The 115,343-nt window shown below is 47.3% G+C and carries 88 protein-coding genes and 3 tRNA genes (1 of these 91 running past the window's edge); 33 read left to right on the top strand and 58 right to left on the bottom strand.

What is annotated here, in order from left to right:
• The 5 genes from E5331_RS07430 to E5331_RS07410 form a co-directional block, all read left to right on the top strand.
• On the top strand, positions 1 to 435 hold the final stretch of the coding sequence (locus E5331_RS07430) for an AAA family ATPase (RefSeq protein ID WP_275441129.1). It extends 1,950 nt beyond the left edge of the window; the window shows 435 of its 2,385 coding nt (coding positions 1,951-2,385); its start codon lies beyond the left edge, outside the window; its stop codon occupies positions 433 to 435.
• Positions 432 to 1,478, top strand: coding sequence for a 5-methylcytosine restriction system specificity protein McrC (locus E5331_RS07425; RefSeq protein WP_123483018.1), 1,047 nt, complete (start codon positions 432 to 434; stop codon positions 1,476 to 1,478). The genes E5331_RS07430 and E5331_RS07425 overlap by 4 nt, the downstream gene beginning before the upstream one ends.
• 153 nt (positions 1,479 to 1,631) lie before the next feature.
• The gene (locus E5331_RS07420) at positions 1,632 to 2,843 is read left to right on the top strand and encodes an efflux RND transporter periplasmic adaptor subunit (protein ID WP_135984758.1); all 1,212 of its coding nucleotides are present in this window, start codon (positions 1,632 to 1,634) and stop codon (positions 2,841 to 2,843) included.
• A gap of 18 nt (positions 2,844 to 2,861) precedes the next feature.
• On the top strand, positions 2,862 to 5,954 hold the full coding sequence (locus E5331_RS07415) for an efflux RND transporter permease subunit (RefSeq protein ID WP_135984756.1): 3,093 nt from the start codon (positions 2,862 to 2,864) through the stop codon (positions 5,952 to 5,954).
• Positions 5,951 to 7,135 carry a TolC family protein gene (locus E5331_RS07410; protein ID WP_135984754.1) on the top strand — a complete coding sequence of 395 codons (1,185 nt, stop codon included), beginning with the start codon at positions 5,951 to 5,953 and terminating at the stop codon, positions 7,133 to 7,135. Before E5331_RS07415 ends, E5331_RS07410 begins: the two co-directional genes overlap by 4 nt.
• An 88-nt stretch (positions 7,136 to 7,223) precedes the next feature.
• Here E5331_RS07410 and E5331_RS07405 read toward each other — a convergent pair whose 3' ends face one another.
• Positions 7,224 to 8,159, bottom strand: coding sequence for a YitT family protein (locus tag E5331_RS07405; protein ID WP_123483026.1), 936 nt, complete (start codon positions 8,157 to 8,159; stop codon positions 7,224 to 7,226).
• A gap of 178 nt (positions 8,160 to 8,337) precedes the next feature.
• On the opposite strand from E5331_RS07405, the gene E5331_RS07400 reads away from it, so the two are divergent.
• Positions 8,338 to 9,846, top strand: a complete 1,509-nt coding sequence (locus E5331_RS07400; RefSeq protein WP_135984752.1) for a glycoside hydrolase family 10-like protein — start codon at positions 8,338 to 8,340, stop codon at positions 9,844 to 9,846.
• 1 nt (position 9,847) lies between these two features.
• Entirely contained in the window at positions 9,848 to 10,675 is an 828-nt protein-coding gene (locus E5331_RS07395; RefSeq protein WP_123483030.1) for a TIGR02757 family protein, read from the top strand.
• Here E5331_RS07395 and E5331_RS07390 read toward each other — a convergent pair.
• The 4 genes from E5331_RS07390 to E5331_RS07375 form a co-directional block, all read right to left on the bottom strand.
• The gene (locus tag E5331_RS07390) at positions 10,662 to 11,003 is read right to left on the bottom strand and encodes a hypothetical protein (protein ID WP_123483032.1); all 342 of its coding nucleotides are present in this window, start codon (positions 11,001 to 11,003) and stop codon (positions 10,662 to 10,664) included. The genes E5331_RS07395 and E5331_RS07390 overlap by 14 nt on opposite strands.
• A gap of 175 nt (positions 11,004 to 11,178) precedes the next feature.
• Positions 11,179 to 11,715 (bottom strand): BamJ family beta-barrel-assembly machinery protein, encoded by a 537-nt coding sequence (locus E5331_RS20650; RefSeq protein WP_275441128.1) that lies wholly within the window; start codon positions 11,713 to 11,715, stop codon positions 11,179 to 11,181.
• A 21-nt stretch (positions 11,716 to 11,736) separates the two neighbouring features.
• Entirely contained in the window at positions 11,737 to 12,327 is a 591-nt protein-coding gene (locus E5331_RS07380) for a LemA family protein (RefSeq protein ID WP_123483033.1), read from the bottom strand.
• Between the two features lie 97 nt (positions 12,328 to 12,424).
• Positions 12,425 to 13,969: a glycine--tRNA ligase gene (locus tag E5331_RS07375; RefSeq protein WP_136013234.1), complete on the bottom strand. Its 1,545-nt coding sequence runs from the start codon at positions 13,967 to 13,969 to the stop codon at positions 12,425 to 12,427.
• 263 nt (positions 13,970 to 14,232) lie between these two features.
• On the opposite strand from E5331_RS07375, the gene E5331_RS07370 reads away from it, so the two are divergent.
• Positions 14,233 to 14,784 carry a hypothetical protein gene (locus E5331_RS07370; RefSeq protein WP_136013233.1) on the top strand — a complete coding sequence of 184 codons (552 nt, stop codon included), beginning with the start codon at positions 14,233 to 14,235 and terminating at the stop codon, positions 14,782 to 14,784.
• Between the two features lie 23 nt (positions 14,785 to 14,807).
• Here E5331_RS07370 and E5331_RS07365 read toward each other — a convergent pair whose 3' ends face one another.
• Entirely contained in the window at positions 14,808 to 17,225 is a 2,418-nt protein-coding gene (locus E5331_RS07365) for a TonB-dependent receptor (protein ID WP_168355172.1), read from the bottom strand.
• A gap of 259 nt (positions 17,226 to 17,484) precedes the next feature.
• Positions 17,485 to 18,054, bottom strand: coding sequence for a DUF975 family protein (locus tag E5331_RS07360; protein ID WP_123483039.1), 570 nt, complete (start codon positions 18,052 to 18,054; stop codon positions 17,485 to 17,487).
• Between the two features lie 176 nt (positions 18,055 to 18,230).
• Between E5331_RS07360 and E5331_RS07355 the strand changes: the two genes are divergently transcribed.
• The 3 genes from E5331_RS07355 (at position 18,231) to E5331_RS07345 (ending at position 22,973) form a co-directional block, all read left to right on the top strand.
• A complete protein-coding gene (locus tag E5331_RS07355; RefSeq protein WP_136013231.1) occupies positions 18,231 to 20,195 on the top strand; it encodes an OPT family oligopeptide transporter in 1,965 nt (654 codons plus the stop codon).
• A gap of 220 nt (positions 20,196 to 20,415) precedes the next feature.
• Positions 20,416 to 21,999: an ATP-binding protein gene (locus E5331_RS07350; protein WP_168355171.1), complete on the top strand. Its 1,584-nt coding sequence runs from the start codon at positions 20,416 to 20,418 to the stop codon at positions 21,997 to 21,999.
• A 32-nt stretch (positions 22,000 to 22,031) separates the two neighbouring features.
• Positions 22,032 to 22,973, top strand: a complete 942-nt coding sequence (locus tag E5331_RS07345) for a GDP-L-fucose synthase family protein (RefSeq protein WP_123483046.1) — start codon at positions 22,032 to 22,034, stop codon at positions 22,971 to 22,973.
• Positions 22,974 to 23,082: 109 nt separating this feature from the next.
• On the opposite strand, the gene E5331_RS07340 is transcribed toward E5331_RS07345, so the two are convergent.
• The 3 genes from E5331_RS07340 to E5331_RS07330 form a co-directional block, all read right to left on the bottom strand.
• Positions 23,083 to 24,102, bottom strand: coding sequence for an aspartate-semialdehyde dehydrogenase (locus tag E5331_RS07340; protein WP_123483048.1), 1,020 nt, complete (start codon positions 24,100 to 24,102; stop codon positions 23,083 to 23,085).
• Positions 24,103 to 24,129: 27 nt separating this feature from the next.
• A complete protein-coding gene (fabD, locus tag E5331_RS07335; protein WP_123483050.1) occupies positions 24,130 to 25,008 on the bottom strand; it encodes an ACP S-malonyltransferase in 879 nt (292 codons plus the stop codon).
• Positions 25,009 to 25,189: 181 nt separating this feature from the next.
• Positions 25,190 to 26,581 carry an ATP-dependent DNA helicase gene (locus tag E5331_RS07330; RefSeq protein WP_123483052.1) on the bottom strand — a complete coding sequence of 464 codons (1,392 nt, stop codon included), beginning with the start codon at positions 26,579 to 26,581 and terminating at the stop codon, positions 25,190 to 25,192.
• 283 nt (positions 26,582 to 26,864) lie between these two features.
• Between E5331_RS07330 and eno the strand changes: the two genes are divergently transcribed.
• On the top strand, positions 26,865 to 28,166 hold the full coding sequence (gene eno, locus E5331_RS07325) for a phosphopyruvate hydratase (RefSeq protein ID WP_135984739.1): 1,302 nt from the start codon (positions 26,865 to 26,867) through the stop codon (positions 28,164 to 28,166).
• Between the two features lie 64 nt (positions 28,167 to 28,230).
• On the opposite strand, the gene E5331_RS07320 is transcribed toward eno, so the two are convergent.
• Positions 28,231 to 29,412 (bottom strand): lysylphosphatidylglycerol synthase transmembrane domain-containing protein, encoded by a 1,182-nt coding sequence (locus tag E5331_RS07320; protein WP_123483056.1) that lies wholly within the window; start codon positions 29,410 to 29,412, stop codon positions 28,231 to 28,233.
• 270 nt (positions 29,413 to 29,682) lie between these two features.
• Here E5331_RS07320 and E5331_RS07315 point away from each other — a divergent pair, with 270 nt between their 5' ends.
• Together E5331_RS07315 and E5331_RS07310 are read left to right on the top strand one after the other, a co-directional pair.
• Positions 29,683 to 31,179, top strand: a complete 1,497-nt coding sequence (locus tag E5331_RS07315; RefSeq protein WP_135984736.1) for a butyryl-CoA:acetate CoA transferase — start codon at positions 29,683 to 29,685, stop codon at positions 31,177 to 31,179.
• A gap of 257 nt (positions 31,180 to 31,436) precedes the next feature.
• On the top strand, positions 31,437 to 32,942 hold the full coding sequence (locus tag E5331_RS07310) for a hypothetical protein (protein ID WP_123483058.1): 1,506 nt from the start codon (positions 31,437 to 31,439) through the stop codon (positions 32,940 to 32,942).
• Positions 32,943 to 33,164: 222 nt separating this feature from the next.
• On the opposite strand, the gene E5331_RS07305 is transcribed toward E5331_RS07310, so the two are convergent.
• A complete protein-coding gene (locus E5331_RS07305) occupies positions 33,165 to 34,484 on the bottom strand; it encodes a hypothetical protein (protein ID WP_135984734.1) in 1,320 nt (439 codons plus the stop codon).
• Between the two features lie 542 nt (positions 34,485 to 35,026).
• Here E5331_RS07305 and E5331_RS07300 point away from each other — a divergent pair.
• Complete coding sequence (locus E5331_RS07300; protein ID WP_135984733.1) at positions 35,027 to 36,415, top strand: hypothetical protein; 1,389 nt, start codon at positions 35,027 to 35,029, stop codon at positions 36,413 to 36,415.
• A 217-nt stretch (positions 36,416 to 36,632) separates the two neighbouring features.
• On the opposite strand, the gene E5331_RS07295 is transcribed toward E5331_RS07300, so the two are convergent.
• A complete protein-coding gene (locus tag E5331_RS07295; RefSeq protein ID WP_135984731.1) occupies positions 36,633 to 37,973 on the bottom strand; it encodes a hypothetical protein in 1,341 nt (446 codons plus the stop codon).
• 380 nt (positions 37,974 to 38,353) lie between these two features.
• Between E5331_RS07295 and E5331_RS07290 the strand changes: the two genes are divergently transcribed.
• Positions 38,354 to 40,867, top strand: coding sequence for a glycosyl hydrolase 115 family protein (locus E5331_RS07290; RefSeq protein WP_275441132.1), 2,514 nt, complete (start codon positions 38,354 to 38,356; stop codon positions 40,865 to 40,867).
• A gap of 146 nt (positions 40,868 to 41,013) precedes the next feature.
• Here E5331_RS07290 and bla read toward each other — a convergent pair whose 3' ends face one another.
• From bla to E5331_RS07250, 8 genes are all read right to left on the bottom strand, one after another.
• Positions 41,014 to 41,970, bottom strand: a complete 957-nt coding sequence (gene bla / locus E5331_RS07285; protein WP_123483070.1) for a class A beta-lactamase — start codon at positions 41,968 to 41,970, stop codon at positions 41,014 to 41,016.
• Between the two features lie 132 nt (positions 41,971 to 42,102).
• A complete protein-coding gene (locus E5331_RS07280; protein ID WP_135984729.1) occupies positions 42,103 to 43,557 on the bottom strand; it encodes an amidophosphoribosyltransferase in 1,455 nt (484 codons plus the stop codon).
• Between the two features lie 180 nt (positions 43,558 to 43,737).
• Entirely contained in the window at positions 43,738 to 44,031 is a 294-nt protein-coding gene (locus tag E5331_RS07275) for a PG0541 family transporter-associated protein (protein WP_123483075.1), read from the bottom strand.
• Between the two features lie 14 nt (positions 44,032 to 44,045).
• The gene (locus E5331_RS07270; protein WP_135984727.1) at positions 44,046 to 47,165 is read right to left on the bottom strand and encodes an efflux RND transporter permease subunit; all 3,120 of its coding nucleotides are present in this window, start codon (positions 47,163 to 47,165) and stop codon (positions 44,046 to 44,048) included.
• A gap of 66 nt (positions 47,166 to 47,231) precedes the next feature.
• Positions 47,232 to 48,290 carry an efflux RND transporter periplasmic adaptor subunit gene (locus E5331_RS07265; protein ID WP_420813762.1) on the bottom strand — a complete coding sequence of 353 codons (1,059 nt, stop codon included), beginning with the start codon at positions 48,288 to 48,290 and terminating at the stop codon, positions 47,232 to 47,234.
• Positions 48,291 to 48,358: 68 nt separating this feature from the next.
• Positions 48,359 to 49,684 (bottom strand): TolC family protein, encoded by a 1,326-nt coding sequence (locus tag E5331_RS07260; RefSeq protein ID WP_135984725.1) that lies wholly within the window; start codon positions 49,682 to 49,684, stop codon positions 48,359 to 48,361.
• 177 nt (positions 49,685 to 49,861) lie between these two features.
• Entirely contained in the window at positions 49,862 to 50,545 is a 684-nt protein-coding gene (locus E5331_RS07255) for a TetR/AcrR family transcriptional regulator (RefSeq protein WP_135984723.1), read from the bottom strand.
• A 169-nt stretch (positions 50,546 to 50,714) separates the two neighbouring features.
• The gene (locus E5331_RS07250) at positions 50,715 to 51,674 is read right to left on the bottom strand and encodes an NAD-dependent epimerase/dehydratase family protein (RefSeq protein WP_123483085.1); all 960 of its coding nucleotides are present in this window, start codon (positions 51,672 to 51,674) and stop codon (positions 50,715 to 50,717) included.
• A gap of 207 nt (positions 51,675 to 51,881) precedes the next feature.
• On the opposite strand from E5331_RS07250, the gene kbl reads away from it, so the two are divergent.
• The 4 genes from kbl (at position 51,882) to E5331_RS07230 (ending at position 56,928) form a co-directional block, all read left to right on the top strand.
• Complete coding sequence (gene kbl, locus E5331_RS07245) at positions 51,882 to 53,075, top strand: glycine C-acetyltransferase (protein ID WP_123483087.1); 1,194 nt, start codon at positions 51,882 to 51,884, stop codon at positions 53,073 to 53,075.
• A 119-nt stretch (positions 53,076 to 53,194) separates the two neighbouring features.
• The gene (locus E5331_RS07240) at positions 53,195 to 53,683 is read left to right on the top strand and encodes a sigma-70 family RNA polymerase sigma factor (protein ID WP_135984721.1); all 489 of its coding nucleotides are present in this window, start codon (positions 53,195 to 53,197) and stop codon (positions 53,681 to 53,683) included.
• Positions 53,676 to 54,332 (top strand): FecR domain-containing protein, encoded by a 657-nt coding sequence (locus E5331_RS07235; protein ID WP_135984719.1) that lies wholly within the window; start codon positions 53,676 to 53,678, stop codon positions 54,330 to 54,332. The genes E5331_RS07240 and E5331_RS07235 overlap by 8 nt, the downstream gene beginning before the upstream one ends.
• 16 nt (positions 54,333 to 54,348) lie before the next feature.
• Positions 54,349 to 56,928, top strand: coding sequence for an outer membrane beta-barrel protein (locus E5331_RS07230; protein ID WP_135984717.1), 2,580 nt, complete (start codon positions 54,349 to 54,351; stop codon positions 56,926 to 56,928).
• Positions 56,929 to 57,043: 115 nt separating this feature from the next.
• Here the strand turns inward: E5331_RS07230 and E5331_RS07225 are convergent, their stop codons facing one another.
• From E5331_RS07225 to E5331_RS07200, 6 genes are all read right to left on the bottom strand, one after another.
• Positions 57,044 to 58,225 (bottom strand): dicarboxylate/amino acid:cation symporter, encoded by a 1,182-nt coding sequence (locus tag E5331_RS07225; RefSeq protein ID WP_135984715.1) that lies wholly within the window; start codon positions 58,223 to 58,225, stop codon positions 57,044 to 57,046.
• A gap of 51 nt (positions 58,226 to 58,276) precedes the next feature.
• Positions 58,277 to 59,092 carry a transglycosylase SLT domain-containing protein gene (locus E5331_RS07220; protein WP_135984713.1) on the bottom strand — a complete coding sequence of 272 codons (816 nt, stop codon included), beginning with the start codon at positions 59,090 to 59,092 and terminating at the stop codon, positions 58,277 to 58,279.
• Between the two features lie 19 nt (positions 59,093 to 59,111).
• On the bottom strand, positions 59,112 to 61,157 hold the full coding sequence (locus E5331_RS07215) for a putative porin (RefSeq protein WP_123483099.1): 2,046 nt from the start codon (positions 61,155 to 61,157) through the stop codon (positions 59,112 to 59,114).
• Between the two features lie 673 nt (positions 61,158 to 61,830).
• On the bottom strand, positions 61,831 to 63,351 hold the full coding sequence (locus tag E5331_RS07210) for a DUF4301 family protein (protein ID WP_123483101.1): 1,521 nt from the start codon (positions 63,349 to 63,351) through the stop codon (positions 61,831 to 61,833).
• Between the two features lie 58 nt (positions 63,352 to 63,409).
• Positions 63,410 to 64,135, bottom strand: coding sequence for a hypothetical protein (locus E5331_RS07205; RefSeq protein ID WP_123483102.1), 726 nt, complete (start codon positions 64,133 to 64,135; stop codon positions 63,410 to 63,412).
• A complete protein-coding gene (locus E5331_RS07200) occupies positions 64,132 to 66,339 on the bottom strand; it encodes a RelA/SpoT family protein (RefSeq protein ID WP_135984711.1) in 2,208 nt (735 codons plus the stop codon). The genes E5331_RS07205 and E5331_RS07200 overlap by 4 nt, the downstream gene beginning before the upstream one ends.
• A gap of 489 nt (positions 66,340 to 66,828) precedes the next feature.
• Between E5331_RS07200 and E5331_RS07195 the strand changes: the two genes are divergently transcribed.
• Positions 66,829 to 67,545 carry an immunity 51 family protein gene (locus E5331_RS07195; protein WP_275441127.1) on the top strand — a complete coding sequence of 239 codons (717 nt, stop codon included), beginning with the start codon at positions 66,829 to 66,831 and terminating at the stop codon, positions 67,543 to 67,545.
• A 119-nt stretch (positions 67,546 to 67,664) separates the two neighbouring features.
• Here E5331_RS07195 and E5331_RS07190 read toward each other — a convergent pair whose 3' ends face one another.
• The 5 genes from E5331_RS07190 to E5331_RS07170 form a co-directional block, all read right to left on the bottom strand.
• Positions 67,665 to 69,977, bottom strand: coding sequence for an LlaJI family restriction endonuclease (locus E5331_RS07190; protein ID WP_135984709.1), 2,313 nt, complete (start codon positions 69,975 to 69,977; stop codon positions 67,665 to 67,667).
• A 9-nt stretch (positions 69,978 to 69,986) separates the two neighbouring features.
• Positions 69,987 to 72,215: an McrB family protein gene (locus E5331_RS07185; RefSeq protein ID WP_275441126.1), complete on the bottom strand. Its 2,229-nt coding sequence runs from the start codon at positions 72,213 to 72,215 to the stop codon at positions 69,987 to 69,989.
• A gap of 12 nt (positions 72,216 to 72,227) precedes the next feature.
• Positions 72,228 to 73,277: a DNA cytosine methyltransferase gene (locus tag E5331_RS07180; RefSeq protein ID WP_135984707.1), complete on the bottom strand. Its 1,050-nt coding sequence runs from the start codon at positions 73,275 to 73,277 to the stop codon at positions 72,228 to 72,230.
• The gene (locus E5331_RS07175; protein WP_135984705.1) at positions 73,274 to 74,008 is read right to left on the bottom strand and encodes a DNA-methyltransferase; all 735 of its coding nucleotides are present in this window, start codon (positions 74,006 to 74,008) and stop codon (positions 73,274 to 73,276) included. Before E5331_RS07175 ends, E5331_RS07180 begins: the two co-directional genes overlap by 4 nt.
• Before the next feature lie 471 nt (positions 74,009 to 74,479).
• Entirely contained in the window at positions 74,480 to 74,824 is a 345-nt protein-coding gene (locus E5331_RS07170; RefSeq protein ID WP_135984703.1) for a hypothetical protein, read from the bottom strand.
• A 1,136-nt stretch (positions 74,825 to 75,960) separates the two neighbouring features.
• Here E5331_RS07170 and E5331_RS07165 point away from each other — a divergent pair.
• On the top strand, positions 75,961 to 77,520 hold the full coding sequence (locus tag E5331_RS07165) for an RNA-binding domain-containing protein (RefSeq protein ID WP_123483145.1): 1,560 nt from the start codon (positions 75,961 to 75,963) through the stop codon (positions 77,518 to 77,520).
• Positions 77,521 to 77,710: 190 nt separating this feature from the next.
• On the opposite strand, the gene E5331_RS07160 is transcribed toward E5331_RS07165, so the two are convergent.
• Positions 77,711 to 78,754 carry an alpha/beta hydrolase gene (locus E5331_RS07160; protein ID WP_123483112.1) on the bottom strand — a complete coding sequence of 348 codons (1,044 nt, stop codon included), beginning with the start codon at positions 78,752 to 78,754 and terminating at the stop codon, positions 77,711 to 77,713.
• 259 nt (positions 78,755 to 79,013) lie between these two features.
• Entirely contained in the window at positions 79,014 to 81,878 is a 2,865-nt protein-coding gene (locus E5331_RS07155; RefSeq protein WP_135984701.1) for an outer membrane beta-barrel protein, read from the bottom strand.
• A 440-nt stretch (positions 81,879 to 82,318) separates the two neighbouring features.
• On the opposite strand from E5331_RS07155, the gene E5331_RS07150 reads away from it, so the two are divergent.
• On the top strand, positions 82,319 to 83,449 hold the full coding sequence (locus E5331_RS07150; protein ID WP_135984699.1) for an acyltransferase: 1,131 nt from the start codon (positions 82,319 to 82,321) through the stop codon (positions 83,447 to 83,449).
• A gap of 221 nt (positions 83,450 to 83,670) precedes the next feature.
• Positions 83,671 to 84,255 carry a hypothetical protein gene (locus tag E5331_RS07145; protein ID WP_123483115.1) on the top strand — a complete coding sequence of 195 codons (585 nt, stop codon included), beginning with the start codon at positions 83,671 to 83,673 and terminating at the stop codon, positions 84,253 to 84,255.
• Positions 84,256 to 84,594: 339 nt separating this feature from the next.
• On the opposite strand, the gene E5331_RS07140 is transcribed toward E5331_RS07145, so the two are convergent.
• Complete coding sequence (locus tag E5331_RS07140) at positions 84,595 to 85,140, bottom strand: Lrp/AsnC family transcriptional regulator (RefSeq protein WP_123483116.1); 546 nt, start codon at positions 85,138 to 85,140, stop codon at positions 84,595 to 84,597.
• Between the two features lie 124 nt (positions 85,141 to 85,264).
• Here E5331_RS07140 and E5331_RS07135 point away from each other — a divergent pair, with 124 nt between their 5' ends.
• The gene (locus tag E5331_RS07135; RefSeq protein WP_135986274.1) at positions 85,265 to 86,563 is read left to right on the top strand and encodes an O-acetylhomoserine aminocarboxypropyltransferase/cysteine synthase family protein; all 1,299 of its coding nucleotides are present in this window, start codon (positions 85,265 to 85,267) and stop codon (positions 86,561 to 86,563) included.
• 38 nt (positions 86,564 to 86,601) lie between these two features.
• On the opposite strand, the gene E5331_RS07130 is transcribed toward E5331_RS07135, so the two are convergent.
• The 11 genes from E5331_RS07130 to E5331_RS07080 form a co-directional block, all read right to left on the bottom strand.
• A tRNA-His gene (locus tag E5331_RS07130) sits at positions 86,602 to 86,678 on the bottom strand.
• A 31-nt stretch (positions 86,679 to 86,709) separates the two neighbouring features.
• A tRNA-His gene (locus tag E5331_RS07125) sits at positions 86,710 to 86,786 on the bottom strand.
• A gap of 31 nt (positions 86,787 to 86,817) precedes the next feature.
• A tRNA-His gene (locus E5331_RS07120) sits at positions 86,818 to 86,894 on the bottom strand.
• A 176-nt stretch (positions 86,895 to 87,070) separates the two neighbouring features.
• Positions 87,071 to 87,649 carry an electron transport complex subunit RsxA gene (gene rsxA, locus E5331_RS07115; protein ID WP_123483147.1) on the bottom strand — a complete coding sequence of 193 codons (579 nt, stop codon included), beginning with the start codon at positions 87,647 to 87,649 and terminating at the stop codon, positions 87,071 to 87,073.
• An 8-nt stretch (positions 87,650 to 87,657) separates the two neighbouring features.
• Positions 87,658 to 88,248, bottom strand: a complete 591-nt coding sequence (rsxE, locus tag E5331_RS07110; protein ID WP_123483117.1) for an electron transport complex subunit RsxE — start codon at positions 88,246 to 88,248, stop codon at positions 87,658 to 87,660.
• 31 nt (positions 88,249 to 88,279) lie between these two features.
• Positions 88,280 to 88,876 carry an RnfABCDGE type electron transport complex subunit G gene (locus E5331_RS07105; protein ID WP_123483118.1) on the bottom strand — a complete coding sequence of 199 codons (597 nt, stop codon included), beginning with the start codon at positions 88,874 to 88,876 and terminating at the stop codon, positions 88,280 to 88,282.
• Entirely contained in the window at positions 88,873 to 89,853 is a 981-nt protein-coding gene (locus tag E5331_RS07100; protein ID WP_123483148.1) for an RnfABCDGE type electron transport complex subunit D, read from the bottom strand. Before E5331_RS07100 ends, E5331_RS07105 begins: the two co-directional genes overlap by 4 nt.
• A gap of 2 nt (positions 89,854 to 89,855) precedes the next feature.
• Positions 89,856 to 91,166 (bottom strand): electron transport complex subunit RsxC, encoded by a 1,311-nt coding sequence (gene rsxC / locus E5331_RS07095; RefSeq protein ID WP_123483119.1) that lies wholly within the window; start codon positions 91,164 to 91,166, stop codon positions 89,856 to 89,858.
• 6 nt (positions 91,167 to 91,172) lie between these two features.
• Entirely contained in the window at positions 91,173 to 91,997 is an 825-nt protein-coding gene (locus E5331_RS07090) for an RnfABCDGE type electron transport complex subunit B (RefSeq protein ID WP_135986272.1), read from the bottom strand.
• 24 nt (positions 91,998 to 92,021) lie between these two features.
• Positions 92,022 to 92,477, bottom strand: coding sequence for a SoxR reducing system RseC family protein (locus tag E5331_RS07085; RefSeq protein ID WP_123483122.1), 456 nt, complete (start codon positions 92,475 to 92,477; stop codon positions 92,022 to 92,024).
• Positions 92,478 to 92,578: 101 nt separating this feature from the next.
• On the bottom strand, positions 92,579 to 93,370 hold the full coding sequence (locus E5331_RS07080; protein ID WP_123483123.1) for an SDR family NAD(P)-dependent oxidoreductase: 792 nt from the start codon (positions 93,368 to 93,370) through the stop codon (positions 92,579 to 92,581).
• Between the two features lie 268 nt (positions 93,371 to 93,638).
• Between E5331_RS07080 and E5331_RS07075 the strand changes: the two genes are divergently transcribed.
• Positions 93,639 to 94,259 (top strand): sugar O-acetyltransferase, encoded by a 621-nt coding sequence (locus E5331_RS07075; RefSeq protein ID WP_123483124.1) that lies wholly within the window; start codon positions 93,639 to 93,641, stop codon positions 94,257 to 94,259.
• A 282-nt stretch (positions 94,260 to 94,541) separates the two neighbouring features.
• The gene (locus tag E5331_RS07070; RefSeq protein ID WP_123483125.1) at positions 94,542 to 96,482 is read left to right on the top strand and encodes a glycoside hydrolase family 97 protein; all 1,941 of its coding nucleotides are present in this window, start codon (positions 94,542 to 94,544) and stop codon (positions 96,480 to 96,482) included.
• A 184-nt stretch (positions 96,483 to 96,666) separates the two neighbouring features.
• Here E5331_RS07070 and E5331_RS07065 read toward each other — a convergent pair whose 3' ends face one another.
• The 6 genes from E5331_RS07065 to tilS form a co-directional block, all read right to left on the bottom strand.
• Complete coding sequence (locus E5331_RS07065; protein ID WP_123483126.1) at positions 96,667 to 97,770, bottom strand: TlpA family protein disulfide reductase; 1,104 nt, start codon at positions 97,768 to 97,770, stop codon at positions 96,667 to 96,669.
• 85 nt (positions 97,771 to 97,855) lie between these two features.
• Positions 97,856 to 98,746: a tRNA modification radical SAM protein MnmL/YtqA gene (mnmL, locus tag E5331_RS07060; protein ID WP_123483127.1), complete on the bottom strand. Its 891-nt coding sequence runs from the start codon at positions 98,744 to 98,746 to the stop codon at positions 97,856 to 97,858.
• 3 nt (positions 98,747 to 98,749) lie between these two features.
• Positions 98,750 to 99,811 carry a chorismate synthase gene (gene aroC, locus E5331_RS07055; protein ID WP_123483128.1) on the bottom strand — a complete coding sequence of 354 codons (1,062 nt, stop codon included), beginning with the start codon at positions 99,809 to 99,811 and terminating at the stop codon, positions 98,750 to 98,752.
• Positions 99,812 to 99,900: 89 nt separating this feature from the next.
• Entirely contained in the window at positions 99,901 to 100,383 is a 483-nt protein-coding gene (gene ybaK / locus E5331_RS07050) for a Cys-tRNA(Pro) deacylase (protein WP_169477658.1), read from the bottom strand.
• A 6-nt stretch (positions 100,384 to 100,389) separates the two neighbouring features.
• On the bottom strand, positions 100,390 to 102,627 hold the full coding sequence (gene rho, locus E5331_RS07045; RefSeq protein ID WP_123483130.1) for a transcription termination factor Rho: 2,238 nt from the start codon (positions 102,625 to 102,627) through the stop codon (positions 100,390 to 100,392).
• A gap of 369 nt (positions 102,628 to 102,996) precedes the next feature.
• Positions 102,997 to 103,944 carry a tRNA lysidine(34) synthetase TilS gene (tilS, locus tag E5331_RS07040; RefSeq protein WP_123483131.1) on the bottom strand — a complete coding sequence of 316 codons (948 nt, stop codon included), beginning with the start codon at positions 103,942 to 103,944 and terminating at the stop codon, positions 102,997 to 102,999.
• 82 nt (positions 103,945 to 104,026) lie between these two features.
• Between tilS and E5331_RS07035 the strand changes: the two genes are divergently transcribed.
• Positions 104,027 to 104,578: an NADH peroxidase gene (locus E5331_RS07035; RefSeq protein WP_123483132.1), complete on the top strand. Its 552-nt coding sequence runs from the start codon at positions 104,027 to 104,029 to the stop codon at positions 104,576 to 104,578.
• Between the two features lie 197 nt (positions 104,579 to 104,775).
• Here E5331_RS07035 and E5331_RS07030 read toward each other — a convergent pair whose 3' ends face one another.
• Genes E5331_RS07030 through E5331_RS07005 form a run of 6 tightly spaced genes read right to left on the bottom strand, consistent with a single transcriptional unit; the run spans position 104,776 to position 111,164 of the window.
• Positions 104,776 to 105,486: a LytR/AlgR family response regulator transcription factor gene (locus E5331_RS07030; protein ID WP_123483133.1), complete on the bottom strand. Its 711-nt coding sequence runs from the start codon at positions 105,484 to 105,486 to the stop codon at positions 104,776 to 104,778.
• A gap of 36 nt (positions 105,487 to 105,522) precedes the next feature.
• Positions 105,523 to 106,644: a sensor histidine kinase gene (locus tag E5331_RS07025; protein ID WP_135986270.1), complete on the bottom strand. Its 1,122-nt coding sequence runs from the start codon at positions 106,642 to 106,644 to the stop codon at positions 105,523 to 105,525.
• A complete protein-coding gene (locus E5331_RS07020; RefSeq protein ID WP_123483136.1) occupies positions 106,637 to 107,857 on the bottom strand; it encodes an ABC transporter permease in 1,221 nt (406 codons plus the stop codon). Before E5331_RS07020 ends, E5331_RS07025 begins: the two co-directional genes overlap by 8 nt.
• Positions 107,858 to 107,872: 15 nt before the next feature.
• Entirely contained in the window at positions 107,873 to 108,616 is a 744-nt protein-coding gene (locus E5331_RS07015; RefSeq protein WP_123483137.1) for an ABC transporter ATP-binding protein, read from the bottom strand.
• Positions 108,617 to 108,620: 4 nt separating this feature from the next.
• Positions 108,621 to 109,781 (bottom strand): efflux RND transporter periplasmic adaptor subunit, encoded by a 1,161-nt coding sequence (locus E5331_RS07010; RefSeq protein WP_123483138.1) that lies wholly within the window; start codon positions 109,779 to 109,781, stop codon positions 108,621 to 108,623.
• Positions 109,782 to 109,790: 9 nt separating this feature from the next.
• Positions 109,791 to 111,164 carry a TolC family protein gene (locus E5331_RS07005; protein WP_123483139.1) on the bottom strand — a complete coding sequence of 458 codons (1,374 nt, stop codon included), beginning with the start codon at positions 111,162 to 111,164 and terminating at the stop codon, positions 109,791 to 109,793.
• 358 nt (positions 111,165 to 111,522) lie between these two features.
• Here E5331_RS07005 and E5331_RS07000 point away from each other — a divergent pair, with 358 nt between their 5' ends.
• The 5 genes from E5331_RS07000 to E5331_RS06980 all read left to right on the top strand — a co-directional run.
• The gene (locus E5331_RS07000; protein WP_135986268.1) at positions 111,523 to 111,858 is read left to right on the top strand and encodes a nuclease-related domain-containing protein; all 336 of its coding nucleotides are present in this window, start codon (positions 111,523 to 111,525) and stop codon (positions 111,856 to 111,858) included.
• Positions 111,859 to 111,931: 73 nt separating this feature from the next.
• A complete protein-coding gene (locus tag E5331_RS06995) occupies positions 111,932 to 112,969 on the top strand; it encodes a hypothetical protein (RefSeq protein ID WP_135986266.1) in 1,038 nt (345 codons plus the stop codon).
• Between the two features lie 151 nt (positions 112,970 to 113,120).
• Positions 113,121 to 113,822 (top strand): AAA family ATPase, encoded by a 702-nt coding sequence (locus E5331_RS06990; protein WP_123484119.1) that lies wholly within the window; start codon positions 113,121 to 113,123, stop codon positions 113,820 to 113,822.
• 81 nt (positions 113,823 to 113,903) lie between these two features.
• Positions 113,904 to 114,149, top strand: a complete 246-nt coding sequence (locus tag E5331_RS20960; RefSeq protein ID WP_123484120.1) for an ATP-binding domain-containing protein — start codon at positions 113,904 to 113,906, stop codon at positions 114,147 to 114,149.
• A gap of 2 nt (positions 114,150 to 114,151) precedes the next feature.
• A partial coding sequence (locus E5331_RS06980; RefSeq protein ID WP_135986265.1) for a hypothetical protein occupies positions 114,152 to 115,343 on the top strand: 1,192 nt, incomplete at its 3' end.

The following is a 115,343-nucleotide window of genomic DNA, read 5'->3' as shown; positions in this document are numbered from 1 at the left end:
CTCAAATTGGCATATCGCGATGAGGAGTTTTCTGTGCCAAAGAATCTTTACATCATCGGCATGATGAACACGGCAGACCGTAGTCTTGCGATGATTGACTATGCGCTACGCCGTCGTTTTAGCTTCTTTGAGATAGTCCCCGGTTTTGAAAGCACGGGATTCAGAGAGATGCTTGACAGTTTCGGTAACGAACGGCTGAATAGGGTGATAGCCCGTATTAAGGAGTTGAACGGCATCATTGAGAGTGATGATTCTCTTGGGAAGGGCTTCTGTATAGGTCACAGTTATTTCTGTTTCCCTAAGGATGATTTTGATGAGATGACGCTGCGCAATGTCATTGAGTATGATATTCAGCCGATGCTGGCGGAATATTGGTTTGATGACCCTAAGAAAGCTGCCGGAGAGATAAGGATACTTAAAGATCTGTTGTCGTGACTATTGATAAGGGTATTCTGATAAAAAACGTCTACTATATGCTCACCTACGCTTTCCGACAGCTTAGGGCGAATAACTATGAGCAGGTAGCCGGCGAGGACTTTGAGGAGATCTACGACCTGTTTGCGGAAATTCTTGCGAGGGGCATCTCTTGTCAGTTGAAACAGGGGTTACATAAGAGTTATGTCGGGCATCAGGATTCTCTCACCACGTTGCGCGGAAAACTTGACATCAACGGCACGATGCGTAATTTTGCTGCCTGCCGCCGGAAGCTACAATGTGAGTATGATGTGCTTACTGAAAACAATCTGTTTAATCAGATTCTGAAGACTGCGGTGGGTGTGTTGCTGAAGCAATCCGGAGTGAAGAGTAAGCGTAAGTCGTTGCTACGGAAGATAATGCTCCCGTTTGAGAATGTTGACGAGATAACTGCCGACAGGATTCGCTGGAACGTATTGCGTTATGACCGTAACAGCAAGACTTACCGTATGCTACACAGTATCTGCTATTTCATACTTGACAGACAGTTGCTGACTACGGAGGAGGGGAAATACAGTATGCGTACATTTTCCGACGAGCACATGAATCTGCTCTTTCAGAATTTTGTGCTCAACTATTACCGCAGGCATCATCCCTCTCTGAAGGCGGAGGCGAAACAGATAGGATGGAACATCAACATGGAGCTATCCGACACCACGCATCTGCCGATAATGCAATCTGACATACTGCTGCATATTGGCGAGAGAACCCTTATCATCGACACGAAGTATTACTCCCGGACGCTTGCGACGCACTTCGACAGGTCTACATATCATTCTGCCAATCTCTATCAGATTCACACATACGTGATGAATGAAGATATTTGCCATGAAGGAAACGTGGACGGAATGTTACTCTATGCGCAGACTCAGGAGGAGACTCTTCCCAACGAGAAAATCGTCACTAATGATGGCAATATCCTGATGTTCAAAACCCTTGACCTGAATCAAGACTTCAAAAAAATCTCTGCCCAATTAGACTCTCTCATAGGTTATGGTTTATAGGTCATAGGTTAGTTTTATACCCATAAAATATATGATATTTGCAATTGAGTTGCAAATGATTTACCGTAATGTCGAAATGATTGCTATATAATTTATAATGTGGGCACGGAGTATTATCTTTGTGGAAAATTGTACTCAAAAAACGTAAGAGATATGCTTGACAGGGAGATTCGCCTGAGAAAATTTATTTATGGTGCAGTGTGTTGCGGTGTGATTCTCGCGATGCCCACCGTTCTGTCGTCTTGTGGCTCACATGACTCACATGACGGACATGACCATGAGAATGAAGCTGAGATGCACTCTAAATCCGGACATGAGTCGGAGGATAAGAAGGGAACGCATGCTGATGCCGGCGCAATACACATGGAGCCGGAGGATGCCGAGCATTACGGCGTGACAGTTGTGGATATTGTGTCGGGAGAGTTTCGGGATGCTGTAAGGTCGGCAGCCGAAATATTGCCGTCGGCATCAGACGTGGCGACAGCGAGTGCCCCCACGTCGGGAATGGTGACTCTCGCTCCTGGCATAACACAGGGTTGCACTGTGAAGGCGGGGCAGACGATTGCCCGCATAAAGGCATCGGGCGTGAGCGGAGGTGATGCCAATGCCTCCGGGAAGGCGGCGTTGGATAATGCCAAGCGTGAACTTGATCGTCTCACCCCGTTGCTTAAGGATGGACTCATAACTAAAAAGGAATATAACGATGCGTTGGCGGCATACGAATTGGCGAAGGCATCATATAGCCCGCAGGCTGCCACAGGCGTAGTGACCGCACCACGTGCCGGAGTGCTTACCGGAATAGTGGCGGGAGAGGGTGCGTTTGTAAATACCGGCGATCCGGTGGCACTCATTTCCGGATCCGGACGCCTTACGCTGCGTGCTTTGTTGCCCGTGCGTGATGCATCGCTTCTGCCGATGTTGAGCGGAGTGGTAATCACTCCTCATGGTGGCAACGGCGAGAGTGTCGATCTGTCGGAATATGGCGGTAAACTGCTTTCGTCATCGGCATCCTCATCTACGGAGATGCCCGGATATATACCCGTTTATTTTACTTTTGACAATAGTGCGCCTGTCGTGGCAGGGAGTGCTGCAGAGGTGTATCTGCGTGGGGTGTCGCGTTCCGGAGTGATTTCAGTGCCGGTGGCTGCATTGTCCGAACAGCTTGGCGAGAAGTTTGTATACGTGAAGACAGGCGGTAATGAATATGAGAAACGCCACGTGGAGGTGGGTGCCTTGAATGGCACCGATGCTGAGATTCTGTCCGGTCTTCATGAAGGGGATAAGGTAGTGGTTGGCGGTGTCTCGTTTGTGCGTCTTGCCGAACAGTCTACGGTAGTGCCCGAAGGTCATTCCCATAATCATTAATCGAGGAGTCAGAGAGATATGCTGAATAAGATAATAAAGAGTTCGCTCGACAATCGTCTTGCGGTTGTGGTACTGACCGGGTTGTTGCTCGTGGCAGGTGTCATTGTCATGATGCGCATGGAGGTTGATATATTCCCTGACCTTAACGCGCCTACGGTGGCAGTCATGACCGAGGCTCCGGGTATGGCGCCTGAAGAGATTGAGACCACGGTGACGTATCCTGTGGAGACTGCTGTCAACGGTGCATCCGGTGTGCGTCGTGTCCGTTCTGCCACCACGACAGGTTTCTCCGTGGTGTGGGTGGAATTTGATTGGAACACCGATCCTTATCTGGCACGCCAGATAGTGGCAGAAAAATTATCGGAGATAGAGGGCACGTTGCCCCCGGGCACAGGTAGCCCAACGTTGGGCAGCCAATCCTCAATACTTGGGGAGATGATGATTATCGGCATGACATCGGCAGACTCTACGATCAGTCTCCGGGAATTACGCACGCTTGCCGAGCGTCAGGTGCGTCCGCGTATCCTTTCGCTGGGCGGAGTGTCGCAGGTGTCGGTGATAGGCGGGGATGCCAAGGAGTATCAGATACGCCTCTGTCCAGCTAAGATGCAGCGTTATGGAGTGACTCTGAATCAGGTGAGGGAGTCAGTGTCAGGCATGAACCGCAACGTGGCGGGTGGCGTGGTATATGATTATGGCAATGAGTATATCGTGAAGGGGGATCTCAGCACAACCGACGTCAATGAGTTGGCAACGACAGTGGTCGGTGGCGACAGTGGCAGTCCAATACTGCTTTCCGATGTGGCAGAGATTGCGGAAGGTGGAGAGGAGCCACGTCTCGGTGTGGCATCCGTGCGCAGTGAGCCTGCGGTGTTGCTCACTGTTTCGAAGCAACCCGGTGCCGGTACTATTGAACTAACCAAGAAGATAGATGCTGAACTTGCTGCTCTCTCAAAGACGTTCCCCGCCGGAGTGACGCTGCATACCGACATATTCCGTCAGGCGGATTTCATACAGAATTCAATTTCCAATCTTCAGGAATCCCTGTTTGTGGGTGCGATATTTGTGATTGTGGTGCTATTCTTCTTCCTTCAGAACCTGCGCACCACTTTGATCTCGCTCGTGGCATTGCCGCTCTCTGTGCTCGTCACTCTCATAATACTCTATCTGTTGGGATTCTCCATCAACACCATGAGTCTCGGAGGCATTGCCATTGCGATCGGTTCGCTTGTGGATGATGCCATTGTCGATGTTGAGAATGTGTATAAGCGGCTTAGGGAACGCCGGGAATCGGGTGAGAGTGTACTGAAGATAGTGTTTGAGGCATCGAAGGAGGTGCGTATGCCTATCTTCAATTCCTCATTGATAATAATGGCATCGTTCATTCCGCTGTTCTTCCTCCACGGTATGGAGGGGCGTATGCTAAAGCCGTTGGGCATATCCTTCATCGTGTCGCTGGTGGCTTCCACGATAGTGGCTCTGACCGTTACCCCGGTGCTGTGCAGTTATCTGCTCGGCAGCAAGAAGGCAATGTCGCAGTTGAACCGTCAGCCGTGGCTTGCCCGCAAGCTTTCTTCGGCATACGAACGCGGATTACGCCATGCGCTGAGCAAGCCCCGGATATGGATAGGCGGCACGGCTCTGCTTTTTATCGTGGCGATAGGGATGTTCTTCACGCTTGGCAGAAGTTTCCTCCCCCCATTTAACGAAGGGTCGCTTACAATCAACGTCAGCACATTGCCGGGCATATCGCTCGACCGTAGCGATGAGGTGGGGCGTGAGGCTGAGAAGATCATACTCAGTATTCCGGAGATACGCACCGTGGCTCGCAAGACCGGACGTGCAGAGCTTGATGAACATTCCTTAGGAGTCAACGTCAGCGAGATAGAGGCTCCCTACGTGCTCGACAAGGGTAGGTCGCGGCGAGAGATGGTGGCGGAGCTTCGTGAGAAATTGTCGCATCTGCCGGGTGCCAATATAGAGGTGGGTCAGCCGATCTCTCACCGTATCGATGCCATGCTTTCGGGCACTGAGGCACAGATTGCAATAAAACTCTTCGGTCCAGACCTGTCGGTACTCAACTCTATGGGTAACAAGATCAAGGAGCTGACCAAGGTGGTGGATGGCGTGGTGGATGCCAATATCGAGCAGCTTATGGAACGTCCGCAGCTTGACGTGCGTCCGCGCCGTGAGATGCTCGCATACTATGGCATACCGATGTCGGAGTTTGCCGATTATATCGGCGTGGCGATGGCAGGCGAGGTGGTGTCGCAGGTGTATGAGGATGGTTTCCCTGTCAATCTCACTCTCCGCGTGGAGCCGGATGCACGCAATACGATAGAGAGCATAAATTCGCTCATGATCGATTCGCAGAAAGGTAAGATTCCACTTAGTGCGGTGGCGGATGTGGTGTCAACATCCGGACCGAATGCGGTCAACCGTGAGAACGTCAGCCGCAGGATTGTGGTGTCGGCTAATGTTGATGGCAGGGATTTGCGTGGCGTGGTGGAGGATATTCAGAGGGAGATAGAGGAGAATGTAGATCTCCCTGCCGGCTATCACGTCAGCTATGGCGGACAGTTTGAGAGCGAACAGGCTGCAACGCGCACTCTTGCGTTGGTATCGGTCATTTCAATTATTATCATATTCCTTCTTCTTTACGGACAATACCACAGTTGGGTGAGTGCGGCTATCATAATGCTGAATATGCCGCTTGCCCTTATCGGCGGAGTGTTTATCCTGCGTTTCACCTCGGGAGAGATGAACATCCCTGCCATAATCGGATTCATATCGCTAATGGGTATCGCCACTCGCAACGGCATGCTTCTCATGTCGAGATACGAGACTCTGCGTCACGACGGAGAAGGTCTTCTCGAACTTATCATACATGGCTCGGCTGACCGTCTTACCCCCATACTTATGACAGCGTTGAGTTCGGCTCTTGCATTGATACCTCTCGCCGTCGGCGGACATCTTCCCGGCAACGAGATACAGTCGCCTTTGGCTATCGTGATATTGGGCGGTTTGCTATCTTCAACCTTGTTGAATATCTTTATAGTCCCGATAATATGTTATATTGTCAGTAAAAAAGAAATAAAGAAGGAAAAATGAGAAGCATGTTATTGACGGTTGCCTTAGTGGCGACAGCGTTGACAGGCGTATATGCCAATGATTTTGAGAACGCATTGAATATATTGGTCAGCAATAACCTTGAATCAAAAGCCGCAATTAAGCGCGGAGTGTCAGAAGTGGAAACGATGCGTGCGGAGAATGTGCTTCCCGGTCCGGAGGCTGAGTTCTCGCGTGTATGGGGCACTAATGCTGAGGCGGGTAATAAATTGGGTGTGTCGGTAAGTCAAGGGTTTGATTGGCCCGGACTTTATGCTGCGAGGAAGCGGGCGGCAGACACAGCCGAGTCGGCATTGGAGTTTCTAAGAGCATCCTCCATGCTTGACACACGCAGGGACGCACGGGTATTGCTTATCGATTATATACATAATCAGCAGCTTATCTGCCATCAGAGCCGATATGCAGCGCGGCTCGACAGCATGGAGTCTTACTATAAGCGTGCCGCTGAGGAGGGATTGGAGACCCGTATCGACTATAATAAGACAGTAATAGAGCGAATAGGTGTGCATAGGGAACTACACCAGCTTGAGCGTGACAGGGATGCGCTGTTGGTAAGATTGCAGGCATTCAATGGTGGCGCACCGATTGATGAGGTGGTGAGGCTTGCCGGGGATGAATATCCTGCCATTGACAAGGGTAAACTTGCCGGAACGCTGTCTCTTATAGAGGAGCGTGATCCCGGATATGCCGCTGCGCGTCTTCAGACGGAAGTGGCGCGTCAGAATCTGAAGGTAGCGAAGATGTCGGGGCTTCCCGGCTTCTCGGTAGGCTATGAGCATGAGTCGGAAGGTGGCGAAAGATTCAACGGATTCTCCGTGGGGATAAGTCTTCCATCGTGGAGCAGGAAACATGCCAGTAAGGCGGCTGTGGTGGATGCCGAGTTGGCTCTCCTTGATGCAGAGATAATGTTGCGCCAGCGTAAGGCGGATTTTGAGGAGGATCTCGTGCAGCTTGATTATTATGAGCAGTCGTTAGCGGAATATGCACCGATAGTGTCTGACATGGCTCCGCTTGAGCTCCTCCGGAAGGCTCTTGTGGCGCGCCAGATCACCCTGCTCAACTATATGAATGAATATAACTATTTCGTTCAGGCAAACCGGGAATATCTTGATCTCATGTATGAATATCAGCTTGCCGCCGCCAGATTGAGCTATTATGAATGACGTCACGGTAATTGAATGATGAATAAACAGACAGCGTGGCTGACCCGATTGTCAGCCACGCTGTCTGTTTATCTGTATGGGTGTCATATCAAGCGTTATGCTTCTTTATAGCCTTTACCTTCATAGTGTCAAACCCCTTGCCATAGACGCCGTTGGCATTGCTTTGGGCTATGAATGCGTTGTTGTCGATGTTTTTTATGATCCTGAATATAGTGACCGATTCTATCTTGCGGCACCATACGAGCAGGATCTTCACATTGTTTTTGGTATACCATCCCGTCCCGTCAAGTACTGTCACGCCTCTGTGGGCATCGGTGTTGATTGAATCGGCTATCTCTTTCCATTTGTTGGAGAATATTACGAATTGGGTTGATTGCCGGTTGGTGTTGAGCAGGGTGTCGGTGATATAGGAATAGACGAATATGGTTATCCATCCGTAGATTATCCTTGGCAGGCTCTCCTGCACGCGCTCTTCAAGTGTGCCATTGAATGGGAGGAAGAAGGTGAGAGCCACGATTGTCATATCCACCATCATGAGGATTCTGCCGACGCTGACGTTTGATTTCTTTGTCACCATGGCGGCTATGATGTCGGAGCCTCCCGAAGTGCCGTTGTGTACGTAGATGGTGCCGATGCCCAGACCGCAGAGTATTCCGCCGAGTATGATGCTCATTTCGGTCTGTTGCAGCAGTGCGGGATGGTTCATGAAATAGTTCTCGATAAGTCCGATGAATATCGACATTCCGGTAGCACCGAAAATAGTGCGTATAAGGAATGTCTTTCCGAGCATCCTGAAGCCGGCTATAAGGAGCGCGATGTTGCATCCATACATTGTCACGGCTACGGGAATTAGTCCACCTGTGGCGAAATATACGAGGGTGCCGACGCCGGTCATACCACCGATCACAATCTGATGCGGGAGTATAAACACGCAGAAGCCTATAGCATACAATATTTGCCCGACTACAATCATCGTGTAGTCGCGCACGTCTGACATAAGTGTGTCGTATCTCTGTCGGGTCATTAGTGGGGATGATTTAAGGTTGTTAGAGTATAGATTATAAAGTAGGATGGCAAATGGTTAGGCATTCCATCCTTCCACGCCATTCATTGTGCAAATTTATAATCAATTTTTCTATTCTCAAAAGGAGAGACAAATAAAAATTTTTCCGTAATTTTGTAGTGGTATTAACCGAGTGATAATGAAGAGGAGAATAATCAGTTTCTTGGCAGGGGTGGCGTTGATGGCAGGATTGCCGTCGGCTGCCGATAATCCGAAAAGGGAATTCCGTGGTGCGTGGCTCCACGTCATAGGGCAGACGCAATGGCAGAGTAAGTCTACTGCCGAAGCGCAGAAATATATAGTGTCGCAGTTGCAGAAGCTTCAGGATGCCGGATGCAATGCAGTGATTTTTCAGGTGCGTCCCACGGCGGATGCCGTGTATAGGTCGGAACTTGAGCCATGGAGTGCATGGCTTACCGGAAAACGTGGTAAGGCTCCTTATCCGGAATGGGACCCGATGGCTTTTGCAATAGAGGAGGCACATAAGAGGGGGATGGAGTTTCATGCATGGCTCAATCCGTATCGCGTCACATCGAATGCAAAGGATATCCTGCCTGCTGACCATGTGTCGAAAAGAGAGCCGCATAGGTTTGTGAAGTTTAACGGGCAAGTATTTTTTGATCCTGCATATAAGGAGAACCGTGATTTTATCTGTGAAGTGGTGAAGGATATCATCGACAGGTATGATGTCGATGGCATTCATATTGATGACTATTTCTATCCATATCCTGCCAATGGTAAGAAATTTCAGGCTGACGATGCAAGCTACAGGAAGTTCGGCAACGGAATGAACCGTAATGACTGGCGACGTAATAACGTGGATCTTCTTATTGAGCAACTCCACACCACGATTAAATCGGAGAAGCCGTGGGTAAGATTCGGGGTGAGTCCTTTCGGTATATGGCGCAACAAGAGCACAGATAGCCGGGGGAGTAACAGCAACGGTCTTCAGAATTATGACGACCTTTATGCCGATGTACTTCTTTGGGCGAAGAATGGTTGGATTGATTATCTTGCGCCGCAGCTTTACTGGACTCTCGACATGAAGGCTGCGCCAAGCCGTCATCTCGCCCAATGGTGGAACGATAATGCCAACGGGGTAGATGTGTATATAGGTCAGGATGTGCAGCGGACTATGAATACGCCTGACCCTCGGAATAACGACAGGAATGAACTTGACACAAAAGTGAAACTGTCGCGTAGGCTTCCCAACGTGAAGGGGAATGTCTGGTGGCATGGCTACTGGGTGACGGGTAACTATAAGGGCGTGGCGGATTCGCTTGCGATGAAATATCAGTCTACCATTGCATTGCCTCCGGAATATGGCGACAAGTCGTTGAAGCCGTCGCGTGTGAAGGATCTTCAGGTGGAGAATCGGGGCGATCGGTTGTTTCTGACATGGACTGGTAAGCGGAAATATCATGACCATACTCCCGAAGAGACGGATGCTGTCAGATACGTAGTATATGAATTTTTCGCAGGGGAGGAGATTGATCTTGATGACCCACAGGCTATAATTGCGGTGACGCCATATAATAGTGTGCTCATCTCCGACGATCTTTCGCAGCTTTCCGGCTCCACCTTCGTCGTGACAGCCCTTGACCGCATGAATCGTGAATCCGATCCCGAAAAAATAAAAGTAAAATGATATGGAAAAGATTTTGAAGGAAGAGAATGGTGCCGGTGATTTATCGGATATAAGGGAGCTGCTGGATGCAGAGGCGGCGAGAATTAATAATCCGTCGTTTATAGATGAGGATCCTGTGCAGTTCCCACGTCGTTTCAGCCGGTTGCAGGATATAGAGATTGTGTCGTTCCTGTCTGCTATCATTGCCTGGGGCAATAGGAAGATGATTTGCCGTGATGCAGAAAAGATGCTTGCGCTGATGGATTATGAACCGTATCGCTACGTGATGGATGAGGGCTACGAAGACCTTGATCCTCGTCTTAATATCCATCGCACAATGTTTGGCGAGCATTTCAGCTATTTCCTTAGAGGTATGCACAGGATATATTCGGAATATGGGAGTCTGGATGCTTTCTCCGCAGCGATAGGATGCGGGGATACTGAAAGCCCGGCATGGAATCTTGTAGAGGGGATGCAGAGGTTGATGAGCGACGTCAACGGAGGGGCAACTTGCAGCCAGTGTCTCCCCGTGAATCTTCAGCAGACGGCATTGAAACGCGTGAACATGGCGTTGCGTTGGCTTGTGCGCGATGATGGTATAGTTGATATGGGAGTATGGAAATCCATACCTAAGAGCAAGCTTTATATTCCGCTTGACGTGCATGTAGGCAATATATCGCGAGAATTAGGCCTCATCAGCCGAAAGGCAAACGACAGGAAGAGTGTTGAGCAGTTGACGGCAGTATTGCGCACGTTCCGTCCCGATGACCCGGTGATCTACGATTATGCCCTCTTCGGCATCGGCGTAGAGGGTCGCAAAGGCACCCTGCTGACTTCTACTTCTGTTTGATGTGGGCGACTCTGCCGGCGAGGGAGGGGTTGACTGCGCGTATTGTGGAGATGAATGTTGAGTCGAATGCCGCCACACATTCGCTGTGGGCAGTGTCGATTAGGTTCGGTTTGTGCATTTCGGTGAGTTCGAGCATCTGACGTAGGTCGGCGTTGTCTTTCCATTCTTTTGTGAGGTATTCGCGTGCTGCGGTTCTGCCTGCCATTTGGGCTGCGGTGATTTCTGCTGTTATGGCTTCGGTATGTTCCGTCTCGGAGCAGGCGGAACAGCTCGTAAGGAGGGCTGATACGATTGCGATTGCGGATATGGATAGGATTGTATGCTTCATAGATTTTGTTTGTGTCTTTGGATTTTGATGGGGATTTGGTAGAGAGGGGGACAGATTGAATCTGTCCGGACTTGGATCACTCTTCGAGTGACGAAACTGCCGGGTCTTGGAAAAAGGGAAGAGTAAAAGACCCGCGAGTCTTTTACTCTTTCTTTTTCTTTTATTCTATTAGTGATTATTTTTCCAGACCGGGGATGCTGAGGAGCTTGATCTGGAAGATAAGGGTGGAGAAGGGGGGGACCGAACCGGAGCCGTAGGCACCGTAGCCGGCTGTGTAGGGTATGACGGTGGTTACTGAGTCGCCGATGTGCATGTTGGTCAACGCAATCCAGAAACCGGTGATCATTTCATTCGGCTTGCATTTGAAAATACTGTCGGTCAAGGCATAGGAACTGTCGAGCGTATCCCCTTTGATGTTTGTCAGGAGATATTTGACGTTGCAGGTGGAGTTGTCGAGAGGCGACAGATTGCGCTCCGTCTCCGTGCGGTCGTTGTGCCAGTCCATGAGCACGAAAGATGATTTATCCCACTTAGGGATGATCTTCTCATACTTGGCTTTGCCATTTTCGGTCTCGGCTTCAGCTTTCTCAATGTAGGATATATTCTCCTGACGCCATCCGGAATAGTCTTCCTGTTTGTCGTCGCTGAGACAGGACGACATTCCGAAGATAAGGGTGGGGAGCAAGAGAAATCCGAATTTTTTAATTCGCATAGATTATGTTATGAAGAAGTATCAGAAATTCACTTCCGGTGCCTTCTGGGCTCCGGCTTCAGCCTTGAACTGAGGTTTCTCCTTAAACCCGAACCATCCGGCATAAATCATCGTCGGGAATTTCTTTATGCTGGTGTTGTATTCCTTCACCGCTTCCGTATATCTCATTCGCTCGGTGGCAATACGGTTCTCGGTGCCTTCGAGCTGGGTCTGGAGATTCATAAAATTCTCATTGGCTTTCAGGTCGGGATAAGCTTCCGTGACAGCCAGAAGAGATTTCAACGCCTGCGACAGCTCGCCTTGCGCTTCCTGGAATTTTGCGAGGGTCTCCTCATTGAGGTTGTCCGCGTCTATGGTTATTGAGGTAGCCTTGGCTCTTGCCTCAGTCACTTTCGTCAGGGTCTCGCTCTCATGAGTGGAATACCCCTTTACGGTATTGACCAGATTCGGGATAAGGTCAGCACGACGTTGGTATTGGTTTTCCACTTGAGCCCAAGCCTGATCCACACCTTGCTGTTGCTCCACGAGGGAGTTGTAGTTGCAAGAAGAGAGAGAACTTGCTCCCGCAAATGCAGAAACGGCAAGTAGGAGTTTACACGTGAATTTTCTCATATTCTAATTAAAGATTACGGGTTCTAATTAAACATTATGCACGCCGCCTGTATCTCCGGTATAGCCGGGTATGCCGGCGGCGTGGTATGGGGTTTTATCAAAGGAGTTTGCGGAGAAGGCTGTTGAGGCTCACTTTCTCTGCAAGTATCTTCTCAAGGTCGTCAACGTTGACGCGCTCTTGCTCCGTCGAGTCGCGGTGGCGCAAGGTGACGGTGTTGTCTTCGAGAGTCTGATGATCGACGGTGATGCAATAAGGTGTGCCGATTGCATCCTGACGACGATAGCGTTTGCCGATGGAGTCTTTCTCATCCACCTGACAGGTGAAGTCGAAGCGTAGCTTATGCTGGATCTCGCGTGCTTTCTCCGGAAGACCATCTTTCTTCACGAGAGGGAGAACTGCACATTTCACCGGAGCAAGCGGAGCCGGGAAATGAAGCACCACGCGGTGGTCGCCACCCTCCAGCTGCTGATCTTCGTAGCAGCTGCACAATACGCTAAGGAACATACGGTCAACACCGATAGATGTCTCTATAACGTAGGGCACATAGCTTTCGTTTAGTTCTGGGTCAAAATATTGTATTTTCTTGCCTGAGAATTTCTCGTGCTGGGAGAGGTCGAAGTTCGTGCGGGAATGGATACCCTCCACTTCCTTGAATCCGAACGGCATCTGAAATTCGATATCGGTAGCTGCATTTGCATAGTGGGCAAGCTTCTCGTGGTCGTGGAAACGATATTTCTCATCTCCGAGTCCGAGAGCCTTGTGCCAGCGCAGACGGGTTTGACGCCATTTGTCGAACCATTTCAATTCTTCACCGGGACGAACGAAGAACTGCATCTCCATCTGTTCAAACTCACGCATACGGAAGATGAACTGGCGTGCCACAATCTCGTTGCGGAATGCCTTGCCGATCTGAGCGATACCGAAGGGGATACGCATGCGACCTGTCTTCTGCACGTTGAGGTAGTTTACGAAAATGCCCTGTGCTGTCTCCGGACGCAGGTATACCTCCATTGCACCATCGGCAGTGGAACCCATCTCAGTCTTGAACATGAGGTTAAACTGGCGCACGTCAGTCCAGTTGCGTGTGCCTGAAATCGGATCCACGATCTCATAGTCAAGGATGATTTGCCGGAGGTTGGCAAGGTCATTGGCATTCATTGCCACGGAGAATCGCTCATGAAGCTCGTCGCGCTTCTTCTGGTTCTCCAGCACTCGCGGATTAGTCTGACGGAACATAGCCTCGTCGAAGCTCTCGCCGAAACGTTTGCGAGCCTTTGCCACCTCTTTCTCGATCTTATCGTCGAATTTAGCGATCTCCTCCTCGATGAGGACGTCGGCACGATAGCGTTTCTTGGAGTCCTTATTGTCGATCAGCGGGTCGTTAAACGCATCTACGTGGCCCGATGCCTTCCAGATGGTCGGATGCATGAAGATTGCGGAATCGATACCCACGATATTGTCGTGGAGCATTGTCATCGCTTCCCACCAGTAGCGTTTGATATTATTCTTTAGTTCAACGCCATTCTGTCCGTAGTCATACACTGCGGAGAGTCCGTCGTAAATTTCGCTTGATTGAAACACAAACCCATATTCCTTAGCATGGGCTACAATGGTCTTGAAAACGTCTTCCTGTTTTGCCATTATTTGTTGAAGGTTATCGGGGCCCCGTGGAGCCTATTGTGATTATTAATTTGCAAATTTACAAAAAAAATGGGAATGACGCAGTGAGATTGTCATAAAAAGTGTAAATTTTGGGATTTCGGATGAAAAACTCCCCGACCTTTTACCTGTCTCAATTTGTTGTAAGTGAAAATGATTGAATTTTGCTCTATTCAAACAATGGATATCAGATTGATATTAAATATTAATTGATATTAAATATTATAGGAAAGTGAGGATATGCTATGAAAGAGGATGTATATAAAAAGAGAAACGGAGCAAGAGGCTTGCTCCGTGTATTGGTTGTGTTGTTTGTCGCTGTGTTGTCGGCGATGTCCATATATGCCCAGAACAGTCTGCCGGCTCCGGGCACAGGTGGCAGTTTCAGACCTAATCCTATAGGGAGTGGAATGCCCGGTCCGGTGATCCCGTCGCCAAGCATGCCGGGTTATCGTCCCGGTTGGGGGGCAGGCTGTGGACCCGGCTGGGGTCCGGGATGGACTAACTATCCTTCCGCGCCCATACCATCACCGTCGTGGACCAATCAGGGGGAGACCAACGTCATTGCATGCGGATATGATGCTACGGGAGTGTGGCGAACAATACCGATGAGGGTAGCTTACGTCTACAATGGTGTTGATTACGATGTCACCGTGCTGGCTGCCTACAATCCTTGGACCGACATGTGGAACCGTGGTCTGAACGTGGCGGCTTACAACACCAATTATTACCTTCGTGGCGTCTACTATGATTTCTACACAGTATTGTCAACAGGCACGTTCTATTTCAATCTGTAGGCTCGTATGACCGCAAGTGACACCTACATATCGCCGCCGTCGCCATAGCCGCTGCCGTCCATGGGTTCGCCCTCATTTTTCGACGGTTTGGCTTTCATGTTGCCGAATGAATATTTGATGGTGAGGCGGACGGTGCGTCCGTTTCTCCATCTTTCGTTATATTGCGTGTAGTCAGGTCCGGTGGTTGTGCTCTTGAATCGTCGCGAATCGAAGAGATCGCGGCAGTTGACGGAGAATGACCATGCTCCAAACACTCTTCTCCCGCCAAGGTCGACGCTCCAGCCTCCCTGACGAGAACCTTGTGCAGAGAGCATCTTAGAATTGTAGTTGCCTGTAGCCTGAAGCGAGAGCGACCAGGGGAGACGAACGTTTGCCATCATTCGGGCATCCCATGCGAAACTGTTCTGCTTGTCGCCGCTGATGGGTACGATGTTGCCGCTTTCCGACTTGAAGTCGTAGTTCCACGCACTGATATGGTTGTTGTATAGATTGACGGTGGTGGTGAGGTCAAGATGGCTTTTGAAAAGGGAGTTCTTCACCACAATCTCACATCCCGAATTTACTTGATCAGCCACGTTCGCCCAGGTGGTGTACATGACGTCGTTGTCAAGATAGCTGATGCGGTTCATCATGTTGGTGGATGTGCGCATGTATGCTGAGAGGCTTATCATGTGGTAGGTCCAGCTCTTGATGTAGTTCAACTCGAAGGCGTTTGAATACATAGGTTCCAACTCCGGATTACCGTATGATATGTTGGTGGGATCTGATATGTCGCGGAACGAGTTGAGCATTCCTCCCCACGGGCGACGCAGACGACGGGTATAGTTGATCTGCATCTCGTTGTCATGTGGAAGCGACCATGAGATGAAAGCCGAGGGGAAGAGCGCGAAATTGTTTTTCTTAAACTCCTCGACGTCACTCTCCGTCTGACCGAACCCAAGCGAGCGGGTGCGTACCTGCCAGCTCTCGGCACGCAATCCGGCTGAGAAACTGAAGTTCTTAACCTTGCCGCCCAGCGTCGCATAGAGTGCGGAGATATTGTTCTTATATATGAAGCGGTTGTAGAGATCCTGATCTTGGGTCATATCGGCGGCAGAGGTGCCGGTATAGGTGTCGGTAGGGGTATTTTCCTTGCCGAAGTTGCCATTATAGCCAGCCTCGAGCTTCAGATATTCGTTGAACTGGTTAGTATAGTCCACTTTCACTTCCCACGAACGGTTGCTCATGTCCATGTTCTGCTCCTGGTAGATTGTCTCCTCGCGGTCAGCGTATGTGATATCCTGAAGGTACGACCTGTTGTTTGGTCCGCTCCAATTGTTGAACGAGCCTGTGATGTCAAGCACGTGATTGTCGCGCCATTTATGTGTGTAGCTAAGTTCGGCATGTGCACCACGGTGGTCGCCACGGTTGTGGGAATAATCAAGGTTAGATAGCCAGTTGCCGGGAACGTTGGAATGGTAGTTGGTAGTGGAATGTCCCCAGTTGTGACCAAACATTCCGAATCCATTGGCTGCAATGTCGTCCTTGTCAGTCAGATGCACCGTAGCTCCGAGACGGAAGAATAGTCCGTTGCCATGCGATGGGCTTTCCCCTTCGGATTTTGTGTATGTGCCGTTGGTAAACTCACGGTTCATTAAGGAGCCGCCCTTTGCATGGCGCATACGGAATCCCACGCCGGCGAAAGCATCGACCTTACTGCTGTTGAGATTGACATTGACACCTGCATTGCCGCCGCCACGGGAGTTGCCGCTTATTTCGGCACTTCCGTAATATCCCGCCTTACGGTTCTTCTTGAGTACGATATTGATGATGCCCGCAGTGCCTTCCGGACTGTATTTCGCCGAAGGGTTGGTGATGACCTCGATTTTGTCGATGGTCTCTGCCGGAATCTGTTCGAGAATCTGCGCACGATTGTCGGCGGTAAGTCCGGATTCCTTGCCATTTATCCATATTGTCACTGAGGAGTTGCCTCGGAGCGACACTTCACCATCCTGGTCAACTTCTACGGATGGTATTGATTCGAGAAGTTCGGATGCTGATTGCCCGGCGGCTGTGACGTTGGCGTCTACGCTAAACACTTTTTTGTCGAGTTCGAAACGCATCTGGCTGCGTATCCCTTCTACCACCACTTCCTGAAGAAGTTTAGTGTCGTCTGCAAGACGGAGTGTGCCGAGATCAATGTCGTCCTTCTTCACTTCTACCGGACGCTCCTGGTCTATACTGCCTACATTTGAAATCTTGACTATATATTTGCCATCCTTCACACCTTTTAGAATGAATACGCCATTCTCATCGGTATTGGTGCCGATCGGAAGAGGTTTGCCGGTAGCTGCATTCACGAGCTGCACAGTCACGAAATCCATCGGATCGCCTGTTTCCTTGTTGATAACCTTACCTGTAATGTCTCCGGCAGCGAGAGCCGTCAGAGGGAGAATGCCCATGCATACGGGCATTAGAAATTTTAAGTTCATAGTTTCATCGTAATTCAATCTTTCTTATGACATCTGTCGCCTGCGAAAGTTTAAACGGTATCCCCAAAAAAATACATCATGCACAAACATCAAGCATAAACATTATGCACATCATGATAAAACATCAAGCACATCATATATTGTGTTGTGCAAAATGCTCACAAATATATGATGTGCATGATGTCACGGCATGATGTGCATGATGTCGTGAACGGATGTGCATGATGTGTCAGCAGGTGCCGTAGCGGAGCTGGCGGTAGAAGTTAAGGGTTGTGGCGGTCATGTAGGGTGCCAGCCAGAGGTAACCGATGCCGCAGGTGATGATTGCGAGAATCATCCAGCCTATAAAGCGGAGGTATAGGCAGAAGAGATTCATCTTTTGTCCGTTCATGAGGTTCCAGCTCATCTTTAGGGCGTCGATGCCGGAGATATTGGGATCATCTGCCATGATGAAGAACGTCATGGAGAAGCCCAGACCGATGATAATGCCCGGCACAATCAGTAGGGCGGTGCCGATGCTGACTGCTACGGAGTAAAGCAATCCGGCAATTAGCGTCTCTACGAAACGGTCGAAGCCCTTGAAAAGTAGGTTGAGGTTCATTGCCTTTGTGTCGACAAGACAGCCGATGAATAGGAAGTAGCCGAACGATAGCGATCCGAAGAGAACGAGTTCGCCGATGTAGGTGCACGATGCCGCACCCATGATGACGAGGTAGATCAGTGTGCCGATTGCCGCATTCATCCAATTGTCGGCAAGTTGAGCCTTTGCGCGGTGCATCAAAGAGATATTGTCTATCATGCTGTTTGAGATTTATAGGTGTATAATAATGAGTAACAGATATCAGTTGATAAGTGACATACAAAATTACAAAAAATTTTTAAAACAACTAATTTTTTATTAAATTCGCGCAAGTGGAAGTCTTGACGGCTTAGTCATGCTGCTTGACAAATCTAATCATAAAACATATACATTACATGAAAGAGAACGAAGACGACATCATGACCGGCACCGGACTGCCGGAAAACGCTTTTCGCGAACTGGGGGCTGACGAGAGTTACACACCTGTGATGCATCCCGCCCACGACCAGAAAGAGGTGACTCCTTATTCAGTAGTCACCGGTATTGTAATGGCGATAATCTTCTCGGCGGCTGCCGCATATCTCGGTCTGAGAGTGGGGCAGGTGTTTGAGGCGGCTATCCCGATCGCCATAATAGCCGTGGGGTTGAGCAATGCCCTCGGCAAGAAGAATCCATTGGGACAGAATGTGATTATACAGAGCATCGGCGCATGTTCGGGTGTGATTGTGGCGGGAGCGATCTTCACCCTCCCCGCTCTCTTCATCCTTCAGGCGAAGTATCCCGACATCACGGTGGAGTTCTATCAGATATTCCTGTCGTCGTTATTGGGCGGCATACTCGGAATATTATTCTTTATCCCGTTCCGTAAATATTTCGTGAAAGACATGCACGGCAAGTATCCCTTCCCGGAGGCAACAGCCACCACTCAGGTGCTCGTGTCGAGCCAGTCGAAGGATTCAGCCGAGGGAGGACAGGCAAAGACTCTTGTCGTGGCGTCGCTCATAGGCGGTATCTACGATTATCTTGTGGCTACGTTCGGATGGTGGGCAGAGACGGTGACTTCAATGGCATCTACTGCCGGACAGGTTTTGGCGGAGAAGACTAAGCTGGTGCTCAGTTGCAATACGGGTGCGGCTCTTCTCGGATTGGGCTACATCGTGGGTCTGAAATACGCTTTTGTAATATTCGCCGGATCGATATTCGTATGGTGGATCATAATCCCGCTGATGGGCACGTATGGCAGCCCGGAACTGGTGTCAATGTCATCGGATGCGTTGTTTAAGGATTATGCGCGACTGATAGGCATCGGCGGTATAGCTATGGCAGGTGTCATAGGCATCATAAAGTCATGGCCCATCATCCAGCAAGCTGTCGGACTCGCCGGCAGAGAGCTTAAAGGTGGTGCATCCTCTGTAAAGGAACAGCGTTGGCAGATGGATATCTCGATGAAGCATATCGTATTCTTTATCGTAATAGCCCTTGTAGCAGTTCTCATCTTCTTCTGGGCAGGCGTTATCAACACGTTGTGGCAGGCATTCGTGGCATGGCTTGTAGTCACTGTCATAGCATTCCTCTTCACTACTGTTGCTGCTAATGCAATTGCGATAGTAGGCTCGAATCCCGTGTCAGGGATGACTCTTATGACCCTCATCATCGCTTCCGCGATATTTGTTGGTATAGGTCTTAACGGCACATCCGGTATCGTGGCATCGATGGTGATAGGCGGTGTTGTCTGCACGGCACTCTCGATGGCAGGCGGTTTTGTGACCGACCTCAAGATCGGTTATTGGCTCGGTTCCACTCCAAAGAAGCAGGAGAGTTGGAAATTCCTCGGCACTCTCGTGTCGGCGGCTACAGTCGGTGGTGTCATCATGCTTCTCAACCAGGTGTATGGTTTCACCGGAGATGATGCGCTTGTGGCTCCGCAGGCAAATGCAATGGCAAAGGTGATTGAGCCGCTTATGATGGGTGGTGACACTCCATGGATTCTGTATATGGTAGGTGCTATTCTTGCCTGCATCCTTAACTGGCTTGGTGTGCCGGCATTGGCATTCTGTCTGGGTATGTTCATCCCCTTGTCGCTCAATACTCCGATGCTTGTCGGCGGTGCTATCGCATACTACGTCAGCAATTCTTCCAAGGATAAGGCTGTCAATGATGCCCGTCGTGACCGTGGCACTCTGATTTCGTCGGGTCTTATCGCCGGCGGTGCATTGTTCGGAGTGTTTGCTGCAATCACCCGCTTCGTAGGGTTTGAATATCAGACTCCAGGCAGCTACGAGATGACGCAGATGCTCGGATGCGTGGCTTACCTGCTTCTCATCGGCTACCTTATCTGGGATAGCAAACGTGCGAAATAACATGGAATAATCCATAGAAAACCTCATCTGGTATTGTATGGGGTAAGTGTCTAAGTGCCCACTTCCATTTGTAGCTTAACCTGCAAACGGAAGTGGGCACTGAATTTTTCATTTATGACGTTATCAATTTATTCTTGGGCGATTTCCGGATTTTGAAATGTCATGTGATTTGTTTATTTTTGCATTGAAGTTTATCAGAAATAAATCACTACATTTTAATATGCCTGATGATTCTATAAAATATCCGATTGGAGTGCAGTCTTTCGAGGAATTGCGGAAGGGTGGCTACGTATATATAGACAAGACCTCAATATTTCCGGAATTATTCCGTAAGAAATATTATTTCATGTCGCGTCCGCGCAGATTTGGAAAGAGTCTTTTATTATCTACTTTGGAAGCTTTTTTCAAAGGTAAGAAAGAGTTGTTTGAAGGCTTGACAATATACGATCTGGAGAAAGAATGGATTGAATATCCGGTAGTGCATATTGATTTTGCAACAATGAACGAGTGTGAAATCCTGAATTTTGAGAAGGATTTACGTCTCATGATCAAAAATATTGCGGAGGAATATGGCGTTGATCCCGAAAAAGACGGTTGGTATCCGGATGAATACACGTTGGGAAGTCTGTTCTCTGAATTGATAAGGATATTGGCAAAGAAAACGGGTAGGAATGTGGTGGTGCTGATTGATGAATACGACAAGGGTATTCTTGATCTTCTTCAGGATGAGGAGAAGTTGCAGCAAGCGACAGTGGCTTTACGCCCATTCTTTTCTGTACTTAAATCGCAAGACCGTTATATAAAATTTGCATTCGTCACCGGGGTGTCGCGGTTTCGCAACACAACGCTCTTTTCCGGATTTAATAATCCGTCGGATATAAGTATGGACGCACGTTTCGGCACGTTGCTCGGTATTACAAAGGAGGAGATGTTGCGTTATTTGTCATCAGGAATAAAGGAACTTGCGGAATCGTATAATTATCCATGTGACAAGACGATAGAATTGTTGATAAATAAATATGACGGCTATCGGTTTACACGTGCAAAGGAATACGTATTCAATCCATTTAGTCTATTGAGTGCATTAGATTCCAGGCAATTGGATCCGTATTGGATAATGACCGGTTCGTCAAGGATATTGGCAAAGTTCTTAAAGAAATCTCGTTTTAGATTAGAAGACTTGACAGAAAAGTGGGTGTCGTTTGAAAAATTGTCTACTCCGTTTTCAGTTGATAATCCATTGTCTCTGTTTTTCCAGACAGGTTATCTGACCATACGGGATTTTGATGGCGACGGTTATTATCGCCTTGGTATACCCAATCAGGAAGTGCAGTCTTCTTTGGTCAATCTTCTTATTCCTGAGTTTGTGGAGGGTGATGCCGGATTTGAGATTGAAGACATACAGCAGACACTACGCAGGGCTATTAATAATGGCGATGTAGATGGAATGATGCGTACTCTTAAAGGGTTGTTGGCAAGTGTGCCATATCAGATTATTGATAACAAACCTATGGAGAAACATCTTCACTTGTGCCTGTATATGATATTTATGATGTTAGGAGCAAACTCAGAATGTGAGGTTTCGCGATCAGCCGGAAGGGTTGACATGGTGGCGCAGACTCCGTGGCGAGTCTATGTGTTTGAATTTAAGATTGATCGGAATCCTTCCGAGGCATTGCGTCAAATATCATCTAAAGGATATTCTTTGTCATGGGAGGCAAGGGACAGGACTGTGGTGAAGGTGGGCGTGAATTTCTCTACGGAATTACGCACTATTTCTGATTGGTCGTATGAAATAATTTAAGGAGGTTACGTTGTTAATCATTAGATGAATTTATGGAAAAGAATTCAAAAATTTACGTGGCGGGTCATCGCGGAATGGTAGGCTCTGCCATTGTGCGGGAGTTGAAACGTCAAGGATATGAGAATATTATCACCCGTACTCATGCCGAACTTGATCTTGTGAATCAAAAGGCAGTGGATGATTTCTTTGCCGCCGAACGTCCGGAATACGTGTTTTTGGCAGCAGCAAAGGTGGGCGGAATTGAGGCAAACGCATCGCATCCGGCAGATTTCATGTATCAGAACATGATGCTTGAGATGAACGTCATAAACGCTGCGTGGCGCAACGGTTGCAAGAAACTGGAATTTCTCGGTTCATCCTGTATTTACCCGCGTCTTGCCCCTCAGCCGATGCCCGAATCATGTCTGTTGACCTCCTCTCTCGAACAGACGAATGAGGCATACGCCTTGGCGAAGATCAGTGGTCTGAAATATTGCGAGTATCTAAACCGTCAGTATGGCACCGACTATATATCGGTGATGCCTACAAACCTATATGGACCGAACGATAACTATCATCCTACGCATAGCCATGTGCTTCCGGCTCTTATCCGTCGCTTCCACGAGGCAAAGGAGAATGGATTGAAGGAAGTGGTATGTTGGGGCGACGGCAGTCCGCTCCGGGAGTTCCTTTACGTGGATGACCTTGCAAACCTCTGTGTGTTCCTGATGAATAATTACAGTGGCAACGAGACTGTGAATGCCGGCACCGGGAAGGAACTGACAATAAAGGAGCTTTCCGAACTTGTGGCAAAGACTGTCGGTTATGAAGGGAGGATTGTATGGGATACTTCCAAACCTAACGGCACGCCCCGCAAACTCCTTGACGTGAGCAAGGCGCAGGCTCTCGGATGGAACTACAGGACAGAACTTCCCGATGGATTGCGACTCGCCTACGAGGATTTCCTTTCCAATCCCATGCGTGCCGAACGCTAATCCGATTCCCACAGAAGCATATATGGATTAGTTAATAAAAATCACCCCCGTAGTCTATGAGAAATGACTGCGGGGGTGATTTTTTTGATTACCGATTGTATATTTCGTCTTACTTTTTCAGGCGGTCGTCATGCTCAAGGAGCCAGAGCGCGATCTGGACGGCGTTGAGGGCGGCGCCTTTCTTTATCTGGTCGCCTACTACCCAGAAGCTGAGCCCGTTGGGATCGCAGAGATCTTTGCGCAGACGTCCTACATATACGGGATCCTTGCCTGTGATGTCGAGCGGCATCGGGTATTCCTTCTCGGCAGGATTATCCTTGACGATCAGACCTGGAGCCTTCTCAAAGGCAGCAAGCACCTCCTCTGTAGAGAGCGGACGCTCAGTCTCAAGCCAGATAGCCTCGCTATGAGCACGCAGAACGGGAACGCGCACACACGTTGCGCTGACCTTGATGTCGTCGGAATGCATGATCTTACGCGTCTCGTTATACATCTTCATCTCCTCCTTCGTATAGCCGTTTTCGGTAAACACGTCTACGTGGGGGATGAGGTTGAATGCAAGCTGATAAGCAAACTTCTCGATTGTCGGCGCGTTGCCGTCGGCAAGCTCCTTATACTGGTTGATAAGCTCCTGCATGGCAGCAGCACCCGCGCCGCTGGCAGCCTGATAAGTTGCCACGTGCACACGGCGGATGGGGGAGAGGTCGTGGATAGGCTTCAGAGCCACCACCATCTGTATCGTTGTACAGTTAGGGTTGCCGATTATATTGCGCGGACGGTCGAGGGCATCCTCTCCGTTTACTTCCGGCACCACCAAAGGCACGTCAGCATCCATACGGAACGCGCTGCTGTTGTCGATCATGACTGCACCGTGGCGAGTGATCACGTCGGCATATTCCTTTGAAGTGCCCGCACCGGCTGAAGTGAAGGCAATGTCTATGCCGGAGAAGTCGGAATCTTTCGACAGAAGCTCTACAACCACTCTCTTGCCGCGGAACTCATACTCTGAACCTGCGCTGCGCGGCGAACCGAAGAGACGCAGATTGTCTACGGGAAAATTCTGCTCGTCAAGCACTTTGAGAAGCTCCTGACCTACTGCGCCACTGGCGCCTACTATTGCTACGTTCATAATGAGTGTCTCCTTTTTGCGTGGTGATTACTGCTTGCCGGAAGTGGCAACTCCGCGGTTGATTTTCTTCACCAGACCCTGAAGCACAGAGCCGGGACCAAGCTCGATAAATTCATCGGCACCGTCAGCGATCATAGCCTCTACGTCCTGAGTCCAACGCACCGGAGCGGTGAGCTGCTTGATGAGGTTAGCCTTGATCTCTTCAGGATCTGTGTGAGGCTTGGCGTCTACATTCTGATATACGGGGCATACGGGAGTCTGGAATTTCGCTGCTGCGATAGCCTCTGCGAGCTCCTCCTGTGCAGGCTGCATGAGAGGGCTATGGAACGCACCGCCCACTTTAAGCTTCATTGCACGTTTTGCACCGGCAGCAAGCATCTTCTCGCATGCGGCATCAATACCTTCCACTGTGCCGGAGATTACCACCTGACCGGGGCAGTTGTAGTTGGCGGGAGCAACAACGTCGTCTACTTCAGCGCAAAGCTCCTCTACCTTGGCATCGGGAAGCGCAAGCACTGCTGCCATTGTTGAGGGGCGTGCCTCACATGCCTTCTGCATGGCGTGTGCACGGGCTGACACAAGTTTGAGTCCCTCCTCAAATGAGAGAGCACCGGCTGCCACGAGTGCTGAGAACTCTCCGAGGCTGTGACCGGCTACCATGTCTGGCTTGAACTCGTCGCCAAGACTTTTGGCGAGAATCACGCTGTGGAGGAAGATGGCGGGCTGTGTCACCTTTGTCTGCTTGAGGTCGTCCTCTGTGCCTTCAAACATGAGGTCTGTGATACGGAAACCGAGAATCTCGTTTGCCTCGTCAAAGAGTTTGCGAGCTTCTGCATTTGTCTCGTAGAGGTCTTTACCCATGCCTACGAACTGAGCACCCTGGCCCGGGAAAACGTATGCTTTCATTCTTAATCTGTTGTTGTTTTTTACCTTTGGGATAAAATGTTCGAAACTTTTGGCGACAAAGTTACGAAAAATATCTGTATTAGAGAAATATTTCTTCAATAAGAGGTCATAATGCGGTTTATACCGTCATTTTGGCATGATATAATACAAGAAATCTTGTCATGAGAAATCTCACTCCGGGTCAGACGCAGGGTATACTGGGATTTATGATGAAAAGGCGTTCCGTGGCGCGTGTCACGGCAGTGTAGAGCCAGCGGTAGAAATCGCTCCCGATCGCCTCGGGATCTATGGCACCCATGTCGACGTAGACGTGTCGCCATTGTCCTCCCTGAGCCTTGTGGCAGGTGACGCAGTAAGCATATTTGGCATGCAGGGCATTATAGAACGGGTCTTCAAGAGCACCCTTTATCTTATGAGAGAGTTCTCCGTCATACTCCGCCATGACGCGGTTGTAAAAACGTTCCATCTCTTCACGCGGCACTGTCGGACCGTCGGCGATAAGGCTGCGGAGCATGATTTTGGCTGCCACCGGGGTAGGGGTGTCGGGCAGTTTCAGCTCCACTTCCGCAAACCATCTGCCGTAAGCCTTCTCATTCTTACCTACCCATGTCACTTCCGCTGTCTCTCCGTTGGCTATGAAATTCTTCAGCTTGTTGATCTTGCTCCAATAATAATCATTCTTGGCAATCACGATGCGGTCGCCTTGCTGGAGTGGCGCGTCGGCATACATTACCATGTTGCGTATTGCGCGGTTGAAATTATTGGCGCGTCGGTTCGAACGTGTGACTATTAGCGTCTCATCCTGTCCGACGCTGCCCCATGAGTCGGATAGCGAGTCGGCAAGTTCCTGTGATGATATGACCGTCACGTCGGGAAAGTTGCGTGTGTAGAGACTGAACTGGCTGCTGTCTTGGTTGCCGAAAAGAAACTTCCGGATGATGGTGGCGTTGTGGAGTATCCCACTCCCTGCCGACTGCCTCACGGGGAGGTCGAGGGTGAAGAATATCGGGTTCAGTCCAATCTGCCTTAATCGTTCCGGATTCATCGCGGGGCTGTCCGACTGTCCCACCGGGGGAAGCTGTGCGAGATCCCCCACTAAAATCATGGCACATCCGGGAGCACCATAGACGTGGCGACACATTTGCTGAAGCAGCGATGAGGAGAAGGATTGACCGTCGGTGACGAGTGAAGCCTCATCCACTATAAATAAGGAGTAGGCATCCTTATTCTCGGCGAGGAAGAATGTGGTGTTGCTTGGGTTTGTGGAGTCGCCGCGGAAGATACGTTTGTGTATGGTCGAAGCCTTGTCGCCTGACATTGCCGCCGCCACTTTCGCAGCTCTTCCCGTCGGGGCGAGAAGGAATGTCTTGACGTTTGACATGCGCAATGCCTTCACCGTGGCACCCATCACGGAGGTCTTTCCCGTACCGGCATATCCGTTAAGTACGAATACGTCGCGAGGTCCCCTGTTGATGATAAACGAGGATAGGGCATGGATAAGCGCGAGCTGCCGGTCATTTGGCACGAACGCGAGCATCGAGAGGGTCAGGTCGGTGAGTTGCTGTGTGGTCATTGGTTTATGGTCAGCTTGTGTTTTGACTCAAAAATTACGCTAAATTACAAAAAATAAGTCATAGACCATCCCTTTCCGGAGGTAAGTTGATATAAAAGGATGTAAAATTGGTTAAAAAATTTCGTGGAATATGGATAATATGAGAAATTATTTCTAAATTTGCAGACGAAAAGGGTATGCCATCCTTTTAGAAGAGCGGCGGCAGTAGGAAAGAAAATAGAACGTTGCGGGTCGTCGCTTAAAATAAATATTGAGAACTAATGTTTTAAATCATATTCAAGACATGAAAATTGAAAAGATTATCGGTCGCGAGGTGCTTGATTCCCGTGGCAATCCTACAGTAGAAGTTGACGTATATCTCGAAAGCGGTGCATTCGGTCGTGCAGCTGTTCCCTCCGGAGCATCTACAGGCGTAAACGAGGCTCTTGAGCTTCGTGACGGCGACAAGAGCCGCTACATGGGCAAAGGCGTACAGAAAGCCGTAGCTAACGTGAACGGTCCTATCGCTGAGGCTCTCAAAGGTATGAGCGCACTTGATCAGATTGCAGTAGACGAGGCTATGATCGCTCTCGACGGCACTCCGACAAAATCTAACCTCGGTGCAAACGCTATCCTCGGCGTTTCTCTCGCAGTTGCTAAGGCAGCCGCTGACTATCTCGGTCTTCCCCTTTACAAATATATCGGTGGTGCAAATAGCTACGTGCTCCCCGTGCCTATGATGAACATCATCAACGGTGGTGCTCACTCTGACGCTCCCATCTGCTTCCAGGAGTTCATGATCCGTCCTGTAGGCGCATGCTGCTTCAAAGAGGGTATCCGCATGGGTACAGAGGTATTCCACAACCTCAAATCAGTGCTCAAGGCTCGCGGTCTTGCTACAGCAGTAGGTGACGAGGGTGGTTTCGCTCCCAAGCTCGAAGGCACAGAGGACGCTCTCAACGTAATTATGGAGGCTATCAAGAAAGCAGGTTACGAGCCCGGTAAGGACGTGACTATCGGTCTTGACGTTGCTTCTTCTGAGTTCTACAGAGATGGTAAATACCACTACTCTTCACTCAACAACGGCACTCCGAAAGAGGAGAACGGTAAGGTTCTTACAAGCGAGGAGCAGGCTCAGTACATGGCTGAACTCGTAAGCAAATATCCTATCGACTCTATCGAGGACGGTATGGCTGAGAACGACTGGGAGGGCTGGAAGCTTCTCACAGACCTTATCGGCGACCGTTGCCAGCTCGTAGGTGACGACCTCTTCGTTACTAACGTTAAATATCTCGAGCGTGGCATCGCTGAGGGTTGCGCTAACTCAATCCTCGTGAAGGTTAACCAGATCGGTTCACTCACTGAGACTCTCCGTGCAGTTGAGATGGCTCAGCGCAACGGCTACACAGCTGTCATCTCTCACCGTTCAGGCGAGACTGAGGACGCTACTATCGCTGACATCGCTGTGGCTACAAACGCTGGTCAGATCAAGACCGGTTCTGCAAGCCGCTCTGACCGTATGGCTAAATACAACCAGCTTCTCCGCATCCAGGAGGAACTTGGCAAGGATGCTCAGTACGGCTACAAGAAAATCGCTAAGAAGTAAGTTCCTTCTTACTGCTTGAAAATATGAAACTCCCGGCATGGTCGAAACTATGCCGGGAGTTTTATTATGCCTTTGCGGCTGATGTCGATGTATTTTGTGTGGTATCTCCACCTTTGCCGGACGTGGTGGAAACGTATATTGCGGAGAATACTCCAAGCGCAATGATCATAATAGCCTGGCAGCTCCACATCACGATGCTGAATGCTGTCCCTTCAGTGTTGGATATGCCAAAAAGCGAGAGAGCGAACATGATGGCAAGGTTCCAGGGACCAAGACCGCCGTTGGAGGGTATCGCCATTGACATCGATCCGAATACAAACACCACCAGCCCCGGAATTAGCCCATACGCCATGTGGGGGTCGGTGATGAGTTTGTGTGTGAACGGGAATGCGAAGAACACTACATACGTCTGAAGGAAATAGCATACCCATATTGCAATGGTCAGCAGGAGATAGAGCCACCATTTCTTCATGGTGAATATCACTTTGAAGCCATCCCATATCCTGTCGAGATTGGTGTCGAGACGTTTCACCCATATCATAGTCTTGCAGAAATGCAGTATCGCCCATAAGCCGCCGACGACGATGCCGAGACCTATCCATACCACAGGGTCGTCAGTAATGTCGCGCATATCTCTTCCGAGGGAGTATCTGTTGATGAAATCAGAGATGAAAGGGTGTGCCACCACGAGCGACACGCCCAGCAGCACAAGGATGACCACGAGGTCTGAACCCCGGTCGCCCACATCCGTGCCGATTACGGTGGAGAGTTGCGTCTTCTCCCTGCGGCTAACAAACACGCACCGCCACGCCTCGCCGAGCTGCGGAAAGACGATGTTGAGGGCATACGCTCCCCATATCGTGACCCATTCACACACCACCGGCATTCTCTTCACGCCGGCAGCACGAAGCTGAAGACCCCATCTCACTCCACGGATCATGCGCGACAGCATGGTCAGAAGCATCATCACTGCAATCCAGCAGAAATTGCATCCATCCTTGACCGTAGTCACTACGTCATGGAAATTGACTTTATGAAACAGCCATATAAGAAGGCATACCGATATGACGAGTGGAACGACATAGCGCAGTCCTTTCCCCAAGTATTCCCTGACCGCATTCTTGTAGGAATGTCCGGAATCGGAGACGGATGTGGTAGAGGGAATGAGGGAGGAGGTATTTGTGGAGACATCGGGAATAGCTCCGGGGGATGTGGAGATGTGAGACGAAGTGTCGTTTGTATTCATATTTCGTAAATGACTTCAATGAGATGATTTATTGGTGTAGGTACTTACTTGATAAGACCTACTACTTATAACAATACAGGCACGTCAACTTGTTGCTGAATACTCGCTTTTTTATCCTGTCGCTCTGTGCTTTTTATGCCAATACGGTTGGTTGAATGGAATTAATTCGCTAATTTTGCGAATAAAATGCGGAAGAATGTTTATGGTGTTGCACAACATTGAGAGAGCCGGTCATTTTTCCGCATGTGGAAACAACTAAAAATATACAAAATGAGATTTCCTGTCTTATCACCCCAGGAGGCCGCATCGTTGTTTCATAATGGCGACAACGTTGGTCTTTCCGGTTTCACAGCCCCGGGAGCTCCAAAAGTGGTTCCGACTGCGATAGCAGAAATGGCTGAACGTCTTCACGCTGAAGGAAAAGAATTTAAGATCAACATTTTCTCCGGCGCATCTACAAGCGACCGTTGCGACGGTGTGCTTGCGCGTGCGAATGCTATAGGCATGCGTACTCCCTATCAGAATCTTCCTGACCTTCGTAAGCGTATCAATGCTCACGATTGCCACTATTTCGACCTTCATCTTTCGGAACTTGCACAGAAATTCCGCTATGGATTCTATGGCGAGCTTGACTTTGCCATCATAGAGGTGAGCGACATCAAGGATGACGGTACAGTGGTGGTTGGTATGGGTGTGGGCAACGTGCCGACTTATGCCAAGTATGCAAAGAAAATCATCATAGAGCTTAACGAGAAACTGCATCATGCTCTTTTCGGATTGCACGACATCTATCTGCCGCTTGATCCCCCTAACCGCGACGTGATTCCTATCTTCCATCCCAATGACCGTATCGGTTCTCCGGTGCTCAAGCTTGATCCGGATAAGATTGTGGGCGTCGTGATGAGCGACTCTTTCGATGGAGTGAAGGCATTCTCCAATCCCGATGAGGTGACAAACAAGATTGGTGCAAACGTCTGTGATTTCCTTATCGGAGAGATGAGGGCAGGAAGAATACCGTCGTCATTCCTCCCCATACAGAGTGGTGTGGGCAACGTGGCAAATGCTGTTCTATATGGTCTTGCCGATGCCAAGGAGATTCCTCCCTTCGCAATGTATACTGAGGTGATTCAGGATGCAGTCATCGATCTCATGAAGAAAGGTCGTTGCAAATTTGGCAGCACAAGCTCACTGACCGTGTCCAATGAGGTGGAGCAGGACGTCATAGACAATATCGAGTTCTTCAAGGAGAAGGTAGTGATCCGTCCGGTGGAGATCTCTAACAATCCGGAGGTAATCCGTCGTCTCGGTGTAATCGCCATGAACACTGCGCTTGAGGCTGACATATTCGGTAATGTCAACTCTACACATGTGACCGGCACACGCATGATGAACGGTATCGGCGGTTCGGGCGACTTCGCACGTAATGCCTACATATCAATCTTCTCTTGCCCGTCAATCACCAAGGAGGGTAAGATTTCTAACATTGTGCCGATGGTTTCCCACATGGATCATTCTGAGCACTCTGTAGACATAATCGTCACTGACCAGGGTATTGCCGATCTTCGTGGCAAGGATCCTATCCAGCGAGCTAAGGAGATTATCAACAATTGTGCTCACCCGATGTATCGCGAATTGCTGACCGACTATCTCAACATGGGCGGTCCGACAGGTGGACAGACCCCGCACACACTTCGTGCATCGCTTGCATTCCACACGGAATTCCTCCAGAGCGGTGACATGCGCAACGTCGATCTATCCAAATACTGATTCCGCATAAATAGCCAATAAAATCTCCGTGCTTCCCGTGTTCCGCGTGGTAAAACAACCGCAGGGAGCACAAAGAGCACAGAGAAATTTTATCATAAATAAAAACTAAACTCGCCGCGTTCTCCGTGCTCCCCGTGGTGTAATAACCGCAGAGTGCATAGAGAGCGCGGAGTTTTTGTATTAAAATTGGGATAAAATTTTTGTGGAAATAATAAAAAGAAGTATTTTTGCGATTGAAATATAAAAACTTAGAGATTATGAGGAAATTAAGTTATTTTTGCTTAATCGCTTCCACCTTACTTGCCGGATGTGGGAAGGATGATGTCGTGAAACCGGAGCCGGAACCTGTCGTAAGGATTGAGAACCGGTCTTATTCTCCAGAAGATGTATATCTTGAAACGACTTACTATTCACATGGCTCTTGGACTGAGCAGGTGGAAATGCGTCCGTATGATAGACTTGTGGTGACGGCAAATGAAAATAATGAAGGATATATTACTTTTACAACTGATGATTTTGACTTGGAGACAGTGCCGGGAATCTCCGCTAATGATAAACTTCCGAGATTGTCATTCCTGAAATTTGGTAAAGAGGCTTCCCTACCGGTCACCTTTGTTCCCAATTCCAATAAAGTATTCAAATATGATGAGAACGGACATGTTGTTGAAGAAAAAACAAGTAGATATTCCTGCGAATGTAAACTTGACACATTAGGTATGAGGATCTCCTTGTCTTTAAGATTTATTGATGGAAAAGTGAAAGGTACTTTCTATCAATACACCTACCCATTTGATAATAATATATACAATAGTATTGATTGGCATTGGGTATATGATAACACTGCCGTAAGTCACAATATCGCAGATATACCTGTCAGAGACAAGGGTCTTCATTATGAATCGTCACCTTTTATTCTAAGTTGGAACAGTTCTCTATATCCAGATAATATAAAGGAAGAGATAAGTGCTGAGGATTTCATTCAGACTCTGCTAAACACTCCGTTTCTGTCGGAATCAATCTATGGTTTTGAATCTTCAGGTGAAAGTCTAATCTCTATCTCGATGTTGATTTGCAGATTATGTTCAGGATTGTATTTTTACGATTCAAGTAGTTCGTCTTTTCATCCCGAAATATCATGGTATGCGGTTTCGGAGAATCTATGGGATGGCAGTTATCCTTTTGTGGTAGCACCTGAATCGTTTAAGACGAATATGAATGTCTGCGATATAAAGAACTCGACGTTTAGGCTATTCATTGATCCACAGGGTCTCTTCAAAATAAGGATTCCGAAGAAAATGTCACCTAATTCTGATGGTATCAGAGTGCCTTCTTATTATGCTGCTGACACTCCTGCGATGAAGATGCTGGTATATAATCTCATAAAGGCTGTTTCACCGGCAAATGTGAATGGAATCCTTATGAACTATGAATTCTTTGGTCCGGTGGATAAGAGAAATAAAGCTACAAAGTTCAGAATGACTTTCGCGGATGCGGAGTTGTCAAAATCATTCCTGAAAGCACTGTTGTTGCCCCTATTGAAGGATGATGGTAATTACAACAGACTGATGGATGCATGGAAGATGGATGAGGCCACCAACCCGTATTTCGACGATTTGAAATATCTGGTGGATAATCTTGAAGAGATGCTTGATAACACGACAGATATCAAACTTGGTTGGTCATATTCCAAAGGTGCGACAACCGAAGAGCTAAAGTCTCTTGGAATGCAACAATACCACTACCTATACCCAAATAATAAATAATGACCCTTAATAAATAATGACCCTCCCTGTTCTCTGTGCTCCCCGTGGTGAAACAACCACTGAGTACACAGAGAGCGCGTAGTTTTTTTATTATCACAAAAACAAAAAATCTCTGTAATCTCCGCGCTCCTCGTGGTGAAACAATCGCAGAAAATGCAGAGTGATTTTTTCATAAAGTAATACAAATCAAAACTTCTGTGAAACACGCTTATAAGGTGCCTGTTACATCACTTTGAAAATTAAATAGCCGCCCGGTTGGAGATACGTGTATCCGGTAGTTTCAGAATCGTCCTCATCCGGATTCGGTTTGGGACTCACCGGGGAGATGCCTATTATAGAATTAGGATCTGAAAATTCGAGTTTGATTTTCTGGAAATTAAAAGGATCGTGATTAACGATGACAATGAAGTCATTATCACCATTCTTTAGATGTGACACCATCACCCCTTGTGCCTCTGTCTCCAGAGTCTTTATAAAGCCGAATGTGGAGGAGAAAGGCTTTGTCCCGGGATAAGTCGTGCCGGCATGTCTGACATCTATGACTTCACAACCATAGAAAACATGATTGAACATTTTGATTTCACTATTCACGGTCTGCACCCGATACCAAATCTCTGTCTTATTCCCTTGCAGGTCAATCGGAGCTGATGTGTAGTATTCTCCGTAAACTCCATTACTGTTCTTGATTGAATAGCGTTGGGAATATGACCAGTAAACAATTCCCTGTGCACCGTATGCCAATGCGGAGAAGGCTTCCCAACGAAGTTCTCCTTCAGTTGGAATAGGTCGTCCGTTTTTATCAGGACCAAGTACGCATGCCGAAGCAGGATAGCATTTTTCTACATAAGGCATACACAAGGAATAAGTCCAGAAAGGTCTATTGGCCTTTTTCGCTTTGTCATGAAACATCTGTAGAAATTTGTAGAAGTCTGAGGTTCTTACAATTGTTCTCCCATTATAGTATCTAACTGGATAGAAATCATAAGACCATAGTACTGGATGAAACATGTTTTGAAAGTAATCCAGATATTCTTCGAGAGTCCCGATGTCTCCCAAGTGATCTTTCCATTCTGATGAAGACGGAGTCATATCGACGGCAAGATTGGTATAGACGAGATGTTTGGGGTCAAGTTCCCTGATTTTATCATGAATTGCTTTTAACCATGAAAGTTTTTCAAACAAAGGTTCATCCATCATTTCATAACCTCCGAGCAAAGGATTGTCTTTGTATTTATTTACAAGATTGCTCATCTGCATCTCATCCTTGTCTTGTTGACAAATTATAATCTTTAGGCCGGAATCTTCAGCACGTTCAAAAGTTTTTGCAATGTCAAGATCTCGTTCCTTTTCAGCAGCAATGGAAATTGCATTAAAACCACATTGAAAAATCTCTTTGAATCTCGCGGAAGTGAATTGTGCTTCATATTTATCTGTTGGATAATCACGATTATAAGGTGTGACCGGTGATTTGGCGAGAATCGTTATTGCTCCGGGGGTGGGAGGCGCGACAGGAGATGGGTAGGAACTTGTTGAAATAATCATGTGAGATAAGAGTTAATTGGGTTGATAATAGATTGTATAACAAAGAGTGTATTGAATTGGTTTAAATTTATATAGAAATATCAATAGAGATTCTCGGCTCTTTCATTTAAAATTTGTCGCATGGACATAAAAGAATCCTACTTGACCAAAAAAAATTCGGTTGGAACCAATATGATATGGGTGCCAATACACCGGCAAACTTACAAAGGAAATCTCGCTTCACCATCACCAGAGGCAGCATAATGAAAGACTTGTCGGTTTTGCCTTCTTCATACCGGATTTCCGCAGGATTGGCAAAGGCAATCACCGACATGAGTTCGGCGACATGATCATATTGATGATTCTTGCGCACATGTAAAAATGTATCGACAAGTTTATTTAAAATTTGTTTAAATACATTAAAAAAAATAAAGATGAATGTGGATACATATTTTTAATATGTATTTTTGCGGTTGATTTACAAAAACGTATGAATTATGAAAACAATTAGTTGTCTTTGCCTGCTTGCTTCCATATTGCTTGCCGGATGTGGGAAGGAAGATATGGTCAACAAGGATTCTGATCCTGTCTTGAGGATTGAGAACAGGACTTACTCTTCTGAAGATGTTTATCTTGAAACGTCTTATTATTCACATGGTTCCGTGATTGATCAGGTTAAAATGCGCCCGCAAGACAAACTTGTGGTGACTGCCAATGAAAACAATGAGGGATATATTACATTTACTTCCGACGATTTTGATTTAAGCGATGTCACCGGCATTCCCAAGACAGGCAAACTCCCGAGATTGTCTTTTCTGAAATTTGGGAAAGATGTCTCTATCCCTGCTACCTTTGTCCCATGTTCAGACAATTCCTTCTCTTGCGATTGTGAACTTGACACTTTGGGGATGCATATTTCGTTATCATTATATTTTATCGAAGGGAAGGTCAGAGGAAAATATTATCAGTACTCTAAGTCATCCGAGAGTGATTATTTTTATTCCAATATTAATTGGACGATGTATGATGAACCAAACAGTGAAAGTTATAATTTCATGGATATTCCTATGCGGGATGAAGGTCTTCATTATGCCTCCTTCCCATTCATCATAAGTTGGGATAGCGCGACTTATTCGGATGATATCAGAAGTAAGATTGCTCCTGTCGATATTCTGCATGCTATTCTCGATACGCCGTTTTTAAGGGGTGACGATTATGGTTTTAATGAATCCGGCGATATACTGTTGTCAATTTCCACTTTAGCCGGAAGATTATGCTCTGGTCTGTTATTCTATGACTTGCACAATTCTCCTCTTCAAATTAATCCGACAATATCATGGTATTCTAATTTTTTCAAAAGTTCGGATGGTGTCTATATTGGTTATGGATCATTTGATTCCCAAATGCGTGTTTATGATATTAAGAATACTACTTTCAAAATTTTTATAGATCCTCAGGGATTGTTCACGATCAACGTGCCAAAGACGCTTACGGTTAACTCTTCTGATGGGTTCAGTGAACTGACATGTTATCCAACTGATACTTTGATGATGAAAACGTTTGTATATAATTTGATAAGTGCTGTGTCTCCTGCAAATGTGGATGGCATTTTGATGAATTATGAATTTGGCGGACCTGATGACGAGTATGGCAAGCCGACTAAATTCAAAATGAGTTTTGCTGATCAGAAATTGGCAAAGGCATTCATGAAAGCATTGATGCTCCCGTTGCTGAAAGATAAGGCAAACTACGACAGGTTGCTGGAAGCGTGGAGAGCAGATGAGGTTATAGCTCCATATTTTGAAAACCTTAAATATCTGGTCGATAACCTTGAGACACTTCTTGAAAATACAACTGAAATAAACTTTGGCTGGTCATATTCAAGAGGTGTGACCATGGAGGAAAACAGTATGTTAGGACTTAGGCAATACGAATGGCTATATCCGGATTAAGACCCCGTCTCATAATCCCAAAGAACTAAGGCTCCGTCTCATAAAATTTCACGGTCTGTCTAATACGCAAAATTACAAAAAACAGATATGGAATGTTATAAAGTAATCTTCAAAAAAATAACTTGTGAAAAAATCTGTGTTGAATCAACCACCGCAGAACACGGAGATTAAATAAAAAACACTCCGTTCTCTGTGTGCTTTGTTGTGTAATAATGGGTTATTTGAGGCGATAGAGGATGTAGCCGCCGGGGGAAAGGGTGCGCGTTTTGGAGGTTACTGGCTTACGCTTTCCTGTCGGTAGCATCTCTGTTATTTTTCGAGGATTTTGGAATTCTATTTGTATTGTCTGCGGATGTAGAGGATCATGGTTAACGATCATGATGTAATCCTTCCCTTTGTTGTGGAGATGAGATACCAGCACGCCCTCCGTTCCGGTCTCGAGTGTCTTGAAATATCCGAACTCCGGAGTATATGCCTTGGTGCCTGGATACGTCTTGCTGGTATGAACCACGTCAATTACTTTGCATCCGTAGAACACGTCGTTGAATGCTCGTATCTCATTGTTGACGTTACGCACACTGTACCATATCTCTGTCTTGTTGCCATCTATATCAATAGGTGCCGACAGATAATATTCTGAATACTTTGCGGTAGTGCCGGTTAGTGGTCCCTGCGGCGGTCGCTGTGTGTATGCCCAATACACAATCCCCTGCGCACCGTAAGCCAACGAGGAGAATGCCTCAAACCGCAGTTCCCCCTCCGTAGGTACCAGACGCCCGTTAGCCGTCCCGTCTGTAAGTGCAGCCGGAGTGATATCACCGCAATTATATGCGTATGGCATGCACATGCTATAGGTCCAGAACGGTCGTCCCGTAGTCTTCGCCTCATCATGGAAGAGTTGCATATATTTGAAGAAATCTGTGACGTTGACTATCGTCTTACCCTGCCGAGAGGCGATGGGATAGAAATCATACGACCATACCACAGGATGAAATATCTTCTGTATTAGTTTGAGATATTTATTATGCGATCCTGTCTCTCCGATATATTTCTTCTTCAATTCTTCATTTGTGCCGAAATCCACTGCAAGATTTATATAAGCCATGTGCTTGGGGTCAAGCTCACGCACTTTCTCATAGATATCCTTCAGCTCCGGGAGATAGCTGAACTTCGGCTCATCCCTCATCTCATAACCCGCTAAGAGGGGATTATCCTTATACATATTTACGAGTTGGCTCATCTCCTGCATCCCCTTCGAACCTTGGCAGATCACTATCTTCAGACCGGAGCCGGCGGCAGCCCGGAATCCTCTTGCTATGCAATCATCGGAATCGGCTATCGATACGGCATTGAAGCCGCACTCTGCCGCCTCCTTGAATCGGGCTTCTGTGATCTCCGACGTCTTGCCGGAATTGAAAGGGGTCTTCGCAAGGATTGTAATCCTTCCCGGTGTGGGTGCCTCTAACGGCGAATAGGGATTCGTGGCATCCGCCGTGAATGTCGGAGTTAAGAGAGACCCGGCTATGATAAGAGTATTCAGTATGTGAGGTAATTTCATGTTAAGACTGATGTTTATGAGATTGCAAAGATAAGAAGTAGATTTTACTTATCGATAATCGGCAGTTTGGAAATTGTAACATTTTATTTTCTATTCGTATAATGACGAAAGAGTGGAGAGTTTTAATATTAAATAAAATTAAGCAGTAAATAGTTGAGATGTAACGCCTTTGACGTGATTGAACGTTTTGATACATATTCTGAATACTGAATGTCATATTGATTGGAATAATAATGTTAATTTCGCAATAGAGAGATCCCGAAAAATTCATAAACAATTTCTATAAACGTTCTAACAAAAATACGTGAATGATTAAAAATCTAATTACCTCTTCCGTAGCACTGATGATCTCCTTTTCCGTGGTGGCAAAGGATCATGACATGTCGGTCGGCACATCATCTTCCGGCGACTCCGTTGCGGGTTTTACGATGATTTCTGAGAATGGTTTGCCCTGCATAATCCTTGATCCGGATGATCAGAAGGGTGTGGGGATAGCAGTGAATAATTTTGCAGCCGACCTTAGGAACGTGTCGGGCAAGATGCCTGTGGTCTCTTCCGAGGTGAAGGGTCCGAAGGCGATAATTGTAGGCACTCTCGACAGCAAATTCATACGTCAGCTTGCCAAGGAGAAAAAGATCGACGTGTCCGGTCTCAAAGGTAAGACTGAGCAGTATCTTATCACTTTCGTAGATAACCCGATGCCGGGTGTGGAGGAGGCTGTCGTGATTGTCGGAAGCGATCGCCGTGGCACAATCTATGGCGTCTATGAGATGTCGGAACAGATCGGTGTCTCCCCCTGGTATTGGTGGGCGGACGTGCCGGTGGAGCATAAGGATAATCTGATTCTCCGTAAAGGGGACTACACCAATGGCGAACCTGCCGTGAGATACCGCGGTCTGTTTCTTAATGATGAGGCTCCATGCCTGACGGGATGGGTGAAGAATTATTTCGGTACTAATTATGGCGGTCATGAATTCTATGGTAAGGTTTTCGAACTCATATTGCGTCTGCGTGGCAACTATATGTGGCCTGCCATGTGGGGGTGGGCGTTCTATGCCGATGATCCGGCAAATAGCGACCTTGCCGATGAGATGGGCGTAATCATGGGCACATCGCACCACGAGCCGATGGCACGCAACCATCAGGAGTGGGCAAGGAAACGCAGTCAGTATGGCGCATGGGATTATGCCACCAATAAAGACACCATTGACAAGTTTTTCCGTGAGGGGATACGCCGGGTGAAGGATAAGGAGGATATAGTCACTATCGGAATGCGTGGCGACGGCGATGCTCCGATGGGTGGAGAAGAGGGGCATGACCATGAGTATGTTTCAAGAGACCGGGAGAATCTGCGCCTGCTGGAGAGGATTATCAGCAACCAGCGTAAGATCATAAAGGAGGAGACGGGTAAGTCGCCCGATAAGCATCCGCAGTTATGGGCTCTTTATAAGGAGGTGCAGAAGTATTACGACATGGGGCTGAAAGTGCCGGATGATGTGATAATCCTTCTTTCTGACGACAACTGGGGTAACGTGCGCCGTGTGCCCACGGATCAGGAGAGCAAGCATCCTGGTGGATTCGGTCTGTATTATCACGTGGATTACGTGGGTGCTCCACGCAATTCAAAATGGCTTAACGTGACGCCTATCCAGAATATGTGGGAGCAACTTAGTCTGGCTACCGAATATGGTGTGGATAAACTTTGGATACTCAACGTAGGCGATCTTAAACCGATGGAGTATCCCATCTCCCTCTTTATGGATATGGCTTGGAATCCTACCGCATACGATGCCTCAAACATCCTTGACCATACCGAAAAATTCTGTGCGCAGCAGTTTGGCGAGGATCAGTCTGCCGAGGCTGCACGCATATTGAATCTGTATAGCAAATATGCCGGACGTGTCACTCCCGAAATGCTCGACCGCACCACATATAATCTTGAAAGCGGTGAATGGCGCAATGTGCGTGCCGATTTCCTGATTCTTGAAGCAGAGGCGCAACGTCAGTATGACTCCCTTTCCCCGCAGTATCGTGATGCCTACAAGCAGATAATATTGTATCCCGTATCGGCTATGGCAAACTTGTATGATATGTATTATTCTCAGGCGATGAATCATAAATTGTATTCCGAGGGTAATCCTGACTGCAACCTTTGGGCAGACCGTGTGGCGAAGACCTTTGCCAGGGATAAGGCTCTTTCCGACGACTATAACCATACCATGTCGGGAGGGAAATGGAACGGTATGATGACGCAGAAGCATATTGGCTATACCTCTTGGAGTGATGATTTCCCGGAGGATGTGATGCCGGAGGTATTCCGTATTGATGATAGTAAGGCTCAGGGAGGCTACGTATATAGCGGCAAGGATGGAGTGGTCAGCATGGAGGCACCGCATTATTGGGATGCTGAGAACGCTGCGAATGCCGGATGGACGGTAATCCCTGACATGGGACGCACGCTTGGCGGCGTGACGCTTATGCCACGTAAGTCATCTACAGATAATGCATGTCTGCGCTACAAGATGCAACTTGATGAGCGACCCGATTCCGTTGATGTGCTGGTGGTGGTGAAATCCACGTTGGCATTCAGCCGCAAGTCCGGTCATCGTTTCGTCGTGGGCATAGAGGGTGGAGGCGAAGCGGAGGTTAACTTCAACCATGACCTTAACGAAGAGAATGGTAACGCCTACACAAGATTATACCCCACCGTGGCGCGTCGTGTTATCGAGAATAAGGTGAAACTCCCGGTGCCTGCAACTACCGACGGCAGTTATACCCTCTATCTGCGTCCGCTTGATCCGGGAGTGGTATTTGAGAAGATAGTGGTGGATTATGCCGGCGGCAATAAGCCCGGCTATCTCCACAATGAAGAGTCGCCCGTCAAGAGGAAATAAGTACAGATAAAACATAGACAGATACCACTAAAACAGATAACGCAAACTCCCGAATGAGCTTGCGTTATCTGTTTATAACAGGTTGCGTTATCTGTCCGAATAAATATTATCGGATGAATATTATCGCATGATATTATCGGGTGGTATTATCGGATGAATTGGAGTATGGATGTGGTGATGGATGCTATCAGTGAATCTGCCTGTGATTGTTCACCGGGATAGTCTTTCACGAGAATAGCCAGTGCCGTTTCCCTTCCGTCGGGCATTATGATGTAGCCGACATCGTTAATGGCTATGATTTCACCCCGTTCATTGGTGTAGCCGCTCCCTGTGCGATGATACAGGCGGGCACCGTCCACAGTAGCGACTCCCTCCATCATGCGGTCGGTGGCACTGACGCACTTACCCATCCATTGACGTATGGAATCCTGTTTCTCCTGCGATACGATACTATCCGTAAACACTCTCTTGACCAGTGCGGCACAGGAGAGGGGTGAGCTGTAATTGTCGTAGCTTATGGCATGGTCGCGTTGCATCTGACTCTCGGTGTATTGCAGTCTGAATGAATCCGGTATACCAAGATTGCGGATAAAGGAATCTGTGTGGCTTACAGATACGATACTGTCAAACAGTACGTTGCTGGCATTGTTGTCGCTGACGGTAAGGATGTATCGCATAAGTTCACCGACAGATATTTTCAGGTCGCCTTTAGGATAATCCTTCAGCATTGGGCTCCATGTGGTTTCTGACAATTGGCTCCGCTGCAAGGTCATGATACTGTCAAGCGATTGATTACGGCTGTCAAGTTCATGAGCAACAGCAAGAGCCTCATGCAATTTAAACACGCTCATGAGAGGGTAGCGCACATCATTATTAACAGCTACAGTATCCCCCTCCGAAGTGATGACTGCCACGCCCACCGTCCCCGGCACATCGCGCACCAGGCTGTCTACAAGTTGCTGCAATTCCTGCGCCTTATCCTCTTGCTCGGAAGATACGGTTTTATTCCCTCCGCAAGAAATCAGAGAAGAGATCGCCAAGACTTGAAGCACCAGTCTCCACTTGTTATTCTTGAAAATACTGATCGTTATCTGTTTAGTCATAATAATTGATATCTAAAAAAGATAATTTTAATATGAAGGGTTTTGGATAAAAGTAGATACGCAAGAATAAAATATAAAAGGCAGACCGTTTAAACAAGTCAGCCTTTTATATTTGTATTTTCTATAGTTTGGTTACTTTTTCTCCTTGTGGCAGCCGCATGACTTGCAGGGATGGAAACGGCTGCTGCCATCGAAGCAGTGGGTGCAGAGACGGTTCTTGGGGAGTCCGATGGATTTTACAAGAATCTCTATCGGATTAAACTTCAGAGAGGTGAGCCCGAACCGCTCACGTATCTTCTCTACGAGAGTGTTGTATTCCGGCGAACCGGTTGTTGCGTACTTATCGAGATTCTTGTTGGGATCCCCCTCCAGGTCGCCGATGATGCGGCGAGTCAGCAGTTCCATGTCGCTCTTCGATGAGGTGAAACCGATGAAGGGGCAGCTGTAGATCAGTGGAGGACACGCGATGCGGATATGCACCTCCTTTGCTCCAAGATCATAGAGATCCTTCACGTTGTCGGTCAGCTGTGTGCCGCGCACGATGGAGTCGTCGCAGAGAAGGGCACGCTGGTCATAAAGCATCGCACCGTTAGGCACGAGTTTCATCTTAGCCACAAGATTGCGTCGTGATTGGTCGGATGGTGTGAAGCTGCGTGGCCATGTGGGGGTATATTTAGAGATGCAGCGACGGTAGGGTATTCCTTTGCCGGCTGCGTAGCCCAAAGCCATGCCTACACCGGAATCCGGTATGCCGGCTGCGCAGTCCACTTCGCTCTCATCTGTCTGTCCCATCTCGAAACCCGACTTGAAGCGCATATCCTCCACGTTGGTGCCTTCGTAGGTGGACGTGGGGAAGCCGTAGTATACCCATAGGAATGAGCATATCTGCATGTCGTCGCCTGCCGGAGTGATTACCTTCACGTCGTCGGCAGTGATCTCCACCACCTCTCCCGGACCAAGGTCGCGATAGTGTTCATATCCGAGATTCGGGAATGATGTTGACTCGGAAGCGGCGGCAAATCCCGTGCCGTTGATTTTCTTGCCGAGAATGATAGGGGTACGTCCGAGCTGGTCGCGTGCGGCGATGATGGAATTTTCTGTAAGTATCAGAAGTGAGCAGGAACCCTCTATGCGCTCAAACATGTGGGCGATACCCTCCGCAAACGTGCCATACTTGTTGATGAGGAGTGCCACAAGTTCAGTGGGGTTAGTACGCCCCGAACTTAATTCCCCGAAATGAGCACCCTCTTCCAGAAGCTCTTTCTCGAGCTGCTCAATGTTGTTGATCTTTGCTACCGTGACAATGGCAAATTTCCCGAGATGAGAGTTGATGACGATTGGCTGGGGATCATTGTCGCTGATCACCCCGATGCCGTAGTTGCCAGCAAACTTCTCAAGCTCATCCTCGAACTTTGTGCGGAAATAAGTGTTTTCGATACTGTGGATGCTGCGGCAGAAACGATGACTTTCTGCATCGTAAGTCGCCATACCTGCACGGCGCGTCCCAAGATGTGAGTTGTAGTCAACTCCGTAAAACAGTTCGTTTCGGCAGGCATGCTTTGATGCTGCTCCGAAAAAACCTCCCATAGAAACTATTTTATTTAAGAATGATGCTGCAAAATTACAAAAAAAACTTCATACAAACATAAAAATGGAGCCATCCTCCATTAAAAAATGGGAATGGCTCCATCTTAGGGCTTGCTTTTTGAATGACTTCTTTGAAGATTATAATCCGATGCAAGCCGGGAAAGACATGAGGTCGTGGTGTCATATTGTGTGCGTCACGGGCCATACGAATGCCCTTAGTCCGAGAAGAGGCTTGGACTCGTCGAGTGCCTTCAGTTTGTCGAGCACCGGCTGTAGACGATGGTCTTCGACTATGGTCAGTATGGCTCCTCCCAATGAGGGCCATGCATGGCTGCCATAATGAGGATCCCCCTTCACGCTCCCTCTTCCTTGCGTCTCGCCGAATGAGGTGAAACCACGGCAGGAGTTCTTCTCAAGGAGGTCTAAGATTGCCTCATGATGAGCCTGGTCGTAGGCTATGAATATTGCTTGCATATTTTCGGGTTGGATTATTTGTTGAGTTTACGAAGTTTCCTGCGCTGATTCTTGACACCATTGCCTGCAAACACGCAGTATAGCACCGGCACGAAGAGCAGCGTAAGGATTGTGGAGAAGGTGAGACCGCCGATCACAGCTGTGCCCATAGGTCGCCACATCTCTGCGCCCTGTCCGCTGCCCACTGCCATAGGCACCATGCCGAGGATGGTGGTCAGTGTGGTCATGACCACAGGGCGGAGCCTCGACTTGCCGCCGAGAATCACCGCATTGCGGATGCCCATGCCTCTCTCTCGGTTGAGTGAGATATAGTCGATGAGCACGATACCGTTCTTCACCACGATACCGATAAGCATTATGGCGCCGATCATACTCATGACGTTGAGTGTATGCCCGGTGATCCACAATATCAGGAATACGCCCGAGAAGGCGAACAGAAGGGAGGTCATGATGATGCCGGGGTAGGTCAGACTCTCAAACTGGGCTGCCATGACCACGTAGACAAGGATGATGATGAGCAATCCGAGCATCATAAGGTCGGAGAATGAATCCTGCTGATCCTCATACGATCCGGAAAGGCTGATGTTGATGCCGGAGGGGATGTGCATCTCGTCAATCTTTAATTCCGCTTCCGTCACTACCTCACTCATAGGCACACCGTCTACCACTGCCGACACCGTGATGATACGTTCGCGGTCCTTTCGCTCGATGGTAGGGGGAGTGAAACGCTCCACCACCTTACCCAGCTCCTTAATCCTGACACCGGCACCGGTGGGTGTGTAGACCACGATATTCTCTATGTCAGAGAGCGATGTACGGTTCTCCTTGTCATACATCACCTTGATATCATATTCCTCGCCATCCTCACGGAAACGTGATGCCGTTGCGCCGTTGATACGGTTGCGGAGATAGCCTGCCGCTGTCTGGAGGTTCAGCCCGTATAGCGCGAGTTTCTCACGATCGAAATCCACCTGATATTCCGGCTGATAGTCGGAGCGGGAGATAGTCACGTCGGCTGTGCCGTTTATCCCTTCCAATATGGTCTTCAGTTGACGGGCCACGGAGTCGGTCTCATTGAAGTCGTAGCCGTAGATCTCGAAGTCAACGGTAGACTGTCCGCCCATACCGCTGCCGCGTCCGCCGCCGATGTTGACCTGTGCCTTCTTAAACTCCGGGAATCCACTCTCAAGGTCTTTACGCATGCCGTCGGCTATCTCCTTGATGCCGCGTTCACGGTCGCCCGGGTCGGAAAGACGTATGTTCATCGAGATGATGTGAGAACCGTTGTCGGAGAGAGAGGCAAACGTATTGTCGGAACTTGCCGGACCGACAGTGTAGCTCGACACGAGAATCTCCGGATATTTCTTGCGCCAGAGTGAGTCGAGACGTTGCACAGCCTCCTGTGAGATCTCCACTCTTGTGCCGATGGGTGTCTCCAGCTCAACGCCAAGACGTCCGTCGTCGGCTGTCGGGAAGAACTCTGTGCCCACCTGCTTCATGAGGAAGATGGAGCCTACGAATGTGGCGAGACAGATCACGATTGTCACCGTGCGGTGTGCCACCACCACGTTCAACAGGCGTGCATAGCCATTGTCGAAACTGTCGAGGGCTTTCTCTATCGGGGTGAAGAAGATTGTGTAGAGGCGTGAATGCTTGTTGTTGAGACGAAGCCACTGCGAGCAGAGCATCGGGGTGAGCGAGAGTGCGCAAGTGGTGGAGATTATCATCATGATTGTCACCATCCATCCCAGCTGACGGAAAAGGACGCCTGTCATGCCGGTCACCATGGTCAGCGGGAAGAATACGGCGATAAGAGTGAGCGTGGAGGCTATTACCGACACTGCCACCTCATTCGTGCCGTGTACAGCCGCCTGTTTCGGGTCGGCTCCGCGTTCGATGTGGGTGGTCACGTTCTCAAGCACAACGATAGCATCGTCCACGACCATACCGATAGATATGGAGAGGGCGGAGAGGGAGACGATGTTGAGGGTATTGCCCGTAGCGAAAAGATAGATGAACGAGGCTATGAGCGACACCGGGATCGTGATGATGATAATCATCGTGGCACGCCATCTTCCGAGGAACACAAACACCACTATCATGACGAAGAGAAGGGCGTAGAGCACTGTCTCCTCAAGCGATGCGATGGTGTTGCGGATATTGTCTGACGTGTCGACAATCACTCCCAACTTCACGTCGGAGGGGAGGTTCTTCTGAAGGCGCGGGAGCATCTTCATCACTTTCTCCGAGATAGCCACGGAGTTTGCACCCGATTGCTTCTGGATGATGATCATCGCACCCTCCTTGCCTCCGATATAGGTCTGTTGTGTGCGTTCCTCAAGGGAGTCGTCCACACGCGCCACATCTTTCAGATAGACCACTTTCCCCTGATACGTGCCGACAGGGACGTTCTCCATCTGCGCGGCATCGTCAAACTCGCCCTGCACGCGGAGAGCGTAGGTGTTGGAGCCGATGTCGAACGAGCCGCCGGGCACGTTACGGTTCTCCGCACCGAGGATTGCGGCGATGCTCTCCACGGAGATATGGTATGCCTCAAGACGGTTGGGGTCGCAATACACGTGTATCTCGCGTTTCGGTGCGCCGGAGATCGACACGGTTCCGACACCGTCCACACGTGCCAACGGATTGGCAACCTGATCGTCAAGAATCTTGTAAAGACCTGCCATACTCTCTTTTGCCTCTACCGACAGAAGGCAGATCGGGATCATGTCGGTGGAGAATTTGAAGATTATAGGGTTTTCCGAATCATCCGGAAGGGATGATTTCACCATGTCGAGCTTGTCGCGCACGTCGTTGGTGAGCACGTCGATGTCGTAGCCGTACTCAAACTCAAGGGTGATTACCGACGTGTTCTCGCGGGAGTCGGAGGTGATGTGCTTGAGATGCTCCACGGAGTTGAGCGCATTCTCAAGCGGCTTGGTGACGTTCTGCTCGATATCTTCCGCACTCGCACCCGGATACATGGTTATGACCATGAGAGTGTTGGTGTCGATATCGGGATAAAGGTCGATCGGAAGCTTGGCGAGTGAGAAGATACCGAGGATGATCACCGTGACGAAGCATAGTGTGGTCATGATCGGACGTTTCACCGCAGATGCATATAATGATGCCATAGGGTCTTTATCTGTTGGTTGATTAATCTGTAAAACTCACTGGTTATGTGTTGACGCGGATGTAGTCTATTTGGCTACGTCCACCGCCATGCCGTTGGCGAGCTTGCTCTGTCCTGACACGACAACCTTTGAACCTGGTTCCACGCCCGACAGCAGCTCGTAAGTGTTGCCGAGACGCTGACCGAGTTCCACTTTGTTGTAGCTTACTGTGCCATCGCTGTTGAGAACGTAGACGTAATGGTTGCCGGAGCCGGGCTGCTTCACGACTGCGCGGTCAGCCACCACCACGTGTTCAGCCTCACCGAGATTGAGCTGCACGCGTCCGAACATGCCGGGGAGGATTCTCCCCTCGGGGTTCTTCATGGTGATCTCCACTCCGAATGTGCGGCTGTCGGCATCTACGGTAGGTGCGACCATTGTGATGGTGCCGTTGAACAGCTCGTCGCCGTAGGTGTCGAAAGTCACGTCGGCGGGCATCCCCTTCTTCACTTTTGAAAGTTCGCTCTCCGAGACGTTGATCACTATCTTCACAGGCTGCACCTGTGCCACGGTCACTATAGGTAGGGCGCCGGTCATGTCGCCCGGATCATAATTGCGTGCGGTCACGATGCCGTCGATAGGGGAGACGAGCACGGTGTTCTCCTGCACGTTTCTGAGGCTGCGTTCCGCCGATGCGAGGGCATTCTTGGCATTCGTGAGCTGGAGCTGCATCTGGTCGACGTTCTGCTGGGTGCCGCCACCGATTTTCAGAAGCTCTACGGCGCGGTCATAATTGAGCTGAACGTTCTCAAGATTTGCCTTGGCATTCGCCACCTGCAATTCGTAGGATGTGGTGTTGACATCGTCCATCACCACCAGCTTCTGACCCTTCGATACGCGTATCCCCTCGTCAACGAGAATCTGCTTGATTCGGTTAGGAGAGGCGGCGCTGATGTTGTTGATGAGCTCCGGCTCGACGGTGGCTGTGTAGTGTCCTTCCTGCACCACGGGGCGGAAGTCAACGGTCTCGACTTTCACGAGCGGTTTCTTCTCGTCGGCAGTATCCTCTTTGGTTTCGGTCTTGCCGCCACACGATGTGGCGAGGAGTAGAGATAAGATGGAGAATGATATTAATTTCGATTTCATCATGAATGAGGTTGTTGTGTTGTCGGTTTTTAGATGTAGGCAATCTCTTGCTCAGGAATTGAGATCAGTCACTTCACTCCCTTTCCGAGAAGCAGGTCGAGTTCAGACATCGACACGAGATAATTATATATTGCCTGAAGATAGGATAGCTTTGCAGTGGTGTTGGCGAGTTCGCTGTCGCGGAGGTCGAGATAAGTGGCTGCACCAATGTCGAAGCTCTTCTGCATTATGTCGTGGGCTTTCTCCGCCTGACGCATCCCCTCGGCACTCGACTCTATCTGGCGCGCCTCCTTGTTGATATTGTCTATGGCAAGCTCCACCTGCATGTTGAGCGATTCCACGAGATTCTGACGCTGCAGGTCGATCTCCTTCAGTTGCACCTGAGCTTGTTTAAGCCCGTAATATTTTGAGCCGCCTGAAAAGATGGGCACGGAGAGCTGGAGCCCGACGGTGCTGTAGGGGTTAAACATCTGGTTCTTGAAGGGTGAGCCGTTGCTCAGTGATAGCCACGATAGGTTGAACGATGCGCCGAGCGTGGGGATCCACGCCATTTTCTTCAGATCGACGTTCTTTGAGAGTATTCTCTTCTGTATGTCGAGCGAACGCAGAGAGGAGTTGTCGGATATTGACCTGTCGGCAGATGCCGGATAGGAATATATGTTGCGCTGCATGTCGGAGAGCGTGACGTTGGGGCGTATCTCCACATCCGTAGATATCCCCATCAGCACTTTCAGCTGCAACTGGCATTGCCTTACGGCTATGTCGGCCTGCAATAATTCCGGCTCAATGTTTTTCACCTGCACCGATGATCTCAGCACATCGTATTCCGAGGCGGTCCCGGTAGCCAGGCGTTTGGCATATACATCTGCATTGAGCACGGCGATGTCGTAGTTCTGCTTCACCACGTCCTTCGAGTCAATTGCGAGCAGTAGGGAATAGTAGGCTTTGTTGATGTTGTTGACGAGATCAAGTTTCGATGCTCTTGCGCTTTCAAGCGAGGCTACTATCTGCTCGTCGGATATGCTTATGGATTTCCATAGCGATGGGGCTATGAGCGGCATTGATGCGGTGAAGCCCATGTTCCATGTGTTGTCCGAACCCATTTTCAGGTTCTGGCTCTCGCCCCCCATGTTCATGCGTATGGTCTGCAGCTCTATCGAACGCTGATAGGCTGCAGAGAAATCGATTGAAGGGAACAGCGAGGCGAGCACTTCTTTCTTGGAGTAGTCGTATTTTTTTACTTCCATGTCGGCAATCCTCACCGTGGGATTGTCGCGTAAGGCTATTTCCACACACTGTTCTCTCGAGAGAACAAGAGGATCGGCGGCTATGGCTTTGTGGGAGCCTCCGATCATTAGTATGATCGCTGCCGAATACTTTAGAAATATTTTCATGTGTTTATGATGGGGTTAATTTTAGATTACGATGTCAGTACGATGGGCGCGTGTATACTTACCCATAGATAATAAGACAGACCTATCTTATTATAGTTTAAGATAGGTCTGATAAATATGTTGGTGTAATTCGGATATAAATTCGTCAGAATGTCGGCAGAGAGCCGGAAGCGCGATTCATCGCTGACCCTCAATGCGTGGGGATACCTGATTGAGTGGGATTTTTCTGACGAGCTCCGGATGCTTGCTAAGGAACTTGTCGATCACCTTCATACCCTTTTCCGATGCTATGCCCCTGACGAAGCTGACGCATACCGTGTCATACACGTCGAGTAGCGTTATATCGGATGGGAATGTCTGCTCGAATCTTTTCAGCGATTCCATCTGCAGAACAAGCATTCTGAAATGCACCAGATAATTTATGTCTTCCCGGAATAGTCCATTCTTCACGCCGTTTTCCACTAATGCGAGCATATTCTTCAGATAAATGAATTGTGTTTCCCTGGAATTTTTGTGGTTTCTCATGTAGAAGGCATCCATATCATGGTAGAAGCCGATATCCATGTGGTTGATGATGTCGCGGCTGTAGAGGAAAATCTTAAGAAGGGCTTCTATCTCGTTGTTGGAAGTCTGTGCAATCTCGAGATGTTTATCCGCAAGGTTAGTGTTGTAGGCTTTGATCACCTCTGCAATTAGAGAGTCTTTGCTTGAAAAAATCTCATATAGCGTGCGTTTTGAGATTTTTAGGGTAGAGGAGATGTGATCCATTGTAGTACGACCTATGCCATTCTTTATCATGATTTCAAGTATCGAGTCAATTAATGACTTGTGACTCGTTGCAAGAGTCTCTTCTTGTTTCATAACAGAATAATAACAATAAATTTTGGTATGGCAAAGGTATAACAAAAAAACTGAAAACCATATTAGAGTTTTCAGTTTTTTATCGTGATTACGTCATTTTTGGTTGTTTTGGTATCCCAATACGCCAAGTTGACTACAAAAAAGGGAAAATAGACGTATAAAGTTGGTGTTATTGGATTCCGAATTTAATACGAAGGTTGGCGAGCATGTCTTTTGTCATTGCCTCGAGATCATATTCCGGCTTCCAATCCCATTCCTCGCGCGCGCAGGTGTCGTCAAGGCTGTCGGGCCATGAGTCGGCGATGCTCTGGCGTAGCGGGTCAAGCTCGTAGCTCATCTTGAAATCGGGCACGTGTTCCTTTATCTTTGCGGCGATGATCTCCGGATCGAAGCTCATTGACGCGATGTTGAAGGAGTTGCGGTGCTTGAGACGTGAGGGGTCTGCTTCCATGATCTCCACTGCTGCACGGAGCGCGTCGGGCATATACATCATGTCCATGAAAGTGCCCGGCTTTAGCGGACATTTGAATTCCTCACCCTTTACTGCCGAATAGTAGATGTCGACGGCATAGTCGGTGGTGCCGCCGCCCGGAGGTGCCACGTAGGATATCAGTCCCGGGAAGCGTACCGAACGGGTGTCTACCCCGAAACGACGCCAATAATAGTCAGACAATAGTTCTCCCGATACTTTGGTGACTCCATAGATTGTCTCCGGACGCTGCACAGTGTCCTGAGGGGTCTTTACGTGGGGAGTGCTGGGTCCAAATGAGCCTATGGAGCTTGGCGTGAATACCGCACACCCTTTCTCGCGAGCCACTTCCAGTGTGTTGTAAAGTCCGCCTACGCCGATTTTCCAGGCGAGCTGGGGCTTTGCTTCTGCAACTGCGCTCAGGAGGGCTGCCAGATTATAGATGGTGTCGACTTTGTATTTGTCGACCGCCTCGGCTATCTGCGCAGGGTTGGTGATGTCGACAATGTGCGACGGTCCGCTTTCAAGAAGCGCACCTTTGGGTTCGGCTCCCGGTATGTAGCCTGCCACAACGTTCCCCTCCGGATAGAGCGATCTGAGTTTCATGGTCAGTTCAGATCCGATCTGTCCCGTGGCTCCAATGATTAGGATATTCTTCATTTCCTCGTCATGATTAAGGTGAATCCTGTTTTTTTTGAAATTGAGAAGAGATTTGTTTAAATTTTTTTGCAAAGATAATACTCATAAGGTAAAAAATCATTAACTTTGACTAAATTTTTTTAAGGCAACCCGTATTGACCTCCCATTTTTATGGAAAAATGTCAGTATGGGATGCGGAAAACTGTCTAAACCTAAATATTTACTATCATGTACGGTAAATTTCAGTCTCATCTGACAAAAGAGCTGCAAGACATCAAGGATGCCGGGCTCTACAAAAACGAGCGTATAATCACCACTCCGCAGAGTGCGGGAATCGAAGTCGAGAACAACGAGGGGGAGGTGCTTAATTTCTGCGCAAACAACTATCTCGGTCTTGCCGACAACAGACGTCTTATCGAGGCTGCCAAGAAGGCGATGGATAAGAGAGGCTACGGAATGTCGTCCGTGCGTTTCATCTGCGGCACACAGGATCTCCATAAGGAGTTGGAGAAGGCTATCAGTGATTATTTCAAGACAGAAGACACCATATTATATGCTGCTTGCTTTGACGCCAACGGCGGTCTGTTTGAGCCACTTTTCACCGAGGAGGATGCCATAATCAGCGACTCGCTCAATCATGCGTCCATCATCGACGGCGTGCGTCTCTGCAAGGCTAAACGTTTCCGCTATAAGAATGCGGATATGGAGGATCTGGAGCGTTGCCTGAAAGAGGCTCAGGATTGCCGTTTCAGAATCATCGCCACCGACGGCGTGTTCTCTATGGATGGCAACGTTGCTCCGATGGATAAGATCTGCGAGCTTGCGGAGAAGTATGACGCTCTCGTGATGGTCGACGAAAGCCATTCGGCAGGTGTGGTAGGCAAGACGGGTCATGGCGTGGCTGAACAGTTTGATTGCTACGGCAAGATCGATATCTTCACCGGTACACTCGGCAAGGCGTTCGGCGGTGCCATGGGTGGATTCACCACCGGCAAGAAGGAGATCATCGACATGCTCCGTCAGCGTTCGCGTCCGTATCTCTTCTCCAACTCTGTGGCACCCTCCATCGTGGGCGCAAGTCTGGAGATGCTGAAGATGCTCGGCGAGAGCAATGAGCTTCATGATAAACTTGTCGAGAACGTGAATTATTTCCGCGACAAGATGCTGGCAGCCGGATTCGACATCAAGCCCACACAGAGTGCGATCTGTGCGGTGATGCTCTACGATGCCAAACTCTCGCAGGACTTCGCGGCAGAGATGCAGAAAGAGGGAATCTTCGTGACCGGTTTCTACTATCCCGTCGTTCCGAAAGGACAGGCAAGAATCCGCGTGCAGCTTTCAGCCGGACACACACGCGAGCAGCTTGACCGTGCGATAGCAGCCTTCATCAAAGTAGGCAAAAAGCTCGGCGTTCTCAAATAATCCAACAGGAAATACAGAATCGGGGTTGTCAACGCGCATTGACAACCCCTTATTTTTTTTGTAATATTTTTGTGTTGGTGAGGTTCAGTATTTGGGGAGTTGCGTGTATTTATTAATGTATGGCGACGAATATTGAAATAGAGACTCTCTTCAAGAGCAATTATGCAGTGATGCACCGACTCGCTTCCATGCTGCTTCATGACGGGGAGTCTGCTCACGACATTGTGCATGATGTCTTCACTTCCCTGATGGATAAGGATACGTCGGGGAGTGTGGATACTCCATATCTTTTGTCAAGCGTCAGGAACCGGTGCCTGAATCGCTTGCGTGACATTGACGTGAGGGAACGTTTCAAAAGATTGTACATTTTCTGCAATAATGAGGCTGACGAATGTGATGACTGGCCTGACGAAAATCTGCTTGAGATACTGGCTCATTGTGAGGATTGGCTGCCTCCAAAATGTTCAAGGGTTTTCTGTATGAGATTTCGTGAGGAGATGAAGACGGATGAGATTGCCTCCGAACTCGGAATGGGTGAGAGAATGGTATTCAAGCATCTTCGCCATGCGTTGGATATATTACGTTTAAAACTGAATCAGAATGGATAAGTTTGAATCGTTGCTGAATGCAATAGAACATCCGGAGAACTACACACCGGACGAACTCGAGCGTATGGCTTCCGATCCGGAGACATCGGAAATTTACCGTGCTCTCTGCGCTGCACGTAGTTCGGCTTTCTCCGGCAATATGCTTGAAGAGGATGACGTTGAGAAGGAATGGGAAAAATTCTCCAAGACCCTTTCAAAAAGACCTAAGAAATGGAAATTCCCGGCATACCTTTCCAGTCGTCGGCACATAGTAGCCTGCGCTGTGATAGGCGTTGTCTCAGTTTCAATGTTGGCAATAGGTGTTTCAATGAGCATGAAAATGAATCATGCGGATAGTCCGAAAATAGAGAAACCGTCAGATGTAGTAAAACCTATACTGACAACATCCGAACTGTCGGACATATATCCTGACTCAACATCAGTCATGAAGAGGGACCTTGTGTTTGAAAATGAGTCCCTGGACGTAATCCTTGACCGTCTTGCTCCACACTATGGGGTGAAGGTGAACTATATGACCGATGCGGCAAAATCCATAAGGCTTTTCTACAAATGGGATTCATCAATATCTCTTGACAGCTTGATCGGGCAGCTCAACACATTCGAAAGAATACGTCTGCATCGTGATGGCGACACCCTAAACGTAAACTGACATAACTTTTACCGACATGCTACGATTTAATAAAATAGTGATGGCAATCTTTGCCATTCCGCTTCTCATTTCCCTATCCCTTCTCTCATCCTTATCTGCATATCCCTACACCTTTTCCTACAGATTCAATGCCACGCCCGTATCTGAAGCCTTGACAAAACTGATAAAGGAGCATCCCTCAGCAAAAATAACGTTCATATATAATGACCTTGATGATTACACCACGTCTGTCAATGTGGACACCGATGACGTAATGGAGGCTGTACGTGGCATTACCGGTCTGAATCCCATATCTGTCACGGAAAAGGATGGACAGATCTACATAGAGGTGATACACCGTGGAAAATATCACTATCATGGTAGGATCGTCAATGAGTTTAGCGAACCGGTGCCTTATGCCACTGTGCTCCTGCTCTCTCCAAAGGATTCCACTGTGGTGACTTACGGCATAACCAAGTCTAATGGCAAGTTCCTGATACCTTGCGATCGTAAGGATGTGATCGCAAAGATCAGCAGCATAGGCTACAGGAAGAAATATATGAAATGTGGCTCCCAATCTCTCGGCGACATAACTCTGAATACTCTTGCCATAAATCTGAAGAATATTGACGTGAATGCGGATGATGCTCATCTTTATTCCGACCGGACGGTGTATGTGCCGCAGCAGCGACATAAGAATTCATCCATGTCTGCCATTGAACTGTTGCAAAGGATGGGTATTCCTCAGCTCCTGTTCAGGTCGATTAATGCAGCTCCCACGACAAACTCCGGTCAACCGATAGCCTTTTTTATAGACTATCTTCCGGCTTCCGACGAGGAGTTGTCAGGAATGAATCTTCAGAACGTAAAGAGGGTGGAATATCTTGAATTTCCGGCAGACTCACGTTTTGGCGGTAAACCTTTCGTCGTGAATTTCATAATGACAAGATATGAATATGGAGGCTACTTCAAGACGTATTTAAATAAAAATTTCATACTGAACACTACGCAAGTCAATGAGTACGCTCGTTTCCAATATAAAAGAATGACATACGACCTTACGGGACTCGGATTCTTTTCAAATGCCGGTCATAATGGGAATCAGACCACTGAAACGTTCCGGCTTCCTCAGCCTGATGGGACTATGAAGGAATTCAACCGTTATTCCAACACGTTATCATCAAAGAGGAAAATCAGGCAATACAGAGCTTCATTTAAAGCCACGTATGAGTCCGATAATATAACCGCGAGCAGCCGTGTCTATGGCACCATCGACAATGGTCCCAACAGTGATATGGGTGGCACGGTGGCATATTCCCCTTCTGATTTTCCGAATTCAACGTATAGTATGAGTCGCGACTCCAGATCAAGATTCATACAATTCAATGGTAACTATTATTTCAAGTTGTCGGATAAGGATATGCTGATATTCTCTCCAAAATATTCATTCTCTCATACGGAAGATGGTTCAAATTATGCAGAAAAAGGATTCTCTCCCAAGATCAATTTCGCTACTGACAATACCAACCAGTTATATGGAAAAATTTCTTGGCAGCGTCGGTTGGGAAAATTCGGCACGATAACCTTATATGGGAATGGAGAACATGATTATTATCGCACACGTTATTCCGGAACGTCCGATGCATACGACCGCACGAAAAATACGCGTATTTCCACAGTCGCCGATTATGAGGTGTCAATAGGCAATCTGTATGGCGGTGCAAGTTTCGGTTGGAGTTGGGACAACATCAAAATGAATGAGGTGAAATCGAAAGTTTCCTCTCCCAGTATGTCTCTCTTCCTACAATATCTCGTAACCCGACAGCATCAGGTATATGGCAATTTCAGATATTCTACATGGTCGCCCAATCCATCGTTCATGAGCGAGAATGTGATACAGTCTAACCATCTGATGAGCTACACGGGAAATCCGAATCTTGTGCCAAGCAAGACTTATAGCGTCAATATCAACTATAGCTGGATCCCCTCCAATCGTTTCAGTTTATCTCTGTTCGGTAGTACATGGACAGTAAAAGACCGTTATGTCTACGATTATGAGGCATCTGCCGATGGCTTACTCCGCACGATAAAGCAGCCTTTGGGCAGCTATATGATAGGTAATGTGGGAGTCTCTGCGAGGGCATCGTTTTTTGGCAGGGCTCTACAGATAAATGGGAATATCAGTCAGCATTTCGCACATAATGGCGCACCATATAACTATACACGTTTCCCGATCTCCTTCGTATTGAATGTAAACTATTATCTCAAGGATTTCTACTTCAATACCTATTATTCCTCCCGAAATCACTATAGCGACGGCTACATGGTGGGCACATGGATGGAGTATAAGGATAATTATCAGATCAGTGCGGGATGGGCAAATGCGAAATGGAATCTAAGGGTGACGGCTTCCAATTTCGCGCGTTGGAACTGGATATCTCATAAAGCCTGGTTCAAAAGCCGCTATTACGATAATTCCGATGTAGTGTCGACAGGTGATTACCATGCCCGTTTCACAGTCTCAGCCACCTTCACGTTCGGATATGGCAAGAAAGTGAAAGCCGACAGGGAATCCGGGGGTGGCGATTCCGCAACGTCCGGCATCCTTAAGAATTGACAATGGGGACGCAAGTTTTCAGTTATGCGTAAACCTTCAGTTACGCGCAAGCTGAAAGTTTGCGTCCCCGTCTGTATATGTGGCAGATTCTCTGCCACAGAAAGGCGCTTGTCGCTCAGAGCGATTCATTCATCCGGTGTGCCGTGGAGGGGAAGCAGCGGTTGATGACGATGGCGATGAAGCCGTCGCCGGTCACGTTGCAGGCAGTGCCGAAGCTGTCCATGGCGATGTAGAGTGCAATCATGAGTGCCTGGTCAGCTTCGGAGAAGCCGAGCATGTTGGCAAGTAGTCCGAGCGATGCCATGATGGCTCCACCGGGTACTCCGGGTGCCGCGATTATCGAGATGCCTATCATGAAGATGAAGCCGGCAAACATAGGCGTGTCGTAGGGGAGTCCCTGCATGATCATGAGTGCAACCGCACATGCCACTATCTTCATCGCGCTACCCGACATGTGGATGGTGGCGCATAGCGGTATCACAAAACCGACTGTGTCCTCATCTACCCCCATCTTGATTGCCTGACGGAGCGTCACGGGAATGGTTGCGGCGGAGGATTGCGTACCCAATGCCGTGAAATACGCAGGGAGCATCGTGTAGAGCAGTTTGAGGGGATTCTTCCTTGCCACTAATCCTGCAATCAGATATTGCACCAGCAGCAGGAAGATGTGCATGGCGAAGATTACGAGTATTATCTTCACGAATGCCGACAGCACGGTTGCCACTTGTCCGGATACCGTCATGTTGAGGAATATGCCGAATATATACAAAGGAAGCAACGGGATGATGACTTTCGCGATGGTCATTGACACCACATCCCGGAATTCATTTAACGCGGATTTCAGAGTGTCGCCCTTTATATAGGCGAGGGCGAGACCGAGAGTGAAGGCGAGCACAAGGGCACTCATCACTCCGAACAATGGGGGCATCTCCACTGTGAAGTATGCCGACAGGTCGTGACCCTCCTCCAGATTACGAAGTGCCGCCGGGGAGATGAGACGCGGGAAGAACGTGTCGCCCACCCAGTAGCTCATGAAGCCCGACAGTGTGGTGGAGAGATAGGCGAGAGCCGCAGTGGCGAGAAGCATCTTTCCCGCCTTGTTGCCGATGTCGGCGATTGCCGGAGCCACGAAACCAAGTATGATGAGCGGTATCAGGAAACCGAGGAATTGGCTGAAGATGGCATTAAACGTGGCGAAGAATCTTCCGAGCCATATCGGGAAGAATTGTCCCGCGATTATGCCGAGGATAATCGCGATGATGATTTTTACAAGAAGGTTGATTTTCGGAAATTTCATAATATTAGACATGAATTATTTTACAATCGATTGCTGCCGACGTATGCCGGGTCAGTACTTGCCGATAAGCCGGCGATAATCCGGAGTTGACTTGAAATCGGTCAGCCATTGCTCCGTCTTGTTGAAGAGTACGGAGTCTTCCGGCGAGAAGAGCCACACCTGAAACTGGGTGAAGCTGACCGGTTTCTCAAAATTGAGATTAGGATATTGCTTCTGCATGCGTCGGGCTATACGCTCGTTGACCACTGCCTGTTTCATCTTCCCGGTTGCCACCGCCATGCAGAGATATTCTTCCGACATTCCCTCCTCCAATGCCAGGTTGATGTCGCTGCCTATCTCTTTTGAGAGTCGGCGTAGGCGCATTATTGCCGGGGAGTCACGCTGGATGTGCACCGTGTCGCCGGCAAGGTCAAGGATAGAGTTGATGCGGCGTTGTCCGGTGGAGTCGATGGTCTGCACGAGCACCATCTTGTCGAGGAAGACGTTTTGCGTGGTCAGAAACCGCTCCTTCACGGAATTATCTGACGGGAGCGACGCGAGGATAGTGTAGCTTCCGTTCTCCAGACGGCTGAGTGCGTCATGCAGGTTCACCACGGGCCATATCTTCACGGGCGTGGAGGTCTGCGACGCGAAGAGACGCAGCATATCGTAGTTTATGCCGCCGAGTGTGTCGGAATAGAGATAATAGCTCGACGGTCCGTAGAGGATGGCGACGTCGATGGTGTCGCCGCCGGATCCCCCCTTTATCAAGGTGGGGAGCGACGACTGATGTGAGCAGCGGCGCATCATTGTCATTCCGGCTACGATAATTATGAGCAGCACGACGTAGAGGGCTGTCTGTCCGTATTTGTGAGGCATTCGCTTCATATCCTTGGGGCGTTGTTTGTCAGTTGGAGAAATCTACCGACAGACCCATCTCAAGACGGCGCGGGTTCATCGGATAGTGGGGGAGCAGGAAGCTCTCCTTCGAGAACCATCCCTGGTTGACGTGGCTCCAGAGCACGTAGAAACGCGTCTTGTAGAGGCGTGCCGAGATATAGGCGTTGCAGTAGGGATAGTTGCCCACCTTCACCTTATCGTCACCCTGCACGTGGAAACTCATCGTTGCCGGCTGGTAGTTCAGTCCGTTGTATTTCGTATAGTAGTCGCAATCCACGCCTATCTGAAGTTTCAGCACCTTGAAGGCGATGAACTTGAGGAAGAGATTGCTGTAGATGGTGAACTGGGGGAGTGGCAGCACATTGTCGTTGGAGCTTTTCTGATAGTAGAGCGAATTGTTCCAATGAAGTATGCCCACCTTGAATTGCTGGTCGAGACGTGCGGAGAAGATCTGAATGTTACCGCCATACTGACGTGGGAGTGAATTTGCATCGAAATACACGTAGTTCTGAATGTTCTCCACGCCTGCGCTGAGTGTGGTGCGGGTCCAGGGTATAAGCAATTCGCCGCCTACCTTGTAGGTGCGGGTCTTTCCGAAGTCGTTCTGCCAAGCGAAATGGTTGGAGATATAGTTCTGGAGCAGATAGGGCTGCGCCACGTTGCGGAACTCGGCATTGGCGGAGATCTTCACGGAGTCGCCGAATAACTTGAACCGCGTGTTGATCTCTCCGTCAAGTTCAAGATCGCCGACGGCATCCCCCACAAGTCCGAAGCGCGCACTTGCCGCATATCGCAATATCGAACCTTTATCCTTATGCAGACGTCCACCCACCCATAGGAAATTGCGTGTAGACGTGTTGGGTATCTTGAAGTTGGCGGGCAACGGAGTGAGTTGATCGATCTCTTCCTCGGTCAGTTCCGGATTATAGAAATAGGGTGTCTGCTTATATTTCTGGGTCTGATAGGAGATGTAGGCGGAAAGACCGAACTTTGCCCATTTCTGGAAACCCTCGATAAGTTCGATGCCGAAGGAGTTGGTCATCTGTGTGAGATATGTGTTGTCTTGCGTCTCGAGCGGGTCAAGATAGAAATTGGTCCAGAAATCCTTTGCCTGCGACTGGTTGGTGTTGATGAAGAAATGGCGCGTGTGCTGGAGGTCGAATGAATATATGAACCGGGTCATGGGCACGTATACCTCACGCGTCAGAGTGTCGTTTACCTGCTCCGACCTCCAGAAACCGAGCTTATAGGCGTGGGTCATGAAAAGCTCATCGCCGTTCACTCTCGAGTGGGCTGCATTCAGTCGCGTCGGTATGCTCTTAGGTTCAATCTTGTTGACGCCACCCTGAAGCTGGGCAGGGTCGGTGATGTAGAGGTCGTCGGTGATGCCGCCGTTCTCCTTATTAAGGAAGTTATAGTGATTATAGAAGGCCTGTAGTTCATATCGGTCGCCAAGATAGTATGTCGACAGGCTGTAGGAGAAATCCTTCGTAGCCTGTGCCTCGTATGCACCCTTTGAATAGATATAGTCGAGGGTGCCGCCCACTCCGATGCGTCGGTTGACGTTGCCGGCGAAATCCACTTTGAGACGGTCCTGATGGCTCATCTTGTTGCCACCCCATCCATACGACATTATCGTGGTGGGGATATATACGTTGTAGAACTTCTGTTTCCGGAAAGAGGGTATCCAGGCATCAAGGGCATCCTTGAAAAAGAAAGTGGCTCTCCGCGGCCTGTTGAAATAAATCAGGTCGATACCCTCCGCGCCGAGGTTGCCGGTGGTGGCGTAAGCGTCGGTCACGAGTGACGGGATTGCCGTCCGTTGGTAGTTATATGTGAGGGTGTCGATGGTCGATTCCACATGGTTGCCGAGTGGGAACGTCAGGGTCCAGGCACTACCGGGACGGATTGTGTCGTTTTTGGGAGCGGAAATCTCGTTTTTTTCAGATCCTCGTCCCCGGGCGCCGCCTCTGGAGAGCTGTTGGCTCTGTGCCCAGACCCCGGCAAGGGGGAGCAGCGCGATGCTGATGATAAGTGCACGTTTTACAAACATGACGCGAAATTACTAAATAAAAGGGTAAAATAAAAGAGCGGGGTTTCACAATCACGCTCTCCTGTAGCATTAAATTCTAATACCATGAATAAAACACAGTGCAAATACAATAATCGTATCTCTTTAACGGAGAAATACCCACGATATTGCAGGTATTTTTATATTTTTAGAAAGAAAAATGCGTTTTGATGAAACAAAATCGGGATAATGTTCGTTTATATGTTGTAAAACATAATTTAATAACATAATTTGTAGAATTTGAGTAGATGATAAAATACAAATTGCATTTATACGGAATCCCACATTCCTGATATAATAACTGCAAACCCTCATTATTTGTTGATTCCAGAATCCGTAAGGATCGTGGGATGATGGAGGGGAAAGAGATTGGATTTTGTCTGACGCTCATAAAAATGTAATTATTATGAAACATGCATTATCAAAATTTGTGAAATGGTATTGTGAGTCTGCCGCTAAGGTATACGATCATGAAGGAGTGAGAAGGTATTGGATCTAAAAATCAAAAAAAGTAAAAAGTTAGAAAAGAAATAGAAAAAGAATGCCCCCGAAATCATTCGGAGGCATTCTTTTGTATTATTTATGGTCTATTATTTATGGAATATAGTCTATAACCCTACCCTTAAACTATCAACTATAAACTATAAGCTATAAATTACTGATGGGCTGGACGAAGAAGGTCGTTGACGGTCTTGACGGGATTGAACGTACTGACCGGCACCTCTACGAGCACCGTGTTCCAGTCGCTCATCGCTCCGTTCCAGAGTCCGGGAAGTTCGAGTGCCTTTATCTCCACGCCCTCACGGCTCTTGATGGAGATGAAGCCTGTCGCCTTATCCACAAACTCCGGAAGGTTGAACTTGTTCCCCTTCCAGTCTTTCGTGCTGACCACGAGGTCTACCGGATTGAAGTGGGTAGCCTCCTTCAGCATCTTCATCGCCTCCTTGTTGTCGGGGTCGATCTGTGTAGACTCAAGGATCTGTGGGCTGACCGTGCCGTCGGGATTGTAGGCGAGGAACGGACCGCCGCCGGGCTCGCCCTCGTTCTTCACCATACCGCACACGCGGAACGGACGGTTAAGCTTCCCATAGATGAAGGCTGCCTTCTCGTCGGCTGTCATATTCTCCGTATTGTCATGGCTGATGCAGAGAACGTTGTGGAGGAACGTAAGCATCTCGTCAAGCTCCTCGTCGGAGGGTGTGCCCTTCGAGAGAGTCTTGCAATACTCGTTTGCCTTCTGCTTGATGCCTACCAGAACGCCGCCGATTATACGTTTGTATTTAAGAGTGTCCTCGCGACGGGCGTCGGGCACAACATTATCGATATTCTTGATGAAGATGACGTCCGCATCAAGGTCGTTGAGGTTCTCGATGAGAGCACCGTGACCACCGGGACGGAAGAAGAGACCGCCGTTCTCACGATACGGTGTGCCGTCCATGTTTGCGGCTACCGTGTCGGTGGAGGGTTTCTGAAGACTGGTCGACAGCTCGTAGGTGACGCCATACTCATGCTCCATCTTCCCTTTAGCCTCCTCGAATTTCATCTTCACGAGCGGTAGATGATCCTCACTGACCGTGAAGTGGACACTTACTTTGCCATTCTTGCCGGATGCATACTGCGCACCCTCGGCGAGATGCTCCTCAAGGGCTGTGCGGGCTGCCCCTGCCACCTTATGGAAGTTGAGAAGAGCTTTCGGCAACTGACCGTAGTTGAGACCCTCCTTATTGATGAGTGCCTTAACCACGTCTTTATATCGTCCTGCTTTCACGAGAGAGTCGATGCTGAGTCCGTAGAGGGAGAGGCATACGAAATTGAGCTGAGCGAAGAAGGCGAAGTTCTCGATCTCGTTGAAGAATTTCTTCATGAAATCAGACTTCGGTTTCTCATCCTTGCCGTTGGCAAATGCAAAGAGGTCTTTGAACATGCGGGATGCAGCGCCGCTCGCCGGCACCATCTTCAGCACCTTACCTCCTGCTGCGAGATACTCATTCCAGAGACCAACAGCCTTCTCCTCCATGTCGGGAGAGAGCACGGATATGCCGTGACCCGGTGTGGCGGGTGCTTCTATTTTCAGGTAGGGGAACCCATCGGCAAGCATCCGGAGTTCTTCCGCGAGTTTTTCTTCCGAGATCCCTTTTGATTCCAAAATCTCGAGATCCTTAGCGTTTAAATCCATAGTTTTTCTTTAGAATTATATTGGTTTGTAAAAAATAGCTTTATTCAACCTCTGAAAGTCATTCGCTCGTTGAGTCGTTAGCCTCTATCATTTGGCGACAGACATTTATCCTGCGCGACAGCATAGGTATCTTTCTCTCCAGACTGTGCACGCTACGCTGGGAGGAGAATAGCTGCCACGTGGCGGAGATCATCTCTTTCTCTGCATCCGAGAGGGTATGGCTTCCGGTCTTGCCACCGTTGAGATATACCAGCGTGGCGGCTGCCGATGGGTCGCGGTGTATCAGACTGCCGATGGAGTCGGCTTTCTCTCCATAGAAGCAGACCGTGTTGAGGTTTCCAGCCCGATAGTTGAGTGCCTGGTCATGGGGTACGATGTCGCTGGTTGCCTCCATTCCTTCCGACGTGACGCTTATCTGATTGAAATGCCCTCCCGTCAATGCCGCGATAATCTCGAACCCTTCATCCTGGGTGATGCGTGCCACTATCCCTGTAGATGTCAGCGGATAGCGCGATGCCCAGCTGCGGTAGATGTAGTATCCCTCCACAAGACGGGGATTCGAGACATGTTCGAAATTGGAAATCAGTCCGCTCACCTCCGTATTAAGTGAGGCAAGCTCGTTGTTGGCGTCCTCAATCTGGCGTTGGTAGTCGGCGATTGAGTCGTTGAGGCTGAGAATCCATTGCTCGCGTTCCTCGGCGGCTGCCGGTTTCTTGACGCGGACGCAGCCGGTGGAAAGGGTGGCGGCGGCAATCAGCGAGAGGATTATATGGTGGGTCTTCATAACCGTTGAATCTCTTTTACTCCTTTTACTGTCTTTAGTTTCTTAAGCAATGAACTGAGCTGGCGCTGGTCGGACACAGCCACCACCAACACTCCCTGGAAGATGCCGTCGTGGCTGTCGACGGAGATGTTGCGAAGCATCACTCCCGACTCCTTTGAGATTATCGACGTGATGTTGGCAACGATGCCGATGTCGTCATTGCCGATTATGCGTAGCGATGCAGGGAGAAGGTCCCCCTCCTTTCCGCTCCAGTCAGCCTTGATTATGCGGTAGGGGTAGCGTTCGCGAATGTTGGAGGCATTGGGGCAGTCACACCGGTGGATCTTGACGGTGCCGTCGGCACTTATGAATCCGAATACGTCGTCGCCATAGATGGGGGAACAGCATTTCGCGAATTTGTAGCTGAGTCCGTTGATGGTTTTCTCCCCGATACGCAGCACGTCGTTCTTGCTGTCGCTCTCCTCGTTGCGTTGGAGCTGGTATTCGCCGGCGGAGATCTTCGGTCCGTCGGTCTTAACGCTTGTCTCCTCCACGTAGGTATTGAGAAACTTACCCGGATCAATCTTCTCGTCAGCCATATCGGCGAAGAACTCGTTGGCATATTTGTAGCCGTTCTTTCCGATAAGCTTCATGAGCACGGATTCCTCAATCTCCACCTTGCGGTTCTTGGCACGTCGCTCGAGAATCTCCTTGCCCAATTCTGCCCGGCGCTGCAGCTCCTCGTTGAGGCTCTGCTTGATCTTGTTGCGCGCCTTCGTGCTGACCACGATATTGAGCCAGTCGGACTTCGGGGCCTGGTTTGACGAGGTGAGAATCTCGATGGTATCGCCGTTGTTGATGCGGTATGTTATCTTGCGGTGCTGTCCGTTGACCACCGCGCCCGTGCAGTGTGCGCCGACGTTGGTGTGGATCTGGAATGCGAAATCAAGCACCGTGGCTCCGGAAGCAAGACGGAAGAGATCACCCTTAGGCGTGAAGGCAAACACCTCCTTGCCGTAGATGTCCATCTTCATGTCTTTCATCAGCTGCATAGGTCCACTCTCGGCAGTCTCGAGGATATCGCGGATGTTGGTCATCCATTGGTCTGTGTTGTCGCTCTTCACCCCCTTATATCGCCAGTGGGCTGCGAGACCCTTCTCTGCCACGAGGTCCATGCGGCGGGTGCGGAACTGCACCTCCACCCATTTCGATCCGGGACCCATCACGGTGGCGTGCAGACTCTCGTAGCCGTTGCTTTTCGGTATCGAGATCCAGTCCTTCATACGTGCGGGATTGGCAGTATACATATCCGCCACGATGGAATAAGCCAGCCAGCAGTCGCTCTTCTCGCGCTCCTTCGGTGTGTCGATGATGACGCGGATGGCGAAGAGGTCGTAGATGCCCTGGAGATCCACCTTCTGCTTCTTCATCTTGTTCCAGATGGAGGAGATTGATTTGGTGCGCCCCTTTATCTCGAATTTAAGACCGGCTGCTTCCAGACGCGCCTTCACCGGGTCGATAAATGATTTTATATATGCGTCGCGGCTGCGCTTAGTCTCATTCAGTTTATGCGCGATCTGCGTGAATATCTCACGGTTGGTGTATTTCAGCGACAGGTCTTCCAGTTCACCCTTTATCTTGTATAGACCGAGACGATGTGCGAGCTGTGCATAAAGGCAGTTTGCCTCGAATGCCACGTTTCTGACCCATTCGTCGTCGGGATGATGGTTGATGGCACGCATGAGCACAAGGTTTCTCACTATCATGATGATGATGACCCTGATGTCATCGGCAAGGGAGAGCATCAGACCACGGAAGTTGTCCTGATGCACGGCATTGTTCTTGCTTGAGAATTTCTCTACTGATGAAAGACCTGTCAGTAATCCTGCCACGTCCTCGCCCCATCTCTTGCGTATCTGCATTATGTCGGTATGCCCGTAGGTGAGCAGGGGATACAGTCCGATGGCAAGAAGTATATTATGGTCAGGCTCTATTGCCTCCGCAAAAAGGAGAGCCCATCGGAGAGTCATTATTGCTATGGGCAGACCCTTCGGATCGTGTGCCGGAGAATCTTCATGCATGGAGTGGTACACCATCTTCAGGAAAGCATCTTTCTCATCAGCCGTGAACCTTGTCGGATTGATATAGGCACTCACATCCCTTAGAAGCGTGACGAACTCACGTTTCTCAGCGGTGGAAAGTCTGTCGGTGGTTTTATTTTCCATAAATTCATGTATTTTGAAGTTTATACAACTTCATTTTGGAAAATTGACATTTGAATTTACAAAAGTATTAAAAAAGGCTCATACTTCCAAGTCCTCATCCATAAAATGCCTATACAGTCGCCAACTTCTTCACATTCCGTTACCCGATTCCCGCTCTCCCGATTATAAAAATGTTCGGTAAACCGTGCGGAATACCGAACATTTATTGAAAAATCAGATATTTTGGCGAGGTGTGTGATTTTTTTATTATATTTGTGACCTGTAGTCAGTGATTTTAGTCAGTCATTGGTTACGCAAATCTTTGTCGGCAGAGGAAATTTCAATATTACTTACTGAAGTTTCGCAAGCTGCACTTCAGTGGTTTAACGTTTATAGTTTAAGGTTTAAGATTCACGAAAATCCACGAATCTTTTCATTATACAAAATTTAATGACCATAAACCATAAACATTAAACCTTAAATTACTTAAATACAAATAGAAGAATCAAAATGAAGGAAAACGCTAAATATAGGATATATAATAGGCTGAATGCTTTCGCCAACGTGATTATGATAGCCGTGGGAGGTTCCGTGGGATTGCTCATCGGTTCGTCTGTCTTGAAATATATGGACTATAGGGATAATCCCGTCAAATATGAAATTCAATCCGCACCATGGTATACAGGTATCCTTATCGGAGGAGTGTTGATAGCTGTGTTGTTGGTTCTTTTCATAGTGGTGAAGCTCATTGCGCTGCACGGTCTAAAGAAAACAGAGAGTGAATCCGGAAATGTCACGAATGAATCGGATATCAAACAAGAATCGTATACAAAAGGCACAAGCCATACCAGACAAGAATCGGATACAAAACAAGAAGACCCCAAGAACGGTATTGACGAACTGATAACACCATTTTTCTGGGTCGATAATGAAGATTCCGCATCCGTATGCCTATATGTAGGGGAATATAAAGACGAACTGTTCCAAACGCGAGAAGATGAAGGTTTTGAAGGGAATGGTTATGATTGGGATTCATTGGCACAAGTATTTCTAACAGAGCAGGCACCGGAGCTAAAAGAAGTGATTGACTTCGATTCAGAAGGGAGCATGTTCTGCGCATATTCAGAAGACAAGGAAGCCTTACGACAATTCATTCAGAGATTCAAGTCCGCCTGCGAAGACGATACCCTGATTGCCGACCTCTTCTCCCGTGCCAAACCGGATTGACTCCCATCCGTTGAAATACATATATATCCGTTTAAATACATATATAAAGACGAATAGCAACATCATAATTTTTTTGTTGTTATTCGTCTTGCTATAAGTGTCTCAATTAACTTGGTTTACTAATTTGTGATTGTTGATTTCAACTCATTAAGCCTTACTAATTGACTATCGTATCGATTTGAACGTGTCCAAGCTATTTGCTGGGGTAGAATATCAGTAGCTGGTAACTCTTCACCTAATTCCAAGACTACATAGATATGTAAATCTTTTGGAGTAGAATATATATTTTCTTCAATTTTAGAAGCACGTTTCAAGTTGGACGATGTCACACGAAAGAAGTGTTTGTTGGAAGTGTTTGAACGTGTGTGAAATAATATATATTTAATCTCGCCGGCATTATCAAGGATGCAATCCCCCTCCGGTGTATCCTTTATGCCGATAGCTATCTTGCCGGTTGGCAGAAAATTACGAGATCTATTGTCATAATTTTCCATCATTACCATCAATACGCCGGCATCATCTGTAAATGTCTGTCTCTTCAAAGACCCGACATTTGAAACGTCCGGCAAAACAAAATCTTTTTTAAGTTCAAACTTTTCACTGATGTGGAAATGAGATTTAAGGGCGTTCAATATGTCCTTATTGTTTGTTGCTTCATTTTGTCGAGCATTTGCCCTAAAAATCTTTACAAGTTTATTTTCCTGTTCATTTTCTTCGGTTTTCATTAATGCGAGAACAAGATAATTACTTTCTTGTCGGGGACGGTATAACTTACCGTTCAGCAGATGGAAGTTTTCTTGTATGAACTGATAGCAATTCATACCCTCTTTCGGCTGAATGACTCTGAACGTATAGAGATTGTTTAGGGTTGCTTGTATTCTGTTTCTAAATTCATTTCTTACGTAGTCTCTCCACCATGCCTGTCGGTTTTTGTTATCGCGACCGTAGAGCGATACTATAAAAAGAAAATTCACGTCATAATGGCAGAGCAATAATGTATCTCTGTCAAATAGCCTATTTTCGAATTGTCTGTTCAATAATACGTTCTCTTCCTGGGCATTCAGTTCATAGTCATCAAAGTTAAGGAATTTATTACCACTTGATTGTTTATTGGGTATTCTTGCACTGATGAAGAAATTTGGAAGAGGATTGTAACCTTCTGTAAGAGGGTCCCTTAATTGAGGTTGACCGGTTAGGTCTTTCTCATCTAAGAATAAGTCGATATTCCACTGAACCACATTCCGTGCATAAGTATATTGCTTGTAGATGGATTCTGTTCCGAGTTTTACTCCATCCTTGACTCGTTTGTAGTATTTGCTGTCGCCGATGTAGTAGGTTAGTTCTTTATCCAGATTCGATTGCTCGATAAGACCTTGACCAATAAACATGTGGTCGACCATTTTACCATCCTTTTGTTTTTTTAGTTCGTCAGGAAGATTGGTCTCTCCAATAAGTGTATCAATCATTACTTCGAATATGTGGTCGAAATCTTTTGCCAAAAGATAATCTCGATTGATTTGGTTCATTGCGATTTTATACTCTCTGTCGAAGAAAGCATAACATAGATCCCATATCCTAAGAGCCTTGTCACTGAAATACTTATATTTAATCTGTTTAAGCCTACGGCAACCGGCATTTTTGTCGATATAAGATTTCTTCAACCGGTCAATTGAAATTAGGTCGTAATTGAAATTGATTTTAAAATCGAATCCGTGGGCATGATTGATGTAGTTAAGAATGGAAAAAAATATCACCAGTAGCTCCTCATCAAAATTCACCACTCTCTTTTTGTTGATAGGGTCGGTGTATATCGGTCGATTATTTAGGATAACCGCATGAGTGTGAGATATGGTTTTATTCCAATGTATTTTATTCTGACCAGAGTGTAAGTTCTTAGTTATAAACGTAAAATAGTCCTGGTTGTCTCTATTAAAATCTCTAAGCGCAATGATAACGTCAAGGAGGGTATTATGTTTCTTCTTCTTTCCCCTGCTTTCTGTCTGATGTTCTCTTGATTCGAGGATATTGGTATTATTTGTCTTTTTATAAACACAGATGGTTCGGTAAATCCAGATTGAGAGAGATGAAAGAAACTCTTTGTAGTCTTTGCTTCCCTCTTCCGTGAATTTGCCTTTTACATTGTCAGAATCAAAATCAATAATCTCCTCTGGACTTGCTCCGAAGATAGTATCTTTCTTATTCTTATTTTCAATCTCATCAGCTTTCAGATTCTCACCGGTAAGTACAACTTTTGGCAAGAAGAAGATAACGTCATTAATATCTTTGTTATAGCAATACCCGACATACTCCGGAGATATGACATTTTCCAGTTCAGGCACTGAAATCACACCACGGAGTACGTCTCTTACGGTCTTATCTTTTCTTACTTGATAGTCGAGATTATATGGGTAGCCTTCAATGAATAGTAACATTTGGATACATCAATTGTCGGTTTCAATTTTGAGATCTAAATTTAACTTGTCTTTTATTAGTTCCAGAATATTTATTTTAGTGTTGTCATCAATCCCTTTCACTACATTATATTGATTAATTTTAACGTAAGAATACTCATTACTTTCCAATATTTCAGGAAATTGTATTTTGGAAATTAATGGGCGATTCTTGCGCCGATATTTTGAGTCCTCGACTATTGGTCCAATTTTTTCTATACCAATTTTTTTGATTATATCAATGTATAAATCAAATTTAGAGGTAGTAACCGGGAATCTATTGCCATCAAGTATCACACCGGTAAAACCTGAATCGATTGTGTTTTTCTCATTCTTGACATCATCTGAGTCGGATTTTCCATAGATGGTAGTTTCTATTTCATTTCCTTCAGGTTCAATTACCAAATTCTTCATCATGGAGTGTATTGTTTCAGAACTATCGTCATCATACAATTTGGAGAATGAGAAGTCATTGTCAGAGGGGAATATATCGGAGTCACCATCTTTACATACGTCATTCCACAGATAGAATAGGATTTTGTTTAGGAATAGCTTCTTTGAGATGATGCTATTATGAGGATTCACAAAGTAGTCGCCCATCATCTTATCTTCTGAACCTGTATCTTTCAGGATGCGACGATTTACTTCTTTTTGAAATTTAACCCATGAATATTTGATGCCATCAATCTCAATCAACCAGTCAGTATTCTTATATTTGATAGGCTCATACTCCCAATCCCATCTTCTTTTGAAAGCACTGTCAATGGGGAATAGGGATTGGTCGCTGGTATTCATAGTTGCAAGTATGTACAGATTGGATGGTAGGCAGAGTTCTCCATTTTTAATTCCGTCATTATCTTTTCCCAGTTCATCAATAAGGAAGTTTTTTAAGTCGGTATCAGCCTTAATCGTATAATCCGACTTTCCGTCCTCATTGCGGTCAAGAAGTTGAAACAAATCACCAAATATCTGCGCACAATTTCCTCTGTTGATCTCTTCAATTACAAGAAATACATTCTCATTTGGCTTTTTGTACGCCTGAATGTAAGCCTGTAGGAATGATTGAGGAATAAATTGATACTCAATGATATTATCAATCATCGGGTCATCCTTTTTTGCATTTGCAAGATCATCATCCTCGTAATATTTAGCCTTTACTTGCCCATTATACCGATATTGCTTCTTCATAGTTGGTTTGAAAGAACCTACAAAGGTAGAATAATCGCTATCAGGATGAAAGGTGGTCCGGAATATATTCTCTGATGGAACACCCATTAATTTCTCGGTCTTAATTTTGTGAGATTTACCGGTACCCGGTGCTCCATAATAAATTATTTGATGAGAATCAGGTGATTCTGAATTATTAGCATCGTTCTCTTTTTTTACTTCTTGAAAAATTACAATTCTTTTAGGAGATAAACTTAAAGTTGTTTCTACTAAATCCTTATAAGCCTCAAATTCATTATTATTCTTCAATAAGAATTCATTATTACTAAGAGCTAAAAAAGGATGGATCCCTTCTCTGACAAATGATTTAAAAATCCTAAAAGGTCCGACATCTTCTTGCTCATCTTTTGCGATTATGTTCTCATTTTTAGATATTGATTTATATATGCCTTCTTGTTGAAATATTATTTCATTACTATTATTTCGTAGTTTAAATTGGGTTTCTTCTGAGAACGAAGTTAGTATCTGTTTTAATCCGTTACTAAGTGTAGATTGGGAGGGTTTATTTTGTAGCCATAAAGATAGTTCACTTTTGACTATATCTTTATCCCATGCAGAAATATATATGTCAATAATTTTTATGTTGACTGCAAATTTTATCAATTTTTTGAAACGTTCGCCCCCTGTTCGTTCTTTTGTATCAGAATTTGGATAATCAACGTATGAGATTTTTGCTATTTTAAACATTAATCCTAATCCAACTTGAAGTGATTCGAGTTGCGAAGTTAGCAAAGGGTTGGAGTCAAGGATACTATCATCTAGTGATAGATTATTGATTATCCAATCTTTATATATTTTTTTTAGGATAAGTTTCTTTTTACCATTATATTGTATTTGCTCGTCAGCATATTCGATTTGACTTTTCTTATCATTGGCACAATAAAGTAAATATGCTAATGAAATTACGGATGGTATGTCCCCCAATGAAGATTTGATTCCTAAACGACAATCTATATCGTTTCGTAGGGTTATTTGTTTAGGTAAGTTTGCCATATATATGTAATTTTATATAGATTCATTAGAGATTATTACTTTCGCTATTTCGTATGCTAAAAGAGGTGGTACTGCATTTCCAACTTGCTTCATTTGGCAAGTTTTAGACCCAAAGAATACGAAATTATCTGGGAATGTTTGGATTCTAGCAGCTTCTCTGGTAGTGATGCACCGATTAAGTCGTGGATGTGTGAAACGTCCAGAAGATGGGGTATCAAATCTTGTGGTTATGGTTGATGCTACATCATCTTCTAATAGTCTACAATAGGTTCCACTATAAATAGACTTGGTTTGTTCTTCTTTAGGTAATACTTTCCCTCTCTCTCCAATAGGTACCATTGCCATCCTTCTTAAAGCAGTCGGATTATGTTTAGTAGCTACATGATTATGTAGTATTATACAATTACCACGTAATTCCTTTTGCAAATTAGAAATAGGTTTTTTATCATATGTAGATTCTTCGGCACCTTCTCCTGATTCTATAAATGGTAAATCAAAAATTGCATCTTTGATAGTATTTCTAACATTTGTTGGTTCTGGTAGTTGTATATCTAATATTCCTTTTTGTCCGATAAAAACTGCCCGTTTCCTGTCTTGCGGAACTCCAAAATCTTTTGCATTCAGAACACCACAACACACATCATAACCTATATTTTTGAATGATTGAATGATTTCATCTTTGAAATATCCATTCTCTGTTGTTATTATATTAGGTACATTTTCCAATACAAAGTATTTTGGAGAAAATTCTTCAACAAATCTTACAAATTCCTTAAAAAGAAAGTTTCTGGGGTCATTTAAAGAAAGTCTTTTCCCTTTTTGAGAAAATCCTTGGCATGGAGGACCTCCCATGACTACTTGTATGTCAGGATGTAATTTATGTATTTCCTTAAAATTTAAATCTCTAATATCTGAAGAATAGACGTCCGTATTGGGATGGTTCTTTTGATATGATAATGCAATATCTTTATCATACTCTATCGCAATTGAGATTTCAAATCCTGCTTTTATGAAACCTTGAGATAGTCCTCCAACACCTGCGAATAAGTCTGCTACTTTCATTTTTTATCTTTTATTCTGTTTCTTGCAATGTTGTAGTATTCTTCATTAAGTTCAAAACCAATGAATTTTCGATTTAATAGTTCACAGACGACTCCCGTACTGCCACTTCCCATAAATGGATCCAAAATAACATCATTTTCATTAGACAACAATTTAATGAAATGAGTTAATAATGCTTTGGGCTTTTGCGTTGGGTGGTTCCCCAATTTATGTTCACTAGATGATATGGTGGAAGTTTCAATATAATCATGTATTGGTTTACCTTCATTATTGAAGGTGCCAGTATGACCATCATTAATGAAGTATAACCAGGGTTCTGTTGAATTAATGAAATGTAGATTCATGTTTCTTGGCATAGGGTTTGTTTTGTGCCAAATCCCTACAGTTTTATAATACAATCCAGCATTTAATGCCAAATTAATTATGGTTTCAACCTTAATAATTGACATGAACATGATTAAAGAACCTTTTGATTTAAGTACTCTTGCACATTGTAATAGGAATTCTTTCATGACTAAAGTCCATTGAGAAAATTCCAAATTATCCCAACCGGAATAAGCAAAATGATTATTTCTCATCCCTTTAATATTGGTGCCTCGTTTATGCATAAAAAGTCCAAGATTGTAGGGCGGGTCTGTTAAGATTAAATCAATAGATTTGTCAGGTAATTGTTTAATTAAATTTAAACAATCGCCTAAGTCTAATTTTGATAGTGCAGTAATTTGTTTCATAAATGTTTAATCGTATGGTTTAAATAGATGGTTTATATCACAATCAAAAATTATTGATTATGAAGAGGAGAGTTGTGCCGAATTTTAACATTGTCATTTTATGAACAATTTTGACACATTAATCGGCTCTGCTAAATAACGGACTATAATTTAGTTATCAGCAGTAACTTTGTTTGTCTTATTACTTGAATCCTTTTTCCCATACTTAGTATTCTGAAACATTAATGTGCAAAGATACGTATTTTTGAGAACAATGCAAAATGCCTTTTATGTTGTAATATTTATTTTTTGTCATGACAGCAGTTTTTATTGGTTTTAAAGATTGTGGGTGCAAAGTTATTTGTATCGGGTGCCATAATTAGGCAGTAGAGTGTTAAAGGATGTTGTAGGGTATTTGTGCTGGTTTGTGGTGTGTGTGATAAGAGTTGTGGAACTTCTTTTGTTCCTTTGTGCTCTCTTGTGATTGGTGGGTCAGTGCGTATCGGGGTTGATTTTTATTTTGAATTTGGATTCGGCTACGTTTATGATCTCTTTGTAGAGGTCGAGACGAAGCTCTTCTGTTTGAAGGGCTTCTTTTAATATTGCTATTTGCTCTTCGGGTGTTTTGCCTTTTAGGAGATCGTCAATGTTGCTGTTTTTCTGTGAATTTTTCTTTTTCATATTTTCAACTTGCTGGGTTTTGGCTTGTTTTCTAATGATTGAAGTTTGGACAACTTCATTGATTCCATCGTGTCTTTTTACTGTTTCGATAGGGAACAGTAAGTGACGGAATTGGTTGGTTTGCACAAAAGTAGGTGTTTTAGTTTGATTCAGCAAACTTTTGCTGCTGTTTTTTGCTGAATTAATTAGACTCTTGTCTCGTCTGCTCTCTATGTCCCTAATCCGTTTTTTATCTGTTTCATCTGTTTCACCTGTTTCATCTGTTTCACCTGTTTCATCTGTTTCGGGTGAAACAAGTGAAACAGCGAAACGGTTGAAACAAGCGAAACGGTTGGAATAGCTATCAAGCTGTTATTTATTTAAGTTTCGCAAGTTTGCCTACTTGCTTCACTTAAATGGTTTAATGTTTAAAGTTTATGGTTTATGATCATTAAATTTTGTATAATGAAAAGATTCGAGGATTTCCGTGAATCTTAAACCTTAAACTATAAACTATCAACCACTGAAGTGTAGCTTGCGAAACTTCAGTTATTTACAGATATCGACATTCGCCAGAGTTCGGAGCATATTGGCAACGCTAATTTTCGGTAAGCTTGAAGTCACAGTAAAGCGCCGGTCTTGTCTTTGATATTTCGTTGGCAATATTGCAGGGATTTTCACAATGGTACCGGGTCCGGACGCATCAGGGCGTCATCAATCCATTCGTTGCTTGTTAGATAGAAGCGATTCCTTTGGGAATATGATCCCCCTCTCCATCCTCTTGTATCGGGGATGGAGGAAATGCAAGCGAGCATATCGTTTATTGTACCTTGTTTTTAGGTTGATATTTGTTTGATGCCGCAAAGTTATATATGAACCGACTGCCCGCTTTGTTATTTTGAAACTAATCTGACATTTTATGTGATCCACCCTGAATCATCAGGGCACGCGAAGAAAATGTTTCGCCTGTATCGCTTGTATCGGTTGTTTCACCTGTTTCGGGGTGAAACAAGTGAAACAGGTGAAACAAGTGAAACAAACGCTCGGATGGGCGCACGAAGAAATGAAAGAATAATACGTGGGATTAGGAGATGTGGCGATGGATAGGGGCAGAGTGCTTTTAATTGTGACGAAAAATGACAAAATGGTGGTAAAAGTTTGCGGAATTGGATTTTAATATCTATTTTTGTGGAAATCAAAACAATATTGTCATGTCTGCCGATATTAATCCGATATCCAATTTCGGATTCAAGTACATCTTCGGACGAGGGGAAGGGGCAAACTCGATGTGGCACCAATTAATATTTAGCAATATGACTCAGAACGAACTACAGGATATAATCCGCCATTCAGAAGTGTCGACAGTGCAGTTCAAGGAACGCATAGATGATAACTATAAAATTGGCACCGAGTTAGTCGCATTTAGCAATAGTAAAGGTGGTCGCCTCTTTATTGGTATCAAAGACAAGACTGGGGAAATGAATCCATTGTCATATCGAGAGACACAGGACACTTGTGAGAGGCTTGGAGATATCGCTACACAAAATGTAGATCCACACATTGGTATAGAGATAGACACGGTGGCTGTGGAAGGCGGTAATATCGTTGTGGTTACGATTGCTGAAGGCATAAATAAGCCTTACAAAGACAACAAGGGTATAATATGGGCAAAACAAGGTTCTGACAAGCGCCGTATTATCGACAATAGCGAAATTGCTTACATGATGGCAGAATGTGGGTCGTTTTTTCCCGATGAAGCTGCTGTAGCTGATGCCACTATTGAAGATCTTGATGAGGGCACATTAAAACTTTTCTTCCTCGACAGGTTTGCAACTCCTTTGGAGAAAAAAGGAATCTCAGCAGACAATATTCGATCAAAAAGTATTGACACGATTGTAAAAGCAATCGCGGTAAATTTTAGTTTGCGGAGGCTTTTAGCCAATCTACACCTAATACGACCTAACGGGAAACTTACGGTGGCGGCTATGTTGCTGTTTGGAATATATCCCCAACGTTTTCTACCAGCTTTCACTACTAAGTGTGTTTCTTTCGTTGGCAACACGTTAGGCTCCAAGATATTCAGAGATAGGGTCAAGGATTCTGATATGGAGGGTAATCTTCTGCATCAATACAACACTATCATGAATTTCTTTACACGTAATCTAAGGATTGTGCAGTGTGGTGAAGAATTTAATCAGCAGGGTGAGTATGAGATTTCGTTGGTCGCACTCTCAGAGTTGACTGTGAACGCACTTATCCATCGCTCGCTGACTTGGGAAGCACCGATACGCATCTTCATTTTTGATGATAGAGTGGAGATTCACAGTCCGGGCACATTGCCAAGAGGGCTTATGGTTGACGATATAGAGCGTGGTACATCAATACCGAGGAATCGACTTCTATTCAACAATGCAATCTGTCTCCTTCCTTACTCAGGTATAGGCACCGGCATCCCTCGAGCTATCGGCGAGGATACTGATATTCGCTTCTATAATGATGAGAATCTACATGAGTTTGTCATCATAATTCCTCGTGATGTTACATTCAAAAGTAACGAAGTAGACAATGGAAGTAACGAAGTAGGGGTAAAAAGTAACGAAGTAGACAAAGGAAGTAACGAAGTAGGGGTAAAAAGTAACGAAGTAGACAAAGGAAGTAACCAAGTACGCACAAAAGTAACTAAAAAACAACAAGACATCATTAACTTCTGTTCCGTGCCTCGTACCACAAAAGAGATTCTTGATAGAGTCGGAGTTTCAAACCAGTCAGCCAATCGTATTCGCTATATCAATTCGTTGGTGGATGCCGGCTTGTTGAAACCGCTTTTCCCAGAGTCACCTACTGCGCCAAACCAGAAATATGTTCGTAAGTAACCAGCCATATTGTAAATCATGGTTGTGAGTCTATGTCGGATTGTAGTGATTCATGGCGTTTCATCTGTTTCACCTGTTTCGGGGTGAAACAGTGAAACAAGTGAAACGGGTGAAACAAGCACTCGGATGGGCGCACGAAGAAATGAAAGAAATAAAAGAAATTTTTATTGTTTAGTGGGTGGGGGAGGGGTCAGTGGGTGCGGATGAAGGTGAAGAGGGTGTCGTAGGCGGCTTCGCGTGCTTTGGGACTGCTGAGGATGAGGTCGTGCAGTCCGCTGTCGATGGCGCAGACGGTGGGGTTGGTGCCGAGTCGTTCGCCGCGTTTCTGGATCATGGCTGGGTCGAGCACGGCATCGCCGGTCTGGAAGTCGGGGGTGTAGTTGCAACCTTCAATCTTGCGGCTACTGTGCATCACGAGGATGGGCACGGCAATCTCCTTGCTCTTTTTCATCAGTCGGCTCTGTGCCGTGTTGATGGCTCCTAACCATGATGCGGTCACCGGAGGAGAGTAGACCATCTTCCAGTCGGTGTCGTAGGTCCATTCTCCGTAATATTCTTTCAGCAGACTGTAGGCGTAGCCGTCGCAATGCCCCTGATTGATCTTCACGTTCTTGAATATCTTGCCGAAGAAGCCTACGGTAGGTATGGCGATGTTGCGCATGAATGATGAGAAGTTCCATTCAAGAAACGGGCTATCGGTCACAATCCTGTCTACGCCTACATCCTTGCCTCTCTCGGCTCCGAAGTAGGCTACTGTGAGACCACCTGTGGAGTGTCCGCCGAGGGTTATGTCGGTGTTACCGTCGCGGCGTATCTGGCTGAGAGCTGAGTCGATGTCGGCGAAGTATTCTTTCTGGTCGCGTATGTTGAAAGGGTATTGCCATGGCTCACGGCTCCTGCCGTAGCGGCGCAGGTCAACGGCATAGAAGTTGTAGCCGGAGTCGACGAACCGTTCACCCATTTCCGACTGGAAGAAGTAGTCGTTAAATCCGTGGATGTAGAGGAATGCTTTCGAGGAATTGTCCTTACACATCTTCCGGATGATGGTGGAACGGCACGGACCATCGAATGCCTCTCCCTGGTTGACGTAGCGGGCTTCGTAGCCGGGAAGTATGTCGGGATGCCATGCGATGTCGGTGGTGGGGGTCTTCGGACCGTCGTATTTCTCTTTCACGTTCCAAGCCGATACGGAGAGCGCGACGGCAAGGAGTGCTGTTATCGGGAGTCTTCTCATATTATTATAAGGAGGAGGGGATAGGTATAGTGGATAAAGAAACAGGTGTCGCCTTCACGGAAGAGGGACGACACCTGTTTAACAATTTTTTGGGGTTTATAGTTTATGGTTTATGGTTTATGGTTTATAGTTTATAGTTTAAGGTTCATAGTTTAAGGTTTAAGATTCACGAAAATCCACGAATCTTTTCATTATACAAAATTTAATGATCATAAACCATAAACATTAAACCTTAAACCATTTAAGTTTATGGTTTGGGTCAGAACCTTCTTGGGGGTGGACCGCCATGTCCGCCACGTCCGCCGTGACCGCCACGCTCACCCGGCGGAGGCATGCCGGGTCCGAACATATCTTCACCGTTAGGACCTTTCCCTTTCTTGCGGAGTGTGTTGAAATTCCATGTCAGACTGAACATTACGTAGCGCGTCAAGTCGTTGTATTCGCTGTCGACGATTGCCATGGCAGTGTTTGACCTGCTGATATTCTTCTTCTGTCCGAGTATGTCGTAGGCTCTTGCCGAGAGGGTAAGCGACCTGTCGGAGAGGAAGGAATAGGAGATCTGTGCATTCCATAGCCATTGCTTTGAGTCGAATCCGGATGAATAGCCGGATGTATTGGCAAAGTAAAGGTCGGTGGTCAGTTCAAGTCCGAAGGGGAGGTAGAGGGCTGCATCAGATGTGAATCCGTAGGAATGGGTGTTGCGGTTCGCCTGCTTGGGGAGCGTGTTGCTGACCCGGTTGTAGGAATAGTTGGGGTTTACGGTCATCTGGAAGATATCGCTGGAGAAGGTTATTCCGGCGGCGGGGGATAGGGAGAGGTTGCCGGAACGGTTGAATTCTCCGTTGATGTAGCCGGGAGATGCCGCGTAGCGGGCCTGCATGCGGGTGTTGAAACGCCATTTCCTATTGGTGAACGGGCGTGATATCATACCCATGCCGAATATGTTGAAATTACCGTTTTCGTTGGTATATGTCGTGGTTCTTCCGCCGGTCTCGCGGTCTGTGACGGTTTTCGACACTACCGTATTTAATGCGAAAGATGCGTTGACCATTGCGAATAGCGACTGCTGCGATTCCATCCGGAAATCGTTGAAGTGGAATCCGACGTTCTGGGTGAAGGTGGGCTTCAGGTCGGGATTACCTATGACGATGTTGAGCGGGTTGGAGACGTCGGCGACGGGTTGCAGCTGATTCATCGATGGTTGCGACGTGCGTGCACGGTAGGTGGCGCGTATCGAGGAGCGTTCGCCGAATTTATAACGCATATTGGCGAAGGGGGATACGTTCCATACCCAACGTTCCGGAATGTTGCGGGCGGAGTTGATGAGATCCTCGCTCTTCGAGCTTGCCGGGGAGAAGAGGATTCCGGCGTCGAGATTGAACGTCTTCGACACCTTCTTATATCCCGCCTGAATCTCCTGGGTGAAGAAATCATTACGGAAACTGTTGCTCAGTGTGTTGTCGAGGATGGCATCAGCCGGCACCTCCGTCAGCATCGGCGGGAAGAAATTGTCGGGGTTATCCGGGTCGCCGAGATCATACGTGAGTTTGTCGGCATTGTTCCATCTGTAGTTGATGCGGTAGACGAAATTGAGGAAATTGCCTTTCTTGACGTCACCGAGGGGTTCGGACCATGAGATGCGTCCCTGCACGTTGTTCGACCATGAATGGTTGTCGATAAAGCGGTAGAGCAGCTCATTATCGTCGTTGCCGTCCTCCTCTTTTAGCAGGTAGTAGATGATGTCGCTCCAAGTGGTGGATTTCTGACGGTTGTTGGAGAATGAATATTGAGCCTGCACGCTGAAGGAGCGTCCGGGACGGCTTGCGAAGTTGTGGTTATAGATGAGGTTGCCGCTCGCCTGCACATTCTTCCCTTTGTTTGTGCGGGCGTTGATGCTGCGGTTCACCTTCGTGAGATTGGGGTCGCCGGCACGTAGCAGGGCGGAATCCTGGCTCTCCGATTCGCGGAAGTTCATGCTGAAGCGCGGACGGAAATCGATTGTGTTGTTCTCATCGATTTTCCATTGCATACGTAGGTCGGTGTTGATGTTGTGTCCCTTGTCCTGCACTCTTGATCCGGCATCCTGATAGCTTGTGGAATCGGCGAAGATGTTCTGTGTTGAGGTCTTGCTGCGCGATATGCGGTCGGTGTGGGAATAGTTGATGTTGCCGCCCACGCGGAATATCTCATCCTTGCCGACATTGAACTGAATGCCGAGACGCTGGGCAGTGCTTATTCCGCCATTGCCACCGAAAGAGCTGAACCGACCACGTCCGCCGTCGGCAAAACCGTTGTCGTTGATATTGTTCAGTCCGCCGAAGATCATTATCTGATTCCCTTGGTTGAAATGGTTTACGGTGAAACTGCCCTGATAGCGTTCGTCGGTGCCGTATCCGCCGGATACGTTGCCAAACCAGCCGTTGTTCATCTCCTTCTTGACGGTAAGGTTGATTACGGTCTCCTCCTCTCCGTCGTCGACTCCGGTGAGTCGGGCGAGGTCACTCTTCCTGTCGACCACCTGCACCTTATCGACCATATTGGATGGAAGGTTTTTTGTAGCCATCTGCGGGTCGTCGCCCATAAATTCCTTGCCGTCGATAAGTATCTTCGTAATGCTCTTGCCATTTGATTTGATACCTCCGTCGGCATCCACCTCGACGCCGGGTAGCTTTTTGAGGAGGTCGTTGACGGTGGAGTTCTGGGCGGTCTTGAATGATCCTGCGTTAAATTCGATTGTGTCCTGTTTTGCCACGACAGCCGCCTTCACCGCAGTCACTACGGCTTCGTTTAGCGTGATGGCACTTTCATGCAGTGTGATGTTGCCGAGGTCGATCTTCTGGTCGGGATCCTTTATCTCGATGTTGCGGCTTACATCCTCCATTCCGGTCATGGTTGCGAGTAGGAGATACTTGCCCGGTTTTATGTCTTTCAAAGAGAAACTCCCGTTGTCGCCAGCCATTTGGTATCCCTTTCTCACGGTGTCGGGGAGAGCGACGAGCTGTATGGCGGTTCCGGGGAGAGGCTCTCCGTCAGCATCGGTGATGCGTCCTTTGATATCGGCAGCCCAGGCGGATGCCCCGATCAGAGGAATGCACACACACGGCAGGAGCCGTATTGTCTTCATATCATAGCAGAATTTAGTTGGTGTGTCGGAATCCGGGTAACGCGTAATGACGGCATACCACTCACCAAGGGTTTAAGTTCAATTTAAATACAAAATAAAGACCAAGAGATGGAGAAAAGGTTTAAAATACATCATGCACAGGATGTTTTTTTATTTGTGGAAAATTTTTTTGAAAAAATTGGGGCGGGTGTGAACCAAATGGGGTACTGGATTGTCTATAATAGTGAAAATCGTTTCATGATGTTAGGTTAGTTAGAAAAGTATTATGGAAAACAGATGGCGCCCGGTTGTGAAACCGGACGCCATCGCTTTTGTTAGGATTGTGTGTGATGTGGACAAAGGTGTGATGGTGTTTGCCGATTTTTGGGGTGTGTGGATGGTTGTTTGGGGAAATGTATTATCTTTGTGGAAAATTATCTAACTAAAATCTAATTTCTATTATGAAACGTATCGTGTTTCTTGATTACATCAGGGTGTTCGCGTGTTTCCTCGTGATGCTGGTGCATGCGGCGGAGAATTTTTATGGGGCACCCGGATCTACCGATATGGCGGGTCCACAGTCGTTGCTTCTTACGGAGTCGGACCGTCTTTGGGTGTCGTTGTATGACGGTTTTTCTCGTATGTCGGTGCCGTTGTTTATGATTGTGTCGGCTTTTCTTCTTGTGCCGATGAGGGAGGGGCAGTCGGCTATGGAGTTTTATCGCCGGCGTGCGGTGAGGATTCTCCCTCCGTTCTTTATTTTTATTATTCTTTATAGCACTGTTCCGATGCTGTGGAATCAGATTGATGGTGCCACTTCTGCTCATGATCTCTCTCGTGCGTTGCTTAATTTCCCGACGCTGGCAGGTCATCTCTGGTTTATGTATCCGCTTATCGGTCTTTATCTGTTTATCCCGATGATCTCTCCGTGGCTTGCAAAGGCTACAGCGAAGGAGGAGCGTTTCTTTATCTTGCTTTTTGCCATCTCTACCTGTATGCCTTATCTTAACCGTTGGTGTGGCGAAGTGTGGGGACAGTGTTTCTGGAATGAGTTTCACACTCTTTGGTATTTCTCCGGTTATTTGGGTTATCTTGTGCTTGCCCATTATATACGTGTGCATCTTGATTGGAGCATTCGTAAACGTATGGTGATCGGTAGTGTGCTGACTGTAGTGGGTGCTGTTTGGACTATTCTTTCGTTCTATATACAGGCGGTGCCTGGTGTGATTCATGAGACTCCCGTGCTTGAGATCGGATGGTCGTTTTGCACAATCAATTGTCTTATGCTCACTTCCGGCGCTTTTCTTCTCTTCACCTGCATACAGAAGGCGGAGACTCCGCGTATCATATTTCAGATCTCGAATCTCAGTTATGGCATGTATCTGATTCATATATTCTGGTTGGGTATGTGGACGTCTTTCCTTAAGGGTGATATGGAATTGCCGTCGATGACGGCGATCCCGGCTATCGCTGTCTGCACGTTCTTGAGCTGCTGGGCTTCTTGCCTACTGATTTCTTATCTGCCCGGAGGGAAGTGGGTTATCGGCACGGCGAGTGACGTGCGACGCACGTATGTGACAAGTAACATTTAACAGGTAACAAGTGACAAGTAACAAGTAATATATAATAATTGGCGCATGGATTGATTCTGTGCGCCTTTTTTGTGGTGTTTTTTTGTGGTGGATGGAGGGTGGAGTATGTAAATGGAGTGATTATTAACTTTTTTTGTGAGGGCGGGTGTAACCAAAGGGGTGTGCCGATTGTTTTTATCACATAAATTCCAATATTGTTCCACCTTAAAAATAATTAGATTATGAAAACATTTGAGGATCCTAAGAAAAATATAGGATGTGGGTGCGATAGCACGAAGGATGAATACCGTAGGGATATCTCGGAGATGGAAGAGGCTGAGATGTTTGATAATGGCCCGTCGTCTCCGGATGAGAGGATGTCGAACAATGCCGTTAAGGGTGGCGCATGGCTGCTCGGTATTGTCGGAGTGTTTGCGGTGGCTGTGCTGATAGCTATGTTTGTTGGGAAGCATGATTCTCCACTGTCGGTAAGGAGTGATACCCGTCAGGCGTATGCCTTGGCAGACAATGGACAGAAGAAGGGTTCCGGCGGTACGGTCTATGAGTATGTTGAGATTGTCACGTCGGATGATGATGTCAATGGAGCCGGAATGATGAGCGCGAATAAGGAATTAAGCGGTAGCGGTCTGGTGCAGCCTGTAAAGGAGAAGGCTTCAGCAAAAGTGTCGGAGTCAGATCAGGCCCGTATCGAGCGTGAGGCTATGGAGGTGATCCATGGTGATTATGGTGATAATCCGGTGCGTCAGGCTAAACTTGGTAAGGATTATGCCGCTGTACAGGCAAGGGTGAACGAAATTCTGGAATAATGTAACTGAAGTTTCGCAAGCTGCACTTCAGTGGTTTAAAGTTTATAGTTTAAGGTTTAAGATTCACGAAAATCCACGAATCTTTTCATTATACAAAATTTAATGATCATAAACCATAAACATTAAACCTTAAATAATGTAATATATGGTTTCAATCCGTGATTTTAGTGGAATATCTTTTTTGATGAAAATATAGGAATCTTGTGAACCATTTTGTATCCCGGATTGTAATAATATCAGAAAATCGTTTCATGATGTTTGGTTAGATTTAAAAGTATTATTGAATAAGGAATTGGGGACGACCGATTGCGAAATCGGTCGTCTCTTGCATATATATATTTAATCTTGGATAGGAAGTGGTATCTCACCGCCCGATTTCACTTCCCCGAGCACGAAAGAACTGCTTATAGATCCGATGCAGTTGAGGTCACCGAGAATGCGGAGTATGAATTTCTGATAGGATTTCATGTCGGAAGTATGTATCTTCAGGAGGAAGTCATAATCGCCGGAGATATTGAAGCATTCCACAATTTCCGGAATATTCTGCACCGCCTCCATAATCTTGATGCCGTTTTCATAGGAATGTTGTTTCATCCTTAGAAAGCAGAACACAATGAATCCGCATGCAAGCCGCTCGGCGTCGAGCACGGCGGTGTATCTCTTTATGAACCCTTCGCGCTCGAGCTTCTTGACGCGTTCGAAGGTAGGCGTGGGGGATAGGTGGACTGCAGCTGCAAGCTGTTTGTTGGTGATGCGTGAGTCCTTCTGGAGCATCTGCAGGATACGGTAGTCGGTATTGTCGAGGGATATTGTGGAGGATGGGCGTGGATTGTCGTGTGGAGTGGAGGATAAAAATTCTGCGTTTTGAAGTTCGTCGGGTGTCATACAGGAATATTTTTATTATAATATGATGCAAAATTAGAAAAAATATCTAAATTATTGATTGTTGTTGGAATTTAATTTTTATGATTCTAACTTTGCGTCAGAAAATAACAAAAATATGACAGATATGGAAAATAAGAAATTACACTTTGAGACACTTCAACTTCACGTAGGTCAAGAGCAACCTGACAGCGCAACAGATGCACGCGCAGTGCCTATCTATCAGACCACCTCCTACGTATTCCGTAATTCGAATTATGCGGCAGACCGTTTCGGACTCCGTGATGCCGGCAATATCTACGGACGCCTTACCAACACCACGCAAGGTGTGCTTGAGGATAGGGTGGCAGCCCTTGAGGGTGGTGTGGCAGGTCTTGCAGTGGCAAGCGGCGCGGCTGCCATCAGCTATTCTCTGGAGAATATCGTCGGTAACGGCGACCATATCCTGGCAGCCGATAATCTCTACGGCGGCTCATATAATCTCATCGCCCATACGTTTGCGTCGCGTGGCATAGAATCGACGTTTGTCGATGTGCGTGATTTCGATGCGGTTGAAAGGGGGATACGTGAGAATACGAAAGTGCTTTTCATCGAGACGTTCGGCAATCCTAATTCCGATGTGTCAGATATCGACCGTCTGGCTGAGATAGCCCATCGCCACGGCATTCCGTTGATCGTAGACAATACGTTCGGCACCCCTTATCTCATCCGTCCGATCGAGCATGGGGCAGACGTGGTGGTGCATTCAGCCACAAAATTCCTCGGTGGTCACGGGTCGAGTCTCGGCGGCGTGATAGTCGACGGCGGCACGTTTGACTGGAAAGCGGAGGCGGATAAATTCCCGACCTTGGCAAAGCCAGACAGCAGCTATCATGGCGCAATATTTGCCGACGTAGCCGGTAAGGCTGCCTTCGTCACGAGGATACGTGCGGTTTTGCTCCGCGACACGGGTGCGTGCATATCCCCCTTCAACGCGTTTATCCTTTTGCAGGGTGTGGAGACACTTTCTCTCCGTATAGAGAGGCACGTGGAGAATGCGTTGAAAGTGGTTGAGTTCCTGTCGAAGCATCCGAAGGTGGCGAAGGTGAATCATCCCTCTTTGCCGTCGCATCCGGATCATGAGCTCTATAAGCGTCTGTATCCTAATGGTGGCGCAAGTATCTTCACGATAGAGCTGAAGGGTGGAAAGGACGAGGCTTGGAAGTTTATAGATTCTCTGGAGATATTCTCATTGCTTGCAAATGTGGCTGACGTGAAGAGCCTGGTGATACATCCTGCCACTACCACTCATTCTCAGCTCTCGGAAGAGGAGCTTGCCGCGCAGCATATAACGCCTTCCACGGTGAGATTGAGTATCGGCACGGAGCATATCGATGATATTATCGCGGATCTTGCGCAAGCGTTGGATAAGGTGGAGCAGAGATAGGGGTATGAAAAAAGCCGGATAAAATCCGGCTTTTTTTGTGGGGTGGAAGATGGGGCTCGAACCCACGACCTACGGAACCACAATCCGTCGCTCTAACCAACTGAGCTACATCCACCATACAGCTTTCTCGTGATGATTCAGCTTAATGGGGTGGAAGATGGGGCTCGAACCCACGACCTACGGAACCACAATCCGTCGCTCTAACCAACTGAGCTACATCCACCATACAGCTTTCTCGTGATGATTCAGCTTAATGGGGTGGAAGATGGGGCTCGAACCCACGACCTACGGAACCACAATCCGTCGCTCTAACCAACTGAGCTACATCCACCATGTTGCTTTATCGAGAAGATTCCACTAAAGGCTTCGCAAGGTCTCTTCCCGAAAAGCGTTGCAAAGTTAGCCACTTTTTGTGAAACTTGCAAATTTATCTGTCTGTTTTTTTATCTAAATATTAAGCTGATTGTCTAATATATTGAAAAACAGAGGAGATTTCTGTCTGCTGTATCATCCTATTTTTATTCCGGAGAATCCCATGAATGCCATTGCGAGTATGCCTGCGCATATAAGCGCGATGGGCACCCCTTTCATGGCGCGTGGGAGCGGCATGAGTTCGAGCTGCTCGCGTATGCCTGCGAAGATCCAGAGGGCGAGGGTGAAGCCGATTGATGTGGATATGCCGTAGGTCAGTGCTTCCATGAGGTTATAGCCTTTCTGAATCACGAGGATTGCCACGCCAAGCACGGCGCAGTTGGTGGTGATGAGCGGAAGGAACACTCCCAATGCCTGATAGAGCGACGGCACTGTCTTCTTCATGACTATCTCGAGAAGCTGCACGAGGAAGGCTATGACGAGGATGAACACTATGGTCTGAAGGAACTGTAGCCCCAGAGGATTGAGCACGTAGGTCTGAAGCAGCCACGCCACCACGGTGGCTATGGTGATGACAAACGTGACTGCCGCACCCATACCGAGCGCAGAGCTTGTCTTCTTGGATACGCCCAGGAATGGACAGATGCCGAGAAACTGCGAGAATACGATATTGTTGATGAATATCGCGGTGATTATTATTGAGATGTATGTCAGCATGATGGTCAGCAGGTTTTACGTATTTTGTTGACGATTGCGATGAGATAGCCCAAAGCGAGGAATGCGCCGGGGGCGAGCACGAAGAGTAGCATGCCGTAGTCTTCGGGGAAGATGGTGAGTCCGAAGATTTTTCCGGTGCCGAGAATCTCACGGGTGCCTCCGAGCAGGACGAGCGCGAATGTGAAGCCGATTCCGCATCCCGCGCCATCAAGAAATGAGGCGAAAAGGGAGTTCTTGCTTGCGAATGCCTCGGCACGCCCGAGAAGGATACAGTTCACTACAATGAGCGGGATGAATATGCCGAGCGAGGCATTGAGTGCCGGTAGCCAAGCGTTGACGGCAAGCTGCAGAATGGTCACGAATGACGCTATGATCACGATGAAGGCAGGGATCCTCACTTTGTCGGGCACAAGGGATTTTATCAGCGAGATCACCACGTTGGAGCAGATCAGCACTGCGGCGGTGGCAATCCCCATCATCAATCCGTTGTAGGCAGAGGAGGTGGTGCCGAGGGTGGCACACATACCCAGCAGGAGCACGAATACCGGATTCGACGGTATGATGCCGTTATAGAATATATTCCAATATCTTTTCATATTTTATATCTTCATTTTATATCTATCACAATCAATTGGATTTATTCTTTTCATAATTGCGGTAAGCTTCGTAGGCGTTGCGCATGGTCTCGAGGAATGCGCGTGACGAGATGGTCGCCGCCGTGATTCCATCGATCTCTCCGCCGCTGTCTTTGGTGACGAAGAAGGATGTGGATGCCGGATTCTTCCCGATCACTGAGCGTGCTCCGGCAGGGTCGCGGAACCATGGCTCCATCTTTGTGCCTAATCCGGGGGTCTCCGCCTGCTGGAGCACGCGGTAGTCTTTCACGGTGCCGTCAGCCTCGAATCCGCACATTACGGTGATCTCTCCGGCAAATCCGTTCATTGAGCTGCCCTTTACAGCAGCACCGACGAGTTTACCGTCGTCGTAGGCGGGATAGACTGTGAATGGGACTCCGTTGATTTCAGTCTCCCATTTGTCAGCCTCCGGATTGTTGTCGAAAGCGGGTGCCACTTCCGCTATTGCCGCCTGTTGCTGTGCGGCTGCCTGAAGCGCGATAGGCTCCTTTGTGATGGAATATACCCAGCCGAGTAGTGCGCCGGATGCTATGGTGATGATTCCGAGGGAGAGAATCATGTTGGGGAGTGTTGATGCCAGTTTCTTCATGCCTGTGCCCTCCTTTCCTTTTCTCCGAATATCGTCGGACGGCAATATCTGTTGATGAGCGGCACGAAGCTGTTCATCAGAAGTATTGCAAACGACATACCCTCCGGATATGCGCCATAGCGGCGTATGATGATAGTGATGAGTCCGATCATGGCTCCGAATATGAGCTGTCCTTTGTGGGTCATGGGTGAGGTGACGTAATCCGTAGCCATGAATACGGCTCCGAGGAGCAGACCTCCGGCGAAGATGTCGAGGAGCGGGTTGCCGCCGAATGCCCAAGAGAAGAGGGCGGCTGAGGCTATGACTGCCGTCGGGATATGCCAGGTGATGGTCTTTGTCAGGAGCAGGTAGGCGAGACCTATGAGTATGGCTATGCCGCCCACTTCGCCGAGCGAACCGTTGATGTTGCCTGTCGCCATGTCGAGGAGATTGTAGTCGGCGAGGGAGGTGTCGCCGGCATTGAGGTGGGTGAGCAAGGTCGCGCCCGATGATGCGTCAGCCTGTTGGGAGGCGCCGGTCGTGGCATCGAATCCGGATTCTACACCGGAGGGCCATGTAGTCATGGCTGCCGGGAAGGAGAGCAGGAGAAAGACGCGCCCCACGAGGGCAGGGTTCCAGATGTTGCATCCGAGTCCGCCGAAACTCATCTTTCCTATACCGATGGCGATGATCGCGCCGATCACTACCATCCAGAGCGGTAGAATCGATGGGAGGTTGAAGGCGAGCAGTATGCCGGTGATCAGAGCCGAACCGTTTGTCAGCGTTGACGGGCGGTGGAGCATATATCTGGTGATCAGCCATTCCGTCAGGAGGCATGCCGTCACGCTGACGAGCGTCACCCAGAGTGCGGGGAGTCCGAAAGTCCAGATAGCCACGGCGAGAGCCGGCATCATGGCTATTACTACGTTCCACATGCAGCGGTCGATGCTGCCCGAGGAATGGATATGTGGAGAGAGCGATATGGTCAGTTTGTTCATAATCATTTTTTCTTGCGTAGTTCCTGTTTGCCGAGTTTAATCATGTCGAGGAGTGGACGGTTTGACGGGCATATATATGTGCAGCTTCCACATTCAAGGCAGTTCATTACCCCACGTTGCGCCATATCATCCCATCTCTTGACGTCGGCCTGAAGCATCAGCAGGTAAGGCTCCAGCCCCATCGGGCATACTCCGACGCATCGTGCGCATCTGATGCATGGTCCCTCCGGTTTTCTTAGGGCTTCATCATGAGGAAGGACGACGAGTCCGGACAGACCCTTTGTGGCGGATGAATCGGTAGCGGATATGGCTCGTCCCATCATCGGACCTCCGGCAATAATCTTGCCCGTGTCGTCGGGGAGCCCTCCGGCGAATGTGAGTATGTCGTTGAGCGATGTGCCGTTCTTCACAAGGAAATTACCCGGATTTGAGAGTCCGGGTCCGGTGACGGTCACGACTCTATCCGTCAGCGGACGTCGTAGTCTCACCGCCTGATATACGGCGTATGCCGTCGCCACATTATCGACGATGCATCCCGTGGCTATCGGCAGTCCGCCGGCGGGGACGATGCGCCCCGTGGTGGCGAATATGAGCTGTTTCTCACCCCCTTGTGGGTATTTCTTTTTGAGAGTCACCACCCTTAGCTGAGGCTTTCCGGCTACGGCGGCTTTCATTGCCTTTATGGCATCAGGCTTGTTCTCCTCTATGCCGAATATCCCTTTCTCGGCTCCGGCGGCACGCATGAGCAGCAGTGTGCCCTCCACTATCTCTTCGGGATGCTCCTTCATCAGCGCGTTGTCGCAGGTAAGGCATGGCTCACATTCCGCCCCGTTTATGAGAAGATAATCCACGCTCTTTCCTTCCGGCACGCTGAGCTTCACGCGGGTGGGGAATGTGGCACCACCGAGTCCGACCACACCCATATCCCCGATGATCTCTACAATCTCTTTCGGCGAGAGGGCATCGGTCTCCTCCTTAGTGCGTGGCTCCGGGTAGGAGATGGGATTCTCCTTATCCGGCTCGATCACTATGGAATCCTGCCAGATGCCTTGCGGGGTGCGCGTAGGCTCCAATTTTTTCACAATGCCGTTGACCGGAGAATGCACCGGTGCGCTGACAAAGGCTGTAACCTCGACTATGCGATCGCCACAAGCCACGCGGTCGCCCGGTTTTACGGTGGGGCGTGGAGGCGCTCCGATGCATTGGGCAAGCATCACGCGCAGTTCGCCTGGGAGGGGTAACTCCGTTATTTGACAATCGTTTGTGAGTTTATTTTCGGGAGGGTGTATCCCTCCTCGTCTGAAAGTCTTCATCAGTAATCAAATGTTGGGGGTGATTGGGTGAGTTGATTGTATGGTATGGCGCGGACATGCCTTTATGCATTCTCCGCACGACGTGCATTTCTCCTGGTCGATGTGGGCAAGGAAAGATGCAATCACGGGAGCCTCATTTGGACAGACCTTGCGGCATTTTGTGCATCCGATACAGGCGACGCCACATTCCTTCATGGCGATCGGTCCGCGGTCGCGGTTGGCACATGCTACCCAAACGATAGGACGGTCTGCCGACAACGGCGTTAGCTCGCAGAGGTTGCGCGGGCAAGCCTCGACGCATTTTCCGCATCCGGTGCATTTATCCAGGTCGACGTGGGGCAGCTGTTCTCCTTCGTTTAGCTGCATGGCTCCGAAGGGACAGGCTTTCACGCAGTCACCACATCCGAGGCATCCGTAGATGCAATCGCTCTCCCCCTGGTAGAGTGAGGCCTCGATTGCACAGGAACGCACACCGTCGTAATGGTTTCTCGGGTCGCGGTTCTCGCAAGATGCGCTGCATCTGATGATTGCCACTTTACGTTGAGCGGCGACCGGGGTCAGACCTACGATGTCGGCAATCTTTTTCATGCCTTCCGCGTCAACACCCGTGCAGTTTAATCCATCCATGGTGGAGGCAGAGGCACATTCCACGGCAAAGGCGTGGCATCCGGAGAAACCACAGCCTCCGCAGTTGGCACCGGGTAGGAGCTCTTCGATCTCTCCGATCTTGGGATCTTCGTAGACGTAAAACTTCTTTGCCGCAATGAATAGGAGTATGGCGGCTATTATGCCGATTGCACCCAGTACGATAATTGAAATTCCAATGATCATGATGATTTTTATGAGTGAGTGGATTTATTTTACGTGTTGGCGTTCCGGTTTGCCCACGATTGTAAAGCAGAACTCATGGGCAATCTTATTGCGTGAGCACCAAAGGATGAAGAAGAAGAGGATCATCACTCCGATGCCGCTCAGGGCTGCTGCCAGCTGGTTGAGTGTCAGGAGATATACCGCCACCATCACGGCTACAAGGGCGATACATGGCAGGACGGTGGCATACATTATCGCCTTGCGGTGCATCTGTTCGGTGCCGCGTATCTCGAGGATGTCGCCTTTCCGGAATCCGGAGGCGTGAGGGGTAATGATGGCGATGATGTTAGATTCGGATCCGGCGGCGTTGCATAGTTGCGCGGCAGGGCAGTCGCCACATTCCTCAAGGTCGGTTATCCGGACGTTGACGATGTTGCGGACAGGGTCGGTCGACTGTACAATTGCGGTGTGTTCCACATAGTCGTATGTTTCTACAGACATAGTTTGATAGGGTATTAAATAGATATGCTACAAAATTAATAAAAAAAGCGGAAGTCATGAAAAAAGACTTCCGCTTTGTTTTTGTTATATTCTCGATTCTGTTATTTTTTGGGGGCTTGCATTAGGGTTAGGGCGGTGGGGTTATGGCAGGTCATACCGCCGTCGACTACTATTGTCTGACCTGTGATGTAGCGGGCATCATCGGATGCAAGGAATGCTATTGTCGCTCCTATATCTTCAGGTTGTCCGAGATAGGGTAGTGGGGTCTGTGCAGCGAAGATTTCTCTTACGGATTGCGGTAGGTTGTCGGTGGCTGCCTTGGTGAGGATGAGTCCGGGAGCCACGGCATTGCACCGTATTCCGCGATGACCGTATTGTGTGGCTGTGTATTTCGTCAGGTCAATCACTCCGGCTTTGGCTATGCCGTAGAGTGTGCCGCGCAGGTCTCCGGTAATTCCACCTATTGACGCCACGTTTACAATTGCAGCCCCTGCGGGCATGTAGGGTAATGCAGCACGGGTTGCGGCGAGTGTGCCTTTGAGATTTATTGTCATTGCTGACTCGAAATAGTTCAGATCAAGATCTCCAACTGTCGTGTCGAGTCTCAGGTCGGTGCCCCCGACATTATTCACGAGCACATCAATTCTTCCGTATTTCTTGACGACGTATTCAATTGCCTTTTCGATTGAGCTGATGTCTCGTCCGTCGTAGAATATCCCATCAGCTTTCAGTCCTTCATCGGTTAATTTGGCTACAGCGTCATTAATTTCCTCTTCTACGTGTGCGGATATTATCACGGTGGCTCCTTCCGATGCCATACGGTGGGCGGCGGCATATCCGATGCCTCTTGTTGCGCCGGATATGAATGCTATCTTATCGTTGAATCTTTTCATATTATAAGTGAAATTATTGAAATCGATTATGCACGAGATGATTTGTCATGCTGCGGGGAGTTATTATTCATTGAAATATAATATTATGACTTAACCCGATTTTAAATGACCTCATCTATCTTATAAAATAAAAATGACCTCAATTGTTCGGCATAGGAGTGATATTTTTTAAGATTATGCTGTGAAGTTTAGACAATTTCTTATGCAAATTTAATTTGAAAATGCTAATTTTGTATCAGTATATTTTTCATATTAAAAATTATGTATTATGACAAATGCACTTAAAAACATATCGGAAGAGGGTATTTTCGGGAGGTTGCAGACGGGATGTTGGCTGTATGGCGGAGCGGGGGACCGACCGGAGGTGTCTGCCGCTTTGAGGAGGTGCGCGGATGCTTGTTTTGAGATTAATTCGTTGCGACTTTCGGATACGGAGAAGCGTAATGGTCTGTTACGTGGTCTGTTGGGGTCTGTGGGTGAACGATTTGTGATAAATGACGGCTTCCGGTGTGACTTCGGTTTTAATATCCATATCGGTGAGAATTTTATAGGTAATTTTAATCTGAGTATCCTTGATGAGGCTAAGGTGACTATCGGTGATAATGTCATGATCGGACCGAATTGCAGTCTGATAACGATAACTCATGCTTTTGATGTGGAGCAGAGGAATAAGGGCGTGATGAAGGCGTCACCGATAAAAATCGGGGATAATGTCTGGATCGCAGCTAATGTGGTGGTACTTCCGGGTGTAGAGATAGGTGATGGTGCCATCATCGGAGCGGGGAGTGTGGTGTCGAAGTCAATCCCTGCTGCGACATTGGCTGTTGGGAATCCGTGTCGTCCGATTCGTGAGATATCGCCCTCAGACCGTGTTGACGTGATGTGCTAAATGGTTTAAGGTTTAATGTTTATGGTTTAAGGTTTAATGTTTATGGTTTAAGGTTTAATGTTTATGGTTTATGATCATTAAATTTTGTATAATGAAAAGATTCGTGGATTTTCGTGAATCTTAAACCTTAAACTATAAACTATAAACTATAAACCATAAACTATAAACCACTAAAGTGCAGCTTGCGAAACTTCAATGATGAGATTATTTTAGACAACTTCAAAGATTATTTGGTTATCTTTGGAATAATTTTACTAAATTTGTAGGAAATTTGTACTAATCATGAAACTCAACAGAATAATTTTATCTTCATTTTTATTGTCGGCACTCTGTGCGCATGGTGCGGTCATAGAGAGCCCTTCGGGGAAGCTGAAAGTGGTAACTTCGATAGATCAGGGTGGTAAGCCTGTCTATTCCGTATATCTTGACGGGAAAACTGTCATAGATAAGGCTCCGGTAGGTATGATCACTGATTTTGTGGATCTTTCGAAGGGTCTGCGTGAGGGTGATGCAAAGATCACCCCGTTTACTAAGGAATATACTCAGGATAAGATCAAGAGGAGCCATATCTCCGTCAACGCCACGAATGCGGTGGTGAAGTATGAGGGGGATGAGGGGAAACGCCTCGATATGGAGTGGCACGTTGCGGATGATGGTGTAGCCTACCGATATAAGGTGCCGCGCCAGAAGGAGCGTGGTTCGATGATCGTGAAGGAGGAGGTGAGTTCGTTCCGTTTCCCTGACGGCACCACAGCATTCCTCACTCCGCAATCAGACCCGATGATCGGATGGAAGCGGACGAAACCGAGTTATGAAGAGTTTTATACTGTGGATGCCCCGATGAATCAGAAATCGGAATATGGTCACGGCTATACATTCCCGGCTTTGTTCAGGACTCCCGACAATGTATGGACATTGGTGACGGAGACAGGGGTAGACGGATATTATTGCGCATCACGTCTGAGCGACTTTAAGGATGGTCTCTATTCGGTGGAGTTCCCGATGCCGGGGGAGAATAATGGCAACGGTTCATCTTCTCCCGGCGTGGCATTGCCCGGTGCGACACCTTGGCGAGTGATGGCTATCGGTGATAATCTCGCACCGATTGTGGAGACTACGCTTCCGTGGGATCTCGTGGATCCGAAGTATAAGACGGCTCGTCCGGCACGTCCGGCAAAGGGGACATGGAGCTGGATTCTCTGGCAAGATAACAGTATTAATTTTGAGGACCAGAAGCGTTATATCGATTTCGCTGCCGAGATGGGTTATGACAATGTGCTGATCGACAACTGGTGGGACAATAATATCGGAGAGAAGAGAATGGAGGAGCTTATCAAGTATGCCCATTCAAAGAAAGTGAACCCGATTCTATGGTATTCCTCATCAGGTCATTGGAACGACATCGAGCAGGGTCCGATCAACAGGATGGATCGCCCGATTGAGCGTAAGAAATGGATGAAATGGATGCACGATAATGGAGTGGATGCAATAAAGGTGGATTTCTTCGGTGGCGATAAACAGGAGACAATGCGTCTTTATGAGGATATTCTAAGTGATGCCGCAGATTATGGCATTGACGTGGTGTTCCACGGATGCACGCTGCCACGCGGTTGGGAGAGGATGTATCCTAATTTTGTAGGTTCGGAGGCAGTTCTTGCATCTGAAAACATGATTTTCTCACAGGATTTCTGCGATAAGGAGGCTCTTCATGCCACTCTTCATCCCTTTATCCGTAACGCAGCGGCTATCATGGAGTATGGTGGTTCGTTCCTCAACAAGCGGATGAATAAGGGTAATGACGGGGGCAATATACGCCGCACCACTGATGCCTTCCAGCTTGCAGTAGCGGTTCTTTTCCAGAATCCGGTGCAGAATTTTGCGTTGGCTCCAAATAACCTGACGGATGCTCCGGCTGTGGCTATTGATTTCATGAAGAGTGTGCCGACCACTTGGGATGACACCAAGTTTATCGACGGTTATCCCGGTAAGTATGCGGTTGTGGCACGCCGTCATGGCGACACGTGGTATGTGGCTGGCGTCAGCAATCTCGATAAACCGGTGAAGCTGGATCTGTCGCTTCCGATGTTTGAGAAAGGTACTAAGTTGACGCTGATCAATGACGATAAGAAAGGTGAGCCTGTGAAGACGGTTGTCACGGTGAAGAATCCGGAGAAGGTGAGCGTGACGCTTAATCCGTCGTCGGGTTTTGTCTTGCAGAATTGATGGATTTTTTTGGGGCTTTTTTGGAGGATTTTTTTGTTGTATCATGATTTAGCATGTTGAAGCATGTTGTAACATTTTTGGCATGGTAAGGCATGAGAGATCATGATGAAGCGGAAATAGAAAGAAGGCTTGCGCTTGGCGCAAGCCTTCTTTCTATTCTATTTTTCTAAATTTTCTTGAGGGATTATTTGCCCATCAGCTCTTTGAGCTTCTCGAAGAAGGCGGGGTCATGACCTACGGTCATGTTTGCAATCTTGCCCTCCGGGTTGATGATGGCTTTTGTCGGGAATCCCTGCACGGCATATTGCTCAAGGAGTGTAGATGTCTCAGGGTTGTAGACGTTGACCCAAGGCAATTCGTATTTTACGAGTCCGTTTTTCCAAGCCTCAACGCTGTCGCCGCAGTCTACGCCGATAATCTCGAGTTCACCCTTGTAGTTTGTATATGCTTCTTTCAGTTCGGGGAATCCCTTTATGCACCATGGGCACCATGTGCCCCAGAAGTCGATGATTACCCATTTCCCCTTGAAATCGGAAAGACTTACTTTCTTGCCGTTCTGGTCTTCGAGAGTGAAGTCGGGAGCCACGACATTGCCGGATGACAGTTCCGCCAGCTTGCGGTCTTTCTCCATTCTTTCCTGCTCGCGGTTGAACTGACGCTGTAGAAGCGGGAAGAGGGGTGACGTCTTTGCTCTTTCGCCAAGATGATTGTAGGCATTGACGAAATCGTCGCCGGAGATGTTCATGAGTGCCACAACAGCGGTGGGCGAGGTAGGATTCTCCTCAACGAAATCCTTTATAGCCTCAATATAGTCGCCATATACCGCCTGCATCTTCTCTCTGTCGGGAGTCGCAGCCTTTGAAAGCTCGTTCATACGGTCGATGAATGGTTTTTCAATAGCCTTCACCTCATTGATCTGGTCGATGAGAGGTGAGCCTGACAATTTATAGTCGAGAGGGTCAGTAGAGGTGATGTCGACGATGATGTTCTCACCGGGGAGTGCATATAGGCTTGCGTATGACCTTTCGCCGAGATGTAGATTGTAGTTGTATCCGCTCTTGTCGGAAGCGATCGGAAGGATTACCTTACCATCTTTCACAGGAGCCTTAGTCACTACTGTGCCTCTTTCGGCGCGGCTTTTAGCCGTAGCGAGATTCTGGATCGTGGTGTAGTCGTAGGTGAGGGAATCGAGGTTGACTCCTTTAGGGATATTAACTGTGATGTCTGCCATTGCTGTCAGCGGCGACATTGTGAGGGCGAGAAGCCCTGCTGCCAATAATTTCTTCATATATTATTATTTTATTTTATGGTCAAAAAATTACAACTTCATAGGTTGAATTTCCGGATGCCGTATACTGAAACTATCTTTTATCTTAACGTTTCTGCCGCGAGATTATTTGGTTAAGGAGGTTCATAAACTGATAGTTTTTCAGTCCCCATTTAGGTTCCACCACCATTTCGGAAGGACTTTGGGAGAGGAAACGCTCTATGATGATATTATCCGGCACGATTGATGCCACTTCCGCACAGAGATCAAGATATTCGTCGAGGGTGTACGGTTTCACGTCGATCTCTCCAGCAATCCATTGACGATGGAGAATGGTGTCTTTCAATATCTGGAGCTGATGCAGCTTGATGGTGTCGATGGGTAGAGAGCAGGCTTTCCTCACGTTTATCAGGACTTGTTCACGGTCTTCTCCGGGCAAACCGGCAATCAGATGTAGTCCGCATCTGATCCCTCTTTGTGCGGCACCGTTCACGGCATTCTCCACATCTTGCCAGGTATGCCGGCGGTTGATGAGCTGCAATGTGGCATCGGAAGATGTCTCGGCACCGATTTCAAGAAATACGGGAGTCTTACGATTCAACTCTTCAAGAAGGTCGAGCACCTGGTCGGGGAGCGTGTCAGGGCGTGTGCCTATCACGAGCCCCACTATGTCCTCAACGCCGATAGCCTCAAGATATAGAGCACGGAGCGAGTCGATGTCTTTGCCGTGGGTGTTGGTATATGATTGGAAATAGGCGAGATACTTCATCTCCGGATATTTCCGGCTGAAGAATGCTTTCCCTTTCTCCAATTGCATAGCCACGGATTCGTGCTGCATGCAGTATGCTGGGGAGAAGGAATCGTTGCGGCAATAGGAGCATCCTCCGGTGCCGATGGTGCCGTCGCGGTTAGGACAAGAAAACCCGGCGTTGACAGAGATTTTCTGCACTTTTACGCCGGGAAATATTCCATTGAGATAATCCGAGTATGTCACCATGATTCAGACGAGATAGTCAGCTAAGACAAGTGCCGTCATTGCCTTCACCACATGCACAGCTCTCACTGCCACGCAAGGGTCATGACGCCCGGCGGGATTAAGCACGGTGGCTTCTCCGGAGGTGTTGACTGTATTCAGCGGCTTCATGAGAGTGGGGGTAGGCTTGAATGCCACTGAGAAGAATATCGGCATACCGTTGGATATGCCCCCCTGTATCCCGCCACTGTAGTTTGTGGCTGTGCGCAGAGGTGCGTCCTTATCATCAGAGGGTAGGAACGTGTCGGCTATCTGGCTCCCTTTTGCCGATGGCGCACGGAAGCCTATGCCATATTCGAAACCTTTGGTGGCATTGATGCTCATCATCGCTCCGGCAAGTGCGGCATGCAGCTTATCGGCTACCGGATTCCCTATGCCCGGGGGCATGCCGGTAATCAGGCAGCTTACTCGCCCGCCTACGCTGTCGCCTGCTATCTTGGTCTCCTTCACAAACTCTTCCATGGCGAGCTTGATGTCGGGATTCACCTCAAGTTTGAAGGGTTTTTCCGGATTGGTCATGAGCCCGTCAAAGATGTCGCCGGCAGTGACCGGACCTACCTGAGTGAGTGCGGTCTCAATCTTTATCCCTTTTGATTCAAGCCATTGGGATGCAAGTGCGCCTGCCACTACCCAGTTGACCGTCTCGCGTGCGCTTGAGCGTCCGCCACCGCGTGCGTCGCGTATGCCGTAACGCTTTATATAGGTGTAGTCGGCATGGTTGGGACGATACACCTTTGCCATCTCGTCATAATCTCCGGAACGATGGTCGGCATTTCTGACGATGAATCCGATGGGGGTGCCCAGTGTTATTCCGTCGGGTGAAATACCTGACAGAAATTCCGGTCGGTCGCTCTCGTTGCGGGCTGTCACAAGGAATGATGAGCCGGGGCGTCGTTTCGCCACTTCTGCGTAAAGAGCATCGAAATCTATTTTAAAACCGGCGGGAAAACCATCGATGACGCCGCCCATTGCGGGTCCGTGGCTTTCTCCGAATGTGGTGAGGGTGAGATTCTTTCCGAAAGTATTCACTTGACGTAATTATTTAGTGAAGTTTATACAACTTCAGTTGAAAAATTCTTGCCGCCTATGTTGCACCGGAACCCTTTGGGGAGGTGGGGTCATTCAATAGTGGCTACCTCAGCAAAAGATGCCTGTGCTGCCTTTGCCAGATCAAGGGGTGAGAGCTTCAGCTGCAGTCCTCGTTTTCCGGCACTCACGTATATGAAGGGGAAATGCTGTGCCTCCTCGCTGATATAGGTGGGGTAGTGCTTCTTCATCCCTATGGCAGTGCAGCCTCCACGTATATATCCGGTGAGAGGGAGAAGCTCCTTCATGGCAATCATCTCCACTTTCTTATTGCCGGATGCCTTTGCTGCCTTCTTGAGGTCGACCTCCCTGTTGCCGGCGACAACACAGACGATTATGCCTGTCTTGTCGCCGCGCAGCACGAGTGTCTTGTATACCTGTTCGATATGTTCGCCGAGTTCTTCAGCCACATGATCGGCAGCAAGATTATCCGGGTCGACGGTATATTCCACCAACTCATATTTAATCTTCAGCCTGTCGAGAATGCGGGCTGCATTTGTCTTCTCGCTCATAATCTATCGTTATTTATCCATAGTGACGAGCAACTCCTCGTTGTTGCGGGTCATCTCCATGCGTTTCTTGATGAACTCCATAGCCTCAAGAGAGTTCATGTCGGCAAGATAGTTGCGGAGCACCCACATTCTGTTGAGAGTCTCCTGAGGAAGGAGAAGATCATCGCGACGGGTGGATGATGCGGTGATGTCAACGGCAGGGAATATGCGCTTGTTGGATAACTTGCGGTCAAGCTGAAGCTCCATGTTGCCCGTGCCCTTGAACTCTTCGAAGATCACTTCGTCCATCTTTGAGGATGTCTCGGTGAGTGCAGTGGCTATGATTGTCAGCGATCCGCCGTTCTCGATGTTGCGGGCAGCACCGAAGAAGCGTTTCGGGCGTTGGAGAGCGTTGGCATCCACACCGCCTGACAGAATCTTGCCGGATGCCGGAGATACGGTGTTGAAGGCGCGTGCAAGGCGAGTGATGGAGTCGAGCATGATCACTACGTCGTGTCCGCATTCCACAAGACGTTTCGCCTTTTCAAGCACGATTCCGGCAATCTTCACGTGGCGTTCGGCAGGCTCGTCGAATGTGGAGGCGATCACTTCCGCATTAACGCTGCGTGCCATGTCGGTCACTTCCTCCGGGCGTTCGTCAATGAGGAGCATGATGATATACGTCTCCGGATGATTCTCGGATATTGCGTTTGCTATATCTTTGAGCAGGATTGTCTTACCGGTCTTTGGAGGCGCAACGATAAGAGCACGCTGACCTTTACCGATAGGCGAGAACATATCGACAACGCGAGTAGATATATTGGCATATCGCCCTTTGGTGATTTCAAATTTCTCATCAGGGAATAGAGGCACGAGGTGCTCGAAGGGCACTCTGTCGCGGACAAGTTCCGGTTCCAGACCGTTGATGGATTTCACCTTCACCAGAGGATAGTATTTGTCGCCTTCAAGGGGTGGACGAATTGATGCTTCTACCACGTCTCCGGTCTTTAGTGCGTATTCCTTTATCTGGTTTTGAGACACGTACACGTCATCCGGGCTGCTGAGATAGTTGAAGTCGCCCGAGCGCAGGAACCCGAAGCCTTCCGGCATAATCTCCAGCACACCGTAAGCATCGAGGATGCCCGACATATCGTATGGAGTGGCGGGTTGCGGCGCGGGGATATTGTTGTAGCCCTGTCGCTGCTGCATCCGCTGCATTTTCTTCATCTGATTTTTCTGCTGCTTTGTGAGCGGCTGCTGTGAAGTGGCACCGGGTTCGCGCATCTGTATGGGCTGCGCTTGCGGAGTGGGGAGAGCTGCCTCTTCCGGGAGGGGAGCTTGCTGAGGTATAGGCTGTTGGACTTGTGTCTGAGGATTGCGGTTATCCTTCTGGTTGTCGCGGTGTCCGCGTGGCGTGAAGGTCTTGCCCTTAGTGGGGCTGAAGAACGATGTCAGAGAAAGACTTTCAGTCTGCCCCGGTTTCTGATTGCGGGGGGTGAATATTTTCAATTTCGGTTTCTCTTCCTGAGTCGCATTGTTGGCATCGGAGTTTCCATCGGTCTTAACTGCATTATCAACCCCAGAGTTCTCTTCAGCAGGAGCATTGGCTTTATCGTCTTGTGCAGCCTCACGAGATATTGGTATCTGATCTGCATTTGCATCATCAGTCACTACTGCGGGTATGGCATCGTCGTTGATCACCATAGGGACCAAATTGTCGGATGAAGATTTCCCTGCCGGCTCATTATCCATTTCGGGAAGATTCTGCTTAACCTCCTCTACAGTAGCCTCTTCCTTGACAGAGGTTTTCTTTGCGCGTTTTTTTGTCTGAGGCGTTGTCGGCATAGTGTCGGGATTCTGGGACATCATATCCGCAGATGCCGGAGCACTCTTTGGCTTTCTGCCTTTCCGTTTAGGAGTGGGCAGTTCGGCGGGAACGAATGAAACGTATTCTTCTGATTCAGAATCTAAGGCATTTGTATCATGTTTGTCAGCCTGTTTTGGCGAGCTTTTAGCTGCTTTTCCATCGGATGATGGGTCGGCAACTTTCTTCGTCTTTTTCTGACGGGGCTCTTTGACTTTAGTAGTCTTCTTCTTTTCGCTGCTTTTAGATACAATGTCTTTTGCAGAAGAGACAGCCTGCTGGTCAAGAATCGCTTCGATAATTTCGTCGCGAGATGCGGATGCCGCCTTTTTTATACCCATGGCTTCAGCCGTTTCTTTAATCTGAGCCTCGTCCATGGCATCTAAGTCATTGATGTGGAACATAAAAAGGGATTATGTTATAGGATAGTCATCAGAAACTTTCCGAAATACAGGGGGAATCACCCTATATAACATAAGCATTTTAATATTATAATGCCACTTAAAGAAGTTAATACTACTTCATAGTTAATACTACTTCATAAGGAGAAAGTCGGAAAGTTGATGAGGAATTTATTTTTTTTGATGAGAAGTGTCAAGGTCGTTGTCTTGATCTGTTATCCTGTCCATTATCAATGGGTAGATAATGGTAATCAGATAAAAGTGATTAAGTGAGTTGACAACGTCCGTTGTGGTGTCCGGAAATGTCTGGAACCGTTAATTGTTTTGCAAATTTAGATAAAAAATCCAAAAGTCACAAATTTAAAACAATATTTACTCAAAAAAGTTGGAATAAAGTTTGCGGTTACGCAGTGTAAGTGTGCCACCGCGCAGTTTCCAGCATCGTTTGTCGGGTTTGTCGGCGATGATTGCGCTCACCACTTCAGCTGCGGTGGTGGTGAATGGCAGCAGAGGCTCGATATATCGTCTGACGAGGAGTTGGGGGGCGGGGAACGACATCACGGTCTCTGCAGAGAGCGGTTCGCCTGGGGGAGGAAGCAATGATTCAGTGGCTTCGTTCACCACGGCATTCTCGCTGCGGATAAGTGCAATACTCCGGTCGAGCGACTTGTCGAACCCTTTCCATTCCTCACGCAGAAGGGGTATGATGCGGTTGCGGAGGTAGTTTCTACGATAGTCGCAGCTGAGATTGGAGGAGTCGGTGATATATTCTATCCCTTTCTCCTTTAGATATGCCTCTATCTGTGGGCGGTGGAATGAAAGGAGCGGACGCCAGATTGATCCGGTGTCGGGAATCATACCTTTCAGTCCGGAGGTGCCGGAGCCTCTGAGCAGGTTTAGGAGAAGTGTCTCGATATTGTCGTCGGCGTTGTGTCCGGTCACTATCCTGTCGCATTTTTCTGCTGCCCGAATCTCTTCAAACCATCCATATCTCACTTCCCGACATGCCATCTCAACTGAATATCCCGGATTTTTTTTCAAAAAATTCGGAATGTCGAAATCTTTTATAAGGAGTTGAGCGTTTAATATATGACAGATATTCTCTACGTGCCGTTGGTCGCGCATGCTTTCTTCACCCCGGAGGTGGAAATTGCAGTGTGCGGCAATTATTATGGCTCCAGTAGAGGATAGAGCTGAGAGGAGAGCCACGCTGTCGGCTCCGCCGCTCACGGTCACGAGTAGTTTTGAGAAATTTTTCTCACGAATTTCCTTCCGGAAATATTTTTCAATATTATTTAACTTTTCTTTTGTTGCACTCATGGTGCGAATTTAAGAAAAAATTTGTAATTTTGTATAACGAAGAAAGAATAACATATAACTCAAAAACTAAATAACTATTATTATGGCAAAAGAATGGATCTGCACAATATGCGGATATGTAGCAGAAGGCGAAGAGGCACCTGCAAAATGCCCACAGTGTGGCGCACCGGCTTCTAAGTTCAAAGAACTCGATCAGAAGGCTCTTCTTCAGTTCGTGACAGAGCATGAGATCGGCGTGGCAAAAGGCTGCGACGAGGAGATGATCAAGGATCTCAACAACCACTTCACCGGTGAGTGCACAGAGGTAGGTATGTATCTTGCAATGTCTCGTCAGGCTGATCGCGAGGGTTATCCTGAGGTGGCTGAGGCTTTCAAGCGTTATGCTTGGGAAGAGGCTGAGCATGCTGCTAAGTTTGCTGAGCTCCTCGGCGACATGGTATGGGATACCAAGACTAACCTTGAGAAGCGTATGCACGCAGAGGCTGGTGCAAATGCTGACAAGATGCGTATCGCTAAGAACGCTAAGGCTCAGAACCTTGACGCTATCCACGACACAGTTCATGAGATGGCTAAGGATGAGGCTCGCCACGGTCAGGGCTTTGCCGGTCTTTACAACCGCTATTTCGGCAAGTAAATACATCAAGCACATCAGTCTTGATATATCAAGCACATTAGAATTAAACATCATGCACAAAATATACTGTGCATGATGTTTTTTTATTATGTGCATTAATTATACATCAAGCACATTATGTTTTGACATTATGCACAGTATATTTATGTGCATGATATATTGTTATTGTGTGCATATTGTGTGCATGATGTATCTGGTTAGTTACGTAGGCGGTCGAGAAATTCGTCGCGTTTTGATTCGGAGATGGGGATGTAGGTCTTGCCGAATACTATGCGGTTGCGTTCCACGATCTCTATGCGGCGGAGGTTGACGATGAAGGAACGGTGCACGCGCATGAATATGTCGGAGGGGAGTGTCTCTTCCAATTCCCGCATACTCATAAGGCTGCTGACCGGTTCGCCATCGGTGCGATAGAAGATTACGCGGTCTTTCTGCACTTCGATGTATCGGATTGAATCCATTCTCATCTGTATGAGCCGATAGTCGGCTTTTACGGTCAGCATGTCGGGCACGCTTTTTGTCTGGCTTGCCATGGCATCACGCATCGTCTGCCATTCGATGGCCTTGCCGACGGATTTCATGAAGTCGGCATAACTCACGGGTTTCAGCAGATAGTCGAGGGCGTTAACCTTGAAGCCGTCGAGGGCATATTGCTCGTAGGCTGTGACGTAGATGATGCGCGTATGTGTAGGGATAAGACTTGCGAACTCTATGCCGTTGAGCATCGGCATGTTGATGTCGAGGAATATGATGTCGAGATTATCCTCCATTACGCTCTTGACAGCTTCGGCTGCCGATTCGAAACTCCCTTCCAGAGAGAGAGCCGGTGTTTTCTCCACGTAACATTTTATGAGTTCGCGTGCCAATGGCTCGTCATCTATGATTGCGCATTTTAGTTTCCTGTTCATGATATTTCTCAATAAATATTACTGACTATGATTGGATTATTGGTTTGGTTTCTGAGTGCCTCTTGCGGAGACGGTCATTGCTGTTTTTGCGATAGTTATACGTGCATGGAAAATACCACCTTCCTTTTTAAGTGTAAGGGAGTGTACGCCGGGATATATCAGCCTTAACTGTCGCTCCACGTTTGTCAAGCCTACGCCGGATTCCCCATTGCTCATCGATGGGCGTGTGGCGGTATCGCCACAGGAGTTTTCCACCCGGCATATCACGCTGTCTTCATCCGTGGATATGGCAATGGATATGAAGGCTCCATTTCCGTTGTCGGCTACATGCTTGAATGCGTTCTCCACCAAGGTCAGGAATAACAGGGGGGCTATCGTCAGCCCTTCACTTCCCGAAGTGGTTATGGCGCAGTCAAGTCTGATGCCACTGCTGAGACGAAGTTTCATAAGCTCGACATAATCGGAGATGAACTGCATCTCTTTCTGTAATGGCACGAATGAGTTGGCGGCATCGTATATCATGAAGCGTAGCATCCCGCTCAGGTCATGTAGTGCTTTCTGCGCACGTTCTGGAGAGATTGCGATGAGGGCATATATGTTGTTGAGAGAGTTGAAGAGGAAATGGGGATTGAGCTGTGCCTTAAGGCTTTTCAATTCAATGCGGCGTTGTTCGGCTTCAAGTTCCAATCTTTTACGGCGCATGTTCTCGCGGTCTTGTGCAAGGCGCAAGGCGTAGGCGAGGGCGATGGAAAGCACCATCATTATTCCGTCTCTCACCACGAATCGCAGATACCCCATAAGGTATTGACCTATAGAGAGACTGAGGTTTTCGAGATGACGCGGGCGGGGGAGTCCGCCGTGGGTCTCAAACCATAACGGCACCAATCCGCACGCTGCCGTCACAATCACTGCATTGAGGATGAAGAACATCACTTTCTTATTCGACCGGAAGAATGAATAGGGCACTATCCAGAAATAGTTGACGCAGAATATCAGCGTGTAGAGCGTAGCCATGACGATGCTGAATATTGTCCATATTCCAGGCTCGTCATCATGCCCGTATATCGCCAGCACTGATGGGAAATAGAAAAGCAGGAACGACAACAGTATTGCTGTCGCCGTCCCTGCGAAATTAGACCTGACTTTCTCGTTATTCATATCTGATTGCTTCTATTGGATCAAGATTTGATGCTTTTGCAGCGGGATAGAATCCGAAGATTATGCCTATCACGGTGCAGACTGCGAAGGAGAGTATCACTGAGCCGGGATCGATCTGCACGGGCCAGTGGGCAAGCAGTTTGATCATCCATGTGGCTATTGCTCCGGTGATTATGCCGAGTATGCCACCCGTCACGGATATTATGACCGCCTCGATGAGAAACTGTGTCATGATGTCGCGTCCTGTCGCCCCGATACTCATTCGCAGACCGATCTCACGGGTGCGTTCCGTGACGCTGACTATCATGATGTTCATGATGCCGATGCCTCCGACGAGGAGTGATATGCCAGCCACGCAAGCCAGCAGCACGGTCATCATCGAAGACGTGGAGGAGATCATCTGTGCGAGCTCCTGCATGGAGCGTATCGTGAAGTTGTCCTCCTGATCGTCGCGCAGCTTGTGTTGGGTGCGCAGTATGTCGGTGATTTCCGCTATGGTCTCATCCGTGCGGTTCTCATCCACGGCAGATGCCTGAATGCCTTGCAGATAGTCGATGGCGAGCATACGCTTCATGACGGTGGTGTAGGGCACGAGCGCAAGGTCGTCCTGATCCTGACCCATTGTGTTGTAGCCCTTCTCGTCGAGTATGCCGATTACGGTGAGTGGGATTGAGCCGAATCTCACCACTTTCCCGATAGGGTCACTGCCGTCGGGGAAAAGGTTGTCGACAAGGGTCTTTCCCAACACGCATACCTTTGCAGCCGTCTTCACATCCTGCTCGGTAAACATCTCTCCTTTATTTACCTTACGTTGACGTATGTCAAGATATTGTGTGTTGACCCCTTGCGCCTGTGAAGGATAGTTGTTGTTGCCGTTCACCCATTGTCCGGAGGAGGATACGGTAGGTGTGATGTTGGCTATGCCGGAGGCTTGGTTCACGATGGCATCATAGTCGGCAGGCTTCAGCGTCTGCATGTCGTCGCTGCTCTGTCGCACTCCGCCGCGACGTTCCGCACCGGGCATTATCATTATCATGTTGCTGCCCATCTCGGAGATCTGCGCCTTTATAGAGTTTTTCGATCCCTGTCCGATAGCGAGCATGGCTATGACCGCGCCCACTCCGATGATCACTCCGAGCATGGTGAGGAAACAGCGCATCTTGTTGTTGCCAAGAGCCTTTATGGCAATCTTGAAAAGATTCTGAACGTTCATGGTTGCATGCTGTTGTCAGTCGTTTTCCGCCGGAAGGTTTCGGTAGACTTCCTCTGCCGACTGAATGTCGTTGTTATATTCGTCGCTCACTATATGCCCGTCGCGCAGCGTTATGTTGCGCGATGAGTAGAGTGCGATTTCCGGGTTATGGGTCACGAAGATGATGGTCTTCCCCTCCTTGTAGAGACGCTGGAAAAGGGTCAGTATGGAGAAGGATGTTCGGGTGTCGAGGTTTCCGGTTGCCTCGTCGGCAAGCAGGATGACGGGATTGTTGACCAATGCACGGGCTATCGCCACACGTTGCTGTTGACCTCCCGACATCTGATTGCTCTTGTGATACAATCTCTCGCCCAGTCCCACTTCGCGGAGACAACGCTCCGCACGTTGCGCACGTTCCTTCGCGCTGACCGATGAGTTGTAGAGCAGAGGCAGCTCAACGTTTTCAAGGGATGTGGTCTTGGGCAGGAGGTTATAGTTCTGGAATATGAACCCTATCTTGCGGTTGCGTATCTTGGCACGCTCGTTTTTCCCCATACCTCTTACGGGAATACCGTCGAGATAGTATTCTCCGGAGGTCGGTGTGTCAAGACATCCCAAAGTGTTGAGGAGGGTGGATTTGCCGGATCCGGAAGTACCCATTATTGTGACGAACTCACCTTCGTAGATCGTGAATGACACTCCTCGGAGGGCTTTGACCGTCTCATCACCCACTTTGAAATATCGTTTGATATTATCTAATCGTATAATCTCTTTGGGCATGGTCTTATCTCTTTCTGTTGGCACCCGGAGGTTTGGGCATGAACGGATTCTCTTCACCTTGCCCCTCTTTCTGGGGCTGCATCATCTGTAGATGGTATTGTAGTGCCACCTTGTCGCCGGGTTTAAGCCCTGTTTTTATCTGCTGATATACGCTGTTTGACACGCCAAGTTCCACGTCTGTCTGCACGAGGTCATTTCCGCGCACCACCCACAGGGTGTGTTTGCCCGGTTCGGACAACGGTTTCGGTTGCGGCAGTTTGTCATCCTCGCCGGCAGGCGTCGGTTGGAATTTCAAGGCTTTGAGGGGCACGGCGGTCACGTCGTTAAGCTCAAGGGTGTAGATCGTCAGATTGGCGGTCATGCCCGGTATGAGCTTGTGTTCGGGATTTGCCGCACCTACGATCACTTCGTAGGTCACGACGTTGTTGGTGGTGGTAGGGTTGATGCGCACTTGCGTCACGGTTCCGTCAAACGTATCATCGGGGTAGGAGTCTACGGTAAATGTAACGTGTTGACCTACTTTTACCTGACCTATGTCTGCTTCATCGACAGCACCTACCACCTGCATATTGTCAAGATCGGCGATTACGTATAGATTCGCAACGTTCATGCTTGACACGACAGTCTGACCGACTTCCACTTCTCGCGATACGACAATACCGTCAATAGGGGAGTAGATCTCTGCATAGTTAAGGTTTTTGGCGGCTCTCACCCGGTCTGCCTGAGTCTTTTCGTAGCTCAGACGCGCCACATCGAAATCCTTCTTTGAGGTCTGGAATTCATAATCCGATATAAGTTGCTCATCATGGAGAGCCTTATCCCGCTCATAATTCTTCTTGGCATATTCATAATTAGCCTTAGCGGATGCCATTGAAGCGTCGGCACTTTTCAACTCGCTGTCAAGAAGCGTCTTCTCAATCTCTGCAAGGAGTTGTCCTTTCGTCACGGTATCGTTATAATCCACGTATAGCTTATCTATGATACCTGTGACCTGGGTGCCTACGTCGACCGATGTCACCGACTCCATAGTGCCGGTGGCAGTGACTATTTCCGACATGGATGTCGGCTCCACTGTATAAGTCTCAAGTTCCATCCGTGGCTTCTCGGAACATGAGGTGACAGCCATCACTATTGCGGCTGCCGGCATAAAGTTGATATATCTCATATAAATTATTTACATCACCACCTCTTTCGTGGCATAATAATTGATTGTCTTATTCGCCAATATAGCCATATACTTGCTTTGCAGAAGTTCCAGCTTGGCATTAAGTAGATTATTGTGTGCGGAGAGCAATTCCTGGGGATTGACGAGACCGAGCTCAAACTGCCGGTTGACGAGATCATCCGTCAGACGGGTGGATTCAAGCTGGATAAGTCCGGAGTCATATTTCGCCTTGGCATTAGTCGCGTCGATGTAAAGGCTCTCTATAGTCTGAGAAAGGTCGTCGAGGAGCGTTTTCTTAGTCAGGTCGTACTCCATCTCTGCAAGTTTCGCTTTCGCAACGGCTCTTTTTGTGGAATTACCGTCAAAGATAGGTATGCTTATGTTGACTCCGATATTCTCATTGAAGTTATGTCCCATCTGGGTGCCCCACGCGCTCCCACCGGAATTATAATCGGAACCTATTCCTCCTGAAAGGGATATAGTAGGCTTATTGCCGGCCTTGGCAATCTTCACGTCGTTGGCATATATCTCCTTGTTCAGCTCATTGCTCCTTATACCGGGAAGCCAGGCGGATGCGATGGAGAATGTCTCCGATTTTGAGGGAACAGGTTGTGTTATCTCGGAATCGGGGAAACTTACGTCGGCTATCTCCATGTCGTAGTCAAGACCAAGTTCAAGAATCTTCTTCAGATTCATCTTGGCATTCTTGAGATTGCTCCGGGCCTGCACGAGATTGTAGGAATCCTGTGCCATCTGGCTCTCTATCTGGGCATAATCCACTTTTGAGGTGCGTCCCGATTCCATCAGCCGTTTTGCGCGTTTGGTCTGGGAAGTACTCACCTCAAGAGTCTGTTCTGCGATTGTGACCGCCTCCTTGGCATACATTATGTTGAGGTAGGCCTGAAGGATGCCGAGTTTGAGTGTTTTCACAACGTCTTCGCCTGCGAGTGCCTGCTGGCGTTGCAATATCTTTGAGGATTCAAGACGATATTTTCTCACGTTGCCTTCCCATACGGTCCAGTTGGCATTTATGCCGTAGCTGCTTCCGTAGGTGTTGGCGTTCATCCCTTTTTCGGGAGAGGGATAGTTGGTGAATGACTGGTTTGTTGAGAATCCCACGGTAGGTAGCCATGCATCCTTAGCCGAAGCGATATCCTGGTCCGCCTGTAGGATGTTGAGCAGCGTGCGTCGTATGTCGGTGGTGTTGGCAGTAGCCCAATTAATGCAGTCGTCGAATGTCCATACAGAGGGCATCTGCATTGTGGGAGCTGCCACCACCATTTCCGCCGACAATTCTGTCGGCTTGCTCTCCTGCGCGTTGCCGATAAACGGCGAAAGCAACGCTGGGAATATCAGAAGAGGGTATGTGGAAGTTACTTTCATAAAATTGTGTAGGTTTCAGATATATATAAATCCGGAAAACTTCTTTAAGCCTTGACATTTGAAGTTATCCGGATGCAAAATTATAAACCACATTGTCAACATTAAAGCAAAGTCGCTACATACGCCCAAAAGCGGTATAGAAAGTGATAAAACGTCGGTGAAAGTCGCTTCGACCCTCCAAATGTTAAAATAGATTAAGACTCTCCTCAAATCATTTATCGTAGATTCTTATCTATACATGCAAGCGTTTACAATATTTTATGTATCTTTGTAGCCAAAACTGACAATTTTTTTAATGAAAAAGTCAGTACAGAAATGGAGACCGTTCAATTTACATAAATAGTATTGATTTTTTGCAATGGGAGGACTTTTAGCATTCAGAGTCGAAAACTTTAATACGACAGCAGAACGTGAGCAGTTTCGGTTTCTCTGTGAGCAACTCAAAGCTCAGTATGAGGACTCGAATGAGTTCTGTGTGTTCGCAGGCAATTATAATATTGGATGCGAGTTAGATGCGATCTTTATAAAGAAGGATGCTATTATTTCTATAGGATTCAAAAATTATGGAGGTAATGTAATTGCCAATGAAAATGGAGAATGGACATGCGATGGTAAAATTATTAAGGATGGTTCGAGAAAGACTGTCCTTCAACAATCTAGGATAAATCATTCTACAGTAAAAAAAAGAACTTAAAGCCTTAGGCGTTGAAAAAAATCAAATTAAGGACGTACCACACCTTATTATTTTTCATCAACCGATAGAGTTGGTGAACAATTTAAGTGCCATCAACAAGTCTTGGCTTCACATTACAGATAACGAACATTTCATTGAAAAGTTGGATGACATCACTTGTCCTCATACCGACTTTGATCCATTCGGAATCGTTAATCTTGCGGAAACTCTCAACTTAAGTCCTTTCTACCTGACGGAATTCAGCAATGCTACTTATGATAAAACTACGACACCTCTTGATAATTTTCAGTTATTTGAGGATATTAAAACTTATGAGGAGCAACAGAATAATTTCACTATTTTAGAAGAGGGAAAAGAACCTTTTGGAACAAATTCTATTGAAGGGACAACTGATAATAATAATTTTCCTAATAAATCCGCACAATTGGCATTTGAAACTAACGAAAAGATAATGCCATTAAAGGGATATTCAGAACAAATCATTAATGCTGTTTGGGGAAATAATGAAATGAAGGTAAATATTATGTGTTATGATAATTTTTGCTTAGCATTCCCTCTATTGGCTCCTAAAATCAATCAAGAACATTTGGTTATAGTAGAAGGAGATTATACAGAGGAAGAACGACTACATTTACAACGTTTTCTTAAGAAGGAGGTTTTTATTATCTCCGAAAAGATGTTTGGTTGGCAAATGGGCGAATACAAAGGAAGCACAAAAAATGCAATGGCGACAGTTACCCCTGTTCAACAGGTTCAGATAACTCCTTTAGATTTCCCTATAGTATATTCATTACCTCAATGGGTTGATGATTTAATCTTTGATGAATTAAAGGCAGAATATGCACCAGATCATATAAGGTTTGAATACAATCTGAATTTGGACAGTAAAGAAGTACTCACTTATCTTGGAACTTATTTTCCAAGAAGCTATGCTGAAGTATACCACCTTTTTAGTAAATTGCTTTTTGCAAAAGAACAAAAAACATTCATGGGTGAGAAGAATACGTTGAATATTCTTGATTTGGGTTGTGGTACAGGGGGAGAGATATTGGGGCTTCTGAACTATATGTCAGAGAAATGGCAACAAATGTTTAAAAGGTTGTTTCTTTAAAGAAGAGATAAAAGTGAATCATTCCAGAAAAAACAATGATATTAGCAAAATCGTTTTTCGCTTTATATCACATAGACAATTACTCAATATATTTGAGAACAATAACGTAGCAAACAACATACAGTGTAAAATAAATTAAATCACAATAAATATGGCAGATTTTGATTCTGAATTTTTCATAGACTACTCTAGTCTCGATGATTTTCATAGACAACTTATTGATAGAAAAAACAACAAGTCAATGGTCGTTTCTGGAAGTGCAGGAAGTGGAAAATCGTTGATAGCTCTTCACAAAGCAAAACAAATTGCGGCGTTAGGTGAAAGCTATACAATAATTGTATACACAAAATCCCTGCGAAAATACTTTGAAGATGGATTGCGCAAACTGGGGTTGAAGAATGTATTCCATTATCATCAGTGGCGTCATAACCAACACAAGGTTAAATATCTGATTGTAGATGAATGCCAAGATTTCACCAAAGAAGAAATTGAAGAGATGAAGCAATATGGCGAGCATTGTTTATTCTTCGGAGATTCTGCACAATCAATAATGGGTTTTGGAAATCGTTCTGAAACTCAAACAATTGAGAAAACTGCATCAGATATGGGTATAGCTCCAGACCCATTGTATTTTAATTATAGATTAACAGAGGAAATTGCTGCGTTAGGAGAAAGAGTCGGAAACGTTGAAGACCTTGTTATCAAATGCAAACGTAAGGGTGAGAAGCCAAATCTAATAGCTGCCAGCAGTTATGATGAACAGCTTGATAAGATAGCTGAGATTATAAAGAATAGGTCGTTAACTAATGTCGGCATACTTCTCCCCTTCAATACAGAAGATAAAGGAGAATAGTCTGTAGAGTATGTTAAAGATTATCTAAAACGTAAAGGTGTAACCTGTGAGTTTAAGTATAACGCTAATCAGGATACAGAGATGGATCTTGACTTCCATTCTTCAAACCCCAAGATAATGACTTGGTGGTGTGCGAAAGGATTGCAATTTAAGGATGTTTTCATTCCTGGTTGTGAAAAAAGAACAGATAAGAGAGCGGCATTATATGTGGCTATGACAAGATGTAGCGAAAGATTATATTTGGGGTATACTTCCAGCTTATCTTCTTTGTTCCCATCACAAACAGATTCTGTTTACAATAATAATGACGATATAGAAGTTATCTAAAGATGAAATTATTTATACCAACAACAACCTTGAACATTGACAATATACTCTCTACAGAGTGTATTGCTCCATTGGCTTTTTACAAGGGGCGAGAGTATGGATATAACCAATTTTATAAGATTGATTGTATGCCATATTCAAATGTTCAATTGTGTTTTTCAAAAGTTCCGCATTTTGAAATAAATGATATCGAACACCATAGTTTCCCTTTGGTATTAGAAGTGACAATATCTGATAATAATGGCCAATTTAAACAAATTAAAGACATTGATGGTGTCAAAGTGTATCAGACCGATGATATTGTGCGCCTTACGCCTTATAACACTAGAGTACTATTCTATAATCCAACAGCTCTAAATACGGCTAAATTAAGTTGTTCTGATAGCCTAACAAATAAACTAGGAGATAGATATAGCTTTAATCTCTGTCATCCAGAATTTGACTTAGTGTCATTTATTTGTAGGGTCAAAATTGACGATTTTTGTACTGGATATAATGAGAAAGTGCTTCAAGATAATAGGCTTAATAAAGTCAAAGGCTTTATATTTGGCTATTACCTTGGTGTTGCCAAGTCCCTCTCTACAAATAGTGCGAAACTTTTGAAAATTCAAAAGCGTATTTATGATATAATTGCAGCCATAAAAAACGATGGTGGTTACAATAGCTCTGCTTCAATTGAAGAGTTGTCACAACTTGATGCGGAGTATAAAAGAAACGACCCTACAATGAGGCAATGTAAAGAGAAATGGAATAAATACCTTGAAAATTTGCATATTCCGTTTGAATCTATGGAAACTGTTCTAAAAGATTTTGATGAGAACGATGGTATTAAGACTTCTTTTATGAGAAAAAATGGCTTTGTACCGAGTGTGTCATTAATGCAGTATGGCTTCTATAATTTAGAAGGATATCGGAATGCACTAACCACATATACAACATCAATAGTAAACTCTGATAGAAAGAAACTACTTGACAAGTTTACCGATTCAATCAAATTGACCTTTGATCTTGCCCCATCATATGAAACATGTATGCTTGCAAAGGAAGATGAGAATACAACACTATTCAATAAATTTATTGACCGAATTTTGTGGAGAGACCAATGTCCGACACCTGAAACACTAAGAACCGAACGATTTAGAGGTTGTTTAAAAATTATTGTTAACAGAGGTGAGTTTTCGGAGCGTCAACACC

Source organism: Lepagella muris (assembly GCF_004793975.1).
GTDB lineage: Bacteria > Bacteroidota > Bacteroidia > Bacteroidales > Muribaculaceae > Lepagella > Lepagella muris.
Note: the sequence above shows the minus strand (reverse complement) of the source record. Positions and strands in the feature narration are given on the sequence as shown.

Excerpts from the sequence above, each read along its gene's own strand:
- E5331_RS07175 (WP_135984705.1), bottom strand. The coding sequence starts at position 74,008 with ATGAAACAAATTACTGCACTATCAAAATTAGACTTAGGCGATTGTTTA.
- E5331_RS07230 (WP_135984717.1), top strand. The coding sequence starts at position 54,349 with ATGCTACGATTTAATAAAATAGTGATGGCAATCTTTGCCATTCCGCTT.
- rsxE (WP_123483117.1), bottom strand. The coding sequence starts at position 88,248 with ATGAAAAGATATTGGAATATATTCTATAACGGCATCATACCGTCGAAT.
- E5331_RS07190 (WP_135984709.1), bottom strand. The coding sequence starts at position 69,977 with ATGTTACTATTCATTGAAGGCTACCCATATAATCTCGACTATCAAGTA.
- E5331_RS07250 (WP_123483085.1), bottom strand. The coding sequence starts at position 51,674 with ATGAAGAATATCCTAATCATTGGAGCCACGGGACAGATCGGATCTGAA.
- E5331_RS07315 (WP_135984736.1), top strand. The coding sequence starts at position 29,683 with ATGAGATTTCCTGTCTTATCACCCCAGGAGGCCGCATCGTTGTTTCAT.
- E5331_RS07100 (WP_123483148.1), bottom strand. The coding sequence starts at position 89,853 with ATGAACAAACTGACCATATCGCTCTCTCCACATATCCATTCCTCGGGC.
- E5331_RS07135 (WP_135986274.1), top strand. The coding sequence starts at position 85,265 with ATGGAAAATAAGAAATTACACTTTGAGACACTTCAACTTCACGTAGGT.
- E5331_RS07080 (WP_123483123.1), bottom strand. The coding sequence starts at position 93,370 with ATGAAAAGATTCAACGATAAGATAGCATTCATATCCGGCGCAACAAGA.
- E5331_RS07085 (WP_123483122.1), bottom strand. The coding sequence starts at position 92,477 with ATGTCTGTAGAAACATACGACTATGTGGAACACACCGCAATTGTACAG.
- E5331_RS20650 (WP_275441128.1), bottom strand. The coding sequence starts at position 11,715 with ATGCGAATTAAAAAATTCGGATTTCTCTTGCTCCCCACCCTTATCTTC.
- E5331_RS07240 (WP_135984721.1), top strand. The coding sequence starts at position 53,195 with ATGGCGACGAATATTGAAATAGAGACTCTCTTCAAGAGCAATTATGCA.
- E5331_RS07280 (WP_135984729.1), bottom strand. The coding sequence starts at position 43,557 with ATGGGAGGTTTTTTCGGAGCAGCATCAAAGCATGCCTGCCGAAACGAA.
- E5331_RS07180 (WP_135984707.1), bottom strand. The coding sequence starts at position 73,277 with ATGAAAGTAGCAGACTTATTCGCAGGTGTTGGAGGACTATCTCAAGGT.
- E5331_RS07395 (WP_123483030.1), top strand. The coding sequence starts at position 9,848 with ATGGAAAAGATTTTGAAGGAAGAGAATGGTGCCGGTGATTTATCGGAT.
- E5331_RS07005 (WP_123483139.1), bottom strand. The coding sequence starts at position 111,164 with ATGAAAGTAACTTCCACATACCCTCTTCTGATATTCCCAGCGTTGCTT.
- E5331_RS07260 (WP_135984725.1), bottom strand. The coding sequence starts at position 49,684 with ATGAAAATATTTCTAAAGTATTCGGCAGCGATCATACTAATGATCGGA.
- E5331_RS07185 (WP_275441126.1), bottom strand. The coding sequence starts at position 72,215 with ATGGCAAACTTACCTAAACAAATAACCCTACGAAACGATATAGATTGT.
- kbl (WP_123483087.1), top strand. The coding sequence starts at position 51,882 with ATGTACGGTAAATTTCAGTCTCATCTGACAAAAGAGCTGCAAGACATC.
- E5331_RS07340 (WP_123483048.1), bottom strand. The coding sequence starts at position 24,102 with ATGAACGTAGCAATAGTAGGCGCCAGTGGCGCAGTAGGTCAGGAGCTT.
- E5331_RS07070 (WP_123483125.1), top strand. The coding sequence starts at position 94,542 with ATGAAACTCAACAGAATAATTTTATCTTCATTTTTATTGTCGGCACTC.
- rho (WP_123483130.1), bottom strand. The coding sequence starts at position 102,627 with ATGTTCCACATCAATGACTTAGATGCCATGGACGAGGCTCAGATTAAA.
- E5331_RS07165 (WP_123483145.1), top strand. The coding sequence starts at position 75,961 with ATGACTCAGAACGAACTACAGGATATAATCCGCCATTCAGAAGTGTCG.
- E5331_RS07010 (WP_123483138.1), bottom strand. The coding sequence starts at position 109,781 with ATGAGATATATCAACTTTATGCCGGCAGCCGCAATAGTGATGGCTGTC.
- E5331_RS07235 (WP_135984719.1), top strand. The coding sequence starts at position 53,676 with ATGGATAAGTTTGAATCGTTGCTGAATGCAATAGAACATCCGGAGAAC.
- E5331_RS07215 (WP_123483099.1), bottom strand. The coding sequence starts at position 61,157 with ATGTTTGTAAAACGTGCACTTATCATCAGCATCGCGCTGCTCCCCCTT.
- E5331_RS07360 (WP_123483039.1), bottom strand. The coding sequence starts at position 18,054 with ATGATAGACAATATCTCTTTGATGCACCGCGCAAAGGCTCAACTTGCC.
- E5331_RS07065 (WP_123483126.1), bottom strand. The coding sequence starts at position 97,770 with ATGAAGAAATTATTGGCAGCAGGGCTTCTCGCCCTCACAATGTCGCCG.
- E5331_RS07305 (WP_135984734.1), bottom strand. The coding sequence starts at position 34,484 with ATGATTATTTCAACAAGTTCCTACCCATCTCCTGTCGCGCCTCCCACC.
- E5331_RS07020 (WP_123483136.1), bottom strand. The coding sequence starts at position 107,857 with ATGAACGTTCAGAATCTTTTCAAGATTGCCATAAAGGCTCTTGGCAAC.
- E5331_RS07270 (WP_135984727.1), bottom strand. The coding sequence starts at position 47,165 with ATGGCATCATTATATGCATCTGCGGTGAAACGTCCGATCATGACCACA.
- E5331_RS07300 (WP_135984733.1), top strand. The coding sequence starts at position 35,027 with ATGGTCAACAAGGATTCTGATCCTGTCTTGAGGATTGAGAACAGGACT.
- E5331_RS07015 (WP_123483137.1), bottom strand. The coding sequence starts at position 108,616 with ATGCCCAAAGAGATTATACGATTAGATAATATCAAACGATATTTCAAA.
- E5331_RS07310 (WP_123483058.1), top strand. The coding sequence starts at position 31,437 with ATGAGGAAATTAAGTTATTTTTGCTTAATCGCTTCCACCTTACTTGCC.
- E5331_RS07405 (WP_123483026.1), bottom strand. The coding sequence starts at position 8,159 with ATGACCCGACAGAGATACGACACACTTATGTCAGACGTGCGCGACTAC.
- E5331_RS07205 (WP_123483102.1), bottom strand. The coding sequence starts at position 64,135 with ATGAAGACCCACCATATAATCCTCTCGCTGATTGCCGCCGCCACCCTT.
- E5331_RS07410 (WP_135984754.1), top strand. The coding sequence starts at position 5,951 with ATGAGAAGCATGTTATTGACGGTTGCCTTAGTGGCGACAGCGTTGACA.
- E5331_RS20960 (WP_123484120.1), top strand. The coding sequence starts at position 113,904 with ATGGATCTTGACTTCCATTCTTCAAACCCCAAGATAATGACTTGGTGG.
- mnmL (WP_123483127.1), bottom strand. The coding sequence starts at position 98,746 with ATGGTGACATACTCGGATTATCTCAATGGAATATTTCCCGGCGTAAAA.
- E5331_RS07025 (WP_135986270.1), bottom strand. The coding sequence starts at position 106,644 with ATGAATAACGAGAAAGTCAGGTCTAATTTCGCAGGGACGGCGACAGCA.
- bla (WP_123483070.1), bottom strand. The coding sequence starts at position 41,970 with ATGACTAAACAGATAACGATCAGTATTTTCAAGAATAACAAGTGGAGA.
- E5331_RS07195 (WP_275441127.1), top strand. The coding sequence starts at position 66,829 with ATGAAGGAAAACGCTAAATATAGGATATATAATAGGCTGAATGCTTTC.
- E5331_RS07390 (WP_123483032.1), bottom strand. The coding sequence starts at position 11,003 with ATGAAGCATACAATCCTATCCATATCCGCAATCGCAATCGTATCAGCC.
- E5331_RS07355 (WP_136013231.1), top strand. The coding sequence starts at position 18,231 with ATGAAAGAGAACGAAGACGACATCATGACCGGCACCGGACTGCCGGAA.
- E5331_RS07350 (WP_168355171.1), top strand. The coding sequence starts at position 20,416 with ATGCCTGATGATTCTATAAAATATCCGATTGGAGTGCAGTCTTTCGAG.
- E5331_RS07145 (WP_123483115.1), top strand. The coding sequence starts at position 83,671 with ATGAAAACATTTGAGGATCCTAAGAAAAATATAGGATGTGGGTGCGAT.
- E5331_RS07105 (WP_123483118.1), bottom strand. The coding sequence starts at position 88,876 with ATGAAGAAACTGGCATCAACACTCCCCAACATGATTCTCTCCCTCGGA.
- E5331_RS07075 (WP_123483124.1), top strand. The coding sequence starts at position 93,639 with ATGACAAATGCACTTAAAAACATATCGGAAGAGGGTATTTTCGGGAGG.
- E5331_RS07400 (WP_135984752.1), top strand. The coding sequence starts at position 8,338 with ATGAAGAGGAGAATAATCAGTTTCTTGGCAGGGGTGGCGTTGATGGCA.
- E5331_RS07160 (WP_123483112.1), bottom strand. The coding sequence starts at position 78,754 with ATGAGAAGACTCCCGATAACAGCACTCCTTGCCGTCGCGCTCTCCGTA.
- eno (WP_135984739.1), top strand. The coding sequence starts at position 26,865 with ATGAAAATTGAAAAGATTATCGGTCGCGAGGTGCTTGATTCCCGTGGC.
- E5331_RS07295 (WP_135984731.1), bottom strand. The coding sequence starts at position 37,973 with ATGAAATTACCTCACATACTGAATACTCTTATCATAGCCGGGTCTCTC.
- E5331_RS07255 (WP_135984723.1), bottom strand. The coding sequence starts at position 50,545 with ATGAAACAAGAAGAGACTCTTGCAACGAGTCACAAGTCATTAATTGAC.
- E5331_RS07000 (WP_135986268.1), top strand. The coding sequence starts at position 111,523 with ATGGGAGGACTTTTAGCATTCAGAGTCGAAAACTTTAATACGACAGCA.
- E5331_RS07140 (WP_123483116.1), bottom strand. The coding sequence starts at position 85,140 with ATGACACCCGACGAACTTCAAAACGCAGAATTTTTATCCTCCACTCCA.
- E5331_RS07375 (WP_136013234.1), bottom strand. The coding sequence starts at position 13,969 with ATGGCAAAACAGGAAGACGTTTTCAAGACCATTGTAGCCCATGCTAAG.
- E5331_RS07090 (WP_135986272.1), bottom strand. The coding sequence starts at position 91,997 with ATGATCATTGGAATTTCAATTATCGTACTGGGTGCAATCGGCATAATA.
- rsxC (WP_123483119.1), bottom strand. The coding sequence starts at position 91,166 with ATGAAGACTTTCAGACGAGGAGGGATACACCCTCCCGAAAATAAACTC.
- E5331_RS07320 (WP_123483056.1), bottom strand. The coding sequence starts at position 29,412 with ATGAATACAAACGACACTTCGTCTCACATCTCCACATCCCCCGGAGCT.
- E5331_RS07330 (WP_123483052.1), bottom strand. The coding sequence starts at position 26,581 with ATGACCACACAGCAACTCACCGACCTGACCCTCTCGATGCTCGCGTTC.
- E5331_RS07380 (WP_123483033.1), bottom strand. The coding sequence starts at position 12,327 with ATGAGAAAATTCACGTGTAAACTCCTACTTGCCGTTTCTGCATTTGCG.
- E5331_RS07290 (WP_275441132.1), top strand. The coding sequence starts at position 38,354 with ATGTCGGTCGGCACATCATCTTCCGGCGACTCCGTTGCGGGTTTTACG.
- E5331_RS07200 (WP_135984711.1), bottom strand. The coding sequence starts at position 66,339 with ATGGAAAATAAAACCACCGACAGACTTTCCACCGCTGAGAAACGTGAG.
- E5331_RS07415 (WP_135984756.1), top strand. The coding sequence starts at position 2,862 with ATGCTGAATAAGATAATAAAGAGTTCGCTCGACAATCGTCTTGCGGTT.
- E5331_RS07155 (WP_135984701.1), bottom strand. The coding sequence starts at position 81,878 with ATGAAGACAATACGGCTCCTGCCGTGTGTGTGCATTCCTCTGATCGGG.
- E5331_RS07420 (WP_135984758.1), top strand. The coding sequence starts at position 1,632 with ATGCTTGACAGGGAGATTCGCCTGAGAAAATTTATTTATGGTGCAGTG.
- E5331_RS07370 (WP_136013233.1), top strand. The coding sequence starts at position 14,233 with ATGAAAGAGGATGTATATAAAAAGAGAAACGGAGCAAGAGGCTTGCTC.
- E5331_RS06990 (WP_123484119.1), top strand. The coding sequence starts at position 113,121 with ATGGCAGATTTTGATTCTGAATTTTTCATAGACTACTCTAGTCTCGAT.
- E5331_RS07365 (WP_168355172.1), bottom strand. The coding sequence starts at position 17,225 with ATGGGCATTCTCCCTCTGACGGCTCTCGCTGCCGGAGACATTACAGGT.
- E5331_RS07225 (WP_135984715.1), bottom strand. The coding sequence starts at position 58,225 with ATGAAATTTCCGAAAATCAACCTTCTTGTAAAAATCATCATCGCGATT.
- E5331_RS07150 (WP_135984699.1), top strand. The coding sequence starts at position 82,319 with ATGAAACGTATCGTGTTTCTTGATTACATCAGGGTGTTCGCGTGTTTC.
- fabD (WP_123483050.1), bottom strand. The coding sequence starts at position 25,008 with ATGAAAGCATACGTTTTCCCGGGCCAGGGTGCTCAGTTCGTAGGCATG.
- E5331_RS07220 (WP_135984713.1), bottom strand. The coding sequence starts at position 59,092 with ATGAAGCGAATGCCTCACAAATACGGACAGACAGCCCTCTACGTCGTG.
- E5331_RS07035 (WP_123483132.1), top strand. The coding sequence starts at position 104,027 with ATGGCAAAAGAATGGATCTGCACAATATGCGGATATGTAGCAGAAGGC.
- E5331_RS07345 (WP_123483046.1), top strand. The coding sequence starts at position 22,032 with ATGGAAAAGAATTCAAAAATTTACGTGGCGGGTCATCGCGGAATGGTA.
- E5331_RS07210 (WP_123483101.1), bottom strand. The coding sequence starts at position 63,351 with ATGGATTTAAACGCTAAGGATCTCGAGATTTTGGAATCAAAAGGGATC.
- E5331_RS07030 (WP_123483133.1), bottom strand. The coding sequence starts at position 105,486 with ATGAACAGGAAACTAAAATGCGCAATCATAGATGACGAGCCATTGGCA.
- E5331_RS07275 (WP_123483075.1), bottom strand. The coding sequence starts at position 44,031 with ATGCAAGCAATATTCATAGCCTACGACCAGGCTCATCATGAGGCAATC.
- tilS (WP_123483131.1), bottom strand. The coding sequence starts at position 103,944 with ATGAGTGCAACAAAAGAAAAGTTAAATAATATTGAAAAATATTTCCGG.
- E5331_RS07265 (WP_420813762.1), bottom strand. The coding sequence starts at position 48,290 with ATGAAATCGAAATTAATATCATTCTCCATCTTATCTCTACTCCTCGCC.